The 115343-nt window shown below is 48.7% G+C and carries 104 protein-coding genes and 2 riboswitches (1 of these 106 running past the window's edge); of the genes, 66 read left to right on the top strand and 38 right to left on the bottom strand.

Translation table 11 applies throughout. The features are described from left to right. Window positions 1-154: 154 nt before the first annotated feature. The 9 genes from thiH to LHL18_RS00045 all read right to left on the bottom strand — a co-directional run bounded on the left by thiH (window position 155) and on the right by LHL18_RS00045 (window position 11011). On the bottom strand, window positions 155-1267 hold the full coding sequence (thiH, locus tag LHL18_RS00005) for a 2-iminoacetate synthase ThiH (RefSeq protein WP_226765284.1): 1113 nt from the start codon (window positions 1265-1267) through the stop codon (window positions 155-157). Further along, entirely contained in the window at window positions 1264-2031 is a 768-nt protein-coding gene (locus tag LHL18_RS00010) for a thiazole synthase (protein WP_226765285.1), read from the bottom strand. The genes thiH and LHL18_RS00010 overlap by 4 nt, the downstream gene beginning before the upstream one ends. Before the next feature lie 2 nt (window positions 2032-2033). Further along, window positions 2034-2234, bottom strand: coding sequence for a sulfur carrier protein ThiS (thiS, locus tag LHL18_RS00015; RefSeq protein WP_166670434.1), 201 nt, complete (start codon window positions 2232-2234; stop codon window positions 2034-2036). Next, window positions 2218-3717, bottom strand: coding sequence for a thiamine phosphate synthase (gene thiE, locus LHL18_RS00020; protein WP_226765286.1), 1500 nt, complete (start codon window positions 3715-3717; stop codon window positions 2218-2220). Before thiE ends, thiS begins: the two co-directional genes overlap by 17 nt. After that, window positions 3710-5485, bottom strand: a complete 1776-nt coding sequence (thiC, locus tag LHL18_RS00025; RefSeq protein ID WP_404817922.1) for a phosphomethylpyrimidine synthase ThiC — start codon at window positions 5483-5485, stop codon at window positions 3710-3712. Before thiC ends, thiE begins: the two co-directional genes overlap by 8 nt. Window positions 5486-5581: 96 nt before the next feature. Continuing rightward, window positions 5582-5692, bottom strand: a riboswitch (TPP riboswitch). A gap of 81 nt (window positions 5693-5773) precedes the next feature. After that, window positions 5774-7207, bottom strand: coding sequence for an exodeoxyribonuclease I (sbcB, locus tag LHL18_RS00030; protein WP_226765287.1), 1434 nt, complete (start codon window positions 7205-7207; stop codon window positions 5774-5776). Between the two features lie 72 nt (window positions 7208-7279). Beyond that, a complete protein-coding gene (locus tag LHL18_RS00035) occupies window positions 7280-7444 on the bottom strand; it encodes a hypothetical protein (RefSeq protein ID WP_226765288.1) in 165 nt (54 codons plus the stop codon). Window positions 7445-7534: 90 nt separating this feature from the next. After that, window positions 7535-10063, bottom strand: a complete 2529-nt coding sequence (locus LHL18_RS00040; protein ID WP_226765289.1) for an EAL domain-containing protein — start codon at window positions 10061-10063, stop codon at window positions 7535-7537. Between the two features lie 114 nt (window positions 10064-10177). Further along, on the bottom strand, window positions 10178-11011 hold the full coding sequence (locus tag LHL18_RS00045) for a LysR family transcriptional regulator (RefSeq protein WP_226765290.1): 834 nt from the start codon (window positions 11009-11011) through the stop codon (window positions 10178-10180). Between the two features lie 109 nt (window positions 11012-11120). Between LHL18_RS00045 and LHL18_RS00050 the strand changes: the two genes are divergently transcribed. The 3 genes from LHL18_RS00050 to LHL18_RS00060 are packed head-to-tail and all read left to right on the top strand — an operon-like array spanning window position 11121 to window position 15571. Beyond that, window positions 11121-12302, top strand: coding sequence for an acyl-CoA dehydrogenase (locus tag LHL18_RS00050; RefSeq protein WP_134055170.1), 1182 nt, complete (start codon window positions 11121-11123; stop codon window positions 12300-12302). Between the two features lie 27 nt (window positions 12303-12329). Continuing rightward, window positions 12330-14540, top strand: a complete 2211-nt coding sequence (locus LHL18_RS00055) for a thiamine pyrophosphate-dependent enzyme (protein WP_134055168.1) — start codon at window positions 12330-12332, stop codon at window positions 14538-14540. Then, window positions 14537-15571 carry a malonyl CoA-ACP transacylase gene (locus LHL18_RS00060; RefSeq protein ID WP_134055166.1) on the top strand — a complete coding sequence of 345 codons (1035 nt, stop codon included), beginning with the start codon at window positions 14537-14539 and terminating at the stop codon, window positions 15569-15571. Before LHL18_RS00055 ends, LHL18_RS00060 begins: the two co-directional genes overlap by 4 nt. Here LHL18_RS00060 and LHL18_RS00065 read toward each other — a convergent pair. Further along, complete coding sequence (locus LHL18_RS00065; RefSeq protein ID WP_134055164.1) at window positions 15568-16740, bottom strand: tetratricopeptide repeat protein; 1173 nt, start codon at window positions 16738-16740, stop codon at window positions 15568-15570. The genes LHL18_RS00060 and LHL18_RS00065 overlap by 4 nt on opposite strands. Window positions 16741-16908: 168 nt before the next feature. On the opposite strand from LHL18_RS00065, the gene LHL18_RS00070 reads away from it, so the two are divergent. The 4 genes from LHL18_RS00070 (at window position 16909) to LHL18_RS00085 (ending at window position 22764) form a co-directional block, all read left to right on the top strand. Further along, window positions 16909-17910, top strand: a complete 1002-nt coding sequence (locus LHL18_RS00070) for an isoaspartyl peptidase/L-asparaginase family protein (protein ID WP_226765291.1) — start codon at window positions 16909-16911, stop codon at window positions 17908-17910. 77 nt (window positions 17911-17987) lie between these two features. Further along, window positions 17988-18407 (top strand): CBS domain-containing protein, encoded by a 420-nt coding sequence (locus LHL18_RS00075; protein ID WP_134055160.1) that lies wholly within the window; start codon window positions 17988-17990, stop codon window positions 18405-18407. Window positions 18408-18454: 47 nt separating this feature from the next. Continuing rightward, a complete protein-coding gene (gene hrpA, locus LHL18_RS00080) occupies window positions 18455-22372 on the top strand; it encodes an ATP-dependent RNA helicase HrpA (RefSeq protein ID WP_404817923.1) in 3918 nt (1305 codons plus the stop codon). A gap of 92 nt (window positions 22373-22464) precedes the next feature. Further along, complete coding sequence (locus LHL18_RS00085) at window positions 22465-22764, top strand: PilZ domain-containing protein (RefSeq protein WP_134055156.1); 300 nt, start codon at window positions 22465-22467, stop codon at window positions 22762-22764. A 70-nt stretch (window positions 22765-22834) separates the two neighbouring features. Here LHL18_RS00085 and LHL18_RS00090 read toward each other — a convergent pair whose 3' ends face one another. Then, window positions 22835-23401, bottom strand: a complete 567-nt coding sequence (locus tag LHL18_RS00090) for a YceI family protein (protein WP_226765293.1) — start codon at window positions 23399-23401, stop codon at window positions 22835-22837. Between the two features lie 77 nt (window positions 23402-23478). Further along, window positions 23479-24693, bottom strand: coding sequence for a class I SAM-dependent methyltransferase (locus LHL18_RS00095; protein WP_226765294.1), 1215 nt, complete (start codon window positions 24691-24693; stop codon window positions 23479-23481). A 131-nt stretch (window positions 24694-24824) separates the two neighbouring features. Between LHL18_RS00095 and LHL18_RS00100 the strand changes: the two genes are divergently transcribed. Then, window positions 24825-25820, top strand: coding sequence for an NAD(P)H-quinone oxidoreductase (locus LHL18_RS00100; RefSeq protein WP_226765295.1), 996 nt, complete (start codon window positions 24825-24827; stop codon window positions 25818-25820). Window positions 25821-25899: 79 nt separating this feature from the next. Then, window positions 25900-27366 carry a hypothetical protein gene (locus LHL18_RS00105; RefSeq protein WP_226765296.1) on the top strand — a complete coding sequence of 489 codons (1467 nt, stop codon included), beginning with the start codon at window positions 25900-25902 and terminating at the stop codon, window positions 27364-27366. An 11-nt stretch (window positions 27367-27377) separates the two neighbouring features. On the opposite strand, the gene LHL18_RS00110 is transcribed toward LHL18_RS00105, so the two are convergent. After that, window positions 27378-28787 carry an MFS transporter gene (locus tag LHL18_RS00110; protein WP_226765297.1) on the bottom strand — a complete coding sequence of 470 codons (1410 nt, stop codon included), beginning with the start codon at window positions 28785-28787 and terminating at the stop codon, window positions 27378-27380. Window positions 28788-28831: 44 nt separating this feature from the next. After that, a complete protein-coding gene (gene metG, locus LHL18_RS00115) occupies window positions 28832-30880 on the bottom strand; it encodes a methionine--tRNA ligase (RefSeq protein ID WP_226765298.1) in 2049 nt (682 codons plus the stop codon). A 130-nt stretch (window positions 30881-31010) separates the two neighbouring features. On the opposite strand from metG, the gene apbC reads away from it, so the two are divergent. From apbC to LHL18_RS00135, 4 genes are all read left to right on the top strand, one after another. Further along, window positions 31011-32075 carry an iron-sulfur cluster carrier protein ApbC gene (apbC, locus tag LHL18_RS00120; RefSeq protein WP_226765299.1) on the top strand — a complete coding sequence of 355 codons (1065 nt, stop codon included), beginning with the start codon at window positions 31011-31013 and terminating at the stop codon, window positions 32073-32075. Between the two features lies 1 nt (window position 32076). Continuing rightward, on the top strand, window positions 32077-32667 hold the full coding sequence (gene dcd, locus LHL18_RS00125) for a dCTP deaminase (protein ID WP_134055142.1): 591 nt from the start codon (window positions 32077-32079) through the stop codon (window positions 32665-32667). Window positions 32668-32843: 176 nt separating this feature from the next. Next, window positions 32844-33743: a DMT family transporter gene (locus LHL18_RS00130; RefSeq protein ID WP_226765300.1), complete on the top strand. Its 900-nt coding sequence runs from the start codon at window positions 32844-32846 to the stop codon at window positions 33741-33743. Continuing rightward, a complete protein-coding gene (locus tag LHL18_RS00135; protein ID WP_226765301.1) occupies window positions 33740-34315 on the top strand; it encodes a glutathione S-transferase family protein in 576 nt (191 codons plus the stop codon). Before LHL18_RS00130 ends, LHL18_RS00135 begins: the two co-directional genes overlap by 4 nt. 12 nt (window positions 34316-34327) lie before the next feature. Here LHL18_RS00135 and LHL18_RS00140 read toward each other — a convergent pair whose 3' ends face one another. Continuing rightward, a complete protein-coding gene (locus tag LHL18_RS00140) occupies window positions 34328-34876 on the bottom strand; it encodes a YaeQ family protein (RefSeq protein ID WP_134055136.1) in 549 nt (182 codons plus the stop codon). A gap of 149 nt (window positions 34877-35025) precedes the next feature. On the opposite strand from LHL18_RS00140, the gene LHL18_RS00145 reads away from it, so the two are divergent. From LHL18_RS00145 to LHL18_RS00155, 3 genes are all read left to right on the top strand, one after another. Next, complete coding sequence (locus LHL18_RS00145; RefSeq protein WP_226765302.1) at window positions 35026-36306, top strand: MgtC/SapB family protein; 1281 nt, start codon at window positions 35026-35028, stop codon at window positions 36304-36306. A gap of 84 nt (window positions 36307-36390) precedes the next feature. Continuing rightward, on the top strand, window positions 36391-36960 hold the full coding sequence (locus LHL18_RS00150) for a hypothetical protein (protein ID WP_226765303.1): 570 nt from the start codon (window positions 36391-36393) through the stop codon (window positions 36958-36960). Between the two features lie 99 nt (window positions 36961-37059). Then, window positions 37060-37812, top strand: a complete 753-nt coding sequence (locus tag LHL18_RS00155; protein WP_226765304.1) for a MipA/OmpV family protein — start codon at window positions 37060-37062, stop codon at window positions 37810-37812. 13 nt (window positions 37813-37825) lie between these two features. Here the strand turns inward: LHL18_RS00155 and LHL18_RS00160 are convergent, their stop codons facing one another. Beyond that, window positions 37826-38836, bottom strand: coding sequence for an extracellular catalytic domain type 2 short-chain-length polyhydroxyalkanoate depolymerase (locus tag LHL18_RS00160; protein ID WP_226765305.1), 1011 nt, complete (start codon window positions 38834-38836; stop codon window positions 37826-37828). A 240-nt stretch (window positions 38837-39076) separates the two neighbouring features. Between LHL18_RS00160 and LHL18_RS00165 the strand changes: the two genes are divergently transcribed. From LHL18_RS00165 to LHL18_RS00185, 5 genes are all read left to right on the top strand, one after another. After that, window positions 39077-39466, top strand: coding sequence for a hypothetical protein (locus LHL18_RS00165; RefSeq protein WP_134055126.1), 390 nt, complete (start codon window positions 39077-39079; stop codon window positions 39464-39466). Between the two features lie 85 nt (window positions 39467-39551). Then, window positions 39552-39732, top strand: a riboswitch (cobalamin riboswitch). Window positions 39733-39807: 75 nt separating this feature from the next. Beyond that, the gene (locus tag LHL18_RS00170; RefSeq protein ID WP_226765306.1) at window positions 39808-40587 is read left to right on the top strand and encodes an ABC transporter ATP-binding protein; all 780 of its coding nucleotides are present in this window, start codon (window positions 39808-39810) and stop codon (window positions 40585-40587) included. Continuing rightward, window positions 40581-41585: a FecCD family ABC transporter permease gene (locus tag LHL18_RS00175; RefSeq protein WP_226765307.1), complete on the top strand. Its 1005-nt coding sequence runs from the start codon at window positions 40581-40583 to the stop codon at window positions 41583-41585. Before LHL18_RS00170 ends, LHL18_RS00175 begins: the two co-directional genes overlap by 7 nt. 9 nt (window positions 41586-41594) lie before the next feature. Then, window positions 41595-42200 carry a cob(I)yrinic acid a,c-diamide adenosyltransferase gene (gene cobO / locus LHL18_RS00180; RefSeq protein ID WP_226765308.1) on the top strand — a complete coding sequence of 202 codons (606 nt, stop codon included), beginning with the start codon at window positions 41595-41597 and terminating at the stop codon, window positions 42198-42200. Beyond that, window positions 42200-43006, top strand: coding sequence for a cobalamin-binding protein (locus tag LHL18_RS00185; protein WP_226765309.1), 807 nt, complete (start codon window positions 42200-42202; stop codon window positions 43004-43006). Before cobO ends, LHL18_RS00185 begins: the two co-directional genes overlap by 1 nt. Here the strand turns inward: LHL18_RS00185 and LHL18_RS00190 are convergent, their stop codons facing one another. Then, on the bottom strand, window positions 43007-45013 hold the full coding sequence (locus tag LHL18_RS00190; protein ID WP_226765310.1) for a serine/threonine-protein kinase: 2007 nt from the start codon (window positions 45011-45013) through the stop codon (window positions 43007-43009). 211 nt (window positions 45014-45224) lie between these two features. Between LHL18_RS00190 and tagH the strand changes: the two genes are divergently transcribed. The 24 genes from tagH (at window position 45225) to LHL18_RS00310 (ending at window position 76236) form a co-directional block, all read left to right on the top strand. Next, a complete protein-coding gene (gene tagH, locus LHL18_RS00195) occupies window positions 45225-46502 on the top strand; it encodes a type VI secretion system-associated FHA domain protein TagH (RefSeq protein WP_226765311.1) in 1278 nt (425 codons plus the stop codon). 37 nt (window positions 46503-46539) lie between these two features. Continuing rightward, a complete protein-coding gene (gene tssJ, locus LHL18_RS00200) occupies window positions 46540-47022 on the top strand; it encodes a type VI secretion system lipoprotein TssJ (protein ID WP_134055113.1) in 483 nt (160 codons plus the stop codon). 25 nt (window positions 47023-47047) lie between these two features. After that, window positions 47048-48373 carry a type VI secretion system baseplate subunit TssK gene (tssK, locus tag LHL18_RS00205; RefSeq protein ID WP_226765312.1) on the top strand — a complete coding sequence of 442 codons (1326 nt, stop codon included), beginning with the start codon at window positions 47048-47050 and terminating at the stop codon, window positions 48371-48373. 38 nt (window positions 48374-48411) lie between these two features. Then, window positions 48412-49722: a type IVB secretion system protein IcmH/DotU gene (icmH, locus tag LHL18_RS00210; RefSeq protein WP_134055109.1), complete on the top strand. Its 1311-nt coding sequence runs from the start codon at window positions 48412-48414 to the stop codon at window positions 49720-49722. 22 nt (window positions 49723-49744) lie between these two features. Continuing rightward, window positions 49745-53293, top strand: a complete 3549-nt coding sequence (gene tssM, locus LHL18_RS00215; RefSeq protein WP_226765313.1) for a type VI secretion system membrane subunit TssM — start codon at window positions 49745-49747, stop codon at window positions 53291-53293. Continuing rightward, window positions 53275-54000 (top strand): type VI secretion system-associated protein TagF, encoded by a 726-nt coding sequence (tagF, locus tag LHL18_RS00220; protein WP_226765314.1) that lies wholly within the window; start codon window positions 53275-53277, stop codon window positions 53998-54000. Before tssM ends, tagF begins: the two co-directional genes overlap by 19 nt. A 2-nt stretch (window positions 54001-54002) precedes the next feature. Next, the gene (locus tag LHL18_RS00225; protein WP_226765315.1) at window positions 54003-54773 is read left to right on the top strand and encodes a PP2C family protein-serine/threonine phosphatase; all 771 of its coding nucleotides are present in this window, start codon (window positions 54003-54005) and stop codon (window positions 54771-54773) included. An 81-nt stretch (window positions 54774-54854) separates the two neighbouring features. Continuing rightward, a complete protein-coding gene (gene tssA / locus LHL18_RS00230; protein WP_226765316.1) occupies window positions 54855-55946 on the top strand; it encodes a type VI secretion system protein TssA in 1092 nt (363 codons plus the stop codon). 51 nt (window positions 55947-55997) lie between these two features. Continuing rightward, window positions 55998-56498 (top strand): type VI secretion system contractile sheath small subunit, encoded by a 501-nt coding sequence (gene tssB, locus LHL18_RS00235; protein ID WP_134055099.1) that lies wholly within the window; start codon window positions 55998-56000, stop codon window positions 56496-56498. 1 nt (window position 56499) lies between these two features. Next, the gene (tssC, locus tag LHL18_RS00240) at window positions 56500-57993 is read left to right on the top strand and encodes a type VI secretion system contractile sheath large subunit (protein ID WP_134055097.1); all 1494 of its coding nucleotides are present in this window, start codon (window positions 56500-56502) and stop codon (window positions 57991-57993) included. 83 nt (window positions 57994-58076) lie between these two features. Then, window positions 58077-59630: a type VI secretion system contractile sheath large subunit gene (tssC, locus tag LHL18_RS00245; RefSeq protein WP_134055095.1), complete on the top strand. Its 1554-nt coding sequence runs from the start codon at window positions 58077-58079 to the stop codon at window positions 59628-59630. Window positions 59631-59638: 8 nt separating this feature from the next. After that, on the top strand, window positions 59639-60439 hold the full coding sequence (locus tag LHL18_RS00250; protein WP_226765317.1) for a type VI secretion system accessory protein TagJ: 801 nt from the start codon (window positions 59639-59641) through the stop codon (window positions 60437-60439). Window positions 60440-60459: 20 nt separating this feature from the next. After that, complete coding sequence (gene tssE / locus LHL18_RS00255) at window positions 60460-60951, top strand: type VI secretion system baseplate subunit TssE (protein ID WP_226765318.1); 492 nt, start codon at window positions 60460-60462, stop codon at window positions 60949-60951. Next, window positions 60948-62780, top strand: a complete 1833-nt coding sequence (gene tssF, locus LHL18_RS00260; protein ID WP_226765319.1) for a type VI secretion system baseplate subunit TssF — start codon at window positions 60948-60950, stop codon at window positions 62778-62780. Before tssE ends, tssF begins: the two co-directional genes overlap by 4 nt. After that, complete coding sequence (tssG, locus tag LHL18_RS00265) at window positions 62777-63775, top strand: type VI secretion system baseplate subunit TssG (RefSeq protein ID WP_226765320.1); 999 nt, start codon at window positions 62777-62779, stop codon at window positions 63773-63775. Before tssF ends, tssG begins: the two co-directional genes overlap by 4 nt. A gap of 20 nt (window positions 63776-63795) precedes the next feature. Then, window positions 63796-66393: a type VI secretion system ATPase TssH gene (tssH, locus tag LHL18_RS00270; RefSeq protein WP_226765321.1), complete on the top strand. Its 2598-nt coding sequence runs from the start codon at window positions 63796-63798 to the stop codon at window positions 66391-66393. A 290-nt stretch (window positions 66394-66683) separates the two neighbouring features. Further along, on the top strand, window positions 66684-67163 hold the full coding sequence (locus tag LHL18_RS00275) for an Hcp family type VI secretion system effector (protein ID WP_134055083.1): 480 nt from the start codon (window positions 66684-66686) through the stop codon (window positions 67161-67163). Window positions 67164-67252: 89 nt separating this feature from the next. Then, the gene (tssI, locus tag LHL18_RS00280) at window positions 67253-69067 is read left to right on the top strand and encodes a type VI secretion system tip protein TssI/VgrG (protein WP_226765322.1); all 1815 of its coding nucleotides are present in this window, start codon (window positions 67253-67255) and stop codon (window positions 69065-69067) included. A gap of 26 nt (window positions 69068-69093) precedes the next feature. Next, entirely contained in the window at window positions 69094-69387 is a 294-nt protein-coding gene (locus LHL18_RS00285; protein ID WP_134055079.1) for a PAAR domain-containing protein, read from the top strand. A 5-nt stretch (window positions 69388-69392) separates the two neighbouring features. Then, complete coding sequence (locus LHL18_RS00290) at window positions 69393-70475, top strand: hypothetical protein (protein ID WP_226765323.1); 1083 nt, start codon at window positions 69393-69395, stop codon at window positions 70473-70475. Continuing rightward, window positions 70465-71460: a hypothetical protein gene (locus LHL18_RS00295; protein WP_226765324.1), complete on the top strand. Its 996-nt coding sequence runs from the start codon at window positions 70465-70467 to the stop codon at window positions 71458-71460. The genes LHL18_RS00290 and LHL18_RS00295 overlap by 11 nt, the downstream gene beginning before the upstream one ends. Before the next feature lie 21 nt (window positions 71461-71481). Beyond that, the gene (locus LHL18_RS00300) at window positions 71482-75414 is read left to right on the top strand and encodes an RHS repeat-associated core domain-containing protein (RefSeq protein ID WP_226765325.1); all 3933 of its coding nucleotides are present in this window, start codon (window positions 71482-71484) and stop codon (window positions 75412-75414) included. Window positions 75415-75418: 4 nt separating this feature from the next. Further along, window positions 75419-75745 (top strand): hypothetical protein, encoded by a 327-nt coding sequence (locus tag LHL18_RS00305; RefSeq protein WP_134055071.1) that lies wholly within the window; start codon window positions 75419-75421, stop codon window positions 75743-75745. A 56-nt stretch (window positions 75746-75801) separates the two neighbouring features. Further along, window positions 75802-76236, top strand: coding sequence for a hypothetical protein (locus tag LHL18_RS00310; protein WP_226765326.1), 435 nt, complete (start codon window positions 75802-75804; stop codon window positions 76234-76236). Window positions 76237-76258: 22 nt separating this feature from the next. Here LHL18_RS00310 and LHL18_RS00315 read toward each other — a convergent pair whose 3' ends face one another. The 5 genes from LHL18_RS00315 to LHL18_RS00335 form a co-directional block, all read right to left on the bottom strand. Continuing rightward, complete coding sequence (locus LHL18_RS00315) at window positions 76259-76654, bottom strand: MAPEG family protein (RefSeq protein WP_226765327.1); 396 nt, start codon at window positions 76652-76654, stop codon at window positions 76259-76261. A gap of 34 nt (window positions 76655-76688) precedes the next feature. Next, the gene (locus LHL18_RS00320; protein ID WP_226765328.1) at window positions 76689-77786 is read right to left on the bottom strand and encodes a rhomboid family intramembrane serine protease; all 1098 of its coding nucleotides are present in this window, start codon (window positions 77784-77786) and stop codon (window positions 76689-76691) included. Between the two features lies 1 nt (window position 77787). After that, window positions 77788-78378, bottom strand: a complete 591-nt coding sequence (locus tag LHL18_RS00325) for a hypothetical protein (protein ID WP_134055063.1) — start codon at window positions 78376-78378, stop codon at window positions 77788-77790. Window positions 78379-78520: 142 nt separating this feature from the next. After that, window positions 78521-79564: a patatin-like phospholipase family protein gene (locus tag LHL18_RS00330; RefSeq protein ID WP_226765329.1), complete on the bottom strand. Its 1044-nt coding sequence runs from the start codon at window positions 79562-79564 to the stop codon at window positions 78521-78523. Window positions 79565-79588: 24 nt separating this feature from the next. Continuing rightward, entirely contained in the window at window positions 79589-80875 is a 1287-nt protein-coding gene (locus tag LHL18_RS00335) for an anti-phage deoxyguanosine triphosphatase (protein ID WP_134055061.1), read from the bottom strand. A 173-nt stretch (window positions 80876-81048) separates the two neighbouring features. Here LHL18_RS00335 and LHL18_RS00340 point away from each other — a divergent pair, with 173 nt between their 5' ends. Continuing rightward, window positions 81049-81357 (top strand): YebG family protein, encoded by a 309-nt coding sequence (locus LHL18_RS00340; protein WP_134055059.1) that lies wholly within the window; start codon window positions 81049-81051, stop codon window positions 81355-81357. On the opposite strand, the gene LHL18_RS00345 is transcribed toward LHL18_RS00340, so the two are convergent. Then, complete coding sequence (locus LHL18_RS00345; protein ID WP_134055056.1) at window positions 81354-82751, bottom strand: alanine/glycine:cation symporter family protein; 1398 nt, start codon at window positions 82749-82751, stop codon at window positions 81354-81356. The two genes, LHL18_RS00340 and LHL18_RS00345, sit on opposite strands and share 4 nt — an antisense overlap. A gap of 154 nt (window positions 82752-82905) precedes the next feature. On the opposite strand from LHL18_RS00345, the gene LHL18_RS00350 reads away from it, so the two are divergent. Together LHL18_RS00350 and LHL18_RS00355 are read left to right on the top strand one after the other, a co-directional pair. After that, window positions 82906-83883 carry a cation diffusion facilitator family transporter gene (locus LHL18_RS00350; RefSeq protein WP_134055054.1) on the top strand — a complete coding sequence of 326 codons (978 nt, stop codon included), beginning with the start codon at window positions 82906-82908 and terminating at the stop codon, window positions 83881-83883. Between the two features lie 55 nt (window positions 83884-83938). Next, window positions 83939-84517 carry a lipid-binding SYLF domain-containing protein gene (locus tag LHL18_RS00355; protein ID WP_226765330.1) on the top strand — a complete coding sequence of 193 codons (579 nt, stop codon included), beginning with the start codon at window positions 83939-83941 and terminating at the stop codon, window positions 84515-84517. A gap of 24 nt (window positions 84518-84541) precedes the next feature. On the opposite strand, the gene LHL18_RS00360 is transcribed toward LHL18_RS00355, so the two are convergent. After that, window positions 84542-85756, bottom strand: a complete 1215-nt coding sequence (locus LHL18_RS00360) for a pyridoxal phosphate-dependent aminotransferase (RefSeq protein WP_226765331.1) — start codon at window positions 85754-85756, stop codon at window positions 84542-84544. A 245-nt stretch (window positions 85757-86001) separates the two neighbouring features. Between LHL18_RS00360 and LHL18_RS00365 the strand changes: the two genes are divergently transcribed. Further along, the gene (locus LHL18_RS00365; RefSeq protein WP_226765332.1) at window positions 86002-86865 is read left to right on the top strand and encodes a glucosaminidase domain-containing protein; all 864 of its coding nucleotides are present in this window, start codon (window positions 86002-86004) and stop codon (window positions 86863-86865) included. Window position 86866: 1 nt separating this feature from the next. Next, the gene (locus LHL18_RS00370; RefSeq protein WP_226765333.1) at window positions 86867-87517 is read left to right on the top strand and encodes a DUF2987 domain-containing protein; all 651 of its coding nucleotides are present in this window, start codon (window positions 86867-86869) and stop codon (window positions 87515-87517) included. A gap of 6 nt (window positions 87518-87523) precedes the next feature. On the opposite strand, the gene ttcA is transcribed toward LHL18_RS00370, so the two are convergent. The 11 genes from ttcA to ccoN form a co-directional block, all read right to left on the bottom strand. After that, window positions 87524-88462, bottom strand: coding sequence for a tRNA 2-thiocytidine(32) synthetase TtcA (gene ttcA / locus LHL18_RS00375; protein ID WP_134055046.1), 939 nt, complete (start codon window positions 88460-88462; stop codon window positions 87524-87526). A 79-nt stretch (window positions 88463-88541) separates the two neighbouring features. Then, on the bottom strand, window positions 88542-89474 hold the full coding sequence (uspE, locus tag LHL18_RS00380; RefSeq protein ID WP_134055044.1) for a universal stress protein UspE: 933 nt from the start codon (window positions 89472-89474) through the stop codon (window positions 88542-88544). 96 nt (window positions 89475-89570) lie between these two features. Continuing rightward, the gene (gene fnr / locus LHL18_RS00385) at window positions 89571-90284 is read right to left on the bottom strand and encodes a fumarate/nitrate reduction transcriptional regulator Fnr (RefSeq protein WP_134055042.1); all 714 of its coding nucleotides are present in this window, start codon (window positions 90282-90284) and stop codon (window positions 89571-89573) included. A 42-nt stretch (window positions 90285-90326) separates the two neighbouring features. Then, window positions 90327-91001 (bottom strand): sulfite exporter TauE/SafE family protein, encoded by a 675-nt coding sequence (locus LHL18_RS00390; RefSeq protein WP_226765334.1) that lies wholly within the window; start codon window positions 90999-91001, stop codon window positions 90327-90329. Further along, window positions 90998-91192: a cbb3-type cytochrome oxidase assembly protein CcoS gene (gene ccoS / locus LHL18_RS00395; protein WP_134055038.1), complete on the bottom strand. Its 195-nt coding sequence runs from the start codon at window positions 91190-91192 to the stop codon at window positions 90998-91000. Before ccoS ends, LHL18_RS00390 begins: the two co-directional genes overlap by 4 nt. Beyond that, window positions 91189-93567: a heavy metal translocating P-type ATPase gene (locus LHL18_RS00400; protein WP_226765335.1), complete on the bottom strand. Its 2379-nt coding sequence runs from the start codon at window positions 93565-93567 to the stop codon at window positions 91189-91191. The genes ccoS and LHL18_RS00400 overlap by 4 nt, the downstream gene beginning before the upstream one ends. Window positions 93568-93581: 14 nt before the next feature. Further along, window positions 93582-94067: a FixH family protein gene (locus tag LHL18_RS00405; protein WP_134055034.1), complete on the bottom strand. Its 486-nt coding sequence runs from the start codon at window positions 94065-94067 to the stop codon at window positions 93582-93584. Window positions 94068-94130: 63 nt separating this feature from the next. Continuing rightward, window positions 94131-95114 (bottom strand): cytochrome-c oxidase, cbb3-type subunit III, encoded by a 984-nt coding sequence (gene ccoP / locus LHL18_RS00410; protein ID WP_134055032.1) that lies wholly within the window; start codon window positions 95112-95114, stop codon window positions 94131-94133. After that, window positions 95107-95286, bottom strand: coding sequence for a cbb3-type cytochrome oxidase subunit 3 (locus tag LHL18_RS00415; RefSeq protein ID WP_134055030.1), 180 nt, complete (start codon window positions 95284-95286; stop codon window positions 95107-95109). The genes ccoP and LHL18_RS00415 overlap by 8 nt, the downstream gene beginning before the upstream one ends. A gap of 5 nt (window positions 95287-95291) precedes the next feature. After that, window positions 95292-95903, bottom strand: coding sequence for a cytochrome-c oxidase, cbb3-type subunit II (gene ccoO, locus LHL18_RS00420; RefSeq protein WP_134055027.1), 612 nt, complete (start codon window positions 95901-95903; stop codon window positions 95292-95294). Window positions 95904-95913: 10 nt separating this feature from the next. Then, on the bottom strand, window positions 95914-97341 hold the full coding sequence (ccoN, locus tag LHL18_RS00425) for a cytochrome-c oxidase, cbb3-type subunit I (protein ID WP_226765336.1): 1428 nt from the start codon (window positions 97339-97341) through the stop codon (window positions 95914-95916). Window positions 97342-97618: 277 nt separating this feature from the next. Here ccoN and LHL18_RS00430 point away from each other — a divergent pair, with 277 nt between their 5' ends. Both LHL18_RS00430 and LHL18_RS00435 read left to right on the top strand, forming a co-directional pair. Beyond that, a complete protein-coding gene (locus LHL18_RS00430; protein WP_134055024.1) occupies window positions 97619-98008 on the top strand; it encodes a hypothetical protein in 390 nt (129 codons plus the stop codon). Between the two features lie 75 nt (window positions 98009-98083). After that, window positions 98084-98278, top strand: a complete 195-nt coding sequence (locus LHL18_RS00435; protein ID WP_134055022.1) for a hypothetical protein — start codon at window positions 98084-98086, stop codon at window positions 98276-98278. 7 nt (window positions 98279-98285) lie between these two features. On the opposite strand, the gene LHL18_RS00440 is transcribed toward LHL18_RS00435, so the two are convergent. Next, window positions 98286-99131, bottom strand: a complete 846-nt coding sequence (locus tag LHL18_RS00440; protein WP_226765337.1) for an aldose epimerase family protein — start codon at window positions 99129-99131, stop codon at window positions 98286-98288. Between the two features lie 80 nt (window positions 99132-99211). After that, entirely contained in the window at window positions 99212-100222 is a 1011-nt protein-coding gene (gap, locus tag LHL18_RS00445; protein WP_226765338.1) for a type I glyceraldehyde-3-phosphate dehydrogenase, read from the bottom strand. Between the two features lie 199 nt (window positions 100223-100421). Here gap and malQ point away from each other — a divergent pair, with 199 nt between their 5' ends. From malQ to LHL18_RS00515, 14 genes are all read left to right on the top strand, one after another. Continuing rightward, a complete protein-coding gene (gene malQ, locus LHL18_RS00450; protein WP_226765339.1) occupies window positions 100422-102617 on the top strand; it encodes a 4-alpha-glucanotransferase in 2196 nt (731 codons plus the stop codon). 34 nt (window positions 102618-102651) lie between these two features. Continuing rightward, window positions 102652-104841 (top strand): 1,4-alpha-glucan branching protein GlgB, encoded by a 2190-nt coding sequence (gene glgB, locus LHL18_RS00455; protein WP_226765340.1) that lies wholly within the window; start codon window positions 102652-102654, stop codon window positions 104839-104841. Window positions 104842-104861: 20 nt separating this feature from the next. Beyond that, window positions 104862-106919: a glycogen debranching protein GlgX gene (gene glgX, locus LHL18_RS00460; protein WP_226765341.1), complete on the top strand. Its 2058-nt coding sequence runs from the start codon at window positions 104862-104864 to the stop codon at window positions 106917-106919. Between the two features lie 97 nt (window positions 106920-107016). Next, a complete protein-coding gene (gene gndA / locus LHL18_RS00465; RefSeq protein ID WP_226765342.1) occupies window positions 107017-108546 on the top strand; it encodes an NADP-dependent phosphogluconate dehydrogenase in 1530 nt (509 codons plus the stop codon). Beyond that, window positions 108543-109733, top strand: coding sequence for a formate-dependent phosphoribosylglycinamide formyltransferase (purT, locus tag LHL18_RS00470; protein ID WP_226765343.1), 1191 nt, complete (start codon window positions 108543-108545; stop codon window positions 109731-109733). The genes gndA and purT overlap by 4 nt, the downstream gene beginning before the upstream one ends. 145 nt (window positions 109734-109878) lie before the next feature. Continuing rightward, window positions 109879-110247, top strand: a complete 369-nt coding sequence (locus LHL18_RS00475) for a DoxX-like family protein (protein WP_226765344.1) — start codon at window positions 109879-109881, stop codon at window positions 110245-110247. After that, the gene (fos, locus tag LHL18_RS00480; protein WP_226765345.1) at window positions 110232-110630 is read left to right on the top strand and encodes a fosfomycin resistance glutathione transferase; all 399 of its coding nucleotides are present in this window, start codon (window positions 110232-110234) and stop codon (window positions 110628-110630) included. Before LHL18_RS00475 ends, fos begins: the two co-directional genes overlap by 16 nt. A gap of 33 nt (window positions 110631-110663) precedes the next feature. Next, the gene (locus LHL18_RS00485; RefSeq protein ID WP_226765346.1) at window positions 110664-111101 is read left to right on the top strand and encodes a GNAT family N-acetyltransferase; all 438 of its coding nucleotides are present in this window, start codon (window positions 110664-110666) and stop codon (window positions 111099-111101) included. 11 nt (window positions 111102-111112) lie between these two features. Further along, entirely contained in the window at window positions 111113-111529 is a 417-nt protein-coding gene (locus tag LHL18_RS00490; RefSeq protein ID WP_226765347.1) for a GFA family protein, read from the top strand. A 45-nt stretch (window positions 111530-111574) separates the two neighbouring features. Next, window positions 111575-112030, top strand: coding sequence for a hypothetical protein (locus LHL18_RS00495; protein ID WP_226765348.1), 456 nt, complete (start codon window positions 111575-111577; stop codon window positions 112028-112030). 16 nt (window positions 112031-112046) lie between these two features. After that, window positions 112047-112376: a hypothetical protein gene (locus tag LHL18_RS00500; RefSeq protein WP_226765349.1), complete on the top strand. Its 330-nt coding sequence runs from the start codon at window positions 112047-112049 to the stop codon at window positions 112374-112376. A 121-nt stretch (window positions 112377-112497) separates the two neighbouring features. Beyond that, window positions 112498-112935 (top strand): DUF2059 domain-containing protein, encoded by a 438-nt coding sequence (locus LHL18_RS00505; protein ID WP_226765350.1) that lies wholly within the window; start codon window positions 112498-112500, stop codon window positions 112933-112935. Window positions 112936-113082: 147 nt separating this feature from the next. After that, window positions 113083-114267: a serine hydrolase domain-containing protein gene (locus LHL18_RS00510; RefSeq protein ID WP_226765351.1), complete on the top strand. Its 1185-nt coding sequence runs from the start codon at window positions 113083-113085 to the stop codon at window positions 114265-114267. A gap of 113 nt (window positions 114268-114380) precedes the next feature. Beyond that, window positions 114381-114893 carry a hypothetical protein gene (locus tag LHL18_RS00515; protein ID WP_226765352.1) on the top strand — a complete coding sequence of 171 codons (513 nt, stop codon included), beginning with the start codon at window positions 114381-114383 and terminating at the stop codon, window positions 114891-114893. 7 nt (window positions 114894-114900) lie between these two features. Here the strand turns inward: LHL18_RS00515 and LHL18_RS00520 are convergent, their stop codons facing one another. Next, on the bottom strand, window positions 114901-115343 hold the final stretch of the coding sequence (locus tag LHL18_RS00520; protein WP_226765353.1) for an alkaline phosphatase D family protein. The gene runs 1336 nt beyond the window's last position; the window shows 443 of its 1779 coding nt (coding positions 1337-1779); its start codon lies off the right edge, out of view — the gene reads right to left on this strand; it ends in the stop codon at window positions 114901-114903.

The raw sequence follows: 115343 nt of genomic DNA on the forward strand, positions 1-115343 counted from the left end.
TGCCGAGCAATGTAGTTCACCGCCAGGCACCCAATACTAACCCCGCTCAATAGAGCGGGTTTTTTTATTGCCTACATAAAACTGCATCGAATGATACCATCTGCTAACGTCCAATAAAAAAGCCCGCATCGCGGGCTTTTTAGAGCGAGCTGTGTCAACGGCCGAGGCAAGTTTCCCAATCTTTCCAGACCGGTTGTAACCCTTGTTCAGTCATGTCTGCAGCGACCTGAGAAGGTAAACGGTCGTCATCAATGCTGAACTGCTGCAGACTTTCCGGTGCTACACTATACCCCCCGGGTTGCGTTTTTGAACCAGCACTCAGACTGGTAATGGCTAGTGGAGCAACAGCGCGGCGAAATTCTGCCGACTCACGCGTTGACAGGCTTATCTCCAGTTCTGGCGCAAATAGACGAAATGCACATATCAGTTGGATGAGATCTCTGTCTGTAACAGTGTTATCAGCGATACCACCGCCACTGCAGGGGCGGATCCTGGGCACAGACAGGCTAAAGCGGCATTGCCAGTATCGTTTTTGCAAATACTGCAGATGTTGGGCAAGCATAACTGCATCGGTACGCCAGTCTGTTAGTCCAAGCAGAACACCAAGGCCTATCTTATCGATGCCGGCTTGCCCAATTCTGTCCGGGCCGTTAAGCCGCCATGGCATATCGGCTTTTCGCCCCTTAATATGATGTTGTTGATAGGCGCTTGCCTGATAGGTTTCTTGGTATAGCATTACCGCATCGACGCCAAGTTGCCTGAGTTCGGCATATTCTGATACGGCGAGTGGCTGGACTTCGAGCTGTAGGCTGCTGAAGTATCGTCTTATTACCGGGATTACCGTGCGAAAATATGCCATACCAACTTTGTGTTCATGTTCTCCGGTGAGCAGTAGCACCTGGTCAATGCCCAGCGCTTTTAACGCCTGGCATTCCTGTTCAACTTCTTCAACAGTCAGCGTTTTGCGCTTAATCTTCTGGCTCATAGAGAAACCACAGTAGCTGCATTCATTGGCGCACAGATTAGATAAATAGAGCGGAGCATAAAATTGTACCGTGGCGCCAAAGCGCTGTCTGGTCAATAAACCTGCTCTGTCGGCTATCTGTGGTAAGAACGAAGTTGCTGCAGGCGACAGTAACGCCTGTAAGTCGTTAAGCGTCAGTTTGCTTTTAGCCATCGCAGCCTGCACTTGCTGCGCCGTATAGTTATGACTATTTAGCTGAGTGTCATGCCAGCTTAGCGTTTGCCAGATATCGTGAAATGTCATAACGATGCCAAAAATTTAGTAAGTGGGCTGGACGCTTTAGCTGTGAGGTGTTGCACTGATAAGCCAGCTTCATAGGCTGAGCGACCGGCTTGAACTGCCAGCTTAAAGGCGTTTGCCATTGATACCGGTGAATGATTTGTCGCAATGGCTGTATTGATTAGCACTGCTGCCGCACCAAGTTCCATTGCGGCGCAAGCATGTGATGGGTAGCCTAAACCTGCATCAATGATCACTGGTACACCGGCCTGTTCAATAATAATGCGCAGCATAGCTTCGGTTTGCAAACCAAGATTCGAACCAATGGGGGCCGCCAGAGGCATTACTGCCGCGCAACCGGCTTGCTCCAGGCGTTTACATAATACCGGGTCGGCACCGCAGTATGGCAAGACAACAAAGCCACGTTGAACCAGTTGCTCGGCTGCCAGCAGTGTCTCTAGCGGGTCCGGCATCAAATAGCGTGGATCCGGATGGATTTCAAGTTTTAGCCAGTTTGTGTCCAGTGCATCACGGGCCAGCTCTGCAGCCAGAATGGCCTCTTTTGCCGTTTTTGCGCCTGAGGTATTGGGTAGCAGCTGAATATTAAGCTGGCGTAGCGGAGTGAGTAAGTCATCTTGCGGCTTACCAAGTTGCACACGTTTTAATGCCAGAGTGATAAGCTGCGTTTCGCTGGCAACAATTGCCTGCTGCATCAATGCCGCGCTGGCAAATTTACCGCTGCCAAGTAGTAAGCGGCTGTGAAAGGTTTTATCGGCGATAGTCAGCATGACTAGCCTCCTGTTACCAGCTGGAAAAATTGTACCGCATCGGCGGGTGCTAACCGGTGCTCCGGCCATAGCCGCTTAGCCAATACATTGTTGTTGATTGCAACTGCCAGCCCGTTTGGATCCAGCCCTAACCGCGTTACCAGTTGTTCGACCGTGCTGACGGCTTCAAGCTGAAAAGGATCGTCATTAACTGTTATATGCATGATAGCTACTCCACTGCTGCAGCAGGTCGTTATACGCCTGCTGGGGTTTATGCTGTGCGGTAATTGCTGATACGACAGCAATACCGTCGACACCGCAGGCCGCAACATCTTTGATCTGCTGTAGTCCAATGCCGCCTATTGCAACTGTTGGGATATCGCGGCACAGTGCCGCATAGCGTTTTAGCTTCGTCAGTCCCTGAGGTTTTGATGGCATCTGCTTGGTTTGGGTAGCAAAAACGTGACCCAGCGCGATGTAAGAAGGCTTTAACTGTCGCGCAATCAATAACTCTGTATAACTGTGGGTTGATATGCCAAGACGAAGGCCTGCTGATGCAATAGCCGCAAGGTCAGCTTGTAGCAGGTCTTCTTGTCCAAGATGGACGCCATAGGCACCATGTTTTATGGCTAATTCCCAGTGATCATTTATAAATAGCCGTAAACCATAGTCGCGACTCAGGTTTATTGCTTGCTTGATTTGTTGTTCAATATCTTTGGCATCACCTTGCTTTAGTCTTAGCTGGATGACATCTGGCTGACAGGGTAACAACGATAATAACCACTGTACGCTATCGACAACAGGGTAGAGACCTATAGGTGAAACCATAGCAGCAAAAGCCTGAGCTTCCTGACGGGCTTGTAGTGGCTCTGACAGATGAGGGAAATATAGCGGATTTTCCGGCCAGGAATTATGCTGCAGGCAGCCCGCGCCTTTACCAGTGGTATAGCTCAGACTTAGCGCTTGCTGCAGATAAGCTCGGGCAATAATAACTGAATCAATCAGTGTGTAATTATGGGCAGCAGATGCTGCGATAGCACTGGACAACACACAGCCTGTACCATGATTATTTTGCGTGGGCAGCCGGTTGTGGCTGAGTATAATATCTGGCCTGGCAGCAGTTCGCAGCGTATCGCAGACAAATTGTCTGATATCGCTATGGCCGCCTTTTATCAGGACAGATTTTGCCCCTGCGGCGAGTAACTGATCTGCCTGCTGTTGTTCTGATGCCTGTGGTAAACCACTGAGCAGCGCCAATTCAGGCAGGTTAGGTGTGATCAGATCCAGCAATGGCATCAGTTGACGGCGCCAGATACTTAAACTGCTCTGGCTGATAAAATCATAGCCGGAACTGCTGCTTAACACCGGATCAGCAATCACAGTAAACTGGTAAGCAGCTTTGTGTTGCCTTAGCCAGTCAGCAAGCAGTTGCAGCAGCTCGGGCTCGGGAATAAGCCCAATTTTAATAGCCTGCGGTGGCATGTCTTCCAGCAGACAGTTTAGCTGAGCACACAACAGTGCCGGGCTGACGGCTTCATAGCCAATCACCTGGCAACTATTTTGTGCTGTCACAGCTGTTATAACACTGCAGCCATGGCATTCCAGTGCGCTGAACGTATGTAAATCGGCCTGGATCCCTGCGCCGCCACCGCTATCTGAGCTGGCTATAGTCCACACTATAGGTTTGGTGGGGGAGGGATCAGGCATCTGCAATCTCCTCATCTTGTTTAATTTGCTGGTTTAATCGCATTGAGCAAAACTTTGGCCCGCACATCGAGCAAAATTGCTCAGTATCAGCACCTTCATGGCTTAGCGTTTCGTCGTGGTAAGCTTTAGCCGTAAAGGGGTCTAACGCCAGGTTGTACTGATCTTGCCAGCGAAATTCATAGCGTGCTTTAGACAAAGCATTGTCACGTAGCTGAGCAGCGGGGTGGCCTTTGGCCAGATCGGCAGCATGGGCGGCAATTTTATAAGCAATTAGCCCTTGTTTTACATCTTCTTTGTTAGGAAGCCCTAGGTGCTCTTTTGGTGTTACGTAGCACAACATGGCGCATCCAAACCAGCCTATCATCGCAGCGCCTATACCAGAGGTAATATGATCATAACCAGGAGCAATGTCAGTCGTCAGGGGCCCCAAAGTGTAAAACGGTGCTTCGTGGCAGTGTTTTAGTTGTTCCGTCATGTTTTGCTGTATAAGTTGCATTGGCACATGACCCGGCCCTTCAATCATCACCTGAACATTGTAGCGCCAGGCAATTTTTGTCAGCTTACCCAGAGTGCGTAGCTCGGCAAACTGGGCGTCATCATTGGCATCAGCTATGCTACCCGGACGCAGACCATCACCTAATGACAGCGAAATATCGTAGGCCGCACACAGCTTGCAGATGTCTTCAAAATGCTGATAGAGAAAGTTCTCCTGCTGGTGCAGCCGTGTCCACTGCGCCATGATGGCGCCGCCGCGTGAGACAATGCCGGTGACCCGGTTTACCGTTAAACTGACGAAGTCTTTTAATACGCCGGCGTGGATAGTGAAATAGTCAACACCTTGCTCTGCCTGCTCAGTAAGTGTGTCGTAAAAAATTTGCCAGTTTAGTTTGCTGACATCCCCGCTTACTTTTTCCAGTGCCTGATAAATGGGGACCGTACCCACGGGCACCGGGCTGTTACGCAGTACCCAATCCCGTGTCTGGTGGATGCGGCGTCCGGTCGACAGATCCATTATGGTATCGGCGCCCCAGCGCGTCGCCCAAACCAGTTTTTCTACTTCTTCTTCAATGCTGGAACTGACGGAGGAGTTACCAATGTTGGCATTCACTTTTACTTTAAAATTACGACCGATAATCATCGGCTCGGCTTCAGGGTGGTTGATATTTGCCGGGATAATAGCGCGCCCGGCAGCGACTTCGCTTCTGACAAACTCGGCTGTTATCTGCTTGGGTATAGCCGCGCCAAAGCTTTCACCCTGGTGCCTGGTTACGCCATCGTCAATGGCTGCCATATTTTCACGCAGGGCAATAAAGTGCATTTCGGCGGTAATGATACCTGCGCGGGCATACTGCAGCTGGGTAACCGTTTTACCCTGTTTGGCGCGCAGCCGTTGATGTGTGAACTCAGTTATCTGCTCGTCAAGTGCAATATCGGCAAAAGCCGGCAAGGGGGAATCTTCAGTGTCGTTACGCGCAGCTATCCAGTTTGCGCGCAGCTTGGGCAAACCTCGCAGTACATCTAACGGTTGGGCTGGGTCGCCATAAGGTCCTGATGTGTCATACACTGCTAAAGCGGGGTTCGGCTCAATACTGCCATCCGCCAGATGACTATGGCTTAAATGAATATCCCGCACTGGCACCCTGACACCGCTGTGTTCACAGTGCAGATAGCGGCGTTTGGAACCAGGGAAAGTTTCACCCTGCAATGCCTGAATATAGGCTCGGGCATGGGCGCGCAGATCACGTTTGGATAGGGTTGTAGCAGACATAGCAAGCTCCGGTTTTCAAGTTGAGGTTGCTTGTCCGGAGTAGGGCAGATAATCACATGCAGCAACTTCACCAGGCGGATCTGTGCTGAGTAAAATATGGTATAGCCCCTTGTTTCCCTTCGCAGGTATTAGCCTGATCAGGTTCAACGGATCCCGTTTTCACGGTCTCAGCCCGCTGTAAACAGCTGGGCACTCCGACAAGATGGCGCTAAGTATTCACCTATTACTAGCGAATTTCAAGACTCAGTATAAAAACATCTGAGCACTGTGGGTGCTGTAACGGCCTTGTTACAGGCTCTGAACGTACAAATACAGCGACTTCAGAATTTTCATTTTCTGCTCATCGCTGGCATGTTCGTGTGCCAGATTCTCCAGCGCCAGACTGAATTCCTCCATGGTCAGGTTAGGTTTATCCAAACCGTGCATCAATTTGTCCGTTCGATAGCGTTGCCATTTTTGCTGCTCGCTGTCGGTCAGGCTGTGCGGATAATTACGTGCCCGATATAAAAACAGCAGATTATTCAGCCTCTCGTCAGCAAAAACCGGTACATTGCTGCCAAGTTGCTCAGGCGGTAGTTCGTGCAGTTGTTGCATTTTTTGCTTATCAGCGTTACCGATAAAACCGCTGTATAACTGATAATCCGGGTTTGTTTCGGTGGGATACTCATCCAACTGCTGGTATAGCTCGATGGCTTTGCTTTGACAAATCCGGTGTTGTCGCAGCCAGTCTAAATGTTGAAGACAGGTCGTGCGGTCAATGCCTAGCTCGGCCGCCCGGCTTTCACTTAGCGTTTTCGCCGGTGCCAAAACCGGACATTTATTCAAATGCACCAGTTTTAAACCAAGCCTTTGTTCGCCATCAGCTAAATCTGCTGTTTTGGTATACAGTTTCTCTTTCAACGCTGTAAGGTCGTCATGCAACAACGGCTCGGGCGATGCTTGCAGGTTGTAACAGATAACGGCATTTTTATTTGTCGGGTGAAAGGCTAGCGGCACTATCCAACTGACACAGCCTGAGCTTGCCGGAAATTTTGATGAAACATGCACCAGTGGTGTCATGCCCGCAACGTCAATCAACTCAGCGGCTTTGTTTTTTTGTCTCAGTTCAAACAAATAGGCAAACAGTTTTGGTTGCTGTTGTTTAATCAACCTGGCTATTGCAATAGTGGCGTGCACATCTGATAACGCATCATGGGCCTGTTCATGTGCCAGGCCGTTGGCTTTTGTCAGCTCTTCCAATTTAAAGCTTGGGCTGCCATCTTCACGCAACGGCCAGTTTATCCCTTCCGGGCGCAGTGCATAACATGCGCGAACCATATCGATAACGTCCCAGCGGCTGTTACCATGCTGCCATTCACGGCTGTATGGCTCGTAAAGGTTTCGGAACAAACTGTGCCGGGTCACTTCGTCATCAAAACGCAGGTTGTTATAACCGATTACGCAGGTATTGGGCTCACTGAAACGGCTTAAAATACGCTGCATAAAGTCAGTTTCTGGCAGGCCTTTTTTATTGCACAGCTGAGGGGTTAAACCGGTAATAAGTGCAGCTTGAGGATGGGGCAGATAATCGTTCGCTAACTGGCAATACCAAACATCCGGCTCGGCAATGATATTCAGATCCAAATCTGTACGGATGCCAGCAAATTGCGCAGGCCGGTCACGCTTGGGGTCTGCGCCCCAGGTCTCATAGTCATGGAAATAATAAGACATTTGTGTAGACATAGTTCAGTACTGTTACATGTTTTCTGCCAGAAAAGAAAGGCGCAATCATAACATCAGACTGACAACGGTGCGTTACTTATCGTCAACTAAGCTTTCGAGTGCTGACCCTGGGTCTTCTTCGCCACATACTGAGCTGTCTTCCGGGCTTGCTGCCTCTGCATCGCTATGCGAGAGTGGCGGTTGCCGTTTGGGATCTTGGGTTGAAGTTGTACTGTCCGGATCTGAATGCTGCGTCATTATCTACCGCCGAAAATCGATACTTTTGTCAGAAGTATAGGTAGGCTGAGGGCTAAAGCAAAACGACTTCATTATGAGTCTGACTGCGTTTTAGCCAGACTCCGTTATGTCAGCCTTAAACAGAGGTGCAAACTCCTGTGCCGGCCGTGGTGCGGAAACCAGATAGCCCTGGCCCTGATTGCAGCCGGCCTGGCGTAAAAACTCCAGTTGCTGCTGATGTTCAATACCTTCAGCGATAACATCTAATCCCAGCGCTTTGGCCATGGCAATAATAGCGCTGACAATCTGACAGGCACCGGGGTTATCCGGTAAATCTCTGACAAAGCTCTGATCAATCTTCAGTGTATCAATCGGTAAACGTCTTAAATAAGACAATGAAGAATACCCGGTACCGAAGTCGTCAATAGACAGTTTGAAACCTAAGGCTTTAAGTTGGGTCAGTTGGTACTGGGTTTGTTCCGCTTGCTCCGGGATCAGGCAGCTTTCAGTCAACTCCAGCTCTATGCGCTGTGGCGGTACGTCAGCCAACCGGATAATATGGTGTAACCGGGTAACAAACTCAGAGTCAGCCAGCTGCAGCGCCGATATGTTTACTGACACTGGTATTGTGCAGTTGTGCCATTGCGTCAGCTGCAGACATACCCTTTGCAGCACTTGCTCGCCCAGCGTGCTGATAAGCCCCAGTTTCTCGGCTAATGGTATAAACAAGGCAGGGGACATAACCCCCAACTGCGGGTGCTGCCAGCGAACCAGCGCTTCAAGTCCAACCAGCTGCTGGCTATCGAGCGTGAATTTGGGCTGATAATACACGTCCAGTTGCTGTAAGCGCAGCGCTTCGCGCAGTGCCTGTTCCAGTTTTAACTCATCAACATTTTGTTGCCCGGCACTGGCATGGTAAAAGCAATACTGGTTACGGCCACTGTTTTTTGCCTGATACATCGCAACGTCAGCGTGCTTAACCAATTGTTCTGCATTAACACCATCCTGCGGGTAGACGGCAATACCTATGCTGGTTGTCAGGAAAAACTCCTGATCCAGCAGCCGTACCGGCTTTTCTATCTGTTTAATCAAGCGCCTGGCTAAGCACTCCAGCGGATCTGTCTGACTAATCTCAGGCAGTAAGATGGTAAATTCGTCGCCACCCAGTCTGGCAACGGATTCGCCTTCACGCACTGTTTCGCTAATCCTGCGCGCTACCTCTTTCAGTGCCTGATCGCCAGCCTGATGTCCAAGGGTATCGTTAATACGTTTGAACAAGTCCAAATCGAGAAATAACACCGCGAGCTGATGATTGTGCCGGTGTGCATTGGCGAGGCTAAGCTGCAGCCGGTCAAAAAACATCCGTCGGTTTGCCAGCCCGGTTAATTCATCGATATAGGCCAGTTGATGGATTTTTTGCTCTTGCTGCTTGCGTTCAGTGATATCACTGAAGATTGCTGCGAACTGGCTTATCTGCTGCTGTTCATTGCGGATAGCCGTAATAGTCAGCCACTGTGGATAAAGCTCGCCATTTTTGCGCTTGTTCCAGATTTCACCCTGCCAATGGCCATGTTGCAGTAATACCTGCCACATATCGCGATAAAATTCTGTTTGATGCAGGCCAGAGCTAAGCAGACGTGGGCTTTGTCCTAGGACTTCCTGTAGCGAATAACCGGTGATATTACAGAAACTTGGATTTACTGATTGGATAATACCGTTGTGGTCTGTAATCATAATGCCATCGAGCGACGCATCGATAACTTTATGCGCTAACCGCAGATAATCGGCCGACGTTCTTAACGCTACGTCCCGAGCCATCAGCGCCGTTCTTAATTGGTCAACATAGGCATATTCGACGTTACGCAGGATATCGTTGAACGATAATAAACCGATTAACCTGTTATCCTGTCGTACTGCGACATGCCGTAGCTGATTATCCGTCAGCAAACGCACTGCCTGCAGCAGGGTAGTGTTAGCACTGATGCTGATCAGCGGTGTTGTGGCCAGCATTGCTACTGCAGGATTAGTATCATACTGAGTCAGAAAGCCAATCAGGTCTTGCTCGGTGAGAATACCTTGTTCACCGTTTCCAAACTGAACGACTGCGGCGTCAGCATCATGCTGATGCATCTGAACGACGGCGTCAGACAAAGGCAAAGAAGCTTGCAGATGCAGTGGCTCTTTGTTTATACATGAACTGACGTCGCGAAACTGCAGGTAAAACTCTATTCTCTGTTGCCTGACAATATCACTTTGTGTCAAAAGACCTACCGGCTTGCCGGATGGGTCTTCAACCAATAAACGGCGAATACCATGCTGTAACATTGTGCCAGCAGCGCTGCTGAGCCTGCTGCTGTTTTTCACACTACGCACCGGTGAGCTCATGACATTCAGCAAAAGAGTGTCAGCTGTACCCGGGTTGCCAAAATCCAACTTCCTGGTATCTGCTGCCGTCCAGATACCACAGACTCTGCCATTGTCGGGTGCAACGATTAACACGCTGCTGATGCTGTGGCGGCGCATTAAAATAGCGGCGTCGCGCACTGTTTGATCACTACCGCAGCAAACCAGCTGTTTTAGCGCAACAGTGGCTATCACAGGGTCATTATCATGCAGTGAAGTGTCTGAGTTATCGGGCATTATGCTGTGCAATCCAGGCGTCGAAATAATCTGTCCGGCACTTTATACAATCTGCACTATGTTCGTATTGCGACAGATCAACTTACCCTGATTCAGGAACGGCAACGGTGATATTCAGCCGACAGTTTTGCACAGTTGGCGCAATATTGTCAGTGACACCGAATCCTGATTTTTAGGATAGGCCAGGCCGATTTCGCGCTGTAAATTGAGTGAGGTTATCGTGCTTAACGTTATGTCCTGCCGCTGCAGCAAAGAGTCGAAGTTGGGGACCAACGCACAGCCGACACCGGCAGAGACCAGACCAAGCGCATACTCGATGGTTTGAATATCAGCACGGATATCAGGTTTAATATCAAGGCGGACTAACTCAGGGTAGAGAATATTCCAGGCATCGCAGGGGGTGCGTTTAATCAGAGGTAATTGCTCAAAATCCGTTAGCTGGATTTGCTGTTGCAGGCTAAGCGCAGTGCCGGGTGGCATCGCCAGCAGATAACTGTCGCGCCAGATTGGCTGAAATGCTTCACCCGCTTTTAGCTGATGCGGTGTGATAATCCTGGCATCACAAGGCTCTTCAGGCTCTACCAAATGCAGTTCCAGCCCGGCAACGCTGTTACTGAACTCGCGTAGCAGCTGACTCATGCGCTCTACACCTAAGGCCCGGATTAGCCCCAGCCTGAATTTAACTCTGGCGACAGGTTCCCGGAATGAGGCTTTTAGTGACTGCAGCTGCCCAAGCAGCCGCCCGGCGTGACCGTAGAGTTTTTCACCGTCTTCTGTTGGTAATACACCCTTGGGAAGACGCAAAAACAATGTCACGCCAAGCTCTTGTTCTAATTGGCGTAGTGCCGCTGACAAAGATGGCTGTGCTACGCAACAGTATCGGGCTGCAGCACTGACGCTACCTTGTTCATAGACGGCAACAAAATAATTCAGCTGACGAATATCCATAGGTAAAAGCTATACCTGATACAGAATTATTATATTTTAACTGTACATCAAAGCAGGCTAATCTGGCCATAACAAAAATTATTTCGCTGGTTTTATTAAGGAATTTGCTATGACACGCGCACATTTTGACTGGCAGGACCCTTTTGCATTTAGCGCAATGCTTACCGAAGAAGAACGCATGATCCGGGATAGTGCTCATCAGTATTGTCAGAACAAGCTCATGCCACGTGTATTGATGGCCAACCGCGAAGAACATTTCCACCGCGAAATTATGAATGAGCTGGGTGAACTGGGGCTGCTTGGCGCGACACTGCCGGAGAAATACGGCTGTTCTGCCGTAAATTATGTTTGCTATGGCCTTATTGCGCGCGAGGTGGAGCGGGTTGATAGTGGATATCGCAGCGCAATGAGTGTGCAATCTTCTCTTGTTATGCACCCGATCCATGCTTATGGCTCTGAAGCGCAGCGGCAGAAGTACTTGCCAAAACTTGCCACCGGCGAGTGGGTTGGTTGTTTTGGCTTAACTGAGCCGGATGCCGGTTCAGATCCTGCCAGTATGCGTACTGTTGCTAAAAAAGTAGCCGGCGGTTATGTGCTTAACGGCAGTAAAATGTGGATCACCAATTCGCCAATCGCTGATGTATTTGTCGTGTGGGCCAAACTTGACGGCGAGATCCGTGGTTTTGTGCTTGAAAAAGGCATGAAAGGCCTTTCTGCGCCGAAAATCGAAGGTAAGTTTTCACTGCGCGCATCCATTACCGGCGAGATTGTAATGGATAACATAGAAGTGACAGAAGATGCCTTGCTGCCTAATGTCAGTGGTTTGAAAGGCCCTTTTGGTTGCCTCAATAAAGCGCGCTACGGTATTGCCTGGGGTGCGCTTGGTGCTGCAGAGTTTTGCTGGCATGCCGCGCGCCAATACACGCTGGACAGGCAGCAGTTTGGCCGGCCTTTGGCAGCTAATCAGTTAATTCAGAAGAAGCTGGCTGATATGCAAACAGAAATCAGCATTGGTCTGCTAGCGTGTTTGCAGGCCGGACGTTTGATGGATCAGAATTTGTTAGCGCCGGAAACAATCTCACTTATTAAACGTAACTCGTGTGGCAAGGCGTTGGATATTGCCCGTGTTGCCCGTGATATGCACGGTGGTAATGGCATAGCCGATGAATATCATGTGATCCGTCATGTGATGAATCTGGAGGCGGTTAATACCTATGAAGGCACCCATGATGTGCATGCTTTGATACTGGGCCGGGCGCAAACCGGCTTACAGGCGTTTAGCGGCGTTTAATCAGTTAGCCTGAGGGGGGAAACTCTTATGTCCGATGCTGAACATCCTTGGGTATCACAATATCGCCAGCGGTTACAACATGGCAATTTACCTGTGCATAGCAGTAGCCATCACCTTGATTATGCAACGTTGTATCAATTGTGGCATAGCCAGTTGTGCAGTCGTTTGCTCGATCTGCAATCAAGGCAGCTGCAGGCTAAAGGTCAAAGTTTTTACACTATTGGCAGCGCCGGTCATGAAGGTAATGCCGCAGTAGCTGCCGCCCTGCGTGTAACCGACCCTGCGTTTTTACACTATCGCAGCGGTGCGCTCTTTATCGAGCGTAGTAAGCAGTTAGGCGGAACAACCCCCTTGTATGATATGTTGCTGTCGTTTTGCGCCAGCAGCGATGATCCTATATCCGGTGGTCGTCATAAAGTGCTTGGCAGCCTTGCGCTTAATATCCCACCACAAACCAGTACTATAGCGTCACAATTACCCAAAGCCGTCGGGGCGGCCTTCGCTGTGGATTTAGCCAAGCGACTGCAACTGGATGGGCAATGGCCACATGATGCGATAGTACTTTGCAGCTTTGGTGATGCGTCGGCAAATCATTCTACGGCACAAGGTGCTATAAACTCGGCGTGTTGGGCGGCTTATCAGCAGGTGCCTGTACCCATATTATTTGTTTGTGAGGATAATGGCCTGGGTATTTCGACACCCACCCCAAGCGGCTGGATAGAGCAGGACTTGGCCGACCGGCCCGCACTGAAGTATTTCGCTGCAGACAGCCGTGATTTGGCGCAGACCTATCATGTTAGCCGGCGGGCTGCTGACTATGTGCGCAGTAAACGTAAACCTGCAGTGCTACATTTGTCGACAGTGCGTTTATTCGGCCACGCTGGCGCTGATGCAGAAGCTGCATATCGAACCAAGGCACAGATAGACGCAGAACTGGAGCAGGATCCGCTACTTAGCAGCACAGCCGCGTTGCTGGCCACAGCCCAAATAAGCACTGTGCAACTGCAGAAGCAATTGGATGCTTTGGTTTTACAAATAGGCAGAGTTGCTGCTGTCGCCAGCTGCCAGCCTAAGCTGGTATCGGCGAAACAGGTCATGGCGTCGATTGCCCCGCAGCGTGATGCTGTGCCGGTGCCAGCTTTACTATCCGAAGAAGCTCATCAGCAGTTATTTGCGTTCGACCAACACAACGTCGGTAAAAAACAACATCTGGCTAAGCTGTTAAACTGGGCATTGCATGACGTGCTGGCGCAATATAAAAATTCTGTTGTTTTCGGCGAAGATGTTGGAAAAAAAGGCGGAGTTTATGGTGTTACCCAGCATTTAGTTCATGCATTTGGCAGTAATAGGGTTATTAACACATTACTGGATGAGCAAAGTATTCTCGGAATGGCTATCGGACTTGCACAGCAAGGATTTATTCCGATCCCTGAAATACAGTTTCTGGCTTATGTGCATAATGCTGAAGATCAAATTCGTGGTGAAGCAGCAACATTGCCATTTTTCTCCAATGGGCAATATCATAATGCGATGGTGATCCGTATTGCTGGCCTGGCTTATCAGCGCGGTTTCGGCGGCCATTTTCATAATGATAACTCGTTTGCAGTATTCAGAGATATACCAGGCATTGTCTTACTGTGCCCGTCAAATGGCCACGATGCAGTATTACTGCTACGTCAGGCTGTTCAATTGGCGCATCAGCAGAAAAGGCTGGTGATAATGCTGGAACCCATCGCACTTTATATGACGCGGGATCTGGCAGAAACGGGTGATGGTGGCTGGTTATGTCATTACCCGGAACCACAAGCGCCGGTTCCGCCGTTGGGGATGCCGGCAGTGTATGGTGAGGGCCGTGATTTAGCTATCATCAGCTATGGCAATGGTTATTATCTCAGCAGGCAGGCTGAGCTGGAGTTACGTCTGCAGCAATATCGGATCAGAGTAATTGATTTACGTACACTGGTACCGCTGCATATTGAGCATATTATTACTGCGCTGCATGGCTGCAACAAAGTGCTGATTGTCGATGAGTGCCGACGGCGCGGCTCACTAAGCGAAGAGCTTTTTACCGCTTTGCATGAGGCAAAACCCGGACATTATCAAATCCAGCGTCTATGTGCTGAAGATAGTTTCATTCCGCTTGGCGCTGCGGCCTATACTGTTTTGCCATCCAAACAGCAAATTGTACAGCGGGCCCTTAATATGTTGGGCGTGCCAGTCAACGAGGTGGTTAAGTGAAAAGAACGGCATTAGTGGTCTGTCCCGGGCGCGGTACTTACAATAAAACGGAATACGGTTATATCAGAAATCACACTCCTGAAGCCGCGTTAATGGCGCAATTTGATAACGCCAGAGAGGTTGCTGCGCTGACAACGGTAACTGAACTGGAAAGCATGCCTGTATTTAATCGCGCAGTGCACACTAAAGCAGACAACGCTGCTGCGCTGATTTTTGCCGCCGGCGTTGCTGATTATGCGGCTATTGATTTCAATCAGTTCGAAGTCGTTGCAGTAACGGGTAACTCTATGGGCTGGTACACTGCGCTGGGGTGTGCAGGTGTTCTTAGTGCTGAAACAGGCATGCAGTTGGTGACAGATATGGCGCAGCTAACGGCAGCCTGCAGTGGGGCACAGTTTATTTATCCGGTTGTTGACGATAATTGGCGGCCGGATCCGGTGCGCCAAGCGCTGGTGCAGCAACAATTGACACTGCACCAATCGGAGTTATTTATGTCTATCGCTTACGGTGGTTATGCCGTGCTGGCAGGCACTGAAGCTGCTGTTAAAGCTGCGATGTCTGCACTACCTCCCTGCGATGATAGATTTCCATTGTTATTAACAGGGCATGCCGGATTTCATACGGCGTTGATGCAGAGTGCCTCTGATAAAGCGCTTGCCAGCTGGCCTGCTACCCGTTTTAACCAACCTCAGCTGCCACTGGTTGACGGTCGGGGCCATATCTGGCCTGATCTGGGATCCGATTTAGCTGCACTACAACATTATACGCTGCAGCATCAGGTCTGTCAGACCTATGACTTTAGCAAAGCATTGCAAGTTGCAGTAAAAGAGTTTGCCCCTGAGCATCTTATACTGCTTGGCCCGGGAGCGGGGGCAGGGAGTGCTGTAGCGCAAAGCCTGATACAAATTAATTGGCAAGGGCTGACATCAAAGCAAGATTTTACCGATTTACAGCACAGCCGAATACCCTATGTGTTAAGTATGGGGATGCCTGAGCAGCGTTTGCATTGCACGCTATCTGGTTTGGCTTAGTGCAGCCTGGCTACCTGATTTAATACCGACAATTTGTGCTCGTAAAGCTGCTGTTCGTCATCAGAGGGCGCATTACGTTTGGCCTTTTTCATATATCGGACTGCAGATATAGTGTCATCAAGCGCATAGTAGCTTCGTGCCAGACCAAAATAGGCCTCGTGATTTTTTGCATCCAGACTGACAGCATTCTTATAGTATTTTATGGCTTCGGCATAATCGACATTTCTGTAGGCTTCATTACCCAGCATCAGAAAGTAATACGGATTACGATTGCGTTTAGCCAGCACGCGCCTTTCCAGCGTTTCTGCCTCAACAATATTACCTGTTTGCCGGTAGAGTACGGCCAGGTTAGCCAGAGTATTCGTTACTTCAGGTTCAAGCGCCAGGCTGTGTTTGTAACTGATTTCAGCCAACTCGTGCATACCGTTCACCCTGAATAATACGCCCAGGTTAGACCAGGTGACAGAAAATGCTGGGTCCACTTGTGCTGCAGCCTTATAGTACTCATAAGCATTGGCATATTGTTCGTTAGCAAATGCAACCGCGGCTTTATTGTTATAAAACATCGCCACAACTGTTGCTGGTGCTACTGACTTTTCCGGAAATTGGTGTTTTAGGCTGTAAGGATCAAAATCGACTACGAAGTCGCTACCTAGAACAACAGAGCCTGAAAACTCTTTGGATACCCGGTGCTGTTTCAGTCGAAGATTGATGTGGCCATTTAACCAGGTTTGTCTGAACGCACTGGTCCAGTACTCCGGAATCTGAATGTCCTGAAAAGTGGCGCTCATTCCCAATTCTTTCGCCATGCTGTAAGCCAGAATCGACAAACTCAGACAATTTGCTTTGCCTGACGCTATGGTTTCACTGGCCGTTTTTGTTGCGGTGTTGTCATACAGCAGCCCATCCTGGGCGTAAGAAAATATCAATCGAAGTGCGGCCTTAGTTCTCTCTTCAATAGATTGAGTATTGGTAACAATGCGGTTGAGATCCCGTTTGGTTGTGTCCGGCAGCGCAAAGATTTGCTCCGGTGTTTCAATTTCTGTTGTGCTGGTACCAAACTTAGACGCCATCAGGAGTTCTTCAGGCACAGGCAATGAAGTGCTTTGTGTTGATTGACAGGCACTTAAAGATGACAGCATTAAAACGACCAGTATCGTTAACTTCATACAGATCCCAGTGTTAGAACTACCTAATAAATATAGTGTAGAACGGTGATTTTACTAACAGGTTCTACCTGATAATGAGCAGGTTGGGGTAATTGGATGGGATAGCCGGTTGTGATTTTGTGGTGGATCAAGTACAAAGAACTGATAAGGGTTTCAGGGATTTTAATAATGAAAACGTTATTCGCGACAGCTTTGCTCAGTTTTTCAATTACAGTTTCGGCTGCTGACAAGCCGATTGGCATAGTGATACACGGCGGTGCCGGAACCATTAGCCGTACGACGATGACTGAACAGCAAGAACAGGCATATCATGTGATGTTAAAGCATGCCGTTGAGCAAGGCTATGCCGTGTTGGAGCGCGGTGGTTCAAGCGTGGAAGCGGTAACCGCTGCAGTTATCGTGCTGGAGGATTCGCCCCTGTTCAATGCCGGCAAAGGCGCGGTATATACCTATGATGAGACACATGAACTGGACGCGTCTATTATGGATGGCCGCGATCGCAATGCTGGCGCTGTAGCCGGGGTGACGAACGTGAAGAACCCAATATTGCTGGCACGGGCAGTGATGGAGAAATCTGTGCATGTAATGCTGGCGGGTACCGGAGCTGAGCAATTTGCTAAAGAGCAACAGCTGGAATTGGTAGATAACCGCTATTTTGATACTGAATTCCGTTATGAAGCGTTAAAACGGGCCAAACAGGCCATGTCTCCGCAGCCGCATCAGGCCGCAGTGCCTTACGATCCGGCGTGGAAAATGGGTACTGTTGGCGCTGTTGCCATTGATCGCAGCGGTAACCTGGCAGCGGCAACGTCAACAGGTGGTATGACGGCAAAACGCTATGGCCGGATAGGTGATGCACCAGTCATAGGTGCTGGCAACTTTGCTGACAATAACAGCTGTGCTGTTTCTGCAACTGGTCATGGCGAATACTTTATCCGCTATCAGGTCGCCAGTGAAATCTGTAGCCGCGCCAAATACCAGAACAAAAGTGCACAAGCTGCTGCAAAAGAAGTGATTACTGAGTTAAAACAGGTTGGTGGAGACGGCGGTGTGATAGTTGCGGACAAAAATGGCCGTTTAAGTTGGATCTTTAACACTGAAGGTATGTACCGGGCGATGAAAACGGAAGGCAAAGACGCTATCAGCGAGATTTTCGCCGACGGGGAATAATTACAACACAGGAGTAGAAAAACTCGGCTACGCTTAATCAGGGTCTGACGCGAGATATACAGTATAAGGGAGGGCGCATGGACTTATTAAAAGTGGCCGACTATATGAACCGCTATCCGGTAACATTTACCGCCGATATGCCGGTTGAAATGGCCGTAGACCGGTTAATCAGAGGAAGGCAGACCGGCGGACCGGTAATAGACAAGCATAAAAAAATTGTCGGTTTTATCTCAGAGCAGGATTGTCTGCAGCGTATGCTGACTTCTACCTACCATGATCAGCAAGCTGCCAGGGTTGCTGATGTAATGAATCCGGCGGTATTAACGGTGAAGGAATATGATGGCGTTATCGATCTGGCGCAAATTATGTTAAAAGCCAAACCTAAGTTATACCCGGTGGTGGATGATGATGGCTATTTACTCGGTATTATTACCCGCTCGGATGTATTGGCGGCGATAGATAAAGAACTTCACTCACATTACGGTAAAGTAGGCTAAAGCAGACAAGCGTAAACGCTGGATCTTTACCCGTCGCTCTTGGTAGCATGGCGCCCTCTGTTTACGAGGGCGTTGTTTTGTCTGAAGCTGCTATTTCTGTATCTGATTTAATCTCCCGTACCAATAACTGTCTGCTAAAAGATCAGTTTCGCTTGCGCAGGCGTTTGCATAAATGTAAATCGCTGGCCGACGAGGCAAAACAGACTCAGTTGCAACGTATTACTGCCGATATTACCCGTTCGGAATCTTTGCGCGCTGCACGCTTGCAAGCTTTGCCTAAAGTAACTTACCCACCTCAATTGCCGGTATCCGAGAAAAAAGACGATATCAAAGCCGCTATTGCAGCCCATCAGGTTGTTATTATTGCCGGTGAAACTGGCTCGGGTAAAACCACACAGATCCCCAAAATTTGCCTTGAGCTTGGGCGAGGCGTGGCAGGCATGATTGGCCATACCCAGCCACGGCGGCTGGCTGCGCGCAGTGTTTGTGATCGTATTGCCGAAGAGCTGCAGTGCCAGGTTGGTAATCAGGTCGGCTATAAAATCCGTTTTGGTGATCATACTAACGACAACACTTTTGTGAAGTTGATGACAGACGGTATTTTACTGGCGGAAATTCAGCAGGATAGATTTCTAAACCAGTATGACACTTTAATCATTGATGAAGCGCACGAGCGCAGCCTGAATATTGATTTCCTGCTGGGTTACTTAAAACAATTGTTGCCCAAGCGGCCTGATTTGAAGCTGATTATTACCTCAGCCACTATAGATCCACAGCGTTTTTCCAAACACTTTTTCAATGCTCCTGTTATTGAAGTATCGGGCCGTACTTATCCGGTAGAGACCCGTTACCGTGCGGTCAGTGAGCAGGACGATAAAGATGCGGATCAGTTACAGGGTATTTTCGATGCGGTGGAGGAGTTATACCGGGAACCGCCTGGCGATATTCTGATTTTCTTAAACGGTGAGCGTGAAATCAGAGACACTGCAGACGCACTGGAGAAGTTAAAGCTGCCACATACCGAAGTACTGCCGTTGTATGCCAGATTAAGTGCGGCAGAGCAAAACCGGATCTTTCAAAGCCATGCCGGCCGGCGTATTGTGCTGGCAACTAACGTTGCAGAAACTTCACTGACAGTACCGGGTATTCGCTATGTGATAGACCCCGGTACGGCCAGATTATCGCGCTATAGTTATCGCTCGAAAGTGCAGCAGTTACCGATAGAAGCCATAAGCCAAGCCAGCGCCAATCAGCGTAAAGGCCGCTGCGGCCGTGTGGCGGCGGGTATTTGCATTCGCTTGTACAGTGAAGAAGATTTTAACAGCAGGCCAGAGTTTACTGATCCTGAAATACTGCGCACCAATCTGGCCTCTGTCATCATGCAGATGCTGGCGCTTGGCCTTGGCGACATTGCGGCTTTTCCCTTTTTACAACGGCCGGACAGTCGCTTCGTTAATGACGGTATTAAACTGCTGGAAGAGCTTGGCGCAATACCGGCGCAACGCGGTAAAGGTGGTCTTAAGCTAACCGAACTTGGCCGCAAACTGGCGCGCTTACCGATAGACCCGCGTTTAGCGCGTATGGTGTTATTTGCCGCTGAGAACGGTGGTTTAAATGAGTTATTGGTACTCTCAGCCGCATTGTCGATACAAGACCCACGTGAAAGGCCGCTGGATAAGCAGCAAAAGGCTGATCAGTATCATGCCCGCTTCGCCGATCCGGATTCGGATTTCGCCAGCTGGCTTAAGCTGTGGCAGTACCTGCAAGAGCAGCAGGACGCCTTAAGCAACAACCAGTTCCGCCGGTTATGCCGTCAGGAATTTTTAAACTATCTGCGTGTACGTGAATGGCAAGACTTAAATACCCAACTGACGCAGTTAATGCAGGAGCAGGGCTATCAGCAAAACCAGCAAACGGCCGGCTATCAGGCAATTCACCAGGCGGTGCTAAGTGGTCTGCTGGGGCAGGTCGGTTTTAAAGACTCAGACGCCGACTATTTGGGGCCGCGGCAAACGCGGTTTTATGTGTTTCCGGGCAGTCATTTATTTAAACGTAAGCCTAAATGGGTCGCAGCCGCTGAGTGGGTAGAAACAAGTAAACTCTACGCCAGAACACTGGCGAAGATAGAACCGGAGTGGATAGAACCGCTGGCGCAGCATCTGGTTACGCGTAGTTATAGCGAGCCACATTGGGAGAAAAAACGTGGTGCGGTTATTGCCTATGAGCAGGTCAGTCTGTATGGCCTGGTGATAGTGCCTAAGAGGGCGGTTTTATACAGCAAGATTGACCCCGCGGTTAGCCATAATATCTTTGTTCGCGAAGCGTTGGTCAATCAGGAATTGGGCAACAATGAAGCCTTTTTACAGCATAATCAGCGGTTAATTGATGACGTAACAGCATTAGAAGAAAAATCACGCCGGCGCGATATTCTGGTTGATGAAGATACGCTGGCGACATTTTATGCAGAGCGTGTGCCGCAGTGGGCGAACAATCGCATTGATTTTGCCAAATGGTGGAAACAAAAACGTAGCGAAGATAAAACGTATCTGAATTTTGACCCTGACAGCCTGTTATCCCGTGATGCCAGCGATATCACCGCCGATAAGTTTCCGGAACAATGGCGGCAGGGCAACTTAACATTGCCACTGGAATACCACTTTGCGCCAGGTGAAATAGATGATGGCGTGAGTTTAATTATCCCGGTGGCACTGCTCAATCAGATAGAAGATCAGGGGTTTGACTGGTTAATCCCGGCGCTTCGGCATGAACTACTGGTTGCGCTGATTAAAGCTTTGCCTAAGCAGTACCGGCGTAACTTTGTGCCTGCACCGAATTATGCTGATGCGTTAATGCAGACCATCAGTCCGCAGGATGGCAAATTACTCGACGCCGTCAGCAATCGCTTAAAGCGAATGTCAGGTGTGACGATTCCCGAGGATGCCTGGGAGCTTAGCAGCATACCGGTTCATCTAAAAATGAACTTCAAGGTGGTTAACGACAGTGGCAAAGTGCTGCAACAAAGCCGCTCTTTAAGCATACTCAAGCAAGGGTTGCAAGGCGAGGTGCAGCAAAGTTTAAGTCAGGTGGCTGAGCAGGGAATAGAGCAAGAACAACTGACACAATGGAGTTTTGGCGCTTTGCCGCGTGAATATGTAAAGCTGCAAGCAGGTTATGAAATCAAAGCCTTCCCGGCCTTAGTTGACGAGAGGGACTCTGTAGCAATAAGGTTGCTGGATAATCCACAAGAGGCGCTGGAGTCTACAAAAACCGGGCTCAGGCGACTTCTGCTGTTAAATATCCCGTCACCGGTGAAATATCTGCAGGAATCGTTACCAAACAAAGCAAAACTGGGTTTGTATTTTAATCCGTTTGGCAGGGTGCTGGAGCTGATTGACGACTGTATCGCCGCCGGTATTGATTCATTGGTAGAGCAAACCGGTTTGCCGGATGATGAACAGAGCTTTACTGCACTTCGGGAACAAGTCAGAGCGGAGCTTGGCGATACGGTGGTATTGATAGCGCTTAAAGTCGAGCAGATATTAACCTTGTGCCATGATATTCAAAAGCGGTTGAAAGGGCGCGTTGATTTAGCGCATGTGCAGTCGCAAGGCGATGTAAAGCAGCAGCTGAGTGAGTTGATATTCAAAGGCTTTGTCAGCGCTCATGGGGCCGCAAAGCTGGATGACTTGATTCGCTATCTGCAGGCGATGCAGAAAAGGCTGGAAAAGCTGGCCGTTGATCCGCAGCGTGACAGGTTGTTAATGCTCGAATATCAAAAAGCCTTTGACGCTTATCATAATCTGTTAGGTAAATTTGCTGGCTGCAAAGTACTACCAACGCCGGTACAAGACATTTACTGGATGTTACAAGAGCTTAAGGTATCTTTGCATGCGCAGCAGCTTGGTACGCCTTACCCTATATCGGTAAAACGGGTTTTGCATGCTGTCAACGATATTAAAGCGTAGCAGATTTAGGTTGTAATACGGATACTGAGCAGGCTTTACAGCAGCAGTGGAAAGTTCTATAACTAAACGCTGACGTAGTTGAGGGAGGCGTTATGCTGACAAAGGGTGATAACCGGCATTATTTCAGGATGATGGTCAATGCCGAAGTGAAACTGATGATAAATGATCCGGAAACTGGCCGGACGATAGATGGTGTTTGCCGTGACCTTAGTGCGTCTGGCATGTCTGTTGAAGTTGATGAACCGCTAGAGATGGGGACGTTGATCCGCGTCAGGCTGGAATCAGCGAATGCCAGTATTCCACCGCTGGATGCCAGTGCTAAAGTAATGCGCTGTAGTCAGGAAAGTGAAGATATTTATCAGTTAGGCTTGGCATTTATGGAGTTAAATTAGTCCGGTAATACCAGGCATCAGCATAAAAAAAAGCAGCGGTCAGCTGCTTTTTTTTATGCTTTATCATTTACTACTTTGATAATCGAACGCTAAAGGTTACCGGTACCATAGGGTCAATACGTTTCAGCCCGGCCAGCTCCTGTAATTTTGCGATACCAGCGCCCAGTTTAAACTGGTTAGTATCCAGCATTACGGGGGCTTCCGTTGCGGCTTGCAAGGTGCTGCTATTTAACATAGTTATCCGCACTTTTGCATTGACTACCGCACTTTGACCGGCAATGGTTGCCGTCAGCGGTATATCCTGCACCACAGAGTTGCCGGCCGTCAGTGCGGCAATACTGTCACTGGTAAGGGGAGCTTTAATCTGAATATTGGCAAATTGCTCTGCCTGTAAAACATATTGCCAGATCCGGTCATTTCGAATAGGGATATTGGTTTGCATGCTGCTCACAGGAATAGTGACAGAAACGTTCTTTTCATCCCAGCTACCGTTTAGCGTTTGAAATGCATGTGTTTCGGCAACCAAGTCATTTTTCACCGACACAAAATGCAGGCTGGATTGCCCGTTATCAAGTTGCCAGGTAGCGGCATTGGCAAAGCCTGCGCACAGTGCTAATGACAGAGCTAGAACTTTCATTTGTTTCTCCTTTGGTGTCAATATTGCGCCAGCTTATCGCATAAGTATCGCTGGCACCATGTGAAAAACTAATGTGTTTAATAGATTTTACACACCAGGCCTTTGAGATAGCTCCCTTCCGGATAAAAACTGGCGATAGGGTGGTCGCTGTCCTGAGCCAGTTTTTCGATAAATAAACAGTCACGCTTAGCATCGACAGCGGCATCGGCAACAATTTTCTGGAACAAACCGTCATCCATCAGCCCAGAGCAGGAAAATGTCAGCAACAAACCACCGGGTTTAACAATCTGCATTGCAACCATATTGATGTCTTTGTAACCACGGCAGGCGCCAGGTAGCTGAGCCTTACTTTCTGCAAATTTTGGCGGGTCCAGGATCACCATATCAAACTGCTTACCCTGCTCACGGTATTGCCGCAGCAGTTTGAACACGTCAAACTTAACATTATCGAGTTTTGATAAGTCCAGATGATTAAGTTCCGTATTTTTGCGTGCCGTGCTAAGGGCAAGCTCTGATAAGTCAGCATTGGTTACCGATAATGCGCCGCCTTGCAGCGCAGCAACACCAAAGGTACCGGTATAACTAAAACAGTTCAGTACGCTTTTGGCATTGGCATAGCGTTTGGCCGCTGCTCTGCTGGCCCGCTGGTCCAGATAAAATCCGGTTTTGTGGCCCTGCACAACGTCAACCAGCAATGACATACCATGTTCTTTGATAATGACTTCACCACTTTGACGCGGCAAATGCAGCCAACCTGCTACAGCTTGTAAGCCTTCTTTTTTTCTGACATCCACATCAGAACGCTCGTAAATGCTGTGTGCCGGAAACAGCGTTTTTAACGCCGCAACAATAGCGTCGCGCCAGGCATCAGCACCGGCAGAGAGCAGCTGACATACCAGCACATCATCGTATTTGTCTATAGTAACACCCGGCAAACCATCAGACTCGGCAGCCACCACGCGTAAGCCTGTTGTTTGGTTTAAATCGAACAACTCGGTCCGCATCTGCCACGCACGCTGTATACGGCGTAAAAAAAAGGCCTCATCGACGACTTCATCTTTGTTGAAACTCCAGACACGTGCCCGGATTTGTGACTGCGCTGAGTAAGCGGCATAACCCAGCCATTCTCCTTTACTGCTGACAACTTCTACTGTCTGACCATCTGACGGTTTACCGCTTACCGATTTCACCGCTTTAGAAAAAATCCACGGATGCAAGCGCTTAAGCGATTTTTCTCGGGTTTCTTGCAATATAAGACGGGGCAAAACAGATGAGACTAAGGGCTGGTTCATGGCTGACGATACACTGTGCTAGACTAAAGGCCGCATTGTAGTGAAGCTGTGCATAAAGCTAAAGCATAATTTCTGTCTTGTCCGGTATTTACCAGGATACGGTGTGTAGCTGCGAATGAAAGGAGCGAAAGTTGGCAACAATTCCATCGATGATGCAGGCGATTGCTGTAGTTAACCTGGGAAAAGACAGCAAGCTGGTAATTGAACAACGCCCCTTACCTCAACCCGGGCCTGAACAGTTGCTTATTAAAGTGGCTGCAGCGGGCATAAACCGGGCTGATTTGATGCAACGCCGGGGGGCTTATCCACCTCCTGAGGGAGAAAGTGACATTCTGGGGCTTGAAGTAGCAGGTGTGGTTATTGCTGCGGGGCCTCAGCATAAAAGCTGGCTGGGCAAAGCGGTGTTTGGGCTGGTACCGGGAGGTGGCTATGCCGAATATGCGTTATTGCACGCTGGCCATGCCATGGTGGTGCCTGCAGGCTATTCGATGGCTGAAGTTGCTGCCACCGCAGAGGTGTTTTTAACGGCATATCAATTACTTAGCAGTATAGGCAATTCGCAACCGGGCCAGCATGTGCTTATTCATGCTGGTGCCAGTGGCGTCGGTACCGCAGCAGTGCAGCTTGCTAAGGCGATAGGTTGCAAGGTCGCTGTTACCACAAGTAGTGATGATAAACTTGAGTTATGTCAGAAGCTTGGTGCAGATATACTGATAAACTACAAAGACGTAGCGTTTGAACAGGAATTGTCTAAACACTGGCCGGACGGTGTTGACATTATCCTGGACCCGGTTGCCGGTGATTATATTCGCCGCGAGATCCCGCTGCTTAAAATGGATGGCAAGATAGTGATATATGCAATGATGGCTGGGCGTGACGTGCCAGACTTAGATATGGCACCGTTATTTAAGCGCCGTGGCCAGATAATCTGCTCTACGCTGCGCAATCGTACGAACAGTTATAAAACAAGATTAACGCAGGCTTTTTATCAGGCATATGGTCAGGCACTTGCTCAAAGGCAGATACAGCCAGTGTTACAGCAACAATTTCACTGGCACCAGGCAGAACAGGCGCATCAGTTAATGGCCAGCAATAGCACCAAAGGCAAGCTTGTTCTGACATTCTGATTTAATATTAAATACTTAACAGGCGAGTTTTACGATACTTGTCTGCTTTCATTGTATATGTTCAGGAAGCAATAACGGAATGACACTCGGTACCATAGGAAAGTCTACTTACAGTAAGTTAGTGGCGGCGCTGATAAACCGTATTTACGATAACACCCCGGTGGCTGACTCGGTATATGAACAGGCGCAGCAGTATTTCCGGCAAACTCTGGAGCAACAAGCTGAAAAAACCGAGCTTGAGCAGCAGGTTTATCTGTATGAGAACCGTCAGCATCAGGTCAGTAAACGCGATCTGGCGTTGGTTGAGCGTAATCTGCAGCAAGCCCAAAGCGAAAAGCATGTGTTTGTGCAAGCGCGGGAAGAGGAAGCGTGGCAGCGTTATTCTGCTCTAAAGCAGATATGTCTGGAGATACTGAACCTGTGTCAGGGCGAAGCTCAGGGCGAAACTGCGGTGCTCAGCGCTAAATTACTCGGTACGATTCAGCTTTTATCGCCTACCGAAGGCAAGCACGTTGCCAGTAGCAATCAGAAAAGCAAACATCTTTATAAAGCGGTATTGTCTCTGCGTTTACTGGATAAACTGCTAGCAGACGGTGAATTGCACAATGCTTATGTGCAGCAGCGTTACAACGCGTCAAAAGGCACTGTGGCAGAGGACGAGTATCAGCCGTTTCGTGATGATGTACAGATCCCGCTGCTGATGGCGGCGTTACTGCAGGATATCGGCAGTTGCCATCCGGATGCTTTGGCTATTTTAAAAGGGCCTGATGGCAACGCTGACGAGTTCCGGGTGCTGGATAATGATGAACGGATGGCGTTATTGCAAATCAGCTACCGCGAAAGTCTGAAGTTTGTCACCCAAGGCCTTGGACTTGGCAGATATACCGGTAACTCTAAAGCGGAGCGGGACAGTTTTATTAAACTGGAAGCCGAGCGACAAAACTTCATGTTGTCATTGCTTAAAAGCGCTATAAAACCTGAGCATGGTATCGGCAATTTATTGAAAATTCCGCAGATCTATACCTCAGTAGTGTTATCAACGAAAAGTAGTTTTGCTTATGACACCTTACCTAAAGTGACACTGGTGTTAGAGAAAGGCGTAGAAAAAGGCGTGTACAGTAAAGTCGCGGTAGATGCGCTGATCAGTATTACCGGTGTGTTTCCGCAAGGTTTTGGCGTCACCTACATACCGAAAGACTCTGACCGGCAGGATATGGATCGCTACGAGTATGCCATTGTAACGGGCTTGTATCCGGCTGACATCAAACAGCCAATATGTCGTATGGTGACCCGAAACTTAACTTACAACGTTTCTGCACAGGGGTGTGTGATAAGTGCAGAGAATAATCTTTATTATCCGCAAGCACGGAAAAAGCTGGAGAAAATCAGTGAAGAGCGACTGCTTGAAATTCTAAGCAAGTTGGTATCAAATTTTGAAGAGCGTAAAAACATGCCATTGTTGCCCAAGTGCTGGCATCCGGATGAGTACTTTTCTTATCTTAAAAACCAGAATCTGTGGAATAAAGTGGTGATGCACAGTAACTAAGAGAAGCGGCCTTAATCACTGGGCCGCTGTGTTTCTGTGTCGCTGTCAGCCGCAGAGGGGGCATCAAAACCATCGTCCGGTGTTAGCTGTTCAATATCTTCATCGTAGCCCGCCGGCACCTGCTGTCTGGTAGCAACAAAGTCTTCATCAAGCATTTGTGCTGCCACCGTGTCTTCATCCACACGCGGGTCAAGTGCAGCGGCAAGAGGGGAAGACACTAAATCGCCCGAGCCCATTTTAAACTGCGCATTTTGCTGCTCGTCCATCATCCGCTTTACTTGCTTTTGCGTGTAATTGACTCTTAGCAGGCGCAGGAACAGCGTAAACGCGCAACAACTGATAAAGGCATACAACATCGAAGGGCCAATCAGCTGCATTAATGTCGACGCGAGCAGTGGCCCAAAGCAAGCCCCCAGACCAAAGGTAAGTAATACTGTGGCTGAAAGTGCCACCCTGTCGTTTTGCTCAACATTCTGATTCGCAAACGCAGATGCGATGGGGTATAGCGTAAAAGCCAGCACGCCATAGCAAAATGTTGCGATCAGCAGCATGATGCCAGTCAGCGGCAGTATCGAGATCAGTAGCGTAAGTATCGTCAGGGCTGCAGCATTAAACCGTAAAATGCGGCTACGCGGTATACGATCTGAAATCTTGCCCATAGGCCACTGAGCCAGTAACCCTGCCAGGATAGTGACCGACATAAATAACGTCACTTCTTCTGTCGGCATCCCTTTACTGGCGGCGTAAGCGGGTGCCAAACCATAAAAAGATCCTGCCATCAACCCGGCTACGGTAATTGCCGTCAGTGACTGCGGCACTTGCTTCCAAAATACAAAAATTTTAAGCGGCGCCGGCTGCAAAGGCGCTGGGTGAATGCGGGTGGTTAGTGCAATGGGCACTATACATAGCGAATAACACATGCTGATAATCAGTAGTGGCGCTATACCCAAATCAGGGAACTGGCTTAGCATCAGTTGCCCGCCAATCATGCCGAGGTAAGAGGTAATCATGTAAAACGCAAACACCGTGCCGCGCTGCGAACTTTCGGTCTGTTCGTTCAGCCAGCTTTCCAACACCATGTACTGGCACATCATGCCCATACCGACGATGACCCGCATCACCAGCCAGATTTCCAGCTGCGACGTTAATACATGTGTCATGGCACAGGCACTGACGATAGCGGCGCTGGCCACAAAAGCCCGGATATGTCCTACTCTGGCAATAACCTTATGACCCAGTTTAGAGCCCAGCACCAATCCGAGGTAATAACATGACATCAGAGCACCAATCCAGACAGAGTCAACCTGCTGCTGAGCCAGTGATAAGCCGAGGTAGGTTGACAGTGAGCCCTGCGCAACCAACATCAGCAAGGTCGTCAGAAATAATGCGGTGAAACTGCGGTAAGGGTGTTTACTGGTCATCCTTTGCCTTTCAAAAAAGCAGGCAGCCCAGGCTGCCTGAATAATTATTTGACGCGCATACCCGGTTCAGCGCCATCATCAGGTGACAGAATAAATAACTCACTGCCACCGGGGCCGGCGGCCAGCACCATGCCTTCAGATAAACCAAAACGCATTTTTCGTGGTGCCAGGTTGGCAACCATGACGGTAAGGCGGCCTTCAAGCTGCTCCGGACTGTAGGCAGCTTTTATCCCGGCAAAGACCTGGCGCACTTCACCGGCGCCGATATCAAGCTGCAGTTGCACCAGTTTGTCGGCACCTTCAACAGCTTCAGCTTTAATAATACGGGCAACGCGCAGGTCAATTTTGGCGAAGTCATCAATACTGATAGTCTCTGCAATCGGTTCGCGCTCGCCGCTGGCGGGCTTTTCTGTTTTTGCTGCTTTTGTAGCCGGTTCTTCCGCAGCCGGTTGCAAATTCTCTTTTGATGCTTCCAGCATGGCGGCTACTTTTGCCGGCTCAACCCGTTGCATTAAAGCTTTAAACGGATTAATCGCATGATTGGTCAACGGCTGCTGATAGTTACTCCAGCTCAGCTCACTGTTTAAAAAGGCTTCAGTTTCGCTGGCCATTACCGGTAAAACAGGCTTTAAGTAATGCATCAATACGCGGAACAGGTTAATGCCCATTGAGCAAACGTCATGCGCTTCCTGTTGCTTACTGTCATCTTTAACCAGCACCCAGGGCGCTTTGGCATCGATGTACTGGTTGGCTTTATCTGCCAGCGCCATAATGTCACGGATAGCACGGGCAAACTCCCGCTTTTCGAAGCTGTCGGCGATGCTTTCGCCTGCTGCGGTAAATTCGGCCAGCAGCTCAGGTTCAGCCACGTTTGCAGATAATTTGCCATCATAGCGTTTGGTGATAAAACCGGCACAGCGGCTGGCAATATTGACTACTTTGCCGACTAAATCTGCATTTACTTTCTGGCTGAAATCATCCAGGTTTAAATCGAGATCGGTGATGCTGCTGCTGAGTTTTGACGCAAAGTAGTAGCGCAGGTATTCCGGGTTTAAATGATCCAGATAAGTGCGGGCTTTAATGAAAGTGCCGCGCGATTTTGACATCTTGGCGCCATTTACCGTGACGAAGCCGTGCGCGAAAATAGCATTAGGTTTACGCATACCGGCGCCATGCAGCATAGCTGGCCAGAACAGGCTGTGGAAATAAATGATGTCTTTACCGATAAAGTGATAAACCTCGGCGTCTGAATCCAACTGCCAGAAGCTGTCAAAGTCGATACCTTTTTTATCGCACAGATTTTTAAAGCTGGCCAGATAGCCGATAGGCGCGTCCAGCCAGACATAGAAAAACTTGCCAGGCGCCCCGGGAATTTCAAAACCGAAATAGGGCGCATCACGGCTGATGTCCCACATTTGCAGGCCGTCTTTAAACCATTCCTGCAGTTTATTCGCCATCTCGTCTTGCAGGCTGCCGCTGCGGGTCCAGTCTTGTAGCATCTGGCCAAAAGCGGGTAAATCAAAGAAATAATGCTCAGAATCTTTCAGTACCGGCGTGGCCCCTGATACCACAGAGCGGGCGTTTTTCACTTCTGTCGGGCTGTAAGTTGCACCACAGACATCACAGCTGTCACCGTTCTGATCCAGTGCGCCGCATTTGGGGCAATCGCCTTTAACGAAGCGGTCAGGTAAAAACATCTGCTTTTGCGGGTCGAACAGCTGGCTGATGGTTTTGCGTTTGATATAACCACCGGCATTAAGTTTGTTGTAAATTTGGCTGGCAAATTCACGGTTTTCGTCGCTGTGTGTCGAATGGTAATTGTCAAAGCCAATAGCAAAACCGGCAAAGTCAGCCTGGTGTTCAATATTGGTTTTGGCAATCATTTGCTCCGATGTAATGCCTTGTTCTTGCGCTTTGAGCATAATAGGTGTGCCATGCGCATCGTCAGCACAGACGTAATAACATTCATGGCCACGGGCTTTTTGAAATCTGGCCCAGATATCCGTTTGAATGTATTCCAGTAAGTGACCGAGGTGGATAGGGCCATTGGCATAGGGTAAAGCGCTGGTTACAAGAATTTTCCGTGTCGACATTAAACGATGCTCTTATACATAAATAACTGAAAAAATTTCGCTAAATGATACACTAGCTGCCATCGATCCGCACCCGCCATCCGGTGGATCCGGTAAAAAAACGCATTAAAATCTGATTCTGGGATCTCTGATGTTCAACTGGTTTAAATCCTCCAAATCTGAGCCTGTGCCTGAAGCGCTGTTACAGTGGTTACAGCAATGGCAACTACCTGAAAGCGGTGCACCGTTAGCGCTAATACTGCAAACTGTCAACTTGAATAAAAATGTACTGCAGGTTCAGTTAAAACTACCGCTGCTGTCAGTGACTGCGGCGTTGCAGCAAGCGCTTACCGATGCAGGCTTTGCGTACAGCGTGCAAATTGGCTACCAGTCGGATGCGAATACCGTCTTTAAAGATATTAAGCATATTGTGCTGGTAGCTTCCGGTAAGGGTGGAGTGGGTAAATCGACTACAGCTGTAAACATTGCTACAGCGCTGGCGCTGGAAGGGGCGAAGGTTGGATTGCTGGATGCTGATATATACGGCCCGTCTATACCGACAATGCTGGGGTTAAGCGGAGAGAAAATTACCTCGCCGGATAACAAACTGATGCAACCTAAATTTGCCCACGGCGTGTACCTTCAGTCTATCGGATTTCTGGTTGACCCTTTACAGGCCTCGGTGTGGCGCGGGCCTATGGCCAGTCAGGCGCTGTTACAACTACTCAATGAAACAACGTGGCCAGAGCTGGATTATCTGATTGTCGATATGCCGCCCGGCACCGGGGATATTCAGCTGACCATGGCGCAAAAGCTGCCTGTTACTGCTGCGGTAGTGGTCACGACGCCACAGGATGTTGCACTTGCTGATGCGCAAAAAGCCATCAGTATGTTCCGCCAGGTTAATATTCCAATTGCAGGCCTGATTGAGAACATGAGTTTTTATCTTTGTGGTCATTGTGGCGCGAGTGATGATATTTTCGGCACAGAAGGTGGCGTGTTGCTGGCCGAGCGTTACCAGGTGCCGGTACTTGGTCAGTTACCACTGCAAAAGCAAATCCGCGAGCAGGCTGATCTTGGCATACCTGTTGTACTAAAAGAGCAGCCAGTGGCACAAATTTACCGTACAATCAGCCGGCAATTGATACTGGCTTTACATTGGCAAACCTCTGTACAGCAGGCAAGCCAGCCTGAAATTATTATAACGGACGATTAAGATGAGATTGTGTGACCGCGATATAGAACGCCATTTAGCTGAAGGTAAAATTAAAATTGAGCCGATGCCAGACACCGATATGATCAGCGGCGTCAGTGTGGATATCCGCCTTGGCAACAAGTTCCGCGTGTTTCAGGCTCATGCCGCACCCTATATCGATTTAAGTGGGCCAAGAGCCGAAGTAGATAAAGCGCTCAACAGTGTAATGAGTGACGAAATTTACATCGCGGACGGCGATAAATTTATTCTGCACCCCGGTGAGCTGGCACTGGCCATGACGCTGGAGTCCGTCACGCTACCTGCTGATATCGTAGGTTGGCTTGATGGCCGCTCATCGCTGGCACGTTTGGGCCTGATGGTACATGTGACCGCACATCGTATTGATCCGGGTTGGTCAGGCAACATTGTGCTGGAGTTTTATAACAGTGGCAAATTGCCGCTGGCGCTTCGGCCAAAAATGAAAATCGGCGCTCTGAACTTTGAGCTGATGACAGGCGCCGCAGAGCGGCCTTATAACAAACGTCTGGATGCCAAGTACCAGCAACAAACCGGCGCGGTAGCCAGCCGAATTGGTCATGATGATAAAGGCTGAACGCTGTCGGCTGTAAAAGTAAAAAGCCCACGCAAAAACGTGGGCCGAAAGCTATAAAGCAAAAATGAAGCGGGATGATTATGCAATAAAGTTGCATAGCTTGGCAATGTTGTGTTGTGAATAATTCCGCCTTTTTATAGTGTAAATGGTAAAAAAAGTACTCGTTGGAGGCAAAGGTGGGGCCAGGTAGTATCGTTCGTTTGTTATCTCTTGCGGCTATCTGGGGCGCTTCTTTCTTATTTATGCGAATTGCCGTGCCTGAGCTCGGGCCAGCCTGGCTGATGTTTGGCCGCGTATTGTCGGCTGCTGTCTTTCTGGCGCTGGTTGCGCTGGTGTTAAAACGCGGACTACCACTTCGAGCTCATGCCGCGCATTTTATGATATTGAGCTTCTTTAACACTGCGTTGCCGTTTTTATTATTTGCCTATGCTGCCCAGACATTGACGGCGTCATTACTTGCTGTACTTAATGCAACGGCGCCGCTGTGGGGCGCTGTTATCGGCTGGCTGTTCTTTCGCCAGAAAATGTCTCTGCGACTGGCAAGCGGGCTGGTTCTTGGTATTGCCGGTGTCTCGGTGTTGGTTGGCTTTGACGCCGTGGTTTCTGATAGCGCAGCGATACCGGCTATCGCCGCCGCGGCGGGCGCGGCCTGTTGTTACGGTATCGCTACCTGGTACACCCGACTGGCTAAGCCGGTACCGGCGTTTATTAACGCTCATGGCAGTATGTGGGGCGCCAGTTTATGGCTGCTGCCGTTGTTGTGGTTTATCCCGTTGCCGGTAGCTGAACCGGCACACCACAGCTTAATGGCTGTATTGGCACTGGGTATTGTCTGTACTGGTATTGCCTATCTGCTGTACTTTCGCCTGGTGCAGGATTTGGGTGCAACCCCGACGCTTACTGTGACTTTTCTGATCCCGGTATTTGGTGTGTTGTGGGGCCATGTCTTTTTACACGAGCAGATCGGCTGGCATACATTGGCCGGTGCGGCCTCTGTTGTTGCCGGTACTGCGCTGGTCAGTGGTTTTAGTATCCAATCTCTACGCGCCCCGGCGCCTGTTAAGGAGCAAGCATGAAACTTTATGGTTCACAAACATCGCCTTATGTGCGGCGGATCCGCTTACTTTTGGCCAGTACACCGCATGAGTTTGTTAATCTGAACATTTTCGCCGGAGCTGACCGCGAGACGCTCGCAGCCATTAACCCGGCGCTACGTATTCCGATGTTGCAAGATGGCGACCGCGCTATCTTTGATTCCGCGGTGATATATCGTTATCTGGCGGCTAAGCTGGGATTGGCCGCACTGAGCTGGTATCAGGAAAATCAGCTCACGGTGATAAATGCGGTCAATGATTCTCTGGTGATGCTGCTGCAGTGTAACCGCAGCGGTTTCAATACCAATGACGACAAGCTGTTTTTTAATCTGCAGCGTGAGCGGGTGGCAACATCCCTGTTTGTATTAGAGCAGCAGGCCGCCAATGGCGAGTTTGCCAACTGGGACTATGTTGCAATGGCATTGTACAGCCTGGTTGACTGGACGCTGTTTCGCGAACTGATGGAACTGGATGATTATCCTGCACTGCTGGCGTTTACGAACAGTAATCGCCAGCAAGCGATGATAAATGAAACAGATCCGCGCCTGGGGTAGGCGCGGCGGTGCTCACTGTGCTGCTTTTAGCAGCACAGGTTCAATCAGCACGCTCTGATCCTGATTTGATAGCCAGATCTGGCCTTCACTGATATTGCACTGTAACTGCATAGTGCGGTCAACCAATCCGGCCATTGTTTTAACGGCTTCTTCCGGTATGTCGATGACTTTCAGGTTGCTGTAACGCTCTAGTGCTTGCTGGCTGCTTTTCCACCACACCGGCACACTTCTGCCACCATAACAAAATAATTGCACCTGTCTGGCACGCCCGGCGGCTTTGCGTAGCCATTTTTCATCACTCTGGCCAAATTCAACCCACAGTTGTATTTCTCCGTCGAGCGAGGTATCCCACAGTTCCGGCTCATCATCTTCAGCACTTAAGCCTTTTGTAAAGGCGAGCGTTGGGCTGGCATTGAGCGCAAAAGCCAGCAGGCGCACCATCATGCGCTCGTTATTTTCTGAAGGATGCTGTGCAATTGTCAGGCTATGATCCTGATAATAGTGTCTGTCCATGTCTGCTATTTGCAGCTGAACTTTAAAAACAGTGGCTTTTAATGCCATATATAAACCCGCATTGAGCTATTGGCCGCTGAGTGTACCGCGTTCGGTGTGGCGGCTCAATTTCGTGCTGTGTTTATCTCAATGACATGGAAGGATAAATTGCGCTATGCTGATGCCAGATTTAGCTAAATAACTGAGTTAACGTAAAAATGTCAGAGTTTGACTTTGTGATGGTGCAAAATTTTTTAATCGCATTGTTGCTTGGCGCCCTGGTAGGGGTCGAGCGGGAAAAGCATCGGCGTAGCGAACATCCCGGTAATTTTGGCGGCCTTCGAACCTACATTTTGTTTGCTCAGGCCGGCGCTATTTCCGCCTGGCTATCCTTGCATCTGCAGTCGCCCTGGCTTTTTGTCATCACGGTATTGATAGTGGCGCTGGCGGTTATTGCCGCCTACGTGCTGGAGAACCAACGTACGGCGGGATCACCCGGTCTGACAAGTGAAATAAGTGCTATTACTGTGTGTCTGCTAGGCGGCGCCATTATGTTTGGCTATGCGGAGCTGGCGGTGATGCTGGGCATTCTTACTTCTGCCATTTTAACCTTTAAACAGCCGCTGCATGGGCTGGTGGCAAAAATTGACATTGATGACATGTATGCCGGTTTAAAGCTGCTGATTGCCAGTTTTATTGTGTTACCACTGTTACCAAACCATGCGATAGATCCCTGGCAGGCGCTCAATCCCTACCGGCTTTGGTTATTGGTGATCCTGATTTCATCAATGTCGTTGCTGGGCTATATAGCTGTGCGCTGGCTCGGCACTGCTCATGGCACTGTGGTAACAGGGATCAGCGGTGGTTTGGCGTCATCAACCGCAGCTACGCTCAGCTTTGCCCGCAGCAGTAAGCTGGAAAGTGACCCTTTGGCTGCAGATACGCAGGCATGTGGTGTTTTATTGGCGTGGCTGGTGATGTTTATCCGTGTGCTGGTTACGGTGTTCATTGTTTATAGGCCGCTACTTGCACCGTTGTTATTGCCATTTACGTCAATGGCGTTGTTAACTGCGGTAATGGCGGGTATTTATTATTGGCTTGGCAGTCGCAGGTATGTGTCACCACAGCACAGTGCCGTTAAGGTCAGTAACCCTTTTAGCTTGGTCGCGGCGATTAAATTTGGCTTGCTGTTCGCGTTGATATTGCTGCTGGTGAAGCTTACCGAGCAGTATGCGGCGGCAGAGGGGCTTTACATCCTAGCGGCATTAGCGGGTATGACCGATGTAGATGCCGTTACCCTTTCTATGACTGATTATGCCCGGCGGCTACCCGACGCGCTGGCAGTGGCCGCGGCTGGCGTGACGATAGCGGCGCTTAGCAACACTGTGGTCAAATGTACGCTGGTGTTTGCGCTTGGCAGTCGGGTGCTGGCGAATAAGCTGCTTATTGCTACGCTGGTTATCCTGTCAGGTGGCTTAGCGGCATTGTTCTTCCACTGACGATTATTTCAGGCTGTGTTAAGCAAACCTTTGTTGTGATACTGCTAATGTTGTGATGCAGCTAAAACGTATTCTGGAGATCCTATGTTTACCGCGAAAACTATTACAGCGCTTACCCTGGCTGCTTGTGTTTCTGTGCCGTTGGCTGCCGAAACGGTGCTGACTGATCACAACCTTGATCAGCTTGAGCTAATGATCCCCAAATTACAGCAGCTACAGCAAAGGCCGCAAAATAATCAATTTAAACTGCAGCAACATTGTGACTGGTCAAAGCATTACCAGCAATTAAGTGCACAGGAAAAAGACAAAAACTATCAGAAACAAATTGAACAGCTGGTTAAGCAACACGGGTTTACCCCACAGCAATTTGTTGAGTTAAGTGCAAAAGTGACCTGGCCGGTACTGGACAGTATTCAGCCGGCATTACAGGTATCGCAGCAGGCACTGATGTTTGTACCGGCAGCGCAGCGGCAAAATGCTGAAAAAAGCATCAGGCAGGGGCAGCAGTACTATCAGACGCTGACAGGCTGTCTGACTGCAGAAGATAAAACTGCTCTGGCCAGACACAATGACAGGATAATGCAAATTGCTAAACGTCTTGGCGGTGTAGAGCAGTTACTACCCGCCGGTGTAGCCAACTCAGGCCGTGAATGAGGCACATGAATCGACACCATTAATTACAGACATAAAATGGTAAATAATTTATGTTGTTATGCTTCAAATGAAATATTCACGACAAATATAGGGTATCTGATGAAGCGTAATTATTCTGTTTCTTGCTCTGTACTAGCGCTAGCGATGCTTGGCAGTCATACGGCAGCCGCACAGGAAGCCCCGGCTGGCTTTCTTTACGGCATAGGTGTAGGTGTTAACCAGGAGATTTACCGCGGTTACAGTAACCGCACCATACCTTTACCAATCCTGGGTTATCGGGGCGAGAAGCTGTCGGTTTATGGCCCTTTTGTCAGCTATCAGTTGGCTGAGCTTGGTAATTTCAGCGTGAGTGCAAAATTGGCACCGCGTTTTGATGGCTTCGACTCGTCCGACAGCGCGGTATTTACCGGAATGGCAAAGCGCAAAGATTCGCTGGATGGTGGTATTGCGGTGCAGTTGCGCCAGCAAGACTGGTTGCTGGAAGCCGATACGGTATTTGATTTGCTGGGCAATGCCAACGGCCAGGAGTCGACGTTGGCGGTCAGTTACAGCTACCGTTTTAACGCTGTAGTCGTTGAACCAAAATTTGCAGTCAGTTATGCCAATAGCGACCTGGTTGATTATTATTATGGTGTTCGCGAAAACGAGGCTACTACCGGGCGCTCTGCTTATAGCGCTGATGGCGCATGGAATTACACGGCAGGCTTAGCGGTTAGTACACCGCTGTTGTTCGGTGGCATGACACGATTGGGTATTGAGCACAAATGGTATGGCAGCAGTATCAGTGACAGCCCGTTAACCGATCGTGATACCGGGCTGTCGGCATTTATTTCCTGGTCGCGTTTCTTCTAAGTGCAGTTAGTTGTTACTGCTTTGGCCCGCGCAGTAAAGCTTGTACTAACTGATGCACTGCCTGCAGCTGAGGGCCATTTGTTGTTGCGTAGTCGGCTCCGGTATAGCCCCACCAATCCCAGCAGGCATTGGGGTTAAACGGGTTGATATTACTTGCCTGCGTTTGTGGGTACAAAATAACAATATTGTTGGTATCTGCGTAGTTATTTAAGCCTGTGCCTGTGGTGTACGCGTCACCGACGTTGTCTGCATTTTGCTTGCAACCGTGGAAACTAACATGCAGCTGGCATGGTTCGCCAGCGGCGCAGCGCTGCGGGATATATAAATAACCGGTTTTAGCAAGAGTGGTTGTCGCAGCTGTAGATAATTGATGTTGATTTATCTCGACAAGTTCGCCGGCGGTGGTTGCAGCTTTAGGTTTAATGTCGCCGATGAGGTGGTTAAGCAGAGCGCCTGCGGCATCGTAGTTGCAACTTGCCAGATATGGTGATTCTGACTGGCTGCAATTACCCAGGTCATTACGATCTGTCGGAAAGGTGTGCGCGAATGCTTTGTCATCGACGAACACGATATTCTCTGGTTTAACCCAGCGCTGGTACTGCAGGTATAGCAAGGCCCCCAGCTTTGGTTGTACTGTTTTATCTTCAGTGCCGTTTAAGATCCATACCTTATCATCTGCCTGTGCACTGAGCGGTGCAAGTTTGTCGGTTTCGCGTGCAGCCGTGAGGTACTGCTCTATTGCTGCAAGGTCTGGTGCGCTGGTGTCTTTGTTAAAGCAATGCTCTAATGCCAGCCCGAGGCTGTTTTGCGCACAGTACACCGGCCCGCCGGCTAACATGGCAACACCTTTGACCTGACTGGCAAATGCCTGATGATATTGACCTGCCATGTAAGCACCGCTGGATAAACCTGATACGGTAATAGTCTCATCCAGATTTAGCGTGCTTATAGCTGAATTGTTATTTGCCAGAGTAAATGAAGAAGGGGCTGACAGCAGCAGGACGGTCAGAGTGACAAAGCGCATAAAAACTCCAGAACAGTATGTGATGACAATAAATGTTGCATATAAGTAATGATGCGGCAATAAGGCTTTAGTACAGCTGGCTGTGCGTACCCAGGGGAAAATAGCTGAGTGCAATTTGCTCTTGCCGTGTCAGCTTATCTATATAATATGATGCGTTGCTTTTTAGCATCTTAACGTTGCAAAACGCCGGCTTTGTGGTTAGATTGAATAGCATCGCAAGCTGAACAACAGGAAGTCATAATGAAAAAATGGGCAAGTGCAATTATTGCGGCAACGGTGTTTTCCACAGCAGCAATGGCTAATACTCAGGATTATAAACTGGTAACTGTTGCCGGTTATCTGAATTTCTATCTGCTGAACCTTAATGCCTGTGAGGACTTCCACCCGGCGGTGCGCTCAGCTGCTTACGATGCCGAAAAAAATCTGTATCCATTTCTGGATAAACTCAGCACCAAGATGGATAAAACCGGTTCAGATAAAAAAATGGTATCTGATATCGTGATGAAAAGACGTAGTATGCTCAACGCACAGATTGCTGATGGCGACTTCACCATCGAACATTGTCAGGCGATTGTCAAAATATTGAACGAAGACGGCTTGGATAAAACGCTGTTAAGTGCGCTGGACTAAACCCGTATACAATATTCAATCCAGATAACAAAACCGCCGGCTTTAAACCGGCGGTTTTGTTATGACTGCAAAGATATATTTCTGTTACACTGTGCCGAGCTTTAGGGCGGTTTGATACCCGCCAGACAGGGAAGCAGGTGAGAAGCCTGCACTGTACCCGCAACTGTAAGATGTGCTGCAATCTATAACCACTGGCTTTGCGCTGGGAAGGATGATTGTGGGTTACCACATCAAGTCAGGATACCTGCTTAAGCTTAGCGTTATGCCTCTGTGCGGGAGCTCACAGCAGCACCATGCCATGCACTTCGCAGGCCGGCTGCTGCCTTTATCAGGAGTTGGTTTTGCTGAATGTATCTGCGGTTTCTCTTCGCTTAGACAATAAGCCTATCTTGCAGAATATTAGTTTTTCACTGCAATCAGGTGAATTTATCGGCATTATCGGGCCAAACGGCGCCGGTAAAAGCAGCCTGCTGCGTTTATTATGTAATCAGTATATCGCTGACAGTGGCGCAGTATTGCTAAAAAACGTACCGGTGCAGCAGTACAGTGCGGCAAAGCTGGCACGCACTGTGGCTGTCGTGAGTCAGAATTCCCCTCCATTGTTTAGTTTAACTGTGCACCAGGTCGCCGCTATGGGGCTTTTACCCCGCAAAAGCTGGTTTGAACTTAACAACAGTGAAGATGATGAGTGTATAAACCAGGCGTTACAAAAAGTAGGGCTGGAACATAAAACAACACAACAGGTTGATACGCTGTCAGGTGGTGAGCTGCAGCGACTTTATATTGCACGTGCTTTGGTGCAGCAGCCTGCCATACTACTGCTTGATGAACCTACGAATCATCTGGACGTAAAATTTCAACATCAGATATTGCAGTTGGTACGCGATTTGGGCATTCCGGCTTTGGCTTGTCTGCATGACTTAAATCTGGCAGCGATGTACTGCGATAAGCTGTTGTTATTGGACCAAGGAGTACAGTGTGCTTTTGGCCCGGCAGACCAGGTGCTGACCGAGGCCTTGTTGCAGCCGGTTTTTGGGATGAGCTGTCATACCTATTTACATCCGCAGCTACAGAAGCTTCAACTCACATTCTTGCCTGATGTTGGTGGTAACCGATGCTAAGACGTCATTACGGCCGTATGATGGCGGGCGCTGTTTTTTTGCTATTAGTCAGCATGCTGTTAAGCCTGACGTTTGGTAGTGTTAAGCTAAGTATCAGTGAAGTGTTTTATTTACTGTCCAACCAGGGTTTTAACCTGCCAATCAATGCCGAGTTGTTAAATACTATTGTCTGGCAAATAAGACTGCCCCGCATACTGACCGCGGTAGTAGTGGGAGCCGGTTTGGCGATTTGTGGTGCTATTTTGCAAAATGCCAGCCGCAATCCGCTGGCCGATCCTTATTTATTTGGTTTGATGGCTGGTGCTGGTCTAGGCGCCACCCTTGTCAGTGTCGTGCTGCCGCCGCAGATGGTAAGTATGGCTTTAGGTGCTTTTGCCGGTGCACTGTTTGCCGTGGCACTGGTATTTGCTGTCTGCGCAGGCCAGCGCTGGCGTAAAGTGGAAATTACCTTGCTGGCAGGCGTTGCCGTGTCTTTTATGCTAAGTGCGATAAGCAGCTTTATTTTGTATTTTGCCGAGCCTTTCGCGGCTAACCGCATCATGTTCTGGTTGATGGGGAGTTTAAGCCGCACAGACTGGCATAGCGTTGCGCTGTTGGCACCGGTGACGTTAATAGTACTGCTGTTGGCACTGGCGCTTCGCAGACAGCTGGATGCGTTACTGTTTAGTGATGAAAGTGCACGTACGCTTGGTGTGAATACATTACGGTTGCGTCTGACATTGTTACTGGCAACGGCGTTACTGACCGCATGTATCGTATCGCAATGCGGAGGCATAGCCTTTGTCGGTCTGATGGTGCCGCATATTGTCAGGCATTTTTTTGGTGTAACGTCGGTGCGCTTGTTATTGGGCTCGGCAGTGGTTGGTGCCTTGTTTATGATTTGGGTTGATAATCTGGCCCGCTTAATTTTGCCTCAGCAGGAAATTCCACTGGGGGTTATTACCTCGCTGGCTGGCAGCGTCTTCTTTTTACTTATAATGCGCCGGCAACGGCTATAGCGATAACTCATGAGCTCAGAACAGCAGAAACAACAACGTCACCGTGAAAGGCAACAGCGCCTGAAAGTGCAGGTTGACAGCGCCATCGCTGCAGCAACAGAAGACAAAGGTTTATTACTGGTGATAACGGGTAACGGCAAAGGTAAATCAACGTCAGGTTTTGGCACTGTCGCCCGCGCAGTCGGGCATGGTCAGAAAGCCGCAGTAGCGCAGTTTATAAAGGGAAACTGGGATTGTGGTGAACGGAACTTGCTGCAACAACATGGTGTACAGTTTGCGGTTATGGCAACCGGTTTTACCTGGGATACGCAGGATAAAACGGCTGATACAGCTGCTGCTGAGCTGGTGTGGCAACAGGCAGAGCAGTTTTTAGCCGATGATGCTATCGATCTGGTGCTGCTTGACGAGCTCACTTATATGATTAGTTATCATTACATCGAACTGGACCGGATAGAGCGGGCATTACTGTCTCGTCCTGCGACTCAGCATGTGGTAATAACAGGCCGCGCCTGCCACCGGCGATTGATTGAGCTGGCAGATACCGTCAGTGAAGTACAAAACGTAAAGCATGCATTTGACAGCGGTGTGAAAGCGCAGAAAGGAGTGGATTGGTGATGCGCTGGTTGATGTTGATACTGTTGATAAACAGCAGCTTGGCGTGGGCAGAGCAGCGCATTATTGCATTAGCACCACATATTACTGAAATGTTGTATGCCATTGGTGCAGGTGACAGGCTGGTTGCGGTGAGTGATTACAGTGATTATCCGGAACAGGCTGCTGAGCTTCCCAGTGTGGCAAACTATGCCAGTATTAATATTGAAGCCGTGCTGGCGTTGCAGCCTGATCTGGTTATTGCGTGGCGTACCGGCAATCCGCAGGCTGATGTCAAACGTCTGCAGCAGCTGGGTATCGAAGTTGCATTCTCAGATCCTTTGACACTGGATGATATTGCTGAAGAGTTAATAATGCTGGGCAAGCTTACCGGATTGCAATCTCTGGCGCAGCAGCAGGCGGAGCAATTTAAGGCGCAGTTGAATCAACTGCGGCAGCAATATCAGCATAAAACGCCGGTAACGGTTTTTTTTGCTATGGGAACCACGCCGTTGAGCACCGTAGCGAACAATGCCTGGCCGCAACAGATATTAGCGCTGTGTCGGGCTGAAAATCCGTTTGCAAAGGTGAAAGGTGATTATCCGCAAGTGGGTATTGAGCAAGTGTTACTGACCCAGCCGGAGGTGATTATTCAGCCCGCAGGCCAGGGGCGCAGTGCTGATTTTCGCTTTTGGAAACCATTTCAGACCTTGCCAGCGGTGAAAGCGGGACATTTTCTAACCGTAAATGCAGATTATCTGTTCCGTACTACCCCCCGCACGCTGCTGGGTATTCAGCAACTCTGCCAGGGGGTCGATCATTACCGCTGATCAGCTGGCAATACTACTCATCAGTTCATTAGCCCGGCGCATTAAGCGCTCAGCCGTGCGTACCTGATTAGATTGCAATAGCTCGCCCGACAAACTCAAATACTTATCCGCCAGTTTTCGTCGCAGCGATACATGTAGCGAGAAGTCTGCCGGTACCAGGCTATTATAATGCTGTAGTTTGTCATAAACCGCATCGATTTCAGCTGCCTTAATACTGGCGCCAAGCTCGTTCTCAAGTAACGAGAAGCTGTGCTTGTAAAACACTTCAGCGGCTTGATAGGGAAATTCAGCGTCATTACCTGATGCAACACTTTGTTCATATAGTGTCATGGCATCTACAGCTGCCGCGAGTTGTTGCCCTTGTGTAACCAACGGCGCTGTCAGCTCATTACTGGCAAACAACAGCTGGCCCACTTTAATCAGCTGTTGCAAAGCCTGTGCATTGTTCGTTGCTACGGCATCGTTAAATGCAGCGATATAAGCGTCGCTCTCTGCGCTGTCCGGTATAATTTTGTAGCGGCTATCTATGCGCTGCAGCTCTGTGTGTATAGTAAAAGGATCCGGTGCATCACTTTGCACCTGGTACTGCTGATTAATCAATAACTGGTTAAGCTGGGCACGCAGTACTTCAATAGCGGTTTGTTTACTGCGCTGCATATTGTTGCTGAGCTCGGCCAGATAATGCGAGTCAGGGTACAAGGTTTTAGCTTGTGCCAGAATACGTTCAATTTCCGGATAATTAGGGTAGGTAAAACCTCTGTCACTGATAAGCTGATCAACTTGTTGTTCAAAATGGGTCAGAATGCGGTTTTGCTGCAAGCGAAGCAGGGCTTCGTGCGGTATTGCCCGCTCGGTTGATTCCGTCACTGCTGCAAGCACTTCAGCAGGCGAGGCGTCAAACAGACGTTGAAATTGTTGCTGCTGCGCGTCAAGCAATGCCGTTTTTTGCTCAAACTGCTCTACCACTCTTTGTTGCTGCTGATAATAATGCCAGCCACCCCAGGCGAGCATTATAACCGCTGCTGCAACAGCGGCAGATTGCCACAGCTGTTGCGTGAAGCGTTGCATCAGTTCTGTAATAGAAGTGTTGCGTAGTTTTGTGTCGAATTGTAGTGCCCGTTTAAGCGTAAGCCACTGTAACAGGTTGATGTGTGCCGGTTTCGTCGCTTGTTTATTTTGTGCTGCAGCTTTATCGGCAGGTAGCCGCTCGAACGGGTGTTTGCTGGTCAGCAGTTCATAACTTAAGCAAGCGAATGAAAATAAATCATCCGCAACACAGGGCGTATTACCAGCCAAAAGCTGAGGGCTGGCATAAGCCGGCGTGTAGCCACTTAACGGCGCAGTCTGGCTTTGCTGTTCAGCAGCATAAATATCGTGATTCAGTTGCAGCGTTTGCGACACGCCAAAGTCCAACACTTTTACTACACCTGCGCGATTGACCATAATATTGGCTGGCTTCAGATCCGCATGCACGATACCTATCTGGTGCGCATAATTTAGCGCATCAGCGATCTGTTGCAGTAAATTGCAAGCAGACTTTAACGGTAAACCTTTGGGTTTATAACGTTTAATAACCTGCTCAAGGCTCTCGCCGTCAAGAAACTCCATCACAATAAAATGGTGCTGTTGATCACTGTCGACGTCAAACACCCGCACTATATTAGGATGTGAAAGTTGCTGTGTTTTATGTGCTTCCTGCAGCAAGAGTTGCAGCGCTTCGGGTTGGTTAACATACTGTGGCTGAAGTACCTTAATAGCGACAGTGCAGTCTGCCACGCCTGCTTTTTGTAAAAAGGTATCCGTAGCGCGGTAGATATCGCTCATACCGCCGGAGCCAATTTTAGTCTCCAGTAAGTAACGCTGCTTTATCAGCATTCCATCGACTACGGCTGTCTGTGATGCCGTGGCTATCGGGCTTTTGGGTTTGCCTGCCTTCACTGCATAGCGTGTTTTATCAGCATCATCTGCTGTTGTCTCTTGTGCACTGGCCGGGTCCTGAACAGTCATATTCTACTCCTTGTTAAGCATGGCAGCAGTGGATGTTACCTTTTAAACCTTAAATAATTGTCAATTATTTCACAATAAGGGTGAGTTATCACGCTATTGTTTGCTTTATTGTTAAATCAATGTCTATTGACGTTGCAGTTAAATTAACTTAACCTTCACGACCGATTTATGGTAAATAAATTGTGATTATGCTGACAGGCAGGAGTGTAATGTGGGGCAGAGGGATATGTTACTTGAATTGTCAGTGCTGAGTTACCACCGCCTTTCACCCAGACAGGTTGCGGTTAAACGTTTTGATGCAGCCGGTGGTAGTTTAGGACGCTCTGAACAGGCAGACTGGTATCTGCCGGATCCGGAACGCGTCGTCTCAGGTGTGCATGCATTGATAAGTTACATCAATGATGCTTTTACCATCACGGATAAATCTACCAACGGTTTGTTTGTTAATCGCGCAGTTGAGGCCTTAGGCGCAGGAAACCAGCATGTATTGCAGCATGGTGATGTACTGAGCATGGGGGATTATGAAATTCAGGTGGCACTGATTGATGCAATGCCGCCAGAACATACTACGTCGAATGAACATCCGCGGCCGGTTACGTCATTTGAAGCTACACCGCCGAATAGCAGTAAGGGCGTGACTGAACATGCTGCCGGTCTGTCTATTGCTGATGTGGCGGCTGATATTTTCGGCGGTGCTGACAATGTGGTCAGTACCAGCAGAAACAAACATTCTGAGCCGGAGCTGACGTTGGATGATCATTTTCTCGCACCGTCTGCTCTTATTCCGGATGATTGGGCATCTGAGTGGCAAGCCACTGATAAAACACCGGTTAGAGAGGTGAGCACATCTTCTATTACCAGCAAGGTGGTTGACGAAAAAATTACCGGCTCGGAGCCTGCACAACAATGTCTGCAGGCCTTTCTTAAAGGGCTTGGCGTGCAGGAGTCAGACCCGCGTTTAACCGCTTCCGCGCAGTGGTGGGAGACACTTGGTCAGGCCTTGCAGCAATCTCTGCAAGGTGTCATCGGCGTTATGCGGGAGCGCTCCAATGTTAAAAATACTTTCCGGGTAAATCAGACTACGTTTCAGCAACGTGAAAATAATCCATTGAAGTTTTCAGCCAACACTGAAGAGGCTTTTCACAATCTGTTTAATCGCAAAGGTGCCAGCTTTATGCCCGCCAGGCAAGCAATCGCTGAAGCCTTTGCTGATATCAGCCGGCATGAAGCCGCTATTCTCGCCGGTACCGCGGGCGCTATGACGGGGTTACTGACACAGCTGTCTCCGGCCAGGATTGAAGCATCTGATTTCGGTGGCAGTTTTGTCGATAAGGTCAATCCTGCTCAGCGTCAGGCCAGACTGTGGAGTCGATACAAAGCTCTGCACTCTGAGCTGGTAGCAGAAGCCAATAAAAAAGATAAACAAGGGGTTAATGACGATTTTATTAGCGCCTATGAAGCCAGTCTGCAGAAAAAGCAGAATAAATAAGCTGCAGGACATAACAATACCGTCAGGAGTGGTAGCGATGAAATTTTTAAGAACACTGATACTTGTCTGTATAAGCATGGTTGTGTTGTCTGGTTGCCAGGCGGTATATGCAACCTTTCCGCCCTCGACCAAGCTGCATTTTCGGGTTGCTTCAGATATTAACCCTGATTTTGATGGCAGACCGTCACCGGTGATCATCAAAGTGTATGAGCTGGCATCGAAAACTGTTTTCGAAAATCAGGACTTTTTTGCGCTGTATGACAGTCCTGAAACCATTTTGCGTACAGACTTGTTAAAGAAAGATGAGCTGGTATTTGAACCGGGCCAGCGCAATGAGTATCGCATGGCGCTGCAGCCTGCCACTAAGGCAGTGGCTATAGTGGCTGCCTATCGCGATATAGAGGGCGCAAGGTGGCGCGCAGTTGTGGATGTTAAACCAACCGGATACGACGATTTTTATGTCTATGTGGATAAATTAGCGGTGTATATCCGTGAACATGACTTAGAGCGTAAACAGTAAATGTCTGTGTTGGGGAAGTATATAAATGAGTGACTTTAGCCGCGTTGCATGGTCTGAAGGGTTATTTCTGCGCCCACAGCATTTTCAGCAGCAGGAACGCTATTTTGAATACGTTCGCCAGCAGCAGACGGCAATGCAGTTGCCATACTGTTGGGGGATACGCCTGCAGAGCATTGATCAACAGAGCCTGAAGTTTGGTCAGTTCGCCCTGGCTGAACTTGAGGCGGTGCTGGCCGATGGTACAGTGCTGCAGCTGCCCGCTGTAGAACAGTTGCCTGCACCTGTCCAGATACCGAAGTCTTGCCGCGATCAGCTGGTTTATCTGTGTTTACCGGTAAATAAAGCCAGTGGGCAGAACATCAGCAACGATAAAGACCGGATCTGTCGCTTTGGCTATACCGACCACAGCATAACCGATAACAGTCTGGCAGAAGAGGCCACCGAAATACTGCAGTTAGCCAAGTTACAACTGCAATTTAAGCTGGAATCTGAAGACCGCGGTGGCTTTATTTGCCTGCCGGTAGCTCGTATTCGTGAAGTATCTGAGCAAGGCGAAGTTAAGCTGGTGAAAAAGTTTATCCCGCCTTTACTCGATATTCAGCAAGACGGTGAACTGACTGCTTTTGTCAACGAAGCTCTGGGCATGCTGTGCCAGCGGGCTGACGCGCTGGCAGATCGTCTGGGTAAGGGGCAGGGAACGGCTAATTCTATTGCAGATTTTCTGATGCTGCAGGTATTAAACCGTTATGAACCGGTACTGCGGCATCTGAAAACAGGTGTGCTGGAGCATCCGCTTAACCTGTACCGGCTGATTGTCAGTATGCTTGGGGAACTCGCCACTTTTACTTCACGCCAAAAACGCCCGCCGCAGTTTCCTGCATATCAGCATGACGACTTAACGATGGTGTTTGGCAATCTTGGCGTCATTCTGAATCAGACTTTAAGTGTGGTTCTTGAACAAACGGCTCAGGCCTTGCCTCTAGAGCAAGCCAAGTTTGGCATTCTGGTGTCGCCACTGACAGATAAAACCTTATTGGAGTACGCGCAGTTCGTACTGGCCGTGTCGGCAGACTTACCGGCAGATGACATTCGTAAGCACCTGCCTGCCAGACTGAAGATTGGCCCGGTAGAACATATCCGTGAGCTGGTGAATAACCAACTGCCAGGTATTGCTGTGACCGGCTTGCCTGTCGCACCGAGACAGGTACCGTACCACGCCGGATATCATTATTTTCAGCTGGACAAAGGCAGTATTTATTGGGAACGCCTGGCAAACAGTGGTGGGCTGGCATTGCATTTGTCCGGCAATTACCCGGGTTTAAAAATAGAGCTGTGGGCCATTAAGTCGTAACAGTGTACCTCTCTGATAATTAATATGGATAGCGAACAATGTCAGATAAAACCGTGATGAAACCACGACCTGGAGGTAAAGCCCCGGCCAAAGCTATTGCTCCGGTCAGCGGGCAGCACCATACCGGTGACAACGACAAAACCAGAATATCTGCTAATGCACTGCACACTGATAATCAGCAACGACTGCAGGTACTTTCCATCAGCGATAACATTCTGATAGATGAAGCCGGTGCGTTGTTTTCTCTGGTATCGCCAATACGCCACACCAAACAGCACGCAGATGTCGCAGGACTTAAAACACAGTGCGTACAGCTTATCAGCCAGTATGAGCAGCAGCTGCGTAACAAAGGCATCTCTGCAGAGCTGATTGAAAAAGCCCGTTACTGCATGTGTTCTTTTATTGATGAAACGGTGCTTAACACCAGTTGGGGCGGCAACAGCGAATGGGCGACGGAGAGCCTACTGTCTACTTTTCATAATGAAACCTTTGGTGGTGAGTACTTTTTTACGTTGCTTGATAACGCCATTGCTTCGCCAAAAGAGCATCTGTTGTTACTGGAGTTGCAGTATTTGTGTCTGTCATTTGGCTTTGTCGGCAAAATGCGGATTGAAGAGCGTGGTTATGAAAAGCTCGAAGGGTTTCGTGAACGTGCGTATAAAGCCATTCGCTCACAGCGCGGTGAACCGGCCCGTGAACTCTCGCCAGGCTGGCGCAGTCAGGTTGTCGCTGCCAATCAGCTCAGGGCGGAATTTCCACTGTGGGTAATTTGTTCTGTCGTTGCGGCAGTGCTGCTTGGTTGCTACATGTATTTGAATTATCAGATCAACAGTTATTCGGATCAGGTGAGCAGGCAACTGAATAATTTAATCGTCTGGCAACAGGACACCCCTCAACCGGCAACAGCAAAAGTGAAACAGGATGCAATCCGGCTGCAGCAACTGTTACAGACCGAAATTCGTCGTGAGTTACTTGATGTTATCGAATTGCCTGACAGGGTTCGGATCCGGGTGGGGCTTGATCAGTCTTTTAGTCCTGGCAGTACCGGCATTAATGAAGGTTTTCAGCCGATCGCAGTGAAAATAGCCCGTGCTCTCGAGGGTACTGAGGGCCGTATTCTGGTCAGCGGATACACGGACGACTTACCGATTTTCACCAGCAAATATCCGTCTAACTGGCACTTGTCGCTGGCCCGGGCCAATGCAATGTCAGATGCATTGGCATCCGGCGCCAATTTACATGGGCGCTTGTGGCCTGAAGGACATGGTGACGCCAACCCGATAGCACCGAATGACAGCGCACAGAACCGGGCGCTGAACCGGCGTGTTGAAATTGACCTGCTACCGTAGCGCCTGAAACAAAGGAAGTGTTATGAAAGTTAAAGCTGTGCTGCAGCCTGTCATGGCAGTGCTTAAATCCAGTCTGTTTATTACTATTGTCGGCCTGCTGGCGCTGGCACTGTTAATCTGGTTTGGCGGCCCGTTACTGGCGATTGCCGGCTATGAGCCTCTGGCGAGCAGCAGTGCCCGTCTACTGACATTACTCATTATCGCTATGCTGTGGGGCGGGAGTCACTATATTAAAGGCTTACGCGAGAACCGCTCGAACCGCCAGGCAGTGGATACCTTGCTAAACGGTGAAGAGCATCAACAGCATGATGAGCTGGCAAAACGCGATATAGAAGTGCTGCGCCAAAGGATGCAAAAGGCTCTGGATATTTTAAAACACGCGCGTTTTGGTAAGGCCCGTGATATTTACCAGTTGCCTTGGTATATGCTGATTGGCCCGCCGGGTTCAGGTAAAACAACGGCATTGCACAATTCTGGTCTGGAGTTTCCATTAAAAGAGCATATGGGGGCCGATGCTATTGAAGGTATCGGCGGTACCCGCCAGTGTGACTGGTGGTTCACTAACCGTGCTGTACTGATTGATACCGCTGGGCGCTACACTACTCAGGACAGCCATGCAGCCCAGGATTCTACCGCATGGCAGGGTTTTTTGGGCCTGTTACGCAAACACAGGCCACGCCGGCCAATTAATGGTGTCATTGTGTTTGTCAGTTTGGCCGACTTGCTTAATCAAACCCGTACCGAGCGTAACTTACATGCCCGGGCTATCAAGCAGCGCGTGCAAGAGTTACAGAACCAGCTTGGTATGACGTTTCCTGTGTACGTTATGTTCACAAAAGCAGATTTAATTGCTGGCTTTACCGAGTTTTTTGCTCATCTGAGTGAAGAAGAGCGGGAACAGGTCTGGGGGATGACATTCAATGCGGTCGCTGATGACGCAGAAAAAGGTGTGGTTTCGCAGTTTAATAAAGAGTTTCACGCCATGATTAATCGCCTGACTCAGCGGTTGTTCAGTCGCTTACAGTATGAGCACGATCAGGAAAACAGGGCAGCGATTTACGAATTTCCGAGGCAGTTAAGATTACTGCAAAGTGCCGCTGATGATTTTCTCAAAGAAATATTTGCGCCTAATCCCTTTGAAAAACCAACCATGTTAAGAGGTGTATATATTGCCAGCGCAACGCAGGAAGGTGTGCCGATAGATCGAGTGATGTCACAGCTTGGCTCCAACTTTGGCCTGGCGGAACCGCCACTGCGTCGTCAGACCGGCGAGGGTAAGGGATACTTTATTAAGCGTTTCTTTGAGGAAATTGTTATCCCTGAACGGGAACTGGCATCAGTGAATCTGCGGCATAAGAACCGTCATCGCTGGATAAGGCGGTCTGTGTTGGCGGGTACCGCTTTGTCCTCAGTCTGGCTATTGTTCGCCTGGGCTGGCAGTTATAGCTGGAATACCACTCTGGTCGATACGGTTAGTAAAGATATTGAAAATTATCAGAGTCTTACAGAAAAAAGCTCTACAGAGCAGGATGTGGTTGCACTTAATGACCGGCTGAATTTATTACGTGATTTGCCTGCTGGCTATTCCGGTGTTCTGCCTACTGATGGCCCTAAAAATCTTGGTTTATATCAAGGGGATAAGTTGGGGCAGGCGGGTAAGAGTGCCTACCAGCATGGTCTTTACCATAGTTTTGTCCCCTTTGTGTTACAGAGTCTGACAGCTGAAATGCAGGTAAATGCACAGCACAGAGATTATCTGTATGAAACACTGAAAACGTATCTGATGCTGTTTAAACCTGAACACTTTGACGCTGAACAGATCAGTTCCTGGTTTGCACTCTACGTGGAACGCCGTTTTGCCGGCGACGTAAACCAGCCGCTGAGACTGTCATTACAGAATCATCTGCAGGCTTTATTGGAAAACGGCGTTAAAGGCGCGACGTACAGTGAAGATGCAGTAATAGCCGCCCGCGATTTGTTGTTGACGGTTCCGTTAGCTGAGCGGGCTTATCAGCGCATCCGTACAGAACTGATTAAAAGTCATATCCCTGACTTTAAACTGGTAGATGTGTTGGGAACCGACGGCGTTAAAATAGTCCAGCGTAAAAGTGGGCTCTCATTGCAGGAAGGTATCCCCGGTTTATACACATACAAAGGGTTCCACGGCCTGTTTAACGTTGAAAAACGCCGGATTATCCGCAGTTTAATGGAAGACAGTTGGGTTTATGGCGAAGCACTTGGAACTGATGACAACCCAGCTGATTCGAGCTTGTCTGAGCAGGTCACAGAGCGATATCTGCGGGATTATGCGTATCAGTGGCAGCAATTACTGGACGACATCAGTATCGCGTCAGTCAATGATGTAGAGCAGGGCGTTTTCGTAACAAAGGTACTGTCGGGCCCTGAGCAGCCCATTCAGAGCATTATCAGAGCCGTGCAGCAAAATGTGCGGCTGACCAGTTTGCCGGAGTCTGCCGAAGCGAAGCTGGCGACTGATGTGGCCGGTAAGGTCGCAGAAACACAGTTTTCCGGACAAAAAGCAAGGTTAGACCGTTTACTGCCAGACAATATGTCCGCGTTATCTCAACAACTGCCAGGCAAAGAAGTGGAGCTGGCGTTCACTGAGCTGCTGAATATCAGTGATGCTCAGCTGGAGCAAATCGGTCAAACCAGCCGTATGTATCATCAGTATCTGGAACGGTTGTATATGCCAGGAGGCATGGCCCGTCAGGCTTATGTTAATCAGCTGGATGGCGAGGGTGGAAACGAGCTTAGTATGGCGCTACGGCGTCTGAAGAGCGATATCCCTTCTCCTTTTGCTGATTGGTTAGGCAATCTGTCGGCTGATACCGGTAAACTGTTTGCAAAAGGTAGTCGCCAGCACATAAATGAAGCCTGGCAAGGCACGGTTTTGGCGGAGTACAAGCGCGCTATTGCCGGTCGCTATCCACTGGAGCGTCGCAGTGCCAATGACATTAAACTGCGCGATTTTGAGCGTTTCTTTGGTTACGATGGCACACTTGATAACTTTTTCAAAGATTACCTGCGTCCCTTTGTAAATACCAGCCGCACTAACTGGACGTTTAAGAAAGACATAGGTCTGGATCATAGTGTTCTGAATACTTTCCAGGCTGCTGCTCAGATCCGGGCGGCGTTTTTTGAAACCGGCAGCCAGAAGCTGAAAGTAGGTTTTAGCCTGCGGCCTGTTTATCTTGATCGCCATATCACACACCTGTTACTGGAACTTGATGGCCAGGAGTTATCTTATCGGCACGGCCCGACACGTTCGCGGCAGTTTTTCTGGCCCGGAGACAGAAATAAGCTGGAAACCAGACTGGTGTTTACCCCGGCCAACTCAGGTTTACCCTCTAATGTCAGTCATGCCGGTGAGTGGTCCTGGTTCCGCTTTCTTGATGAGCTGACACAAGCCAGGCCGCAAACCCGGACAGATAAAATTTTACATCTGGCGGTGCAGGGCAATAAAGCCCGGGTCGAGCTGGTGCCTGATACAGTCAATAACCCTTTCTGGAATAGTGCATTGGAGACGTTCAGTTGTCCGGCAAGTTTATAAATGAGATAGGTATTTGCGGCAAGATCCCCAGTCGTGGCGATTTTCTTGCTCAAGGATTAGCAGCCGGTTTTGTCGACAGCTGGAACGAATGGTTACAGGCTGTAATGGCAGTTAGTCGTGAGCAGTTGGGGCGGCAATGGCTGGAAAGCTATCTGATCAGCCCGGTATGGCATTTTGCGCTGTCCGCTGGTGTGTGTGGTAATGACGCGGTGATGGGCTGCCTTATGCCAAGCGTTGATCAGGTAGGCCGGCATTTCCCATTTACCCTGGCCAGGGTTATGTCATGCACTCCGGTGCATGCCCGGTTGCAGGATAACTGGAGCGCCGTATTACAACAACAGGCTCTGTTAACTCTGGAGGATGATTTTAGCTTTGACCTCTGGCTTAGCAGATTGCAACAGGCGGAAATTAGTTGGCCAGAGAAGCAGCAAATTACGGCGCCGGTAATGCCACAAGCGCAGGGACGTCCAGCCTGGGTGATCAAGAGTAATAGTGAGCCTGATGCGATGTCCTTGTTACACCATAGTTACCGGCAGCAGTTTGAGCGCTATTGCCTGTGGTGGACTGACGGCTCTGAGCAGGTTCCAGCCTGTACTTTGGTCAGTAATGGTTTACCTCAGGTCAGCCAGTATGCAGCAATGCTTAACGGCGATTGGCAACGCTGGCACTGGCAGTGTGCAGAGATTAATGATAGCGGAATTGTATAACGATGAGACAAGTTGTATCCCACGCACAGACCCATAAAGGCCTGGTCAGAAAATGTAACGAAGATGCTTGTCTTGATATGGCGGATAGCGGAGTCTGGCTGGTTGCCGATGGCATGGGCGGGCATGCAGCCGGCGATATTGCCAGCCAATTGGTTGTTGATACGGTAAAGGTTGCAGTACAGCGAACCGGCGACATATCGCTGCAGTTGCTGACGGAGTCATTACAACAGGCGAATGACGAGTTATGCCATTACAGCGCCAGGAATCTGCAAGGGCGCACCGCGGGCTCTACAGTTGTGATGCTTATGATAGACAAACTGCATTACCATTTTCTCTGGGCGGGAGATAGCCGCGGATATTTGCTGCGTAATAATGTTCTGCGCCAGGTTACGCGTGATCATTCTCAGGTCAATGAAATGGTTGATGAAGGATTGATTGATAGCAGTGAAGCAGAACAGCATGAGCTGGCCAACGTGATAACACGTGCTGTAGGCGTAGACCCCAATCTGACCGTGGATGTCATTAGCGGTGTGTGGCAGCCGGGAGATCTATTCTTGCTCTGCAGCGACGGACTTAACAAGGAGTTGAGTGACGAAGAGATTTGTCATTATCTGACACATAACAATATTGCCGAGGCCAACAGGGCGTTGCTGCATTCCACTCTGGTTGCGGGGGCAAGAGATAACGTCACTTGCATCCTGATAAAGGTTGATGTGAATTCCGACAATGTTAACGAAAAAGATAAAACGATACCAATTTATATTAAAAATTAGGAAAAGTGACTTAATTGTTGTTATTAATAAAACAATAAAGTAACATAATTCGCTGGAAAACGTCTCATTCTGGTTGTTGTGATGGAATACAGTGAATTAATTGATTTTGATATGTTAATTAATGCGGTTGATGCCAGTGCACCCGCAGGCATTGATCCGCGTAGTGATATTTCGCCCACATCTCAGTATTACCAGTTGAAAGATATTCGCGGTCAGGCCAGAGCTAACGAGCGGGCGTTACTCGCCGAAGATGAAGATTTCCAGGCGCTGATCTCCGATTGGCGCCCACTTAGCGAAAAAATCCCTCAGGTGTTATGCAGCAGTACCAAAGATCTTGAGTATGCCGCCTGGCTGATTGAGGCACTGTGCCGTACTCATGGTTTTGCCGGTCTTGCCGCAGGCTTTAAAGCAACCCGCTTACTGATAGAGCATTTTTGGACTTGTCTGTATCCACTGCCAGATGAAGACGGCATGGAGATGCGTATTGCACCTCTGATTGGCTTGAACGGTTATGAGGGAGATGGTGCTCTTATCACTCCCATTCTGAGTATCCCGCTCACTGATGTAACAGCACACGGTCAGTTTGCCTGCTGGCAATACGAACGTGCGGCTGACATTTCACGCAAGGATGAAAAACGTCAGAAACAAAAAGCCGATGCGGGTATCGCCAGCCTGGAGCAAGTGAAAAGTGCAGTTGCAGAGACGCCCGCTGCGTTTTATCAGCACCTCAAAGCGCAGATTGACGATGCTATCGCAGAGTTTGCTTTGCTGTCTCAAGCGATGGATGAGGCTATGGGAGGAGAACCCCAGCCGACCAGTGCAATTAGCAAAGCTCTGCAAAAATGCCTTGATGCAGTTAATTATCTGGCGGCAGACAAGCTGGCAGTTCAGGCGGCAGCTGTCACATTACAGAGTGAAGCTGACAGTGATACAGAAGCTGACCCTGTTCAGCGGCAGGTTCAGAGTCGTGAACAAGTGCTGTATAGCCTGAAACAGGCGGCTGAATTTTTCCGTAAAACTGAACCTCATTCACCAATTTCGTACGCACTTGAACAGGTAGTTCACTGGAGTGGGCTCAGCTTGCCTGAGCTGCTGCAGGAGCTGATCGACGATAACAACAGCCGTAATCATTATTTCCGGTTAGCGGGGATCCCGCAGAAAAGCAGTAGCTGATAAACCGGTACCAACAGGCGTAAATAACAGCTGAGTAACAGGAGAAAGTCAATGGAAAGTATTCACAGTAAGTTGTCCCGGGTGCGTAAGCCCCGAGTGCATATTACATATGACGTAGAGACAGAAGGAGCTGCGGTTAAGAAAGAGTTGCCTTTTGTTGTCGGCGTGATGGGTGATTTTGCCGGGCAGAACACCGAGGCATTAAAGCCGTTAAAAGACCGTCGTTTTGTGCAGATTGACCGCGATAACTTTGATGAAGTGTTAAAGCGGATGAATCCTAAGCTGAATTTCAAAGTTGAAAACAAGTTGGCCGGTGATGGCAGTGAGTTCAGTGTAGACCTTCAGTTTAAATCGATGCAGGACTTTGAACCAGCTGCAATTGTCAAGCAGGTTGAGCCTTTAGACAAGCTGATGGCGACTCGCAATAAGCTGCGGGACCTGATGACAAAAATCGATCGTTCAGAAGAGCTTGAGAATATTCTGGAACGGGTATTAAACAACAATGAAGATCTGCAAAAGCTGGCGCAGGATCTTAGCATAGAGGACAAATAATATGAGTACGGAAGCTTTACTCGAGCAGCATGATAATGCTCAGACTGCCTCCAGCTCGTTGCTGGAGCAAGCCATAGGTGCCACCAAGCAAACTGATGCGTCACGTGCAGAAGAGTTGCTGCGTACCTTGACTGAAGAAGCTTTAAGCGGAACCGTAAGCTGGAACAAGAATCTGACAGTGACGTTTAATGAAGCGATTAACCGGCTGGATCAACTGATTTCTGAACAATTGGCTGTCATCATGCACACCCCGGCGTTTCAGAAGTTAGAGGGCAGCTGGCGTGGTCTGAATCACCTGGTGATGAATTCAGAAACCAGCGCTTCGCTTAAAATCCGCATGATCAGTATGAGCAAAAAAGAGCTCTACAAAGATTTGAGCAAAGCGGTGGAGTTTGATCAAAGCCAAACGTTTAAAAAGGTTTATGAGTCCGAGTTTGGTACGCCGGGTGGTGAGCCTTATGGTGCCATTATTGGTGACTATGAATTTACCAATCACCCGGAAGATATTGAAACACTGACGTATATGTCAAACGTTGCGGCGGCTGGTTTTTGTCCGTTTATTTCAGCATCAGCGCCTGCGCTGTTCGGTTTTGATGACTGGACAGAATTATCTAAACCTCGCGATCTGGAAAAAATCTTTGAATCGCTGGAATACACCAAATGGCGCTCTTTCCGTGACAGTGATGATTCACGTTTTGTGACACTGACCATGCCACGCGTTCTGGCGCGTTTACCTTATGGTTCGGCAACAGCGCCGATAGAAGAATTTGGCTTTGAAGAATTTGAACTTGACGGCCAAAAAGGCGTGGCGAAAACCACAAACCATTCAGACTATTGCTGGATGAACGCAGCCTACGTTATGGGAACCAAGCTTACCAATGCGTTTGCTCAGTACGGTTTCTGTACAGCCATCCGCGGTGCTGAAGGCGGTGGTAAAGTTGAAGGTTTGCCCAGCCACATTTTCATGAGTGATGACGGTGATCCGGATCTGAAGTGTCCGACCGAAATTGGTATTACCGACAGACGCGAAGCTGAACTTGGGAAAATGGGCTTTTTACCGCTGTGTCACTACAAGAATACTGATTACGCAGTATTTTTTGGCGCCCAGACGGCACAAAAGCCGAAAAAGTATGACACGCCGGAAGCCACAGCAAACGCGGCAATTTCGGCACGTTTGCCTTATCTGATGGCGACATCGCGTTTTGCACATTATCTGAAAGTGTTAGCCCGCGATAAAATCGGTAGCTTTATGGAAGCAGAGGATGTTGAGGTCTGGCTGAATCGCTGGATCCTGAACTATGTGAATGCGTCAGAGGGCAGTGGTCAGGAAGTCCGTGCCCGATATCCACTGGCCGATGCCAAGGTTCAGGTACGTGAAATTCCCGGCCGGCCGGGCTCTTACAATGCAGTAGCATGGCTAAGGCCTTGGTTACAGTTGGAAGAGCTGTCTACATCGCTGCGTCTGGTAGCGAAAATTCCCGAAATGGGTAGTTAATGCCTGTGGCCTGCAAGCACACTCATCCCCGTGTGTTTGCAGGCTGACAGGTTTTCAATTGCAGGTAAGCAATCGAGGATGTCATGGCAGACGCGGTAAAATTTGTATCAGCAGATGTTTTTACGCAAACAGCAGCGTCGGATCAGCATGAAAGTGCGTTTACTCAACCGGTCTATACGCGGTTAGAGCGTAGTGGTGTGCTGGCACGTTTTTTACGAGAGACTGACCCGCTGACTGCCATTTTATATTGGCTGGAGCATGTAGCCGGCATCAGAGCAAGCGGAACTCAAGCCGTTAGTGCAATGCTGTGCCGTGCCATTGCAGATATTGACCGGCTAATTAACCTTCAGCTTAACGATATTATCCATCACGCCCAGCTGCAACAGCTTGAAGCGAGCTGGCGCGGGGTGCTCTATCTGACAGAGCAGACTGAACGGCACGATCGGGAGCAAAAAATCAAAGTAAAACTGCTGTCGTTGTCCTGGCTGGAACTGAGTAAAGATATCACCCGGGCAATTGACTTTGATCAGAGCGATTTTTTTAAGCTGATATACGACAACGAGTTTGATATGCCGGGCGGCGAGCCGTTTGGGGTATTGATTGGTGACTACCAGATAAGCCATCAGATCCGCCCGGGGCAACTGGTAAATGATCTTGATACGCTAAAAGAAGTCGCCAGAACGGCAGCTGCTGCCTTTGCACCTTTTATCTGTTCGGCACATCCGTCATTGTTTGGTGTTGACCATTTTTCTGAGCTGGGTCTGGTTGCTGACATCGGTAGTCAGTTTAAGCAGCCAGAGTATGTTAAGTGGCGTGCGCTGCGTGCCATGGAAGATGCCCGTTTTCTCGGGGTTGTTCTGCCGCAAATCTTAATGCGCAGTCCTTATAAGGATGATGGTTCCCGTAGTGAGAGTTTTGTCTTCAAAGAGGCGCTTGCGCATGCTGAAAACGATTATCTGTGGGGTAATGCGGCTTTTGCTTTTGCTGCTGTGCTGGTACGCGCTTATAGCGAGTCAGGCTGGTTTGCGCAGATCCGCGGCATGAAAGCCGGGCAGCATAATTTCGGTTTGGTCAGTGATTTACCGGTTAGCCGCTATGAAACGGAAAAATACCAGCCAAACAATAAGCCTTCGGTAAACCTGCTGGTTGGGCATCGTTTTGAAGCCGAACTGTCAGATAACGGCTTTGTTCCCTTGTCGGTAGTGCCATACAGTGATCATTTTGCTTTTTATAACAATGCGTCTGTGCAACAGGCTAAAAGTTATGACGATAAGCTGTCCACTGTTAATGCGCGCCTGTCGGCTATGCTGCAGTACATTCTGTGTGTAGCACGTTTTGCACATTATATTAAGGTGATTGGCCGCGACAAGGTTGGCGGCTATCACTCTGCTGAGCAGTGTGAGCAGGAGTTACAGCGCTGGCTGCACAACTACACTACAGCGTCTTCAGATGCATCCAGCGATGTCAGAGCAAGGCATCCGCTGCGCGAGGCGCGTATTCAGGTTCGGGAAAAACGCGGCGAACCTGGCCGATATTATTCCATTATTCAGCTGCAACCACATTTTCAGTTAGATCAGATGATTACCACTGTAAAACTGGTTGCGGAGCTTTCTCCCAAACAAGCTGCTACGGCATGAGGTTCACAGTGAAACAATTACAGGCATTGATTAAGCAAGGCGAACTGATAAGCGCCACCGAATTGGCAATAGCTGCGCTTACAGACGATCCGGCAAATGCTGACGTACGTGCAACTTATATCGAGTTGTTATGTGTGCAGGGTGCGTTGGAAAAAGCCGATCAGCAACTGGATATGATGGTGCGCCAGCATCCGGATTTTCTGGTTGGGGCTGTCAATTTAAGGCAGCTAATCCGGGCGGCTTCTGCGCGGCAGGATTTTTATCAGGCAGGCATGACTGCCACCTTGTTCAGCGAGCCGGACGCCATGTTTGAGTCACTGCTAAAGCTGAGGCTGGCGTTAAAAGAGCAAGATTTAGCCCAGGCGGTGCACTTTGCCTCTGAGCTTGAAGCGTTACGCCCGGAAACCGGGTTTGACGTCAACGGTGACACAGTGTCGCAGCTGCGTGATCTTGATGACAGTCTGGGCGGTTATCTGGAACTGTTTGGCACAGACGGCAAGTTCTATCTGGCCAAGTTCAGTGAGATTGACAGTTTGCAACTTAAGAAGCCGGAATCACTGTTGGACACCGTATGGCGGCGAGCCGAGATCGTGCTTACAGATGGCCCATCGGGAGAGGTGTTCATCCCCATGACCTACAACGATAGTATCAAGGTATCTGAGCGCCTGGGCAAAGATACGTCCTGGCAACAGATGCATGAACATCTGGTAACGGGTGTTGGGCAGAAAATGTTGCTGGCAGGGGATGAGGCCATAGCGTTGTCAGATGTACAGCTACTGTCCTTAGCACACAGTGCTGAACTGGCCTGAGTTGTCAGGGAGTTTTAGCAGTGAAACTGCATTACAAACAGCCGTTACAGCAATCACTGCTGGACAAGCTGATCGATGATACCCCCGGGCATAAAGATACCGGACGAAGTCGCAGAGGCTTTGATCTTAAAGCACTGCGACAAAGTGTGCGTCGTGATTTGGAAAACTTGCTTAATAGCCGTGTGCAATGGCATACATGGCCGCAAAGCTACCGCGAGTTACCCCAGAGTCTGCTGAATTATGGGTTGCCTGACTTTTCCGTCATGGTGGTCGATTCAGATGAGGGGCGTTTGCAGCTTTGTCGCGCAGTTGAGCAGACTATCCGCAGGTTTGAACCAAGGTTTGTAGATGTTGAGGTAACTGTGCCAGAGCAGGAGCACGGCATGGAAAGGGTGCTCAGGCTACGGATCCAGGCGCTGTTGTATGCTGATCCTGAACCAGAGCACATCATGTTTGATTCAGAAGTTGAACCTGTCCATCTGGGCCTCACCATCAGGGATTATCTGGCATGAATGATGATTTACTGAAGTATTACAATCGCGAGCTGACTTATGTGCGACGGATGGGGGCTGAGTTTGCCGAACAATATCCTAAAATTGCCGGCCGTTTGCGTCTTAGTGAAGAAAATGTTGAAGATCCGCATGTTTCAAGGCTAATAGAAGGTTTTGCTCTGCTCACCGCACAGATCAGACAGAAACTGGACGATAGTTTTCCGGAGCTGACTGATGCATTGCTCGGCCAGTTGTACCCGGATTATCAGGCGCCAATTCCTTCAACGTCTGTGCTGAAACTGACCAGCCAGAACCTGTCTAATTCAGGCATAGTCGTCAAGCGTGGCACTGAGTTCGAAACCCGTACTGACGGCCTGAAACCCTGCACCTTTCAGGCTTGCTATGATACCGATGTCTGGCCGTTGGAGGTCAGTGCTGCTGAATTTAAAAATGCACCGTTTCATGCACCTAAACCTCCCGTGCAACAAAGTGCTAAAGCACTGCTGAAGTTAAATCTGTCCTGCGAGTTTGAAAAAACGGCGTTGCATGAGCTTGAGGTGACATCATTGCGCTTCTATCTGAACGGACAGCGCCACCATGTTTATCGTCTTTATGAGTTATTGTTAAGTAAGTTGTTGGTCGTTGGTTTTGCGCCAGCGGGACAACCTGATGCCATGGTGTTTATTTCTGCTCAGCAACTTAAAGCTGTTGGTTTTTCAGATGAACACCAGGTGGTGCCTTATAGCCAGCGTAGTTTTGCCGGGTATCGCTTGCTGATAGAGCAATTTTTATGCCCTGAGAAATTTTTGTTTGTTGAATTGACGGATTTAAACCCGGATTGGCCGGGTATTGTTAACGAGCTTGAATTGTATTTCTATCTCGCCGATGGGGCAGAAGAGCTGGAGCGCCATATTACAGCCGATAGCATGCTGCTTGGCTGTACGCCGGTGATCAATTTGTTTAGCCAGAAGCTTGAGCCCGTCAATCTTGACAGCTCTCAGTACGAGTACCGTCTGGTCCCCAGGTATACCGACGCAGATGTTTGCGAAGTGGTCAGGATAGAGCAGGTGCAGGCGTTTGACCCTTTTGGCAATGAGGTGACGTTAAATCCTTACTACAGCCAGGGGCATCCGGATTATTTGCAGCAGCAGGATTTGTTCTGGCACAGCCGGCGTGAGTTTGCTGATTGGGCCGGCGGTTATTCTGAAGCCGGTACAGAAATGTATTTGTCGGTGATTGACCGCAAGTTTCAAGGCGTTAATGCCTCTGAGAGCGCCAAAGACTGGGTGGTGCAGGTGCAGGCACTTTGCAGTAACCGGAATTTACCGGCTTATTTGCCATTTGGTGGTGGCGAACCACGGTTTCTGATCCGTAAACATGCTGATGTGATCAAAGAGGTTCGTTGTCTGATGGCGCCAACAGCCAGTGTCAGACCGGCCCTGCAGGAAGCCAGCCGCTGGCAGTTGGTAAATCATCTGACACTTAACCACTTTACCGGCAGCGACGCGCTGCACCGGCTCAAGGAAACACTTCAGTTGTATGATTTTCGCTGCACGCCGGAGTCCAAGGCTATCATCGATGGCATATGTGCTCTGCGCATTACCTCGGGCAGCGCCAGGGTGGTGCAACAAGGTAAAGTGGCAGTGTGCAGTGGCAGTGAGATCCTGCTTGAGTTCACACAATCGTCGTATGCCGGCAGCGGTATATACTTTTTTGCCAACATTCTGGACGTATTTTTTTCTCAGTACGCCACAGTAAACAGCTACACCCGTCTTAGTGTGAAGCTAAAAGAACATGAACAGCTTTACCATCGCTGGCCGGCACGTTGCGGCAGTAAGGTGCTGTTATGACGGTACAAGAGCTAAAGCAGGACCCATCAGGCTTTGATTTCTATCAGGCGGTGTACACGCTGGAGCGTCAGCTTAGTCATCAACAGAAACGCTGGCAGGGAGTTGGCCGGGATGGATTCCCACAACGGGAGCTGGTTCGTTTTAAAAGCGTGCAACATTTAGGATTTCCCGGACAGCCGGTAACAAAAGTGCAAAGCCGCGAAACGCAGCAAAGTGAAACGGGCTGCGAAGCGGTAGATATGCAAGTCAGTTTTATGGGGCTTACCGGCCCAAGTGGTGTGATGCCGCAGCATTATACCGAAATGGTGTTACAGCGTTTGAAGCAGCGCGATAAGACCATGCGTGATTTCTTCGACATCTTTAATCACCGGCTTATTTCCCTGTATTACCGGGCATGGGAGAAATATCGCTTTGCCTGTCAATACGAAATGGCAGGCTCAGAGCATGACAGCTTCAGTGCGGTACTGAAAAACCTGTCGGGCGCACAGAGTACACTGGGTCTGTATTACGCCGGGGCTTTTGCTCAGCACAACCGCAGTGCCCAGCAGCTGAGCCAAATTCTCACTGAGCTACTTGGCACCACTGTCGAGCTCAATCCGTTGCAAGGGCGCTGGCTAACGTTAGAAGCAACTGAACAAAGCAGACTGGCGATGAAATTTCTACCTCAGGGCCAGCATGCAACACTCGGATGCTCTGCGATGCTGGGCAGTAAAGTGTGGGATGTCAGCGGCGCGATTGAACTGCTGATTAAGGTACCCGCCGGCCGGGCAGAGTCCTTGCTGCCCGGAAGTTATCAGCACCATTTAATCAGCCATGTACTGGCAGATTTTCTGCCTTCAGCACTTAGAGTACGTATCACCTTGTTGGGCAGACACTGTGATTTCCCTCGGGCTCAAGTGGGTAAATCCTGTCTTGGCCAGAGCGGCAGTCTGGCAGTCAGAAAAGTAATCGAACATCAAGATACCCGGCTTAGCTACCAGCTGGCCCGGGCTTAGTTAATGCACAGGAAGCAATTATGTCTACTACCACATTAAAAAGTCTGGTTGAGAAACTAAACCCGGCTAGTCGCCAGTCTCTGGAAGCGGCAACGGCGCGATGCCAGTCACGCAGCCACTACAGTGTTGAAATTGAGCATTGGTTAGACGCCATGCTAGAACAGGATGATGGTGATATTCCGATGCTGTTACGCAGTTTTGATATTAACCCCGATAGTGTCAAGCAGCAGTTGCAGCAAGCATTGGAGCAGATGAAAACCGGTAACAATGTGTTGCCAACCATTTCAGTACAGCTGATTAACTTGCTGCGTACTAGTTGGTTAAGTACGACTATCGAATTTGCTGATCAGCAGATCCGTTCAGCATACATTTTATATACATTGCTCAAAGACGATAGTCTCGCTGCGCTGTTAAGCCGCAGAGTGCCTGCGCTTGATAAGTTGGAAGCGGCTGAACTGTTGCGGTTGTGGCCAGAGTTGGCAAAACAGAGCTCAGAGCAGCAAGGCAGGCAAGCGAGCAATAACTCGGTCAGTGGCGGTAAGACGCCGGCACTTGATCAGTTCACCACCGATCTGACGGCACAGGCCCGAGCTGGCAAAATGGATCCTATTATCGGGCGCGACTATGAAATTCGCCAGATGATAGACATTTTAACGCGCCGGCGGCAAAACAACCCGATATTGACCGGTGAAGCTGGCGTGGGCAAAACGGCAGTTGTCGAAGGACTGGCGTTAAAAATTGCCTCAGGCGATGTCCCGGACAAATTAAAAAATATCAGCCTGCGGGTGTTAGATCTTGCCTTGCTGCAAGCGGGCGCAGGTATGAAAGGCGAATTTGAAAACCGGCTGAAAAATGTTATCAACGAAGTTAACCGCTCGGTATCGCCGGTGATTTTGTTTATTGACGAAGCGCATACGATGATTGGCAGTGGTGGCCAGGCTGGCCAGAATGATGCGGCAAACCTGCTTAAACCGGCGCTGGCCCGTGGCGAGCTGCGCACTATCGCCGCCACGACCTGGGCAGAGTATAAAAAGTATTTCGAGAAAGACGCTGCACTGGCCCGTCGTTTCCAGGTTGTAAAAGTAGAAGAGCCGACACCCGAGCTGGCTTCGGTGATGATGCGCGGGCTGTTACCGGTGATGGAGCAACACCATCAGGTGTCTATCACCGATCAGGCACTACAGGCGGCGGTTAAGTTATCCCACCGTTACATCAATGGAAGACAGTTACCCGATAAAGCAGTGGGATTGCTTGATACTGCCTGTGCAAGGGTGGCGATGAGCCAGGATGCGATTCCCGGAGCAGTGGAAGACCATCAGCGGCTGGTTGCGCAGTTGCAGCAGGAAATTGATGTGCTGAAGCGCGAGCAGTATCTTGGTGTTGACCATATTGATGCGTTAAAGGCACTTGAACTGAAAGCGGAGCAGGTTGCTGCAGAGCTGGCACAGTTGCAGCAAAACTGGCAGCAGCAAAAAGCATTGGTTGCTGAAGCCCGCCAACTGGCGCAGCAACTTACCGCAGAACCCCAGACTGATGATTCGCCTTTACTTCAGCGTTTAAAACAGATTAAAGCGGAGTTCGCTGCCATTGCCGAGCCGATGGTGCACTGGCAGGTAACTGAAGAGCTGGTAGCTGAAGTCGTGTCAGACTGGACAGGTATTCCGCTGGGCAAAATGCAGGCAGACGAAATTAATACCGTTTTAGCACTGAATACGTTCTTGCAACAACGGGTTGTAGGCCAGGACCATGCGCTGGAATTGATCGCCCGCACCGTGCAAACTTCCAGGGCACAGCTTGCAGATGAGAATAAGCCAAATGGCATTTTTCTGTTAACCGGCCCCAGTGGTGTTGGGAAAACTGAAACAGCACTGGCACTGGCTGAGCAGGTTTACGGCAGTGAAGAGCAACTGACCGTTATTAATATGTCAGAGTTTAAAGAAGAGCATAAAGTCTCTCTGCTGCTTGGCTCCCCTCCGGGATATGTCGGTTATGGTGAAGGCGGTGTGCTGACAGAAGCAGTGCGGCGTAAGCCCTATAGCGTGATTCTGCTGGATGAAATGGAGAAAGCTCATCCAGGCGTTCAGGATATTTTTTATCAGGTGTTTGATAAGGGCACGATAAAAGACGGCGAAGGCCGAGATATTGATTTTAAAAACACCATTATCATTATGACGTCTAACGTTGGCACTGATACAACGATGCGTTTATTTGAAGACCCTGATACTGCCCCTTCTGTCGAAGGACTCGGCAAAGCACTTAAAGACGATTTGTTAACGGTATTCAAGCCGGCATTTCTCGGCAGGTTGAATCTTATTCCATATCTGCCGCTTGATAATGACAAGCTGGCGCTGATCACGACTTTGCAATTAGCCCGCATTAATAAACGTTTACGCCAGCATTACAAAGCTGATTTCAATTACGGTAACGATGTGACCGATCTGATTGTCAGCCAATGCCAGGATGCTGGTTCCGGGGCCCGCACTATTCACAATATTCTACAGAATCAGTTGTTACCTGAACTATCCGTGCGCATTTTACAGCGGGTCGCTCAGCAGCAGCCGGTAAGTCATATTCTGTTGGAGGTAGCGGATGGCAAATTTGACTACAGCGTGAGCTGATTATCATTGTGTAAATGTCAGGCAGATCTTACCTGACATTTAAAGGTTAAAAAATAGCTAAATTAATAGTTAATTTTATGTTGTTAATATTGGTTTTGAAGATATAATTTGTGAAGTTTAAAAACTGATAATCAGTTATGTAATTTTATTGATAATGCATAATTAATGTAAATGTATTTATTATATAAAGCAGCTGGTGGTTTTTTAACATTTCCGGATTAATGAGTTATCCGGTCTAACCTTGATGTCCGATATCGGGCACCTGTTTAAATATGCAAAAGGAGCATAGCATGCAAGCAAATACCTACCTGCAATATGGCGCGATCAAAGGTGAAACGACCGCTGAAGAGTTCAAGGATATGATTACTGTATTATCTATGGACTGGGGCACTCAGCGTGAACTGAGCTCTTTCACTGGTACCGCAATGGACCGTGAAGCCAGCGCCACTCGCTTAAATGACATCGTTATTACTAAGCTGCAGGATAAAGCGTCTCCGGATCTGTTCAAAGAAGCGACTATCGGGAAGGGGCAAAAAGCGGTTTTCCACATCACCAAGCAAGGCGATAAAGTGGAAGAGATCATGAAGATCGAACTGACTGACGCCATGATCAGCAGCTACCAGATGTCAGTGTCTGGCGACCGTCCGGTTGAAACTATTGTTATCAGCTATACCGAGCTAATGATGACAGTTACACCGACAGACGACAAAAACAACGTTACTGCACCGTTGGTATACGGTTACAGCGGCGTTAAAGGTTCTAAGCTGTAAGCTGAACCCGCTGGTGTGGTTTACCACACCAGCTTCCTATCTGCTTTTTTACCGATCATCTTATATTAGTAACCAGTTGAGGCGAATGGATGCAACAGGCAACCCAGGACGAGAACAGCATCAGAATTGATACGCCGCTTGGCAAAGATGCGTTGATTTTAACCCGGTTTGTATTCAAAGAGGCATTATCTCAGTTATTTAGTGTTAAAGCTGAAGTGTATGGCAACGGCCGCGAAATCAAACCTGATGAGTTGATCGGTAAAGAAGTCACTATTACGTTGGAATTAGGCGGCAATAAACAGCGCTACATCCATGCTGTAGTAGCAGATGTAGCGGCGCTGGGCGCCAGGGTGAGTAAAGATGCTGCCGGCGCGGATTATCGCGATTATAGCCTGCATCTGGTTGCCGCTGCCTGGTATATGCAGCACAGGGTAAACAGCCGGATTTTCCGGGCCAAAAACGTCTTAAAAATTGTTGAACAGGTCGCTGGTGAGCACAGTGTCAAAGTCGATGTTTCGGCTAAGATCCAGGGCAGTTACCCTGATTACGATTTTAAAGTGCAGTATGAAGAGAGTGATTTGGATTTTATTCAACGCTTGCTGCAACAAGAAGGTATTTTCTATTACTTTGAACATACTCAAAGCAGCCATAAGCTTATTCTGGCCGATAAGGCCACTGCTTATGAGCCGGGTATTGAATCTAAAGTAAAGTATTTTGCCGGCAGTTTGTCTGAGTCTCATATTCATCATTGGCAAAAAGCGCTGGTGATGGCACCGGGTAAATTTGTTCAGCGCGGTTTTGATATAAAAAAACCTACTGCTTTACCAACTGGCGAAGCGAATAAAGGTAGTTTAGTGAGTGGGCATGCCAACTACGAAGTATTTAGCTATGACGCCGAATCTGAGTTTCATCCCCGCTCTAAAGCAATTGCGGATATCCGGTTGGAAGCATTGCAACGGGATATTGAAAGGCGCAAAGGTGCAAGTAACTGCCGCAGCTTCAGCATAGGTAAAACCTTTACGCTTACCGAACATGAAGACAAAGCTGAAGCCGGTAAACAGTATGTCCTGACCGAAGTGGTGCTTACTGCAGCAATAGCTAGCCAGACAGGTGCGAACAAGACCACTAAACAGGAAATTAGTAACAGCTTTTACTGCGTTCCGAAAGAGGTTGCTTACCGGCCTCAGCTGACAATTGCCAAGCCAGTGATTACGGGGGTACAAAGCGCCACTGTAACCTGTAAGGGCAGCGAAGAGATTTCTGTCGACGAGCTTGGGCGGGTTACGGTTAAGTTTCATTGGGATCGCTCAGACATAAAAGATAATGAAAGTTCTTGCCCCATCCGGGTCAGCCAGAATTGGGCTGGCAAAAACTGGGGGGCTTTTTTCTTTCCGAGGCGCGATCAGGAAGTGTTGGTCGAGTTTCTAAATGGCGACCCGGATCAGCCAATAATTATCGGCGCTGTATATAACTCTGATCATATGCCGCCTTACACGCTGCCCGATGATAAGACGCAAAGCGGTATTAAAAGCCGATCCAGTAAAGGCGGTGGCGCAGCCAACTTTAATGAGCTGAGGTTTGAAGATAAAAAAGGCGAAGAGCTGCTGTATCTGCATGCTGAAAAAGATTTCGAGTTGCAGGTAGAGAATAATCAGACCGACATGATCGCAAATGATCGCGTTACCACTGTAAAAGGTAACGATACCGAAACCGTGAACAAAGACCGGAAAAACACCATTGATGGCAATGATACGCTTAAGGTGGGCAAAAAGTTGCTGATTGACGCGGGAGATGCCATCACGATTAAAACCGGTGCAGCCTCTATTTCAATGAAGAGCGATGGTTCTATTGATATTAAGGGTGCAAATATCACCATTAAAGGCAGCAAGGTCAGCATCAATTAACGGACAAAGCAGACAGGACTAAGTAAATGGCAAAACCGGCTGCGGTTATCGGATGTATGCATGTTTGCCCCAAGGTTGACCCAGGCCCTAAACCTCACGTTGGCGGGCCGGTTGTTCAGGGATCGCCAAATGTCAGTATTTGTGGCATTCCTGCGGCACGCAAGGGCGATAAACTGGTATGTATTGGGCCACCAGACACGATTAGCGGGGGGTCATCGACTGTGTTTATTAACGGTAAAAATGCGGCGCGCATGGGCGATGACACCGAACATGGTGGGAAGATTATAGTAGGTATGCCTACGGTTGTTATTGGCGGCTAAACACTATGTTGTTGCAAGACTCTGCGACAGAGCAGGCTGAGTTGCTGTTGTCTCAGCGCTTAACGCTCGTGCATGATCGCTATACCGGGCTGGGCCTGCTAATGCAGCATGATCACCGTTTATTAGATTGTCTGCAGGTGCTGATAGAGCTGAAACGGCAAAAGACACCGCCTGTATCCATGTTGCCCTGGATGAATTGGTTGACAGAAGCAGGCATAACCAGTGGTTTGTCGCATATTGATGAATTAAGCAGATTTTCTACGCCAGATCAGGCGTTACAGCTAATGCTTGATATTAAGTTCAGCCAGCAAACCGATAAGCTGCAGCATTTCACGGAGCTATTGCTGAGTAATTCAGCGGTTAATTGTTCTGCTGTCTGGCACTTTGCAGCGAGGCAGCAATTGCCAGTTAGCAAAGCAGTCTTGCCATTGCTGCAGGGAGATAACATTTGTACGGCGGCAATTTTCTATATTGGCTGTAGTGGTGATCGTAGTAAGTTGCCGCTAGTGCAGCAGTGGCTGTCGACGCTTAATCCTGATGATAATCGCTTCGGTATCGCTCAGCTGTCAGCTTATATGCTCGGGCAGCAAACAGATGTGGCTGAACTTGTCGCCAGATTATCCCAGACGTCAGGGCTGACGGATGTCGCACTAATGCTTTTGATGGTTAATGCTCCTGAAGCAGTGCAAATGCGGATCATTAATTATCTGTCTGCAGTTGGTGGGCAAACGGAAATGGCAATACGGGCAATGGCTTTTAGTGGGCAGCTCAAGTTCGTTCCGTTGCTGTTGGAGCTTTCGCAGCAACAGGATAGCGCACAGGCTGCACTTGATGCACTAACGCTGATATTGGGGATATTGGACGCAGATATGCTGGTATCAGCGGCCGATGTTGCCGCTGTACTGACAGGAAAAAACAAACGCAGACTGGCCGGTTGTGATATTGAGGAAACACAATTGCAAGTTGTTTGGCGACAAGGTAATGCACTGCAGCGTCAGGTGGTTGCATGTCATCGTTTTCTGGCTAACCCCGGAAGTGCTTTGGTATTCACTGACAGGCTGATTGACAGGGCAGGTTATGGCAGTTGAGCAGACGTTGGTGTTACATCAGTATGCGTTTACGTTGGGCGCTATGCCAGATGCAGACTGTATTGAACAACTTGAGCTTAGTGCTTTAGCGCCTGCTGCAATAGATTGGCATGGGGTTACGTTGAGACATGCCCTTATACAGCCTTATTGCGAAAAAGAGGATTTTAATGTCCGACTGTGTCAGTTATTGCGCCGCTTAGTGGCGAAACTAAAAGCACAGCAAAATACCGATCTGTTGGCAGACCAGAGTGTCGTTTACCTTATTTTGCCTGAACTAAGCACTACTGGTGACTCGTTACTTAATAGTCTGATACAGCATATTATGCGTGACTTACCGGGGCTGCTGCAATCTGCCCAGTGCAGGGTGTTCGCGCATGGCAGCGCCGGGGCACTTATGGCGTTAGCTGCAGCGCAAAACTTGTTACAGCAGCAGAGTCAGGCGCAAATATGGCTGCTGTCAGTTGACAGCCTGTGCAGTGCAACCGCATTTGAACGTTATTGCCGATACTCAGCCAGCCATGTCTTGTCTGAAGGAGCTGTAGCACTGTGTATTGGCAGTAGAGCGTTGGACACAGCAAATGGCGGTGCCGGGTTGCAGTTACTCTTCAACGCTGTGGATGCAACCACCGGGCACAGCAACAATGATGCTACCGCAAATGTGTTGCGACAGGCAGCGGGCAAAGCGTTAGATCGCACAACAATGCTCGGGCAACTGTATATGCCGGATTGTGGTGATGAGAGCGCAGCAGCTGTCTGGCTTGAACAGTATCACTGGTTACGTGGAGCAGTCGATGCCGATACAACTTTCTGTATGCCGGCATATTGGTGCGGTGAGCTTGGCGCAAGCGGTGGTCTATATCGCTTGCTTCACCTGATGCGAGCTATGGCCAAGGGGCGGTTACCCCGCCTGACATTACAGTACGAGCAATCTCTACAGCATTACCGCGCTGTCGCGTTATTTGCTGTAAGTGAAATTGATAGCTAACAACAAGGATGTTTCATCATCATGGGTATGCACAGTTTACAGCTTAAAAGCCGTTATGGCGGCATGTTGCAGTTCAGCACCCATGCAGTTGCCGAAGCAATACAGTTTGTTTCAGCGGCAGAAGCTGCGGCGTTTTTGCAGGATAATTTTCCGGATTCAGTTACAGGTTCGGCGTTAGTTAATATTTCTGGCTGGTTTGGCGGTGCCTCCGTCAATATGCAGGTGCAGCACGCCAAGACCGAGTTATATAAGTCGCTGGCACAAGCCATTCTTCAGGGAAAACTGTTTGTGTGCCGCCTGGCTGAACCTGAACGCATAAGTGAGCCAGCGCCTGTCGTGACAGGTAAAGCCAGTAAAAAGTCCGCACCTAATAAGCCTGGTGGTGCAGCCAGCCCGGCAAGCAGTCAGGGTGATAAAGGCTCAGCCAGTGAAGCTGTAGTGAGTAGTGTTCCCGGAAAAACGGCAAGTGGTGAGGCGGTACCGCAAAGCAATAGCATCGCTTTTTGCGGTGACCCCGTGGCCATGTGCACCGGTGAGGAAATATTAGAGCTGGTTGATTTTGAGTTGTCGGGGCTGTTCCCGCTGCAGTTTAAACGGACATATCGCTCCAGTCAGTGCGATGAAAACCTTGGGTTAGGGTTTGGCTGGCGCAGCAATTTTCATTTGCACATAATTGCGCTTAAAGATGACAACGATCAGCAATTGCTTGAGCTACACAATGAAGAAGGCCGGCGCCTGACGTTTGCAATGCCAGATCCTGGACAGACGAGTTACCAGTTAACGGAATCTCTGGCATTGCGGATTGAGGATAATGGCAGCCTGGTTCTGCTGCGCCCTGACAGCACGCACTGGGTATTTGTTCGGGTCAGAGCCGAAGGTACGCATACACCGCGGTGGGCTTTGCATCAGATCTATGACAGCCTGGGTAACTATCTGCAGTTATATTATGACCGTTCTAACCGGTTAAGCCGGATAGACTACAGTAACAAGCGTGCCGTTGAACTGCATTACAACGATCAAGGCTTACTGAGCCGCGTCGAGGCCGTTGAGCTGGCGGCGAAAGGGATGAAAGCGTTAGATGTGACATTGGCGCAATACCAGTATGACGAAGACGCTGATCTGATAATGGCAACCAACCAGGCCAGCCAGACCGAGCGGTATAGCTATCAAGGGCACTTACTGGCGAAGCGGCAACGGGCCAGTGGATTCTGCCATTATTTCAGCTGGCAGGGGGAAGGATGTTCCGCACGCTGCATCCGGAACTGGGGCGACGATGGGTATTACGATTATCAATTCAGCTATGACGACGCTCAGCGCCTTACCATCAGCACAGATAGCCGGGGCCAGCGCTGGCAGTACCTGCATAATGAGCTGAACCAGTTAATCAAAAAAGTGGCACCTGATGGTGCTGTCTGGTTGTACAACTGGAATAAGCAAGGCAAGAAGATTGCCGAAACAGCACCGGACGGCGCCGTAACGCGCTATTACTACAACGAGCTTGGCCAACTTGTTACGGTAGAACAAGCTGACGGTGCCATAAGTCATTTTCAATACAATGAGCTTGGCCAGCGCGTGGGTTATATTGATGCGGAAGGCCAGCACTGGCTGCGTGAGTACAGCGCTGGCGGGTTGCTTAAATCAGAGTGCTATCCCGGCGGTGTTGGCCGCCATTATTATTACAATCAGAATGGCCAGTTAAACACAATTAGACATGTTGATGGCCGTATTGAACAGTATCTGTGGGACGAAGACGGCCAGTTATTAGCAAAGCAACTGGGCGAAGCGACAACCCGTTACAGCTATGACAAGCTGGGGCGTATCAACGGGATAGTGGATGCAGCAGGTTTAATCACTGAGTACCAGCGTAATAGCGCCGGTAAAATCACAGCGATTAAGCGCTATAGTGCGGACTCGCCTGAGCAAGCTATCACCGAACAACTTGAATATGATATTGCCGGCAGGCTTATCAGTAAAACCAATGCTCAGGGTGAGTGCACACTGTGGCAATATGAAGGCTTAAGCCAGCCTGTAGCGCGGTTACAGGCAGATGGCAGCCGTTTTGATTACGAATATGATAAAGAACGTAATCTTACTGCCATTATGCGCAGTGACGGGGCTCGTTATCAATTTGCTTATGATGCGCAGGAACGCCCGGTAAAGCTGCAAGGTTTTGATGGCCGGCAACAGCAGTACCAGTATGATTTGTGCGGTAACATCAGCTCTGTAACCGATGGTAGTCAGCGTCAAATCAGGCTAAAACGCGATAGCCGCGGCAGAGTAACTGAGCAAACGGCGCTGTTTGGCCAGCAACTGGCCAGTAATCATTTTCACTACGACAAACTGGGGCGCCCCCTCAGGGCGAGCAACGCGAGCCGTAAACTGCGTTTTACCTATCATACCAATGGTCAGCTTAGCGAGCATTGGCAGGACGACTGGCGCACTTTGCACGAATACAACGAGGTCGGCCAGCGGATAAACAGCACCCTGCCGGATGGCACCCGAGTTGATTTTCGTTACAACGAGCATGGCTATTTATCGCAACTGGCAGTTAATCAACAGCCGGTAATGTGGCGAAGTTTTGATACCGCAGGGCGTGAAACTGCCCGTGAATATCAAAGCGGGCTACAACTTAATCAGCAGTTTGATGCCTTTAACCGTTTAACAGGACAACAGTGGCAGCATGGCGACTGCAGCCATAGCCGACAGTACAGCTATAGTGCGCTGCATCAGCTGCTTTCGGTTACGGATAACCAGCTCGGTAACACAGCCTATCAGTACAATGAACTGGACCAGTTAATTGGTAAAACTGAAAGCCGCGACAGTACGCAAAACGAAGTGCACCAATGGGACAGCTTTGGCAACCCAAGGGGCGAAGGCATAGTGGTTAAGCAAGATCGGCTGTTGCAGTATCAGGCAAACCAGTATCAGTATGATGACAGTGGTAACCAAACTGCAGCTGTCTCAGCCGGAAAGCGCCAACAGCGGGAATACAACGGTTTTAACCAGTTAACAGCACTAAGTAGCACTAATTCAGCTGGTGTGTTTGTAACGCGTTACGAATATGACGCCTTTGGCCGACGTAGTGCCAAGATCACCGCCAGCGGCCGCACGGATTATTTCTGGGAAGGTAACCTTTTAATTGGCGAATACAGCCAGGGCGAGTATCGCTGGTATCTTTATGAGCCAGATAGCAACAAACCGCTGGCGCTGCTAAGTGGCGGCCAGCTGTATTTTTACCAACTAGACCAGCTAGGCACACCGCTAAGCTTAACCGACAGCGACAACAACATCGTTTGGCAAGCGCATTACAGTGTGTTTGGTAAAGCGACGGTAACGGTTAATGAAATCGATAACCCAATTCGCTTTCAGGGCCAGTACTATGATGCAGAGAGTAGTTTGCACTACAACCACTTTAGGTACTACGACCCACAAACAGGCCGTTTTATCAGCCAGGACCCGATAGGTCTGTTAGGTGGTATTAACCACTACCAGTATGCCCCCAACCATATTAACTGGATAGATCCGTTGGGGTTAAGCTGTAAAGAGGGATATGCTGTTATCAGACAGTTTGAGAATGGTTATTCAGAAGGGCATTTTACAATAGAGGTGTTCTTAGGAGACATAGGTTATTCAACGCATCAAGTTATTGGCCAAGATAGATCGGATACAACGATAGTTAGAGCTGGTAAATATAATTCAAGTAAAAAAGCTGTCCATGAATGCATAATTAAGCTGGAAGACGCTGAAGCAGCACAAAATCTACAGAAAAATATGATAAATGAACAGCTTGGCGAATATGATGCTATAGAGAATAGCTGTGTGTCCCACGTTGCTGATATTCTTAATGCCGGTAATTCGTCACAGATATCAAAGTCAAAATTAGGATACGCGAGATTTATGCGCAAGAATGGATTCGCTCAGTTACCTTCAGATAAAAGCGTTTTGGGGGATTAGAATAGTGTCATTAATTAATTGCCCAATACACGGGCAGGTAGGACTTCATCCTTATATCTCTAAAGCTTTAGGCCACGAGTTAGATATTGGTAGTAGGTTGAAAGTCGCTGATATACATAAGGTTAGGGTCGAAATTTATGATGATGATGAACAGTTATCAACAAACGATTACTACTTGTTATCTGGTGAAGTTTCGGCAGATCTGGCTCTTATAGTCATTAGAAATGAAAAAGACGAGGAAAATCTCCTCAAGCCTTTGATGGTGAATTTTAAAGGGGGAGGATATTGTGTTAGGTGTTTTCGTAGTTTCCTGAGCAACTTGTCGGAGTGAATAAACGCCTAACATGCTTGAATTCAACAATACATGACTTTTAAGGCTTTGATTATATGGACATTGTATCCAATGCAACAAAATGGGTTGAGCAAAATCAATCGCTAATTTGCCTGCTTGGTAGAACATTGACCTTGGAAGAGCAAATCATTGCTAGTCATGTAGGCGTAGCTACGCCTGAACAAGTGCATATTTATGAAGTGCCTGTAATCAAGCCTCCGAATGATCCGGTACTTGCGGCGTCATGTGAGCAATTTGGTTTTTTAACAGCCAATACAATTGGTTTAACACTAGGTTACGGCATTTATATTAAGCAAGGGTATTTGACCACTCGGTTGTTGTCACATGAATTACGGCATGTGTATCAATATGAGCAAGCCGGCTCTACCGAGATGTTTCTAAGCCGTTATATTTCAGAGATTATGAAGTTTGGTTACGAAGATGCCCCTTATGAGTTAGACGCACGGTCTCACGAGTTAGGAAACACATAAACTCTTGGTTTGAAACTGTCACTCAGCCACCCAATACTGCTCGGCCAGCCATAACGAATGCAGCAATCATACCTGCACCCCAGACGGTAGAGCGAAGGGTAGAGTAGTCGAACCAATAACACAGTAAATAAGCGATACGGCTGGCAATAAACACCCAACCCAGCGTGACTGTGGTTTGGTCAACAATGCCTGTGGCCAGGGCTGCAAAAACTGCACAGGCGTAAATTAGCAGTGCTTCAAAGCTGTTGTAATGCGCCGCATTGGCGCGTTGGCCAAACCCTTTAAGCGCAGCTTGCTGCGCTCTTGGATTATGGTTGTCATACCCGCCTGATTTTTGCATAGCAAAAGCCAGTGGGGCTTTGGCCAGAAAAGGCAGCAGCATGGCGAGAAACAGTGTTAATAATAATGAGGTTGTCATAATTTACTCCGTTACAGGGCAGGCCTGCTGTTGATCAGCGTAGTATTTTGGCTTCTGGCCGTTGCAGTAATTGTAACATCGGGTTTTTCGCCATCACTTTTTGCTTTAATGCCAGCCCAACAGCCAGCCCTGCTACCAGCCCACCCAGATGTGCCCAGTAAGCTACACTGAGATCTTCAGATAACAAACCGATAATATTCATTGCTGCCCAGATGGCAAAATACCATGCCGGATTGAGCTTTTTCTGCCAGACGATAAACATAAATGTCAGGCTGGCGTGGCGGAACCACAGTAAATACATACCAAAAAGACCTGCAACAGCGCCACTTGCACCCACCATTAGCAGGTCACGGTCTACCAGATAACAAGCGAGCAGTTCAGTTAAAGCAGCAATAACACCACAAAACAGATATACGGTCAGAAATTTCCACGGTCCAAGCGCATCTTCAAGATTGTCGCCTATGATCCAGAGAAAATACATATTGCCAATCAGATGAAGAACACCACCATGCAGAAACTGGTAGCTTAGCAAAGTCCACCATTGCTGCTCTGCGAATAATGTTAAAGAGTCCAGCGCAAAATAGCGGAAAGTCCAGTCAGTGGCATTATTATCAAAACCATACAGGATAAAAATCAAAATGTTCAATGCCAGCAGACTCCAGGTAATAATCGGAGTGCGATGCGGCTTGATGTTGTACTCTTTTGGCATCTGTGTGAAAAACTGAAACACCCAGCTTTTGGTGCACACTTTTTGGTTCAGGATCGTAAGTGCTGCTTGTAGTTTTGGTGCGGCCAGTACTTGCTCGGCTTCATTGCCATCCACCCAGATGCCGTTACAGCGAGCGCAGTTGTCTATGGTAACCTGATAGTTTTTTAGCAAATGATACTGCTGCATTTTACTGTTGCAACGGTGACAATGGTACTGATGCTGTGCCAGCTTTTCACCAAAATTGTTCTTAACACAGTATGGATCTGTCAATTCGCTGCCATGCACGATGGCCTGGCTAAGCTCAGCATCATCAAACCATAAACCATTACAGCTGGCGCAGCGGTCAACCTGTTGGCCATGAAGCTCAACAGTTTGCAGTGTCTGATCCTGGCAACAGGGGCAGTATTGTTGCGGCTTGTTCATTCTACTCTACCTCAATGTTCTGCTGTGCCAGCGTTTGCTTAAGTTTTTGCGTATCGGCTTCAAATTTTGGCAATACATCAGTTTCCATCTGCTCAACCAGTTCCAGCAGTAACTTTGAACCATAAGCACTGTGATAGAAGCTACTGTAAATCTTCTGGTAAATATCATTTGCCTGGCGATAAAACTGCCGGCTGGCACTTAACAGGGATGGTGGTGTTTCCAGAGTGGCGGGAGAGTACTTCATGCTTTCCCATACAAAGGTATCCAGTTGTAATGGGTAACGCTTAATGGTGTGGGCGCCAGCGCCTTTTATTTGCTCAGTATAGTCGCGGATCAGCTGTAAGTTGTCAGCCAGTTCCTGCTGCAGGGATGTGCGAAGGTAGTAATTATTTTTATCGCTTTGGATCTGTTCAAACATAACCGCCTGTTGTAAACCTTGCTGAGCAGCAAGGTAGACACCCAGAACTGTGGCAATAATCATTGAAACCTGGCTTATCCAAAAACTCAGGTTTGAGATCTCACCTTGTTGCAACGCAATTTTTTTGCCGATTTTACGCTCTTGTGTAATGTCACAAGTTTGTATTGTATTCATCAGAGGATCACGGGAAGGCATTGTACATCCTTGTTTGGTAAACTAAACGTGACGCAAGTGTAACCTGAACCAAGCGGCAGATTATAGCTGGTTCTTTAACCGGTACGTTTAACTGCTTCAATTTTGAACAATTTAAGTTTTATTACAACGCCTCGAGGGTGAATTTTCCTTGATGCATAGCGTCTGCCAGTTCTTCAGAGCGCTGTATAACAGTCTGCCAGTAATTTATTCTGGTACTGTCTGGTAGTTTAAAGTCATTTCGATCCGGTATTTTTCCATAGGGAAGTGATTGCACCCAGGATGGGCTGGGGCAGAGCAACACCACATTATGCAAATGAGCCGGATTGGCTTTGCGCCACTTCAAAGCTTTATCAAACCAGCCCGGCGTCAGATAGGGGTAGAAATGAGGGTACAATACCAAACCCTCATTACTGAAAGGTAAATCGAAATGGTAGTCGGTTACACCGCCATCGTAATATAGCCCCGGACCTGCACCGGCAATATTCTCTACCGGATTTAGCACCATAGGGATAGAGCCACTGGCCAGCACTGCTTGCTTTAAGTTTGCTGTCGTAAGCTCAACATGTCTTGTTGGTAGTGTACCCGCATTATGGAACGGCGACATTTCACCCGCGACATGGAACAACACACGTTCAAAAAAATGGCGTAAGTGTCGGCGGCTAACTAAATTCGCACCTGCAGCCAACGTCAGAGCACCTGCTTGCAGCAACCTATGCCGTGCAGAGGAGATACGCTGCGCTTTGGCAACTACAAGGCTCAGCTTTATATTTGGATTATCAAGTACCTGCTGCACCTCTGTCTCTGAGGGGAACACATCATCAATAATACGGGCGGAAATTTCGCTGATAAGCGCTGTATCGGCGTATTTAGGGTAGGTGATGTGGCTATATGCCTGACAGAAGCGTTTGGAGGCCGCTACCGGGGCTGCCTGTGCAAAACAGGCAAAACGCCAGGCACCGGCGGAGCTGCCAAGAATATGCAGTGGCGTGCTGCGCTGTCGGAAAAAACTGCCAAATAAGTATTGGTCCAGCCCGTACAGACAAAACCATTTGGGTCCACCGCTGGCACCTACCATGACATTAAAATCGGCCTGGTTAAAGCCATGCTGCTTGATCTGAGCCAGGGCTGTTGGCCCGGCTAATACCCGTAATGCGTGTTGTGACAAAACTCTTAACCTGCCTGATAAATATTAGCTATTTGCATACAGTCTGCGGTACATGTGCTCTGCATAGTCATCGGTCATGCCGGAGATATAATCACATATCACCCGGGTTTTAAGCTGCGCTGGTGCTTGTTGCCAACGTTGCTGGGTATTCGCAGGTAACAAACGAGATGGGTCCGATGAAAATGCATCAAACAAAGCCATCAGCATATTCTGGCAGCGAAAACGCGATTGCTGAATGTCAGGCCGCGCTATAACACAGCGGAATACCACCTGTTTCAGACAATGCAAAATGGCTTGCGGCTCTTTACTTAATACCGCATTAAACCTAATCAGTGGCTGTTGCGCTTGCGGGAGTACTTCAGCCAACCCGACCGAACTGATAAGCAGATTTACCAGTGAACCTATCGCGTCTTTACGTAAATGATGTTGGTTACTGAACAGCGCTGCGCTTATTTGCTGCATCATCTGTTTTAAATCGCTGGAAAGCGCTGCCCATTCAGTTTCTGTGTGCTGTTGCCACTGGCTCTGGCTGATATTGCCAAGCACTATGGCGTCTTCCAGGTCATGCACGCCGTACGCTATATCGTCCGCCAGTTCCATAATCGATGCATCAAGCGACTTATAGCGTGATTTGATAAAAGGGGACTCGGTCAGCTGTTCAGTGCTTTGAAATAATACTCTGTCTGAATCGCTAAGCGGACTGAGGATCCAATCGAGTATATCGGCATCAGCAGCAAAAATAGCTTTGGCCGGCTTCCAGGGGGTTAAATTAAGCGGGTTTTGCTGCGGCAGTGTTGTACTGGCCAGTGATGGCTGCAATACCGGGTATTTCAATAGGCCGAGTAAAGTACGGCGGGATAAATCCATACCATGTTGCTGGGTATAAGGTTCAAGTTTTGCCACAATACGCAGTGTCTGGCCATTACCTTCAAAGCCGCCGTCTTGCAGCATTTTATAGTTAAGCGCTGTTTCGCCACCGTGACCAAAAGGCGGGTGGCCAATATCATGTGCCAGACACAACGACTCCATTAGTGCATCCTGAGGCAAAATAGGTAACAGGTCTGCCGCCGTTTTACTGCGTAGCTGGCTAACCAGGCCAGTGCCAATTTGGGACGCTTCCAGAGAATGCGTCAAGCGGGTACGGTAAAAATCATTCTGGCCAATACCCAGGATCTGTGTTTTTGCCTGTAAGCGACGAAAAGCAGCGGAATGAAGAATACGGGCCCGGTCGCGTTGCCATGGTGTGCGCTGATCACCCGGTCTGCTATCAGTGGCACCTGAGCGTCGTTCAGACCATACGGAAAAATCCATACTATTCCTTGATAATTCAAACTGCTAAGCAGTCATGGGCGGTTTTGCTTTTGGTTTTTATATTACGCCAATCGGTGTCAAAGTTCGAGTAGACAAAAGTGGCAATAAAACATTAGACAGCTGTATATTTATACTGTATAAAATAACAGTATTCTGAACGAGGGAGAAATACTATGGCTGTGATTATAAAGTATGTAGTAGAACGTAACGGAGCAGAGAAGATGACTTTTACCTCTAAAGCCGAAGCTGATGCTTATGATAAAATGCTTGATACTGCAGATGAGCTGAGTAGTTTTTTAACTGCGACTGAGCTGATGAGTAATGAAAAGCAGACAGAGGCTCTGGCACTGTACCTGGCACAGCATAAAGACGATTTGCTAATAGCGCTTGGTGCGAAAAAGCCTGCTGCGAAAGCTGACAAGGCTCCAGCTGCCAGCAAAACGGCTAAAGCCAGTATTGCTGCTGTAGAGCAAGCCGCTTAATGCGGCTGCTTTAATTTTTGCCAGTACCGCTGCAGATCGGCTTTTACTTCAGGTAACAATAAGTACAATGCGAGAATATTGGGTACAGCCATTAAAAAAATCATCGAATCGATAAAATTAAAAACTGCCATCATGTTTGGTACAGCACCTATTGAAACAATTAGGCAAAACAGCACTTTATATAACTGAGTCAAATGCTTATTGTGGCCTACAATATAGCGCCAGCCGGTCAGGCCGTAGTACGACCAGCTTATAACCGTAGAAAAACCAAACAGCAATAAAGCCACCATCAATACCCATGGGAACCAGCTGAATACTGAAGCAAACGCACCTGAAGTGATTTGTACTCCATCAAGGCCTGGCAGCTGATAAGCGCCGGTCAGGATAATAACCAAAGCGGTAATAGTGCAGATAACTACTGTGTCAATAAACGGTTCGAGCAAACCAACAAAGCCCTGGCTGACCGGATCTTTAACCTGAGCCGCGGCATGGGCTATAGGTGACGAGCCAATGCCCGCTTCATTTGAATAGGCGGCACGGCGAAACCCCTGGATCAGCACACCAATAAAGCCACCGTAGCCTGCTTCAGGGCTAAATGCGTTTTGTACAATCAGCCACAATGCGGCTGGTATTGCACTGGCATGTGTGGCCATAACAAACAGTGCGGCAACAAGATAGATACCACACATCAGAGGCACAAGTTTACTGGTCACCCGGGCAATACTTTTTAAGCCGCCAATAATGACTGCAGCCACCAGCAGCGCATAAATTACACCAAACAGCCAGGCATTATCGAACCCGGTAACTGTTTTTAGCTGCACAAACCCTTGATTAACATGAACAAAACCGGCTGAACCAAAAATAACAAACACAGAAAACGCCAGCGCCAGCACACTGCCGACTACAGGCAGATTATATTTGTCGAGCGCGGCTTTGATATAGTACATAGGCCCGCCGGATACAGAACCATCGGCATTGATTTGCCGGTACTTTACTGCAAGGGTACATTCGACAAACTTCGTTGACATCCCCAGTATGCCGGCCATGATCATCCAGAAAGTTGCACCCGGACCACCTAAACTAATTGCAACAGCCACGCCGGCAATATTGCCTGTACCTACAGTTCCGGAAAGTGCTGTACTAAGCGCCTGAAACGGCGTAATTTCGCCTTTTGCCCCGCTACGCTGGTTACTGTTTAGTAAACTGATCGCATGCGAAAAACCACGCACATTGATAAAGCCAAGGTAGCAGGTAAATACCAGCGCACCACAAATCAGCCATATCAATACCAGAGGTACACTGATGTTATTCACATCAAAAGCATAAAATACAACGGCGGCAATTTTGGTTGTCAGGCTCTCAAATGCCTGTTGCAAAGAAAAGTCAGTGATCATTTATTCGTATCAGCGGTATGGACGGCTATATGTGGCGACAAGACTACTGTGTTATTGCTGGCGAAACAAGAAATTATGTTAAACCCTACTGTGCCGATTGTACCGTGACAATATTGCTTTTATGCTGAGAGCATCAGTAGTGGAGAGCATATCAATGACAGCATCTGAACCAGACAGCGAGAAAACTTCTGCGCATCATCACAGCCACAGTTCGCACCGGCACGGTGTGCATGAACATCACAGCCACCATGGTTTGCACTCACACCATTATGATGAAAGCAGCAATATCGCACTGGCATTCTGGCTTAATTTTTGTTTCGCGTTGATTGAAATAGCTGGCGGCATCTTAACCAATAGCGTCGCCATTATTGCCGATGCGATACATGACCTGGGGGACAGTCTGGCAATAGCATTCGCCTGGGTTGCCAGTAAGGTTGCAAAAAAACAGCCTACAGAACGCTACAGCTATGGTTTCAGGCGCTGGTCATTGTTAAGTGCGCTGATAAGTGGCTTGATCTTGTTATCTGGCTCGGCCTGGGTGCTATCTGAAGCGATTCCCCGCTTGTGGCAGCCACAATTACCGCATACCGGTGGCATGTTTGCACTGGCGATCCTTGGTATAGCAATCAATGGCTTTGCCGTACTGCGTTTACGTAGAGGTAAAACACAGAATGAAAAAATACTCAGCTGGCATTTACTGGAAGATGTATTAGGTTGGGTAGCGGTGCTGATTGGTGCTGTAGCAATGTATTTTACCGGCTGGGCCTGGCTGGACCCGGCGCTGTGTATCGGCTTTAGCGTGTTTATTTTATTTAATGTGCTTAAAAATCTGCGCCAGACATTAAGTCTGTTTTTACAGGTGTCGCCAGATCCTGAGTTACAGCAAACTATTTCCAGCCAACTGATTGAACTGGATTTCGTTAACTCGCTACACCATGTGCATTTATGGTCGTTGGACGGTGAACAGCACGTGCTGACGATGCATGTTGAAATTGCAACCCCGGCAGATCTGTCGCAGCAACTGACGTACAAAAAGCGCATTGCAGCGGTATTGGCGCCATACAACCTCAGTCATACTACCGTTGAGTTTGAAATCAGTGGTGAAGAATGCCGTGATACCGGGCGCCGTTAAGTGATACTTCAGCAAAGCCAGCTACACTGTTTGGGAACCTTTCAAGGAGTAAGCTATGTTGATGAAATCTTATCAAAAAATACTGGCTGTTTTGCTGTTGGCAATGTTTACGCTGTTACAGGGCTGCGCCGGTGGTGTGAATGCTACAGCCGCTGAGCAACGTAACGTAATTAATCAGATGCGCTCTGATGTGCTGTCTCAGCTATACCGTGAAAAATCCAGCGCCCGTGCTGAAGTGCAGGGGGCACCAGGTTATGCGACGTTCAGCAATGCTAATGTAAACCTTATTCTGGCCAGCGTGGGTGGCGGGTATGGCATTGTACACAACAACCGTACCGGCAAAGATACTTACATGAAAATGGGCGAGCTGGGCGTTGGTCTTGGCGCTGGCGTAAAAGATTTTCGTCTGGTGCTGGTGTTCCATACAAATGAAGCCCTGCAACGCTTTATTGACCATGGCTGGGCGTTTGGTGCCCAGGCTGACGCTGCTGCAAAAGCCGGTGATAAGGGCGGCGCTGTTGGGGCTGAAGCCAGTGTCGATGATGTGAGTATTTATCAGTTTACAGAGGCCGGCCTTGCGCTGCAGGCAACTGTCAAAGGTACCAAGTTCTGGGTGGATAACGACTTGAACTAGAAAAAGGCAGCATAGCTGCCTTTTTTACTGACTATAACCTGGCAAAAACTGTGCAAGCTTACCTATGGCCGTTGCTAATTGCTCTTTGTGTGGCAGGAATACGATACGAAAATGATCCGGCTCTGGCCAGTTAAAGGCTCGTCCATGCACTAACAGCACTTTGTGCTGGCGCAGAAAATCCAGCACAAACACCTCATCATCCTTAATCCGGAATTTCTTCCGATCTATCTTCGGGAACAAATACATCGCACCTTTAGGCCGCATACAGCTGATACCGTCGATATTAGTTACCAGTTTATGCGCCAGGTCCATCTGGTCGTATAATCTGCCGCCTGGGACAATGAGTTCATTGATACTCTGATACCCACCCAGAGCGGTTTGTACGGCATGCTGACAGGGCACGTTTGCGCATAACCGCATCGACGCCAGCACATTTAAGCCCTCGATATAATTCTGCGCCAGATGCTTTGCGCCGGAAATAAATAACCAGCCAACGCGAAAACCCGCAATCCGGTAATTTTTAGACAAACCACCAAATGTCAGCATAATAAGGTCGTCGGCTAAAGACGCGGTACTAACGTGCTCGGTGCCGTCATACAGCACTTTGTCATAGATTTCGTCACTCAATACCACCAGCCGGTGTTCGCGTGCAATCTTTAGCAGGTCTTGTAAGAATGCTTTGTCGTACACTGCACCTGTCGGATTGTTGGGGTTTATCAGTACTATTGCTTTGGTTCTTTTACTGATTTTCTCTTTAATATCATTAAGATCCGGGTACCAATCCTGCTGTTCATCACAGCGGTAGTGTACGGGTTTTCCCCCTGCCAGGTTAACGGCAGCTGTCCATAACGGGTAATCGGGTGAGGGGACAAGCACCTCATCGCTGTTATTCAGCAGTGCCTGTAAGGACATCAGGATCAGTTCAGATACCCCATTGCCTATATATACATCATCAGCATCTGCGCCCAGAATGCCTCGCTGCTGGTAGTATTGCGCAACAGCTACACGGGCGCTGTATATACCCTGAGAATCTGAATACCCCTGTGCAGTCGGCAGATTATGAATGACATGTTTAAGAATTTCATCCGGTGCTTCAAAACCAAAAGGCGCGGGATTGCCAATATTCAGTTTCAGGATCCGATGGCCTTCCTCTTCCATTCTTTTTGCTTCCCTGGCAACAGGGCCACGTATGTCGTAGCAGACTCCGTCTAATTTTGTCGAGCGCTCAATGGGTTTCATAACAACGACCTTATTATCTCCGTATTATCCGTCCAGACAGCTATATAGCTGCGAGCCAACAGTTTTCACATAACTAGTGTTGCTTTGCAATGGGTGGCAGGGGGTTTTCAGGAAAAAAACAAGCCAAAACACATTTTCATCGTATAAATTTGCCGGGGCAGGTAAAATAGCCGCGATTTGTAGTAACGAACCGGTTATCAACATAGCAAAGGTGCTATGCAGGCAGGGTAACCTACAGGTGACAGATGGTATTAAAGCGAATAAGTATTTTGGTGTTCTGGCTTGCTGTTGCGGCGGCAGCGTTAAGTCCGTTTTCAGAGCTTGAGCCGGTTAAGCAGCTTGACTCTCTGGAAGAGTGGCAAAAGCCCAGCCGCCTTACTGCACTAAACGAAGCTGATAAAAAGAAGGTCCTGCAACGCCTTGCCTATACGCAACCGATGCCGGTATTCAGTTCGTTACCAGACTTTGACAGTATTGCTGATACGACAGAAAAAAAACGACTGTTTTTTAACTATCTTCGCCCTTATGTAAAACGCGAAAACGCGCGGCTGCGGTCTTTGCGCCAACAGCTATTAGACATTCGTGACAAAAAGCAAAAGCGGCTGCGTATTTCTTTAGAGGAATATGCGTTTCTGTACAGCCTGTATGATGAGTTTCGTATGGATGTTGCAGAAAGTGATATTACCATGCTGGATGAGCTGTTAGAGCGGGTTGATGTGATCCCGGATACACTGGTGCTGATGCAGGCCGCCAATGAATCGGCTTGGGGAACCAGCCGTTTTGCGATTGAAGGTTATAACTTCTTCGGTCAGTGGTGTTTTCGTGAGGGGTGTGGCATGGTCCCGCAGTCCCGTGTCGAAGGTAGCTACCATGAAGTGGCAAAATTCAATAGCCCAGCTGCCAGCATAAAAAGCTATTTTTATAATTTAAATACCTTCCATACCTATGATCACCTGCGTGATATTCGAGCCAGACTGCGCGAAGAAGGGAAACCTGTGCGGGGTGAGGTGCTGGCTGCCGGCTTAGGTGCGTACTCTGAGCGCGGCGAAGAATATATTGCTGAAATCAGCGGCATGATCCGGTTTAACCGCAAGCTTTTGGAAGAATAATATGCGTAATCTGTTCCTATTGGCCGCGTTGGCGCTAGCGCTGCCTGCTACGGCTGATTTGCAGCTGAACTATAATGGTTTTTACGGCCGGATGAAGAAACTGCAGCAGCCGCAATACAGTGATATTACGCTGGCTTTTGCACTGACCGGAGTACACAGCGGTAAGGCATGCCGGTTTTATAGTTTAAAGCTGTTAAGCGATCAGCATGATATTGCCGTTGATATTGCCGGCAACGGCGAGCTTAGTCTGCCGTATGATGAAGCATTAAAAGATAGTAATGCTGTTTTATTACTGCGTCAGGCCGACAATGCTGAGGCTTGCCAGGTAGAGATGCGACTGCGCTCGCGCATGCGCTTGCCATCGTCACTGGATCTTGCCACCTTACAGCATTATCAGCAGCAGTTTGATTTGTTACTCGATGATATGGCGGGGATCAGTAAATACTGGCTGCCGGCAGTGAGTGGTGTCATTGCTGAATTTAACACTGACACTGTTGTGGCAGATATCAAAGAAGCCGCTGGCGACAGCACAAGCTGTAAAGCGAAGCGCTGTTATATAAAACTGAGTGATGCTACGCCAGCAAACAGCCGCTGGTCTTTTAACGAGCGGCCGGCGTACTTATTGCCCCTGATAGAAAGTAATACAGAGTAAAGCTTTTTAACTTAGTGCTATGACCTGGACATCGCTATGCGGGCTGGCGCTTACGTGTTCTGGTTGTTCGTCATCCAGCTCCAGACCAACTGGTACAGCCGGCACGGCGGCTTTATCAAAGGCCGTATCACGTTCGCTAAGTTCGGTATCTTTACTTAATGTGGCGAAACTGAACAAGTTGGTGTCGATCATATGTGATGGCACTATGTTTTGCATTGCCTGAAACATGGTTTCAATACGACCAGGAAAGCGCTTATCCCAATCCTGTAGCATCTCTTTGACGACCTGGCGCTGTAACCCATCCTGTGAGCCGCAAAGGTTACACGGAATAATCGGAAACTGTTTCGCTTGCGCATACTTTTCAATATCTTTCTCTTTGCAGTATGCCAGCGGGCGGATCACTATATGCTCGCCGTTATCGCTGACCAGTTTAGGTGGCATCGACTTCATTTTGCCGCCGTAGAACATATTCAGGAATAAGGTTTCCAGCATATCATCACGATGATGGCCCAGTGCAATCTTGGTTGCCCCCAGCTCCTTTGCTGTACGGTATAAAATACCACGGCGCAACCTGGAGCAAAGAGAACAGGTTGTTTTACCTTCGGGTATTTTCTCTTTGACGATAGAATAGGTATCTTCGGTAACGATTTTAAAATCGACGCCGATTTGGCTTAAATAGCCAGGTAATACCTCCGCCGGAAAACCAGGTTGTTTCTGGTCTAAGTTCACTGCCACAATAGAAAAGTTTATCGGTGCCGACTGTTGCAGGTTTAGCAGGATATCCAGCAGAGTATACGAGTCTTTGCCGCCGGATAAGCACACCATAATTTTGTCGCCTTCTTCAACCATATTGAAGTCAGCAATAGCCTGACCAACGCCCCGGCGCAGGCGCTTATGCAGTTTATTCAGATTGTATTGGGCTTTGGCTTGCGCTGCGTGCGTCATAAAACAGAAGTACCACTAAAGAAAATGGCGCACATTATAACGAAGCGTGCGCCAATACCAAAGCTGTCAATAATAAATCTCAGTCTTTCTGTAGCGGACAGACGAAATTAGCCGGTTTTACCGCCAGCACATCGCAATCCAGACGATCAATCACATGCTCGGCGGTATTACCGATAATCGCTGCAGATAAGCCGGTGCGGCCGATAGTGCCGATCACCACCATCTCGGCATCCAGTTTGGTTGCCAGTTCAGGCAGCACGTCTTCCGGCATGCCTTCTTTGACATGGTAATGTTCACTATCAATATCATACTGGGCCGCTAATGCTGAAACGGCTTCAATATGATGATGTTTCATCGTGCTGTTGTACTCTTGCGGGTTAAACTCCGGTATTTCGATGGCAATGTTTACCGGTGTGCCCGGGTATGCATTGACAAGGTGAGTCTGGGCATTTAACAGGCCAGCCATTTTAAGTGCAGTCGTGGTGACTTTCTGGTTTAGTTCCAGATGATGTTCCTGCTCACTGCCGGCATTGACTGCGGCAATAATATTGCCACCCTGCGGCCAGTCGTGATCTTTGACCAACAGCACGGGGCAGGGGCATTTACGCAGAATATGCCAGTCTGTCGGTGTAAAAATCATCGATTTTAATACATCGTGGTCATGAGTACCTTTTATGACCAAATCGTAGTTGTCTTCCAGCACTGCCAACACAACGGCCTCGAATGGACGATTATGCCAAACCACTTTGATATCAATATTCACACCGCCAGCGCGTGCGGCGGCCAGATAATCACTGATCCACAGCTCACGATCTTTTATTACCGCCTGGCGCATAGATTCACGTTCCTCGCCAGACAGCATAGTGGTCATTTCATAAGAAAAATCATAGACAGACAGGAAAGCGGTAAGTTTACCGCCTTGTAAACGGACGAGTTCTATCGCACGGTTAAGTGCTTTTTGCTTGTCGACAGTAGGATCCAGTACAACCAATACATTGCTGTAAGTTGACATAAGCTGCTCCACGTTACGGTTACTGTATTAAGTGTAGTCAAAATAACGTGAACTGACCCAGACTTACTTGCGCTGGCGCAAAGAACGGTGAACAAATTAGCAATGGGCGGTTAGGGCACCCAGTTTAGACAGCGCGGTTTTATCATTAATACTGATAAGCTTGCCATTAACCTGGATCAGCTGTTCTTTGTCCAGTTTACTGAGCAAACGGCTGATGGTTTCTACCGTTAGCCCCAGATAGTTGCCAATGTCACTACGGGTCATCGTCAACCGGAACTCGCTGCCGGAAAAACCACGGCTGGCGTAGCGCTGTGCCAGCTGTGATAAAAACGTCGCCAGTTTTTGCTCTGCTGTTTTGCGGTTTAGTAATAGCATCATCTGCTGATCGGCCTGAATGTCTTCGCTCATCAGGCGCATCATCTGCTGACGTAACCGGGGTAGCTGGTCAAGTAAGGTTTCAAGATTTGGCAGCGGAATCTCACACACCATCGCCGTTTCCAGCGCTTCGGCGTAGCTTGGATGTTGCTGATTACTCAGAGCATCAAAACCAACAATATCACCCGGCAGATGAAAGCCAGTAATTTGCTGCTCGCCCTGCTCAGTCAGCGTAAAGGTTTTAAACGAGCCCGTACGTATCGCGTAAAGGCAGCGCTGTGTTTGGCCAGCTTCAAATAGCATATCGGCTTTATGTAATGGCTTTTTACGCTGGATGATATCATCCAGACGATTCAGCTCAGTGTCGTTAAGCGAAAACGGTAAACATAACTGGCTGAAACCGCAGTCCTGACAATTGATCGCTGAGCGTTGCATAGATACATCCTTTACGCTAAATACCGGTACACGACGGCTAGGTTAGAAAATCAAACGGCGAATGGCAAGCCAAATCGTATAGCTGGCATAAATAGCTAAAGCTGTGGCGATGATATAGCGCAGTAACGGGGTATTTTTTAGCTTGTTTAACAGTTGCGCCGCACTGCCACTGAGCAGTATCGCCGGTAGCGTGCCGATACCAAAACTAAACATGATTAACGAGCCCTGTAACATGCTGCCACTGGCCAGGCTCCAGCCCAGCGTGCTGTATACCAGGCCACAGGGCAGTGCCCCCCAGCACAGGCCATAGCTGTAGGCCTTGATACCAGAATTTAGAGGCAGCAATTTTTTCGCCAGCGGTTGTACGTAACACCATAATTTCTGCCCCAGTTTTTCCAGATGGATGAGGCCAAACCATAGCCGGCTGATATAGAGGGCCATCATTAGCAGCAATACGCCGGCAACTAAACGTAACCAAAGTAACGATACACCTGCAGCCTGCATGGCGCTAACGCCAAAATAACCCACTGCTGCACCAAACAGGCTGTAGGTTGTCAGCCTGCCTAAGCTTAGCAGCAGTTGCAGACGCAACTTCTGCAATGGTGACTGTTGCGGCATAGACAGCTGCAGAGCGGCTGCAATACCACCGCACATTACCAGACAGTGGCTGCTACCGAGCAAACCGATAATCAACGCTGCCAGTAAATCGGTGTTCATTGTTTAGGTGGCTGTTGTTCGTCGTCGGATGAGGCACTGCGACTTTGTGGCTTATTATCATCAAACAGAATACTAAAACCTTCCTTATCCAGATCTTCAAACTGCTTACTGCGAACAGCCCAGAAAAATACCGCTAATCCTATGATAACAAACAAGATGGCAATTGGGATTAGGACGTAAATAACACTCATTTTTTAAGCAGCCTTAAAGAGTTTGATACCACCAGTAACGAGCTGAATGACATACCCAGCACTGCGATATAAGGTGAAACAAAACCGGCAACTGCCAATGGAATAATAAGCAGGTTATAGCCAGCAGACCAATACAGATTTTGTTTAATAACGTTTTGTGCATGACTGCTTTCAGCAAGCAGATGCTCAAGTAAACCTATACTGGGCTGCAACAGTAACACATCGGCCTGATTTTTTGACAGGTCACTGCCGGTTTCCAGCGTCACTGACACATGCGCTGCGTGAAAGGCCGGATTATCATTAATACCATCGCCCAACATCAGCACTTTATGCCCGTCGCGCACCAAATGCTCGATTTCCATTACTTTTTGCTCAGGCGTACACCCTTTATGCATCAAATCAAACTGCAATTGCTGTTGTAGCTGCTGTGCCTGCGCTGAATTATCACCTGTTAGCATAACCAGTTTATAGCCAGCTGTGCGCAACCGCGCAATCAGAGACGGCACTTCTGGGCGTACGGCATCTTGTAACCATATCTCGGCAATACATACCTCGTTGATTGTCAGAAACACCATTGCATCTGACGACGTACTGAGTTTGCAAAAAGCCGAACTGCCGATTTTGACGAGCATATTGTTGTAATTTGTCTGAATTCCGGCGCCGACACTGATCTCCGTCTCTGTTAATGGCAGAGGTACTGTCAGATAAGGTTTAAAAGCCCTGGCGATCGGGTGTTCTGAAAATTGCTCTATATTGGCTATCAGGTTCAGCACATCTGAACGGCTGTACTCAGAGCCATTGATTTTAACCTCTGCGACAGAAAAACGGCCTTCAGTCAGGGTGCCGGTTTTATCAAAAACCAGATGGGTTAGCTGCGGCAGGACATCAAGTACTGTTGAGTGCTTTATCAGAATGCCGCGGCGGTTCAGGCTAGCCAAAGCGCAGGTAACCGCTGTCGGCGCTGCCAGGCTTAATGCACAGGGGCAGGTGGCAACCAGCACCGACAACGTTATCCAAAAGGCACGGTCTGCGTCGAGCCAGAAGTACCATAGTGCAAATGTCGCTACTGCTATCACTAATAAGCGTTCAACAAAATAGCGCGCCAGTTGATCGGTCTTTTGCAACACTGCGGGCTTCTGACTTAATGTTCTTTGCTGCAGTGCGATAATCTGCCCCAAATGTGACGCTGCCAGAGGCTGGCTCACTTTAACCTGCAGCAAGCCATCATGATTTGTACTGCCTGCCAGCACTTTATCACCACATTGTTTTTCTACAGCAGCGTATTCGCCGGTTAGCATTGATTCATCAGCCGAACTGTTACCACTGATAATAATGCCATCTGCTGCGATGGTTTCACCGGGTTTTACCAGTATCACATCACCGGCTCTGAGTCTTTTGGCGGAAACAGCCTGCGGCTGATTATCCTGTAACAGCGTTGCAGCAACAGGCATAATCTTCAGCAGGTTGCTGGTGGCATCCCGGGCACGGGAACGGGCGCGGTATTCAAAGAACTTACCCAGCTGCAGCAAAAAGGTAAACATACATACCGATTCAAAATAGACTTCACCGGTGCGGAATACCGTCGCGTAAGCTGACGCAAAAAAGGTGTAATACACTGCTAAGCTGACAGGAACATCCATATTCAGCTGGCGGGCTTTTATACCGCGCCAGGCGCTTTGTACGAACGGCAGCGCAGCGTATAGCACTACCGGCAAGGTTAGCACCAGGCTAATCCAGCGCAGATAGCCCTGATGTGAGGCTTCAATTCCGGTATAGTCGCCAAAATACAGCGCAACCGCTAACATCATAACCTGCATCGTCATGATACCTGACACGGCTAGTCGCTTTAAAAACCGGTTCAGTTCAGTTTTAAATGCTTGCTCTTCATTGTCAGCTACAAAGGGGCTGGCCTGGTAGCCGATAGCGGCAAGCTTGCTCAGGATAACGCTAAGTGGCGTTTTATCAGCCTGCCAGATCAAGTGACAGCGCTGTGTGGCAGAATTAACCGTGACCTGATGAACGGTATTCAACTGGCGCAGTTGTTTTTCAATCAACCAGGCGCAGGCTGCACAACTGATGCCGGTGACGGATAATGATATTTCGGTTAAATCGCCTTGTTGTACACTGACATCGGCCAGCACATCGGGCGCATCGTATTCTGCCAGCGTGTCGGCAAGCTCCTTTGGCAGCGCATAACGGCTGGCAGGTTCAGTTCTAAAACGGTAATAATCGCTCAGACCACTGGATATGATGGTGTCTGCGATGGCCTGACAACCGGCACAGCAGAATTGCCGCTGCTGGTTATCAAAAGAAAGCGTAAAGTTAAAACCGCCCGGTATCGGCTCATTACAGTGAAAACAACGTTCAGCAGTCACTGAGAAAACCCTACTCAATAGCCAAGTTTAATTTCGGTTGCCGCAGGTAGGTGCAGCTCAGCCCGGAGTTTCCATTCTTTACTGGCATCTGATACTACCAGCTGCCATTTTCCCGTGGGCGATAGTGGCAAATTAGCGACATACAGTAATTCACCGCTACGCTCTGCATCCAGAGCAAAATCACGCGCGGCAAGAGTAGGGTGGTAAAAATCCAGATGCACTTCGCCTTCAAGTACAGCATTTTCAGCAAAGCGCACTATGGCTTTGTTACCGGCAATCAGAATAGTGGCCTGTAAATTTCGCAGTGCAGCCTCGCGGTACTTCGCCAGTTGCATATTAATTGCCCGGCCTTCTTTGTAGTAATCGTCTACGACCAGATCGGGGGAATTCTGCTGCATAATAAAAACGGTGTGTACTGCTTTTAGGGCAGTAAAAACCGGGATAGCAATTAACAGCCATGGCCACAGCTGTTTATACCAGGGTTTAGTGTCGTGCTGCATCACTACCTCTAATACATAGAAATAAGCCCCAAACAGGGGCTTATTCTTATACGGATTGCCAAATTATTGTTGAGCGTCAGGCTTATCCGGGTTTGATAACCGGTATACGTAAGCCGTCAGAATATGTACTTTGTCTTCACCCAGTACATTTTTCCATGCCGGCATCACGCCGTTGCGGCCTTTCGTCAACGTTTCAGCGACAGTATCTGCAGAGCCACCGTATAACCAGATATTGTCTGTCAGGTTAGGTGCACCAAATGGCAGGTTATGCGCCACACTACCTTTACCATCTGCACCATGGCAGGCAGCACACAGTGCAAACTTTGCTTTACCGGCTTCGGCGTCACGGTCATTCACTGTACGACCTGACAAACTCAGCACATAAGCTGTCATTTCTTTAATGCCTTGCTCACCCAACGCGTCGAACCAGGCAGGCATTGCTGCTTTACGGCCGTATAACAGTGTTTCTTTGATTTTGTCTGGTGAGCCACCATACAGCCAGTCGTTGTCTGTCAGGTTAGGGAAGCCTTGCTGACCACGCGCGTCTGAGCCGTGACAAAGAGCACAGTTTTGTAAAAACAAGCGCTGCCCAATTTTGATAGCTTCGTCATCATACGCCAGATCCAGCACATCACGCTTTGCATATTGCTCGAAAATCGGGCCATATACTTCCTGTGCATGTACTACTTCACGATCAAGCTGCACATTTAAGCCTTCTGCCCTGGCATGTTCAGCAGCCAGGCGAGACTCTTCCAGTGATTTCACACCCTGATTTGAGCTGGTCCAGCCTAAAAAGCCTTTCCAGTTTCCAAGCCCCGGGTAAGCTGCCAGATAGTATACTGACCACACCAGCGTCAGGACAAACATATAGGTCCACCAACGCGGCAAAGGGTTGTTGATTTCCTCAATACCGTCTACTTCGTGGCCGGTGTTCTGATCTTCCGGCACGCCAACGTGGTTGGTGAGGTTCCATTTCAACAGCACGGCGCAGCCAATCAGCACCGGCAGGGTTAACACTATGATCCAAGCACTCCAAAAGCTACTCATGATCCGACTCCTGTTTGTTTTTTTGTTGTGCTTTCTGTTCGTCGTCAAAAACCAGATTTGCCGCCTGATCAAAATCAGATTTACGCTTTTTGCTGTATGCCCAGATTACAAAGGCGACAAAGCCGACAAACAAAATCACGGTAAAAATACTATGTAACGTTGCGTATTCCATGAGTATTACTTCAAATGTGTGCCAAGGGACTGCAGATATGCAATTAACGCCTGCATCTCTGTCTTACCCTTCACGGCATCCGCTGCACCTGCTATATCTTCGTCCGTGTATGGCACGTCATACATGCGCATCACTTCCATTTTCTTAGCTGTGTGCTTGCCATCGAGAATATTTTCATTCAGCCATGGGAAGCCTGGCATATTTGACTGTGGTACCACAGAGCGCGGATCCATCAGGTGAGCAAAGTGCCAGTCATCGCTGTAACGCTGCCCAACGCGCGCCAGATCGGGGCCTGTACGCTTGGAACCCCACAGGAAAGGATGGTCCCAAACACTTTCACCGGCGACAGAGTAGTGGCCATAACGCTCAACCTCTGCACGGAAAGGACGTACCATCTGGCTGTGGCAGCCAACGCAACCTTCACGGATATAGATATCGCGACCTTCCAGCTGCAGTGCAGTGTAGGGCGCCATACCATCTACCGGTTGCGTCGTTTCATCCATAAAGAACAGCGGGGTGATCAGTACCAAAGTACCGAAGCTGATCGCAACGATGGTCAAAATAGCTAACAGACCTACGCTGCGCTCAATTTTGTCATGATGATTCTTGTTCGACATGATTTACCTCTTACGCCGCTGCCGGTACAGGTTGTAACGATTCATCTTTTGCACGTATGGTTTTGTATACGTTGTATGCCATTAACAGCATACCGGTCACGACAAATACACCGCCGATAAAACGCATCAGATAAAATGGCATAGACGCTTCCAGGCTTTGTACAAAGCTGTACGTCAGGGTACCGTCAGTATTAACAGCGCGCCACATCATGCCTTGCGTAATACCCGAAATCCACATTGCTACGATATACAGCACTACGCCGATAGTATGCAGCCAGAAGTGGGTGTTAATCAGTGAAATACTGTACATACGGCCCTGGTTATACAGCACAGGGATCAGGTGGTATATCGCACCGATAGAAATCATCGCAACCCAACCCAGCGCACCAGAGTGTACGTGGCCGATAGTCCAGTCAGTATAGTGCGATAGTGCATTTACAGACTTGATTGCCATCATTGGGCCTTCAAACGTTGACATACCGTAGAACGACAGAGATACGATAAGGAAGCGTAAGATAGGGTCAGTTTTCAGCTTATGCCAGGCACCTGATAACGTCATGATACCGTTGATCATACCGCCCCAGCTTGGCACAAACAGCACAACTGACATCACCATACCTAATGACTGTGTCCAGTCAGGCAGGGCAGTGTAGTGTAGGTGGTGCGGACCGGCCCAGATATACAGCGCTATCAACGCCCAGAAATGCACGATAGACAAACGATAAGAATAAACCGGACGACCAGCCTGCTTAGGTACGAAGTAGTACATCATACCCAGGAAGCCTGCAGTCAGCAGGAAGCCAACAGCGTTGTGGCCATACCACCACTGGATCATCGCATCTACCGCACCTGCATAGATTGAGTATGATTTAAAGGCACTGACCGGTATCGCCATGCTGTTGACGATGTGTAGTGCTGCAACGGTCAGAATAAAACCGCCAAGGAACCAGTTTGCTACATAAATATGGCTGGTTCTGCGTTTTACCAGCGTACCGAAGAATACGATGGCATAACAAACCCAAACCAATGTAATCAGAATATCAATTGGCCATTCCAGCTCAGCATATTCTTTTGAACTGCTCAAGCCCAGTGGCAGCGTCACAATCGCCGAAACGATAACCGCTTGCCAGCCCCAGAATGTAAACATGGCCAGCTTTTCTGCAAACAACCTTACCTGGCAGGTACGCTGCACTATGTAATAGCTGGTAGCAAACAGGGCGCTGGTACCAAAAGCGAAAATAACCGCATTGGTATGTAAAGGACGAAGGCGACTATAGGTCAACCAAGGTGTATCGAAGTTTAATGCTGGCCAGTATAACTGGGCCGCAATTAACACGCCTACTGCCATACCTACAATACCCCAAAGCACTGTAGTTAAAGCAAACAGGCGGACAACGCTATAGTTGTAGTCAACATTTAACGAATTGGTCTGGCTCATGTTGAGTTCCGCTGCAGTTTGTGCTGGTTACTGATACAGGCTGGTAAACAGCCATTCTTGTTATAGACAGCTAATACACCCAGTAAATGCAATGTTTTAGCTATCAATTTGGGGCTGCATATTAAGGGTTTTACCTTCGAAAAGATAGGCAAAACAGCCCGTTTTATGATTTAGAACAAAGTTCAAGATTAATAATTAACCAATTCTAGCTGCTGTTTGAAGCTTTTCCGCAAAACAACATACAATACGCAAACTTTTTAGCGTTATCGGGTTAATCATGCGGCTATTTTATCTGGTTTTACTGGCAATTTGTGCAGTCAGCGGATGCCAGCCGGCTGACAAAGCTCCCATCTCATCGCGTTTGTTAATTGATGAAGCGAGTGTGCAGCTGCAGCTTACTCCGGCTGATGCTCCGGTTGAAACACCGCTTCAGTTGCAGGTTTACGGTGAAGGTATAGCTGAAATAACCGGAGAAATCAGTGGTATATCGATGTATATGGGGCGGGTGCCGCTGAAGTTCAGCCGGCATGACACTGCCTGGCAGGCGGAATTTTTGCTTGGGGCGTGCAGTGATCCGAAGATGTTGTGGCAAGTTGAATTGGAATTGACGTTGACTGATGGAAAAAAACGATTGCTAAAACAACAGTTTCATTCAAGTTGGCGCTAAAAAGGATAATTTTCACTTGAATTATGGTTAAAAAATAGCCAGTATCGCACAGCAAAATAAATTGGAGTGATCAAAATGACCAGTGAGTTTGTGCGCAATATACACCTGGCAACTGCCCAGAGATTAAAAGAGCAGGGTGCTGATTTAAATGGCATTGTTGAGCATTTCGAGAATGTTTACTTGCCGATGGATGAGGTGCCTGAAATGCTGGGGCAGCTTGGCTACCCGCAGCAGGATTTAAAGCAGTTTTTAAAAGGCCTCGACTCCTAAACCCTCTTCAGGTTGCTGCTTTGATTTGCTGCGTCAGATTGAGTGGCGCAGCTTCGTCCAACTGCAGTCTGGCTGTTTCGACACAAATAAATTCCAGATAGCTATCGTCACGAAGATCTGTTATCTGCCGGCTGCGCTCAACCCATGGGTTCCATACCACTGTTGCATCTTGCCCTTGTTGATTCAGATTAACGACTGAGTCTGGCATTAATAGCTGTAAACTGGCAGCCGGTGAAGGGTACACTCTGTCAACTTCAGCATTAAAAATTGCCTGCTCTGAAGCGTCAGATACCGTGGTTGCAGTTACCTTGTCGCTGTACTGTCGGGGCAAAGGTTGTACCCGGGTTTGTGCTAATTCTGTAATAGCGAAATAGCTGTGCAACGCGGCTTGCTGCGGTAATGATGTGTTACAACATAAGTTAATAGTTAAACGGCTATCTAAAATAACCTGCAACTGTAAAGTGACGTCGCCAGCGTGGTGGGGCAAATCATCAACGGTAATTTCAAGCGTTGCATTGGCATGGCTGTCATCCGTGTGTTGATTTACCAGCTGCCACATCCTTGTTCGTACCACACCATGATTGGGGACTTTGTTTTGTTTGGGGTTGACTCTGCTATCCGCAGGACCAAACCACGGCCAGCATACAGGCACGCCACCGCGAATAGGCGTCTGATTATGCCATTGCGCTAAAGGAGATAGCCAAAGTTTGTCCACATCGGGTGCTGGCCGGTACGATAAGACCTGGGCGCCATATAATGAGATCACTGCAGTGGCATTGCCATATTGCAACGTAATACAGGGCAGGTCAGTTAAATGTGCAAACCCGGTTTGCGCGGTGATAGAACTGTTCAAAAGTCAGGCTCCTGATATTAGGTTTTGGGGGCCAAAATAAAACAGCCAGCTTAAAGCTGGCTGTTTTATCATGCAATGCCTCAGGCGTGCTTCATAAATTCAACAGTGTTGTCCAGCATGCGGTTGCTGAAACCCCACTCGTTGTCGTACCAGCTCATTACTTTTACCAGACGGCCGTTAACCCGTGTTTCTGTCGCATCAAAGATAGAAGATTTCGGATTATGGTTAAAATCGACTGATACCAAGGGTAAATCGTTTACTGCCAACACTTCAGCCATAGGGCCTGACGCACAGGCTTTGCGGATAATGTCATTTACTTCATCAATAGAGGTGTTACGGCCTGCGATAAAGCTTAAATCCACTAAAGATACATTGATGGTAGGCACGCGTACGGCTAAACCATCAAACTTGCCTACCAGCGCCGGCACAACCAGGCCAACTGCAGCTGCGGCACCGGTTTTTGTTGGGATCATTGACATGGCAGCAGCACGTGCACGGCGTACATCGGTGTGATAAACGTCACTTAAGCGCTGGTCATTGGTGTAAGCGTGAATAGTGGTCATCAGGCCTGACTCAATACCCAGTGCTTCATTTAACGGCTTGGCTATTGGTGCAAGGCAGTTAGTGGTGCAGGAAGCATTAGAAATAATGTTCATCTGCGGCGTTAAAATTTGATGGTTTACACCATACACCACTGTTGCGTCGACATCTTTGGCCGGTGCAGAAATAATGACTTTCTTTGCTCCGGCTTCAAGGTGGGCGCCAGCACTTTTACGGTCAGTGAAAAGCCCTGTACATTCCAGTACAACATCTACTTTAAGTTGTTGCCACGGCAGGTTAGCCGGATTACGTTCACTCAGTGTCAGGATCTCATCCTGATTTACATATATAGCTTTATCACTATGCTCGACGTTGGCAGCGAAAATACCATGTGCTGTGTCGTACTTCAGTAAATGGGCATTGATGGCGGCGTCGCCTAAATCATTAATCGCCACTACCTTAATGTCGTAGTTTTTGCTGCTCTCGTATAAAGCACGCAGTACGTTGCGGCCAATGCGACCAAAACCGTTGATTGCAACACGAATTGTCATACATACCCCGTCAAAATAGCTGTTATGAAACTGAACTGAATAATATGTGTAGTAAAATTACATTAATCAGCAGTTTTTTCAAGTTTAAAACGCTATAAAACCGGCATTTATGTAATTAAATGACATAAATGAACAATGACATTGGTTGCGATGGCGCCTAGAATGAGCGTTAGCCAACTGACAATAATAAGGATTTATCATGGACGCCGCCTTACTGGCTGAATTGATCGCATTTTGTGGCATTGAAACCGAATTTAACGATGCCTGGGGCAAGCCGACCCGGGTTAGTGAAACACAACAGCTGGAACTGTTAAAAGCGCAGGGCTTTGACATCGAAGATGACGACACCGCGCGGCTGCAATTACTGGCGAGGCAGCTCGACTTCTGGCAACAGCCTTTGCAGCAGGTCTCGGTGCAACGCCTTGGCGAGCCGCTGCAGGTATCGCTTCAGGTTGCTCTGGAGCAGGCAAACACGGTTATTGCACTGCAGCTTACCTGTGAGGATGGCCAGCATTACACCTGCAACCTTACTCCGGTAGACGGTGAGCTGACGCAGGTTATCGTGCTTGATGAGGTTGAGTACCACCAGTATCTGCACGAACTGCCATGGCAATTGCCTGCAGGTTACCATCAGTTAGCTATCGCTGGCAGTGCTCAGCAACAACGGCTGATTATTACGCCCGGGCGCTGCTTTCAACCGGAGCAGTTTACCCGGCATAAGCAATGGGGTATTGCGTTACAGCTCTACGCACTGCGCTCTGAACGTAACTGGGGCATAGGGGACTTTACCGACCTGAGTCATACCCTTAGCTATCTGGCCAGCGTTGGCGCTGATTTTGTCGGTCTGAATCCTATTCATGCGTTGTATCCGGCGATGCCGGAGAGCGCCAGTCCTTATAGCCCGTCATCACGACGCTGGCTGAATATCAGTTACATTGACGTTGAGGCTATGCCGGGTTTTGCCAATTGCAGCCGCACCAAAGCACTGGTTGAAGCACCGGGCTTCGTATCACAGCTCAGTGAGCAGCGTCGTAAAGATTACGTAGATTACAGCGGCGTTATGCAATTAAAGCTGCCTGCAATGAAAAGCTTATATCAGTGGTTTAGTGAGCAGAAAAGCACTACAGCCAAAGATATAAACAAAGCATTTAAGCAGTTTAAGCTACAAGGCGGTGATAGTTTACTGCAACTGGCGTTATATGATGCTTTACACGCCCATTTATATCAGCAGAACAGCGATTATTGGGGCTGGCCAAACTGGCCGGAGCAATATCGTGACCCGGCGTCAGACGCTGTTATGCAATTTAGCAAGCAACACAGCGCAGAGCTGGATTTTTACTGTTACCTGCAGTTTATTGCACAGCAGCAATTAGCGCAGGCACAACAGGTAGCCAAAAATGCCGGTATGCTGCTGGGGCTATACCGCGATTTAGCCGTAGGCGTCAGTGAAGCGTCAACCGAGATATGGTCAAATCCACAATTGTACTGCCGACAAGCCAGTGTAGGCGCTCCGCCTGATCCGCTTGGGCCTGCAGGCCAGAACTGGGGATTACCACCGATGTATCCCTATCAATTGTACAAGCAGGCTTATCAGCCGATTATCGACTTGTTGCATGCCAATATGCAGCACGCAGGTGCACTGCGTATTGATCACGTTATGGCATTGCTTCGTTTATGGTGGGTACCGAAAAGTGCCGCAACTGCAGCCGGTGGTGCTTATGTCTATTACCCTATTATGGATCTGCTGGGTATTCTGGCACTGGAAAGTCAGCGTAATCAGGCTGTAGTGATAGGTGAGGACCTCGGCACTGTGCCTGATGGCATTCGTGAACTGCTGTCTGACTATGGTGTGTATTCTTACCGGGTGTTCTTTTTTGAAACTGCTGCTGATGGCGGTTACATCTCACCACAGCATTATCCGCAGCAGGCCATGGCGACACTGACTACGCATGATTTGCCAACCCTAATCGGCTTCTGGCACTGTGATGATTTGCGTTTAGGCAAAGAGTTGGGCTTATATCAGGATGAGGCACAGTTACAGCAACTGTACGCTGAGCGCCATGCAAATAAACAACGTATTCTTGATTCGTTGCATGGACACCGTATTGGCGGCGACAGTGTTTTACCGCACGATTATCCGCGCAGCAGTGAGCACCTTGGTATGGATAAAACACTTAACTATGCGTTGCAGCGTCATCTTGCAGCAACGTCGAGTCAACTGCTGTGTCTGCAACTGGAAGATGCTTTGGAAATGACACAGCCGGTGAATGTACCCGGTACCAGTTCAGAGTATCCAAACTGGCGGCGTAAACTGTCGCAACCACTGGAGCAGTGGAGCCAGCGCGAGGATATCCGGCAGTTATTCAGTGACATAAGCCGCATCCGTAAAGACTAGTATTTTAACGTACAACAATAAGAAAGGAATGGACATGAGTTTAGCGTTATTGCAACAGGTCAACTGCGCCACGCCATTTTTGTTACTGGGTTGGCAGCCTTTAGAGCAGGGCAAAGCCACAGGGCTGCTGCTGCGGGTTTATTTACCACATGCGACGGCGGTTACAGCATTGAGTGCTGATGGTAAAAAAGCGCTTGGCGAGCTGACGGCTGTCAGTGGTTTTGACGGCGTGTTTGAGTTGAAACTGAGTAAAAAACGCAAAGTTGAAGCTTATATTCTGCAAGTGCAGGCCGGCAATTATCAATATCAGCTGTTTGATCCATACCAATTTAAAGATGAAGCCTATTATGCGGTACATTATGTCACTAGCCAGCCAGAGAATCTGTACCGCCAGCTTGGTGCGCAGTTAATTGAGCTGGATATTGGCACGAAAAAAGTACCGGCAACCCGTTTTGCGGTGTATGCACCTAACGCCAGTGCCGTCAGCGTCATTGGTGATATGAATAGCTGGGATGGCAGAGTACACCCGATGCAGCGCACCGAGTGTGGGCATTGGGTACTGGTGCTGCCGGAAGTAGCCCAGGGCGTGCGTTACAAATACGAAATAAAGGACCGACACGGCCACTTGCTGCCGCATAAAGCTGATCCTATGGCGTTTTATGCTGAGCAATATCCATCGCATGCATCGTTAGTGTTTGATCATCAGCATTACCAATGGCAGGACAGCGATTGGTGTAACCGCAAAGCCATTAATCCGCTGCACAGCCCAATCAGTATTTATGAGCTGCAAGCCGGTAGCTGGAAACGGCAGAACGATAATCAACCGCTCAGTTACCGTGAACTGGCCGAACAGCTTATCCCTTATGTGCTGGATATGGGCTATACCCATATCGAGTTATTACCTGTGATGGAGCATCCGTTTGATGGGTCCTGGGGTTATCAGCCGCTTGGCCTGTTCGCGCCGACATCGCGTTTTGGCAACCCGGATGATTTTAAATATTTCGTCGATAAATGCCATCAAGCGGGTATAGGCGTGATTCTGGACTGGGTGCCGGCGCATTTCCCGGAAGATGGTCATGGTCTGGCCCGCTTTGATGGTAGCCATCTTTATGAATACGAAGACCCTCGTAGAGGTTGGCATCCTGACTGGAACTCCTGTATTTACGATTACGGTAAAGGTTATGTGCGCCAGTTTCTGGTTGCCAGTGCTTTATTTTGGCTGGAGCATTTTCATATCGACGGGTTGCGCGTAGATGCCGTCGCTTCGATGTTGTACTGGGACTATTCGCGTAAAGAAGGCGAGTGGATCCCGAATATCGACGGTGGCAACCATAATTATGAGGCCATAAGTTTCTTTCGCTGGTTTAATACTGAGGTATACAGCAAATACCCCAAAGCGATGACAATCGCCGAAGAGTCGACATCCTTTCCTATGGTGTCGCGCCCGGTAGATATGGGGGGGTTGGGTTTTGGTTTTAAATGGAATATGGGCTGGATGAATGACAGCTTGCGTTACATTAGTAAAGATCCGGCATACCGGCGTTATCATCATAACGACCTGACGTTTTCGATGGTGTATGCCTATAACGAAAACTTTATTCTGCCGCTTTCGCATGACGAAGTGGTGCACGGCAAAGGCAGTTTACTGAACAAAATGCCTGGCGATGAATGGCAACAAGCTGCTAACTTAAGGGCCTATTATGCTTTTATGTTTGCTCACCCGGGAAAGAAGCTGAATTTTATGGGTAACGAGTTTGCTCAGGGGCGCGAGTGGAATCATACCCAAAGCTTGGATTGGCACCTGCTTGGGTATGATAAGCACAGGGGCATACAGCAGCTGTTTCGTGATTTAAACCAAACGTACCGCCGCTGTGCACCACTGTATGAGCTGGACTATCAGCACGATGGTTTCAGTTGGCTCGATCATCAGGATGCCGATAACAGCACGTTGAGTTTTTTACGCCGTGACAGTCAGGGTAATACCATATATGTGGTCAGTAATTTTACACCGGTGCCGCGTACAGATTTTCTGCTGGGCGTTGAACAGCCAGGTGATTACGAAGTTATTCTTAACACCGACAGTGAGTATTACTGGGGCAGCAATTATGAGGTAGGCAGTGCACTTCACAGTATTGCGATGCCTTATCATGGTAAAGCACAGCATATCTGTCTGCAGCTGCCGCCAATGGCCACCTTATATATCCGCAGGAAACATCAGGGCTGATTACGGGGAAGCTGTTTGTTATGAGTAACCATATACCGCTATTAAAGTTGTCCGCCGGAACCGCCTCACCACTTGGGGCAAGTTGTTTACAGCAAGCTGGGCCAGGTGTGTGGAATTTTGCAGTATTTGCGCCGGATGCGACAGCCTTAACCCTGTGTTTGTATCAGCCTGATACTGAAGAGCTGTTGGGCGAGCTTGCTTTCAGTGCCCGTACTGGTGAAGTCTGGCATTTACAGGTCAGTGGCATTGAAGAGGGAACCTTATACGGCTTAAAAGCCGATGGCCCCTTCGATAGCGACAAGGGTTTAGTATTTGACGCTGAGCGTCTGCTGCTGGACCCTTATGTGCGCCAGTTAAACCGCAGTATTAGTTTTAATGAACGCTTGTATATCACTAAAAGCCATTACATGCTGGCAAAAGGCATGTTAAAAGCACAGCCGTTTGACTGGCAAAGCAGTACTAAACCCGAGATTGCACGGGAAAAAACGGTCATATACGAGGCCCACGTCAAAGGCATGACAATGCTGCACCCTGACGTACCTGAAGAGTTACGCGGAACCTACCTTGGGCTGTGCCATCCGGCCGTCATTGCACATTTAAAACAACTTGGTATTACTACGTTGCAACTTTTGCCAGTGGCGGCCTTTATGAGTGAGCCGCGGTTGGGCAAACTGCAGCTAACAAACTACTGGGGTTATAACCCTGTGAGTTTTTTTGCGCCTGATCCGCGTTATCAGTATCAGGACGCGGTTACCGAGTTCAAAACTCTGGTACGAACTTATCATCAGGCTGGCATAGAAGTGATTCTGGATGTGGTGTTTAATCATACTGCAGAGGCAGGGGATGATGGCCCGTTGCTGAGTTTTCGTGGCCTGGCGAATAAGCACTATTACTTGTTTGAAAGCCATGCAGATATCACCGACTTTACCCAGCCATGTAATTACACCGGTTGCGGCAATACGCTGAATGTCGCGCATCCTGCTGTGCAAAAGCTGGTGATGGATGCTTTGCGTTATTGGGTAACCGAAATGAAGGTTGACGGTTTTCGGTTTGACCTGGCAACAACTCTTGCGAGAGAGCATAAAAGGTTTAATCCTTATGCGGCATTTTTTCAAATCATCGCACAAGATCCAGTGTTATCGGGTGTAAAACTGATTGCTGAGCCCTGGGATGTTGGCCCTATGGGGTATCAGCTGGGGCAGTTTCCTGCTCACTGGTCAGAATTAAATGACAAGTGCCGTGACACCTTCCGCGCATTCTGGCGTGGTGATAAAGGCGTGTTACCAGAATTTACCACCCGTTTGCTTGGGTCACGGGATATTTTTCAAAAACACCATAAACCAGCGTGTTGCAGTGTAAATTATCTGACCTACCATGACGGTTTTACGCTGCAGGATGTGGTCAGTTACAAAGACAAACATAACTGGCTAAATGGCGAGGAAAACCGTGATGGCCATAACCATAATCTGAGTTGTAACCATGGCGTCGAAGGGCCAAGTAAAGACCCGTCAGTTAAAGCCAACCGATATTTACATAAACGTAATCTGGTCGCCACGTTATTGCTTAGCCAGGGCATGATCCACTGGCTGGGTGGTGATGAGTTGAGTCACAGTCAGCGTGGTAATAATAATGCGTACTGTCAGGATAACGATATCAGCTGGCTGGACTGGCATCTGGACAGCGACGAGGAAGACTTTCTGCAATTTGTCCGCCAGATGCTGGCATTTCGGCGCAAATACAGCTGCCTGCAACAATTATCACTGCTGGACGACAGTTATCAGTTGCATGGTGACAAGCATCATATTCAATGGTATCTGCCGGATGGTGAAAAAAAACAGCCCCAGGACTGGCAAGACCCTGAGCGGTTAAGCTGTATTTTTCAGATCACCAATAAAACCAATCAGGCCAGCCTGTTGTTTGTGTTAAATGCCGACAGCAATTTACTGCAACTGACATTACCCGGTAAAGCACGCCGATTGTTGTTTGACACCAGTGTTGATAAAGGTTTACTGCAACCCGCTGGCCAGACAACATTACAATACCAGCAGAATGCGCACAGTATGTCGGTATGGCTGTAGGTTTATTGACTCCTTTTCAGTATAATGCGCGCCGTTTATGTGCTGTCCGGTGTTTGCACGCGGGCTGGCAAAAATGAAAATAATGAAGGAATGTCAGATGACAGACACAGCTGCACTTTGTGATATCGGTTTTGTCGGCGCCGGTGTAATGGGCAAAAACCTTATTCTGAACCTGGCGGATAACGGTTACCGCGTTGCCGCGTTCGATTTGGATCACCAGAAACTGGAAGCTGTGTTGGCGCAGGACAAAGCTGAGCGGGGCGACAAGCCCGCCCGCGTTATCGCTTGCAGCTCTTACACCGAGTTATTATCCCGCTTATCGGCACCGCATTTAATCGTGCTGTCGGTGCCGGCTGGTAAACCGGTAGACGATGTGTGCCATAAGTTAATTGATGCTGGTATTCAGGCGGATGACATTATCGTCGATACCGGTAACAGTCTGTGGACAGATACCGTTGCGCGTGAAAAAGACTTTGAAGGGAAGTTTATCTTCTTCTCTACTGCGGTATCTGGCGGTGAAGTGGGAGCCCGGTTTGGTCCATCATTAATGCCAAGCGGCGATCCCTACGCCTGGACCCGCATTAAACCGTTATGGCAAGCCATTGCTGCTAAAGTTGACCCCGCTACCGGTAAGCCGATAGAACGGTTCGAACCGGGTAACCCGGTTACCGAAGGTGAGCCATGTGCCACTTATATCGGCCCAAGCGGGTCTGGTCATTATGTCAAAATGGTGCACAACGGCATTGAATATGCTGACATGCAGCTGATTTGCGAAGCCTATCAGGTAATGCGCGATATTTTGGGCATGCCGGCGGCAGAAATTGCTGAAGTGTTCAAACAATGGAATGAAGGCAAGCTGCACAGCTATTTAATCGGCATCAGTGCTGATGTGCTGGCAACCAAAGATTCAGAAACCGGTCTACCGCTGGTTGACGTCATTATGGATAAAGCCGGACAAAAAGGTACCGGGCTTTGGACAGCCGTCAGCAGCCTGCAGCTTGGCAGCCCGTCACCCACTATTGCCGAGGCAGTGTATGCCCGCTCGTTGTCAGCGCTAAAACATGAACGGGTGAAAGCAGCAACGGTGCTGGCCGGCCCGGCACAAAACCTGATTTCGGATGAGCAAAAACAAGACATTATTCAGGCACTGCATGATGCGCTGTACTGCGCAAAAATCTGTGTTTATGCGCAGGGTTTCCACTTAATGAAAACAGCGGCAGACGAGCATGGCTGGCAGCTTAACTTTGCTGAAATTGCCAAAATCTGGCGTGCCGGTTGTATTATCAGAGCGGTATTTTTGCAATCTATTACCGAAGCTTATGAGCGTAATGATGAGCTGGAAAACTTGCTGCTTGACCCCTTCTTTGCAAAACAAATCTCTGTCTATCAGCAAAACTGGCGTAAGGCTGTGGCTAGTGCCACTCTGGCCGGTATTCCGGTAGCTGCGCTTAGCTCTGCACTTAGTTACTACGATTCCTACCGTACAGCAGTTTTACCGGCAAATTTACTACAAGGTCAGCGTGACTATTTTGGTGCTCATACGTTCGAGCGTACTGATAAAGCTAAAGGCCGTATGTTCCATGTCGACTGGAGCAACCCGGCCCGGCCAATGGTGAAAATAAAATGATGAACACTGTAATAGGAACCGTGGGCTGTACCAGCAGCACTAAAGTGCTGTTACTCGGCGCAGGTGAGCTGGGTAAAGAGCTGTGCATTGAGCTTAAGCGTTACGGTTGTGAAGTGATAGCGGTTGACCGTTACCCCAATGCGCCTGCGATGCAGGTGGCCGATAAAGCGGTTGTTATGTCAATGCTGGACAATGCCGCGCTACGCCAGCTGGTTATCAGCGAAAAACCGGCCCTTATCGTGCCTGAGTTAGAAGCCATTGCAACCTCTGTGCTGATTGAATTGGAAGACTGCGGCTTTAATGTAGTACCCAGCGCCAAAGCGGTAAACCTGACGATGAACCGAGAAAGGATCCGCCGGTTAGCTGCAGAGGAGCTAAAGCTTGCGACATCACCGTTTCAGTTTGCCAGTGATAAAGACAGCTTTATTGCCGCGGTGAATGCCATTGGTTATCCGTGCGTAGTGAAGCCAATTATGTCATCCAGTGGTAAAGGCCAGAGCGTACTGCATAGTGCTGCTGATCTGGATAAAGCCTGGTTATATGCCCAGGAAGGTGGCCGTGCCGGTAAAGGTCGGGTGATAGTTGAAGGCTTTATCGATTTTGACTATGAAATTACGCTGCTGACAGTCAATTCGGTGTCCGGTATTCAATATTGTGCACCTATCGGCCATCGTCAGGAAAAAGGTGATTACCGCGAAAGCTGGCAACCGCAAGTAATGAGCGAAAAAGCACTGAATACCGCCAAAACCTATGCCAAAGCAGTAGTGGAGGCATTAGGCGGGCGCGGTCTGTTTGGTGTTGAGCTGTTTATTAAAGGTGACGAGGTTTACTTCTCTGAAGTATCACCGCGGCCGCATGATACTGGCATGGTAACGTTGATATCGCAGCAACTGAGTGAATTTGCGTTGCATGCCCGCGCCATCTTAGGCTTGCCAATACCGCAAATTAAACAATACGGCCCGGCAGCTTCTGCCGTGCTGTTGGTACCAGGCAACAGTGCTGATATTCAGTACCATGGTTTAGCTGCAGCATTAGCCGAACCTGATACAGAACTACGTATTTTCGGTAAGCCTGAAGTGCAGGGCGAGCGTCGCATGGGAGTCGCATTGGCACTGAGTGACAGCGTTGAAGCTGCAACGCAAAAAGCGCTGAATGCAATCAGTAAGCTAAGCGTCACGTTAAAGTAACGCTTGAACTGTAAAAAACCACCTGCGGGTGGTTTTTTTATGTCTGCTGATGTAAATAAGTTTTTCACTTTGCTGGTAAAGTTCACTAGCATCAGAGCTTGTTTGCTTCTTCAGGTTTTTAGATAGGAAGTGTCGAATTTTGAACATGGTGCAACTGACTCGTTATGTCATTGGTTTAACTTGGATTTACCACGGAATCTTCCCTAAGTTATTACAAATTGCTCCGCTGGAGCAGACGATGACCAGCAGCTTGGGTTTTTCAGATGAAATCACTTATCTATTGGTAAAAACTGCAGGCGTAGCAGAAGTTATTTTTGGCCTGATATTTATTTGCTGCTACCAGTTTAAAGTGGTGCAGCTTTTGAACATTATTGGTTTGGTCAGCCTGTTACTGTTTGCTGCAACAATGACGCCCTTTATATTGTTGGAAGCCTTTAACCCGATCACGACGAATATTCCGTTAATTGTATTAGGCTATTACCTGTATAAGGAATCGCTGTGCTCCAGGGAATAAACCATATCACCATTGCGATGAGCAATTTAGATCGCTCGCTAGCGTTTTACGCTGAATTGCTCGGCATGAAAGCGCATGTTCGCTGGGATACCGGTGCTTATCTGAGCCTTGCGGATATGTGGTTTTGTTTGTCTTGTGACACGCCAATACCAAATCAGGACTATTCACATATTGCACTAACTATTGCTGAAAAAGACTTTACGGCTTTTGCGACAAGGCTACGTAAAAATGGCGTAATCGAATGGAAACAGAATAGTAGTGAAGGGCAGTCAATTTATTTTCTGGACCCAGATGGCTACAAGCTGGAGCTGCATTGCGGCAATTTGCAATCAAGGTTAGCAGCGTTAACTCAGCAGCCCTATTCTGGCTTGATTTGGTTGTAATCAAAGTAATTTATTAAGGAAAAATGCAGTTATATGGATATTTCGCTACGTGAAGTCACCCAGGAAAACTATGAAGCGGTGTGCGACCTTGAGGTCACTACTGAGCAAGAGCCGTACGTGGCTTGCAATATGTGGTCTCTGGTGGAGGCAGCCTATAACGATGGCCATAGCTGCCGCGCTATTTATCTTGCTCAGCAGCCAGTCGGGTTTTTTATGTGGGTAAAAGAAACACCGCAGCTTATGTCTATCTGGCGTTTTATGGTTGATAAAGAGTACCAACAGCAGGGGATAGGCCGTCAGGCAATGGCACTGGCATTAGCTGAGATTAAGCAAGACGCTGATATTAAGCAGATTGAGATTTGTTATAACCCTGGAAATCCGGTAGCAAAAAACTTTTATGCCAGCTTTGGTTTTGTTGAGCAAGGGTTGGATGACGACAATGAAGATATGCTGGCGTTAATCACGCTGTAAGAGGAGTATTTATGTATCATGGGGCTTGTTTGTGCGGTGAGGTAAGGGTTGAGGTTAGCGGCCCAATAAGCAGCATTATTCATTGTCACTGTTCGCTGTGTCGTAAATCAAGCGGTACTGCTTTTGCTACTAATGGTTTTGTCCAGACTGAGGATTTTACTGTTGTCAAAGGTGCCGATAAATTAAGCCAGTTTGCGTTTAAGCCTGGGCGTTTGCGGCATTTTTGCCGTAACTGTGGGTCACCGGTGTATAGCAGCAATGCGACTGATCCTGCGCGCGTACGTTTGCGCCTGGGTATATTAAACTCTGATATCAGCGAGCGGCCTGTATCGCATAATTTTTACAGTTCCAAAGCAAACTGGGAAGACTTAGACTGCGCTTTGCCGCGTTATGACGGCTTCGAACCGGAACGTAATGTAGCAAAGTAAATAAACAGCTATGTTTTATAGTTACTTACTGCTGAGGAGAATACGATGCCGGTAGTGAAACAGAACATATTGCGGCTATCTTTCCTGCTGATCTTTGTGCTGCTTTTATCAGGTTGCGCAGTAAAACTCATCAGCAGCTACGATGAAAAAACTGATAATGCAATAACGGCTCTGCAAAAAGAGATGACGCAGTTTTTCCTGACGGTTGAGGCTCAGGCCGGTTTGCCGGAATGTAAATACAGCAACCACACTCAGTTTTATCAGCAAGCAAAAATCGCGCTAAGTGCTATTTCTGTGCGGGTTAAGGCTATAGAAGCGAATGAACTGACTATCGAACAGGTTGATTTACTGCAAGATAGCCTGATAAGCCTTGAACAGCTACATCAGCTTGGTTGTTTAACCCCGAATCAGGTAACTAATTTGCGCAGTAACTTTGACAGCAGCATTACCGCCATTTTGAAACTTGAACTGGCAAAGAAACGTGGTAAACCTTTGCTATAACACAGAGGGAATTGCAATGAGCTTAGATGCATCACAGCTTGCCGCCAGTATGCTGCAGGTTTTTAAAGCCGAGCTGACAGATAAGTGGCCGGATATTAAAGAATACGCCACTGCTGAAGCAACGAAGCTCGCTGAAAATCTGGTCATGATTGAGCGCATGCAGTTAACCGGCGAAATCACGCCTGAGCAGGCCCGTTTGCATCATCAGATCCAGCGCAATGCGTCGCGTACTGTGTTACTTGCTGTTACCGGGTTAAGCCGGGTTGCGATAGAGCAGGCGATAAACGCTGCGATGGACTCACTGCGGCAAAGTGTAAATACTGCGCTGAATTTTACCTTGTTATAAACCCGCTGAAGACCTGCAAGCCAAATGATACCCCAGCTACAGGCTTATATTGGCGCTGACATTGTTGCGGTATTACGTTAAAGTACGGCTTCAGTTAATAACATGAAATGGAGATGTAAGCATGAGGATGTGTGTTGTTCTGGCAATCTGTTTAACAGTCTGGCTGGCAATGCCGGCGATGGCGCAGCAGGCAAAACCGGAAAGTATAAAAAAGTTACTTCAGGTGTCTGGCGCCGGTGATCTCGGCGTGCAAATGATGAATCAGATGATACCCGCGCTGAAAAATATGATACCAGATGCACCGCCTGCGTTCTGGGACGATGTGATGCAAGAGGTCAACGCCGAAGAGCTGGAGAATTTGTTGATCCCGGTATATCAGAAACACCTTACAGAAGCTGATGTTAAAGCGCTTAATGAGTTTTACGCCTCCGATGTCGGGCAGAAAATGATTAAAACGCAACCGGCGATCATGCGCGAATCTATGATTCTGGGGCAGCAGTGGGGGCAGCAGCTGGCGCAAAAAATTGTCCAGCGCTATGAAGCCCAAAAAGCCAAATAGCCAACTGTAAAAGATGCGGAAGAAACCACCTGCGGGTGGTTTCTTCGTGTTTTGTTGTTGATCTGGCGGTTATCCCGCCGAGTTGTAGCTGTAATTGGCGGCGAATTGTTTTAAGGTCTGGCTATCTTGTTTTTTTTGAAGACCACCATGCTAACGTCCTACTATAAAACATCTTTTAAGCTACTCGCTTCTGTTATCGTTTTAGCCGCAAGCAATCAGCTTGCTGCAGCAGAGCCTTATTTCCCACCAGCTGGCAGTTGGCAGCAGGTCAAGCCACACAGCCTTGGTGTTGATACCACTAAACTGCAGCAAGCTGTAGATTACGCTATTTCAAGTGAAAACCCGGCGGATAAAGATCAAGCAATTGTGCAAGCGACAACCTTTGGCGCGCGCGAACCCTACGATCAGATCATTGGCCCTATGTCCGTGCGTGCCGGCGCAAACGGGCTGATCGTTTATCGCGGTGCTGTTATCGCTAAGTGGGGCGATACGCAAAGTGTCGACATGACGCACAGCATTAGTAAAACCTTTTTAACCACAGTAACGGGTCTGGCACTGCAAGACGGGCTGATTGCCAATGTGCAGGATTTTGTTGGCCCTTATTTACCGTCCGATAACACGCTTTTCGCCGGAGAGCATAACAGTGCTATCCGCTGGGACCACTTGCTGCGGCAAACCAGCGACTGGCAGGGCAGTTTGTGGGGAAAACCTGATTGGGCTGACCGGCCGGAAGGCGAGGCGAAAAACTGGCCTTACAGGCCTTTGTACAAGCCCGGGACACGCTACAAGTATAATGATGTTCGGGTCAACTTATTAGCTTTGGCTACAACTTACGTCTGGCGTAAGCCATTGCCGGTGGTGTTGAACGAACGCATTATGCAGCCGATTGGTGCCAGCTCTACCTGGCGCTGGTATGGCTATGACAACAGTTGGATTGAGCTGGATGGCCAGCGCATTCAGAGTGTGTCAGGTGGCGGGCACTGGGGTGGTGGTATGTTTATTAATGCCTGGGATCTGGCCCGTTTTGGTTATTTATTTTTGCACGATGGTAATTGGCAAGGCAAACAATTGGTTAGCCGTGACTTTATCGCCCAGGCCCGCACCGGAGGTAGCGCCAAAGCGGATTATGGTTATGCAAACTGGTTTTTAAATCCAGGGCGCAAAGCGCTGCCTGCCGCACCGGATACTGCTGTAACGTTTCAGGGGGCGGGGCGCAATATTATTTATATTGATCAGCAGCACGATTTGCTGATTGTCGCGCGCTGGATAGCTAACGGCGATGAGCTTAATCAACTTGTTGCCCGGGTACTGGCGGCGCTGCCAAAGGATTAATTGTTACAATTATTGGAATAATGCATTGAATTAATAAAAATTTAATACTATAAAGAAGGTTCGCACTGCGTGTTTATGCTGTTGCTGTTTATTTAAGATGTCACGGAGGAACCATGTCAGTACTGCGTAAAATAGGTCTGATAAGCGCTGTTGTTTGCAGCGGGTTCCTGCATGCAAATACAGCAGTGGATTTTTCAGCGGAACAAAATGCACCGTGCTGGAAGATGATTGAGCAAAAAAGCACAGGCCACTGTAAGTTGTACTTTCATCGTGCAGCACCGCAGCCTGCTTTTGCACCCCGCGAGGAGATCTCCCGCGCTTTCAGCCGTTATTTTTCTGCCCGCACAGAGTTTCCTACGTCTTTTCAGCAAATGGAATTTGCGCTGCAGTTTTTCAATTACAGCCTTGATAAATACCCTGTACGCGAAAGTCTGAATTTTATCCGTAGTAAAGATGGTACTGCTCAGCTGAGTATGACGATACTAACCTCCGCAACCGGAGGTTACAGTTTTGTTCTGGCTGACACTGACGCACATCTTCGCCTGGTAGTGGATGCCTTGCAGCGCAGTGCGGCAAGGCCCGCAACACATTATCAGCGCAGCATCGCTAAACTTTTTGCCGAGTAACCCGCCATTACTGCAACGTCAGGCGTGTAGCGCTGTCGGCGTTATACTGTACGACAGCCTGTTTGGCTCTCGTTTCCAGTAACTGATATTCCGCCTGCTTTATCGTGTCAACATATTGCCATTGACAACTGACTTGCTGTGGGCTGACAGTTAACAGCATAAACCCTCTGTCATACAGGTTGGCATATTGTAATCCCTGCACCAGCTGCTCCAGCGCTTGCTCGGTTGCTGCGGCTGATGTGCGGTCCGGCAGGTTAATATATTGCTCAAGACCGGGTGAGGTAACTGACGATGTGGCCAGCTCTACACCAACAGCAGTGCCGTCGGCTAAATCGAGATGGTTTGCCCAGCTGTTATGCGTATCGCCTGCCAGTACCAACAACTGTTTTTTGGCTGCGGCTACTGTGTTAAGGATAATTTCGCGCTCTGCCGGATAGCCATCCCAGGCAT

Source organism: Rheinheimera aquimaris, assembly GCF_020531985.1.
GTDB classification, from domain to species: domain Bacteria; phylum Pseudomonadota; class Gammaproteobacteria; order Enterobacterales; family Alteromonadaceae; genus Alishewanella; species Alishewanella aquimaris.

Excerpts from the sequence above, each read along its gene's own strand:
- thiH (WP_226765284.1), bottom strand. The coding sequence starts at position 1,267 with ATGACATTTCACGATATCTGGCAAACGCTAAGCTGGCATGACACTCAG.
- LHL18_RS00010 (WP_226765285.1), bottom strand. The coding sequence starts at position 2,031 with ATGCTGACTATCGCCGATAAAACCTTTCACAGCCGCTTACTACTTGGC.
- thiS (WP_166670434.1), bottom strand. The coding sequence starts at position 2,234 with ATGCATATAACAGTTAATGACGATCCTTTTCAGCTTGAAGCCGTCAGC.
- thiE (WP_226765286.1), bottom strand. The coding sequence starts at position 3,717 with ATGCCTGATCCCTCCCCCACCAAACCTATAGTGTGGACTATAGCCAGC.
- thiC (WP_404817922.1), bottom strand. The coding sequence starts at position 5,485 with ATGTCTGCTACAACCCTATCCAAACGTGATCTGCGCGCCCATGCCCGA.
- sbcB (WP_226765287.1), bottom strand. The coding sequence starts at position 7,207 with ATGTCTACACAAATGTCTTATTATTTCCATGACTATGAGACCTGGGGC.
- LHL18_RS00035 (WP_226765288.1), bottom strand. The coding sequence starts at position 7,444 with ATGACGCAGCATTCAGATCCGGACAGTACAACTTCAACCCAAGATCCC.
- LHL18_RS00040 (WP_226765289.1), bottom strand. The coding sequence starts at position 10,063 with ATGCCCGATAACTCAGACACTTCACTGCATGATAATGACCCTGTGATA.
- LHL18_RS00045 (WP_226765290.1), bottom strand. The coding sequence starts at position 11,011 with ATGGATATTCGTCAGCTGAATTATTTTGTTGCCGTCTATGAACAAGGT.
- LHL18_RS00050 (WP_134055170.1), top strand. The coding sequence starts at position 11,121 with ATGACACGCGCACATTTTGACTGGCAGGACCCTTTTGCATTTAGCGCA.
- LHL18_RS00055 (WP_134055168.1), top strand. The coding sequence starts at position 12,330 with ATGTCCGATGCTGAACATCCTTGGGTATCACAATATCGCCAGCGGTTA.
- LHL18_RS00065 (WP_134055164.1), bottom strand. The coding sequence starts at position 16,740 with ATGAAGTTAACGATACTGGTCGTTTTAATGCTGTCATCTTTAAGTGCC.
- LHL18_RS00070 (WP_226765291.1), top strand. The coding sequence starts at position 16,909 with ATGAAAACGTTATTCGCGACAGCTTTGCTCAGTTTTTCAATTACAGTT.
- LHL18_RS00075 (WP_134055160.1), top strand. The coding sequence starts at position 17,988 with ATGGACTTATTAAAAGTGGCCGACTATATGAACCGCTATCCGGTAACA.
- hrpA (WP_404817923.1), top strand. The coding sequence starts at position 18,455 with ATGGCGCCCTCTGTTTACGAGGGCGTTGTTTTGTCTGAAGCTGCTATT.
- LHL18_RS00085 (WP_134055156.1), top strand. The coding sequence starts at position 22,465 with ATGCTGACAAAGGGTGATAACCGGCATTATTTCAGGATGATGGTCAAT.
- LHL18_RS00090 (WP_226765293.1), bottom strand. The coding sequence starts at position 23,401 with ATGAAAGTTCTAGCTCTGTCATTAGCACTGTGCGCAGGCTTTGCCAAT.
- LHL18_RS00095 (WP_226765294.1), bottom strand. The coding sequence starts at position 24,693 with ATGAACCAGCCCTTAGTCTCATCTGTTTTGCCCCGTCTTATATTGCAA.
- LHL18_RS00105 (WP_226765296.1), top strand. The coding sequence starts at position 25,900 with ATGACACTCGGTACCATAGGAAAGTCTACTTACAGTAAGTTAGTGGCG.
- LHL18_RS00110 (WP_226765297.1), bottom strand. The coding sequence starts at position 28,787 with ATGACCAGTAAACACCCTTACCGCAGTTTCACCGCATTATTTCTGACG.
- metG (WP_226765298.1), bottom strand. The coding sequence starts at position 30,880 with ATGTCGACACGGAAAATTCTTGTAACCAGCGCTTTACCCTATGCCAAT.
- apbC (WP_226765299.1), top strand. The coding sequence starts at position 31,011 with ATGTTCAACTGGTTTAAATCCTCCAAATCTGAGCCTGTGCCTGAAGCG.
- dcd (WP_134055142.1), top strand. The coding sequence starts at position 32,077 with ATGAGATTGTGTGACCGCGATATAGAACGCCATTTAGCTGAAGGTAAA.
- LHL18_RS00135 (WP_226765301.1), top strand. The coding sequence starts at position 33,740 with ATGAAACTTTATGGTTCACAAACATCGCCTTATGTGCGGCGGATCCGC.
- LHL18_RS00140 (WP_134055136.1), bottom strand. The coding sequence starts at position 34,876 with ATGGCATTAAAAGCCACTGTTTTTAAAGTTCAGCTGCAAATAGCAGAC.
- LHL18_RS00145 (WP_226765302.1), top strand. The coding sequence starts at position 35,026 with ATGTCAGAGTTTGACTTTGTGATGGTGCAAAATTTTTTAATCGCATTG.
- LHL18_RS00150 (WP_226765303.1), top strand. The coding sequence starts at position 36,391 with ATGTTTACCGCGAAAACTATTACAGCGCTTACCCTGGCTGCTTGTGTT.
- LHL18_RS00155 (WP_226765304.1), top strand. The coding sequence starts at position 37,060 with ATGAAGCGTAATTATTCTGTTTCTTGCTCTGTACTAGCGCTAGCGATG.
- LHL18_RS00160 (WP_226765305.1), bottom strand. The coding sequence starts at position 38,836 with ATGCGCTTTGTCACTCTGACCGTCCTGCTGCTGTCAGCCCCTTCTTCA.
- LHL18_RS00165 (WP_134055126.1), top strand. The coding sequence starts at position 39,077 with ATGAAAAAATGGGCAAGTGCAATTATTGCGGCAACGGTGTTTTCCACA.
- LHL18_RS00175 (WP_226765307.1), top strand. The coding sequence starts at position 40,581 with ATGCTAAGACGTCATTACGGCCGTATGATGGCGGGCGCTGTTTTTTTG.
- cobO (WP_226765308.1), top strand. The coding sequence starts at position 41,595 with ATGAGCTCAGAACAGCAGAAACAACAACGTCACCGTGAAAGGCAACAG.
- LHL18_RS00185 (WP_226765309.1), top strand. The coding sequence starts at position 42,200 with ATGCGCTGGTTGATGTTGATACTGTTGATAAACAGCAGCTTGGCGTGG.
- LHL18_RS00190 (WP_226765310.1), bottom strand. The coding sequence starts at position 45,013 with ATGACTGTTCAGGACCCGGCCAGTGCACAAGAGACAACAGCAGATGAT.
- tssJ (WP_134055113.1), top strand. The coding sequence starts at position 46,540 with ATGAAATTTTTAAGAACACTGATACTTGTCTGTATAAGCATGGTTGTG.
- tssK (WP_226765312.1), top strand. The coding sequence starts at position 47,048 with ATGAGTGACTTTAGCCGCGTTGCATGGTCTGAAGGGTTATTTCTGCGC.
- icmH (WP_134055109.1), top strand. The coding sequence starts at position 48,412 with ATGTCAGATAAAACCGTGATGAAACCACGACCTGGAGGTAAAGCCCCG.
- tssM (WP_226765313.1), top strand. The coding sequence starts at position 49,745 with ATGAAAGTTAAAGCTGTGCTGCAGCCTGTCATGGCAGTGCTTAAATCC.
- LHL18_RS00225 (WP_226765315.1), top strand. The coding sequence starts at position 54,003 with ATGAGACAAGTTGTATCCCACGCACAGACCCATAAAGGCCTGGTCAGA.
- tssA (WP_226765316.1), top strand. The coding sequence starts at position 54,855 with ATGGAATACAGTGAATTAATTGATTTTGATATGTTAATTAATGCGGTT.
- tssB (WP_134055099.1), top strand. The coding sequence starts at position 55,998 with ATGGAAAGTATTCACAGTAAGTTGTCCCGGGTGCGTAAGCCCCGAGTG.
- tssC (WP_134055097.1), top strand. The coding sequence starts at position 56,500 with ATGAGTACGGAAGCTTTACTCGAGCAGCATGATAATGCTCAGACTGCC.
- tssC (WP_134055095.1), top strand. The coding sequence starts at position 58,077 with ATGGCAGACGCGGTAAAATTTGTATCAGCAGATGTTTTTACGCAAACA.
- tssF (WP_226765319.1), top strand. The coding sequence starts at position 60,948 with ATGAATGATGATTTACTGAAGTATTACAATCGCGAGCTGACTTATGTG.
- tssG (WP_226765320.1), top strand. The coding sequence starts at position 62,777 with ATGACGGTACAAGAGCTAAAGCAGGACCCATCAGGCTTTGATTTCTAT.
- tssH (WP_226765321.1), top strand. The coding sequence starts at position 63,796 with ATGTCTACTACCACATTAAAAAGTCTGGTTGAGAAACTAAACCCGGCT.
- LHL18_RS00275 (WP_134055083.1), top strand. The coding sequence starts at position 66,684 with ATGCAAGCAAATACCTACCTGCAATATGGCGCGATCAAAGGTGAAACG.
- tssI (WP_226765322.1), top strand. The coding sequence starts at position 67,253 with ATGCAACAGGCAACCCAGGACGAGAACAGCATCAGAATTGATACGCCG.
- LHL18_RS00285 (WP_134055079.1), top strand. The coding sequence starts at position 69,094 with ATGGCAAAACCGGCTGCGGTTATCGGATGTATGCATGTTTGCCCCAAG.
- LHL18_RS00290 (WP_226765323.1), top strand. The coding sequence starts at position 69,393 with ATGTTGTTGCAAGACTCTGCGACAGAGCAGGCTGAGTTGCTGTTGTCT.
- LHL18_RS00295 (WP_226765324.1), top strand. The coding sequence starts at position 70,465 with ATGGCAGTTGAGCAGACGTTGGTGTTACATCAGTATGCGTTTACGTTG.
- LHL18_RS00300 (WP_226765325.1), top strand. The coding sequence starts at position 71,482 with ATGGGTATGCACAGTTTACAGCTTAAAAGCCGTTATGGCGGCATGTTG.
- LHL18_RS00310 (WP_226765326.1), top strand. The coding sequence starts at position 75,802 with ATGGACATTGTATCCAATGCAACAAAATGGGTTGAGCAAAATCAATCG.
- LHL18_RS00315 (WP_226765327.1), bottom strand. The coding sequence starts at position 76,654 with ATGACAACCTCATTATTATTAACACTGTTTCTCGCCATGCTGCTGCCT.
- LHL18_RS00320 (WP_226765328.1), bottom strand. The coding sequence starts at position 77,786 with ATGAACAAGCCGCAACAATACTGCCCCTGTTGCCAGGATCAGACACTG.
- LHL18_RS00325 (WP_134055063.1), bottom strand. The coding sequence starts at position 78,378 with ATGAATACAATACAAACTTGTGACATTACACAAGAGCGTAAAATCGGC.
- LHL18_RS00335 (WP_134055061.1), bottom strand. The coding sequence starts at position 80,875 with ATGGATTTTTCCGTATGGTCTGAACGACGCTCAGGTGCCACTGATAGC.
- LHL18_RS00340 (WP_134055059.1), top strand. The coding sequence starts at position 81,049 with ATGGCTGTGATTATAAAGTATGTAGTAGAACGTAACGGAGCAGAGAAG.
- LHL18_RS00345 (WP_134055056.1), bottom strand. The coding sequence starts at position 82,751 with ATGATCACTGACTTTTCTTTGCAACAGGCATTTGAGAGCCTGACAACC.
- LHL18_RS00350 (WP_134055054.1), top strand. The coding sequence starts at position 82,906 with ATGACAGCATCTGAACCAGACAGCGAGAAAACTTCTGCGCATCATCAC.
- LHL18_RS00355 (WP_226765330.1), top strand. The coding sequence starts at position 83,939 with ATGTTGATGAAATCTTATCAAAAAATACTGGCTGTTTTGCTGTTGGCA.
- LHL18_RS00360 (WP_226765331.1), bottom strand. The coding sequence starts at position 85,756 with ATGAAACCCATTGAGCGCTCGACAAAATTAGACGGAGTCTGCTACGAC.
- LHL18_RS00365 (WP_226765332.1), top strand. The coding sequence starts at position 86,002 with ATGGTATTAAAGCGAATAAGTATTTTGGTGTTCTGGCTTGCTGTTGCG.
- LHL18_RS00370 (WP_226765333.1), top strand. The coding sequence starts at position 86,867 with ATGCGTAATCTGTTCCTATTGGCCGCGTTGGCGCTAGCGCTGCCTGCT.
- ttcA (WP_134055046.1), bottom strand. The coding sequence starts at position 88,462 with ATGACGCACGCAGCGCAAGCCAAAGCCCAATACAATCTGAATAAACTG.
- uspE (WP_134055044.1), bottom strand. The coding sequence starts at position 89,474 with ATGTCAACTTACAGCAATGTATTGGTTGTACTGGATCCTACTGTCGAC.
- fnr (WP_134055042.1), bottom strand. The coding sequence starts at position 90,284 with ATGCAACGCTCAGCGATCAATTGTCAGGACTGCGGTTTCAGCCAGTTA.
- LHL18_RS00390 (WP_226765334.1), bottom strand. The coding sequence starts at position 91,001 with ATGAACACCGATTTACTGGCAGCGTTGATTATCGGTTTGCTCGGTAGC.
- ccoS (WP_134055038.1), bottom strand. The coding sequence starts at position 91,192 with ATGAGTGTTATTTACGTCCTAATCCCAATTGCCATCTTGTTTGTTATC.
- LHL18_RS00405 (WP_134055034.1), bottom strand. The coding sequence starts at position 94,067 with ATGCAGCACGACACTAAACCCTGGTATAAACAGCTGTGGCCATGGCTG.
- ccoP (WP_134055032.1), bottom strand. The coding sequence starts at position 95,114 with ATGAGTAGCTTTTGGAGTGCTTGGATCATAGTGTTAACCCTGCCGGTG.
- LHL18_RS00415 (WP_134055030.1), bottom strand. The coding sequence starts at position 95,286 with ATGGAATACGCAACGTTACATAGTATTTTTACCGTGATTTTGTTTGTC.
- ccoO (WP_134055027.1), bottom strand. The coding sequence starts at position 95,903 with ATGTCGAACAAGAATCATCATGACAAAATTGAGCGCAGCGTAGGTCTG.
- ccoN (WP_226765336.1), bottom strand. The coding sequence starts at position 97,341 with ATGAGCCAGACCAATTCGTTAAATGTTGACTACAACTATAGCGTTGTC.
- LHL18_RS00430 (WP_134055024.1), top strand. The coding sequence starts at position 97,619 with ATGCGGCTATTTTATCTGGTTTTACTGGCAATTTGTGCAGTCAGCGGA.
- LHL18_RS00435 (WP_134055022.1), top strand. The coding sequence starts at position 98,084 with ATGACCAGTGAGTTTGTGCGCAATATACACCTGGCAACTGCCCAGAGA.
- gap (WP_226765338.1), bottom strand. The coding sequence starts at position 100,222 with ATGACAATTCGTGTTGCAATCAACGGTTTTGGTCGCATTGGCCGCAAC.
- malQ (WP_226765339.1), top strand. The coding sequence starts at position 100,422 with ATGGACGCCGCCTTACTGGCTGAATTGATCGCATTTTGTGGCATTGAA.
- glgB (WP_226765340.1), top strand. The coding sequence starts at position 102,652 with ATGAGTTTAGCGTTATTGCAACAGGTCAACTGCGCCACGCCATTTTTG.
- glgX (WP_226765341.1), top strand. The coding sequence starts at position 104,862 with ATGAGTAACCATATACCGCTATTAAAGTTGTCCGCCGGAACCGCCTCA.
- gndA (WP_226765342.1), top strand. The coding sequence starts at position 107,017 with ATGACAGACACAGCTGCACTTTGTGATATCGGTTTTGTCGGCGCCGGT.
- purT (WP_226765343.1), top strand. The coding sequence starts at position 108,543 with ATGATGAACACTGTAATAGGAACCGTGGGCTGTACCAGCAGCACTAAA.
- LHL18_RS00475 (WP_226765344.1), top strand. The coding sequence starts at position 109,879 with ATGGTGCAACTGACTCGTTATGTCATTGGTTTAACTTGGATTTACCAC.
- LHL18_RS00485 (WP_226765346.1), top strand. The coding sequence starts at position 110,664 with ATGGATATTTCGCTACGTGAAGTCACCCAGGAAAACTATGAAGCGGTG.
- LHL18_RS00490 (WP_226765347.1), top strand. The coding sequence starts at position 111,113 with ATGTATCATGGGGCTTGTTTGTGCGGTGAGGTAAGGGTTGAGGTTAGC.
- LHL18_RS00495 (WP_226765348.1), top strand. The coding sequence starts at position 111,575 with ATGCCGGTAGTGAAACAGAACATATTGCGGCTATCTTTCCTGCTGATC.
- LHL18_RS00500 (WP_226765349.1), top strand. The coding sequence starts at position 112,047 with ATGAGCTTAGATGCATCACAGCTTGCCGCCAGTATGCTGCAGGTTTTT.
- LHL18_RS00505 (WP_226765350.1), top strand. The coding sequence starts at position 112,498 with ATGAGGATGTGTGTTGTTCTGGCAATCTGTTTAACAGTCTGGCTGGCA.
- LHL18_RS00510 (WP_226765351.1), top strand. The coding sequence starts at position 113,083 with ATGCTAACGTCCTACTATAAAACATCTTTTAAGCTACTCGCTTCTGTT.
- LHL18_RS00515 (WP_226765352.1), top strand. The coding sequence starts at position 114,381 with ATGTCAGTACTGCGTAAAATAGGTCTGATAAGCGCTGTTGTTTGCAGC.